A 111,443-nucleotide genomic window follows, 5' to 3' on the forward strand; every position below is an offset into this window, starting at 1 on the left:
CGGCACCTTCGCCGTCGCGGCGATCCTGATCTGGCTGGGCCCGGACCCGGCGATCACGTCGTGGTCGGCGCAGGCGGCGCTCGAAGCCATCTTCACGTGGCTCGCGTGGCGGCTGTGGCGCCGCCCGCGACAGGACTCCCTCTGCAAGCGGTTCTGGGCCGCGGCCGCGGTGGCCGGCGCGTTGAAGACCGCCGGCGGGGTGGTGCGGGCGATCCAGTTCGCGGTCGAGCCGGCCAGCGCCGGCAGCCACCGCACCGTGCCGACCCTGCTGGTCGCCGCGGGCTCCCTCGTGCTCCTGGGTTTCCTGCTGGCCAGGCCGCCGGACCTGGTCGGGCGGGAGCGCGTGCGTCTGTGGCTGGACGCCGCCACCGTGCTGGTGGCGGCCTCGGTCTTCGTCTGGTCCATCGCCCTGACCGGCAGCGAGAGCGCGAAGAGCGCCGGCGACGTCGCCTGGACGTTCATCGGCTCGGTCATCATGATCGTGTCGGCGTTCGCGATCGTCCGCCTGCTGATGACCAAGGACGCGCCGTTCTCCCGGGCGACCGGCATCGTGCTGACCGTCGCGATCGCGCTGTTCGGCGTCAGCCACGCCCTCAACCCGCAGCTCGCCGACGCCGACTCGCGCGGCAGCTACGTGTTGCGGCTGGTGCCGGCGCTGGTGCTGGCGCTCGCGCCGTGCGTCGAGTGGATCCGCGGCACGCTGACCCGCGAGATCCCGCCGCCGAAGCGGATCAAGGTGACGGCGCGACTGCCCTTCATCGCCGTCGCCGCCACCCAGCTCATGCTGATCATCCAGCTCCCGATCGAGGGCCTGACGATCATGAGCTGGGGCACGGTGGTCGGCTCGGTGGTGCTCACCGCGGTGGTCGCGGCGCGGCAGAGCGTGGTGCTGATGGAGAACGAGCGGCTGGTGCGCCGGCTCGACGAGAGCATCGAGGCGCTCGGGCGGCAGGAGGAGAAGCTGCGCCACGCGGCCAACCACGACCACCTGACGGGCCTGGCCAACCGGGCGTTCTTCGACCACCACGCCCAACGGCTCGGCAACGGGCCGCCGGGGCGCGGGCGGGCCGTCCTGCTGCTCGACCTCAACGAGTTCAAGATGGTCAACGACACCCTCGGCCACCACGCCGGCGACGACCTGCTCAAGCTCACCGCGACCCGGCTGCGGCGCAGCGTGCGGCCGGCCGACACGGTGGCCCGGCTGGGCGGCGACGAGTTCAGCGTGCTGCTGGCCGACGCCTCGGCCGACGACGCCGTGGCCGCCGCGCACCGGATCCTGGTGGCGCTGGCCAAGCCCGTGCGGGTCGACGGCCGCACCCTGCGCCCCTCGGCCAGCGTCGGGATCGCGGCCAGCGGCGTCAAGCCCTTCGAGCGGCTGCTGCGGGACGCGGACGAGGCGATGTACGAGGCCAAGCGGCGCAACTCCGGCTTCTACGTGCACCCGGACTCGGCGGCCTGACCGGTGGACCGCATCCTGGGCGGGGCGCTGCTCACCTTCGCGGCCGCCGCCGTCGCGATCGGTTGGGGGCCCGCGCCCGGCGTCGCCTCGTGGGCCGAACAGGCCGTGCTGCTCGCCGGCTTCACGGTGCTGTCCTGGCGGCTCGCCCAGCGGCGCGGCCAGCCGGCGACCCGGCGCCGCTTCTGGGAAACGGCCGCGGTGGGCGGCCTGATCCTCACCGCCGGGGCGGTGCTGCGCGCCGTCGAGTCCATCGCCGACCCCGCGAGCGCCACCGCGATCCGCATCGTGCCGGCCATCCTGCTCACCGCGGGCACGGGCGTGCTGCTGGCCTCGATGCTCGCGCGGCCGTGGCGGATACCCCGGCGCCAGCGCGTACGTCTCTGGCTCGACATCGTGATCGTGCTGGTCGGGGCGGCAGTGGCGATCTGGGTCGTCACCGTGGTCGGGCGCCACGACGCCGACCGGCCCGCCGAGGTCGGCTGGGTGGTCGTGGGCGCGGTCACACTGGGGGTGGCGGCGTTCGCCCTGGTGCGGGTCGTGTTCACCGAGTCGACGCCGGTCCGCGTGCTGGCCGGGGTGACGCTGACGGTCGGGCTCGCCCTCTTCGGCGTCGAACGCCTGCTCCGCGGGGCCGCCCTGGAAGCGCCGGACCTGCGCGCCATCCTGGTGACCCGGATGGTGCCGGCGCTCGTGCTGCTGGCCGGCGCCCGGTTCGAGCAGCTGCGCCGGCCACCCGCGGCGGTGCCGCCCCGGGCCCGCCGCTCCGGTGCCCGGCTGCCGTTCCTGGCGATCGTCGTCACCCAGGCGGTGCTGGTCGTCGAGCTCGCGGTCAACGGCCTGGCCATCCGCACCTGGGGTGCCCTCGCGGGCTCGGTGGTCGTCACCGCCCTGGTGCTGGTCCGCCAGCACCTGGTGCTCGCCGACAACGAGCGGCTCGTGCGCCGCCTCGACGAGACCGTCGAGACCCTCAACCGGCAGGAGGAGCGGTTGCGGCACGCCGCGAGCCACGACCACCTGACCGGCCTGGCCAACCGGGCCTACTTCGACCAGCAGGCCGCCCGGCTGGGCCGTGAGCGCGACGGTCGGCGCCGGGCCGTGCTGCTGCTCGACCTCAACGACTTCAAGGACGTCAACGACACGCTCGGCCACCAGGCGGGCGACGACCTGCTGCGGGTCACCGCGCAGCGGCTGCGCCGGTGCGTGCGGCCCGGCGACACCGTGGCCCGGTTGGGCGGCGACGAGTTCAGCGTGCTGCTGAGCGACACGTCGGCCGAGGACGCCGTGGCCACCGCGCACCGGATCCACGGCGCGCTGGGCCGGGAGGTACGGGTCGACGGGCGCCTCGTGCGACCGTCGGCCAGCATCGGGATCGCGGTCGGCGGGCGGCCCTACGAGGCGCTGCTGCGCGACGCGGACGCCGCGATGTATGAGGCCAAGCGCCGCCATTCCGGCTTCCACCTGCGGCCGGAGAACTGAAAATTTCGATCATGTCCAGGGGGTTTCCCGCGCGCTGCGGGGCGGCTACAGTCTGACCAACGTCGATGGGAGCGCTTCCATTGATGAACATCAGAGTAGGCCGGCGACGGGCCAGCCCGGACTCCGCCGCCGGTCTCCGCTCCCCCTCGAGAGGAGGTGGAACCACCGCCACTCGCGTGGCCCGGCTCCCGCGCGACACGCACGCCTGGTGCCAACCGTCGTGCGTGCATGTAACTGAGGTTGGGGGTGGGGTTGCCCTCCCCGCCCCCAACGCTAGCCCTCGATTGTTTCGGGCATGAATCGGTCGACAGGACAGGCGGTGACGCCGAACCGGTCGACCGTCTGTTTTGTCCGGGGTTCCGGGACCGGGCTTTTCGCTGTACGATCTTGGGAGCGCTCCCAGATCCCACCACGAGGAGACCTGCGACATGACCGTGCTGACCCGGCGGCGCCTGCTGCGCCGCGCCGCGCTCTCGGCCACCGCCGCGACCGCCGCACGGGTGTCCGTGCGCCCGACCGCCGCGGTGGCCGTCTCGGCGGCGTCGCTGCTCAACGCGGCCTGCGACCCCGACTCGCCGGACGCCGACCCGAATCCGGAACGCCGGCTGGGACTGACGTTCCCGGACGGCTTCCGCTGGGGCGCCGCCACGTCCGCGTACCAGATCGAAGGGGCCGCCAAGGAGGACGGCCGGGGCGCGTCCATCTGGGACACGTTCAGCCACACGCCGGGCCGGACCCGCAACGGCGACACCGGCGACGTCGCGGCCGACCACTACCACCGGTGGGCCAGTGACCTCGACCTGATGCGGGACCTCGGGCTCAAGACCTACCGCTTCAGCATCTCGTGGCCACGGGTGCAGGCCGACGGCACCGGCAAGGCCAACCAGCGCGGGCTCGACTTCTACCGGCGGCTGGTCGACGGGCTGCACGAGCGCGGCATCGAGCCGATGGCCACGCTGTTCCACTGGGACCTGCCGCAGGCGCTGCAGGACGCGGGTGGCTGGGAGAACCGCGACGTCGCGTACCGGTTCGCCGACTACGCCGCCGCGGTGTTCGAGGCGCTCGGCACGGCGGTGCCGGTGTGGCTCACCATCAACGAGCCGAAGACCGTGGTGCAGAACGGCTACCTGTACGGTCACCACGCCCCCGGACATCGCGACCCGTCCGCCGCCTACCTGGTCGCACACCACCTGCAGCTCGCGCACGGCCTCGCCGTGCAGTCCCTGCGCGCGACGGCCGAGGCCCGGATCGGGCCCGCGTTCAACCTGCACCCCTGCTACCCCGTCGACGACAGCCCCGAGGCGGCAGCCGCCACCCACCTCTACGACGGCTACGAGAACCGGCTCTACCTCGACTCCGTGCTGCGCGGCCACTATCCGCAGGACGTGCTCGACGACCTCGGCCCCGACAGCCGGATGGTCCGCGGGATCCGCGACGGCGACCTCGCCGTCATCTCGGCGCCGGTCGACCTCGTCGCGGTGCAGTACTACACGCCCTACTACGTCGCCCCCGGCGGCGACACCGAGATGCGCTGGCCGACCTCGGAGGCGTTCTGGCAGCAGATCTTCCCGGACGGGATGTTCGACATGCTGACCCGGATCACCAACGACTACGGCGCGATCCCGCTGACCATCACCGAGAACGGCCTGCCGTGCCCCGACGTGCTGGGCGCCGACGGCGCGGTCGACGACCCCGGGCGCGTCGAGTTCCTGCGCGACCACTTCGCCGCGGCCCACCGCGCGATCGAGGCCGGCGTGCCGCTGGAGAGCTACCACGTGTGGTCGCTGATGGACAACTTCGAATGGGCCGAGGGGTACGACCAGCGGTGGGGACTGGTCTATGTGGACTATCCCACGCAGCGCCGCATCCTCAAGCGCAGCGCGCACTGGTACCGCGGGGTGATCCGCGACAACTGCGTCTAGCGGGGCAGCGCCTGCTGGAGCTCCGCCCGCAGCGCCGGCGTGAGCATCTCGCCGGCCTGCTTGGCCAGCCGCGCCATCTCGTAGCCGACCACACCGATGTCCGCGTCCGATCCCGCCAGCGTCGCCAGGATCGAGCCGTCGCGGATGTGCATGACCAGGAAGTAGCCCCGGCCCATCTCGACGACCGTCTGCTTGACGTAGTCGTTGTCGAACATCTGGGCCGCGCCGCTGGTGATGCTCATGACGCCCGAGGTGACCGCGGCCAGCTTGTCGGCGTGGTCGCGGGGCAGGTGGTCCGAGACGGCGACCAGAAGCCCGTCGGAGGACACCACGATCGCGTGTGCGACGCCCGGCACGCGCTGGGCGAAGCCGCTGACCAGCCAGCTCAGGTCGCGTGCCTCGCGGCTCAGCGTCGTCATCGTTGCTCCCGTTCTCCGCGCCAGGCCGGCGCGCTCGTCAGGTCGTTCGGGTCCTCGGCCTCGGCGCGCCGCACGCCGCCGTAGAACTGGTTGAGGAGGCTACTCACCGCTTCGGGATCGGCTTCACCGCGGGGCGCCGGAACCGGTGCGGCGCCGTTGCCGCCCGGCAGTTGGGCCATGGGGACCCGCATGGGCAGGCCGGTCGGGCCCACTCCCCCGGTCGCGGGCGGCGCGGCCGGCGCCTCCGCGGCGGGCGCCGGGACCGACTCGGCGGCGCTGCCGCTGGCCCGGGAGAACCAGGAGACGCCCTCGGCCGCCGCCGGTGCGGCCGCCGACGCACGGCGGGGGCTGGTGGTGCGCCCCGGCCGGCGGGCGACCGGCGCCGTCGGGCCTGCGGTGGGCACCGGCTGGGCGGCCGGCGCCGGCACCTCCGGCGCGCCGAAGAAACCGCCGCCAGCGGGCGCCGGGTCGATCGGCAACGGGATGGCGGGCGCCGCGACCGCGGGCACACCTCCGCCGGGTGTGGCAAGGGTGAGGGCGGGCACCGGACCGCCGGGCACGGGGCCGCCGGCTCGGGGCGCGGGCTGCAGCGACGGCGCGGCGCCGGAGACCGCGGCGACGGCGGCCAGCATCGGCCGGGTCGGCCGGTACGGCAGCTCGGCGTGCTCGTGCACGAGGATGTCGGCCGGCAGCCGGACCAGGGCGATCACCCCACCGCTGCGGCCGGCCCGCAGCTCGACCCGGATGCCGTGCCGGGCCGCCAGGTGGCTGACCACGAACAGGCCCATCCGCTCGGACGCCGCGACGTCGGCCGTCGGCGGGGCGGCCAGCGTGTCGTTGGCCTCCCGCAACGCCGACTCGGACATGCCCAGGCCGTCGTCGGCGATCTCGATGACCGTGCCGACCCGCGAGCCGCCGTGGGCGAACACGTGCACGGCGGTCGACGGCGGCGAGAACACCGTCGCGTTCTCCAGCAGCTCGGCGAGCAGGTGCACCACGTCGCCGACGGCGTGCCCGACCACGTGCACGGGGTCGATCGCGTCGTGCCGCACCCGGGGATAGAACTCGATCTCGGCGACGGCGGCCAGCACGACGGCCGGCAGCGCCACCGGGTCGCTCCACCGGCGCGGCGACTCGATGCCCGCCAGCACCAGCAGGCTGTCGTCGTTGCGGCGCATGCGGGCGGCCAGGTGGTCCAGTTTGAACAGGTTGTCGAGCTGGTCGGGGTCGCTCTCCTCGCGCTCGAGCTCGTCGAGCAGCTCCAGCTGGCGTTCGACCAGCACCTGGCTGCGCCGGGCCAGGTTGACGAACATCGCGTTGACGGTGCGGCGCATGTTGGCCTGCTCGACGCCGACCGCGATGGCGCTGTGGTGCACGGCGACGAACGCCTCGGCCACCTCGCCGATCTCGTCGGCCGACCGGACCGCCGCCGGCCACACGTCGATCCGCGGCACCGCGCCGCCCATCGCCCGCAGCCGTTCCAGCGCGTCGGGCAGCTGCACCTGGGCGACCTGCAGCGCGTGGGTCCGCAGCGTGCGCAGCGACCGGGCGATCGACCGGCCGACCACGACCGACGCGAGCACCGCGATCAGCAGGACGAGCAGGATGCCGCCGGCGACCAGGAGGCTGTCGCGCAGCTGGGCGGTGCTGCGCTCGTCGGCCGCCCGCGCCGCGTCGCCGCTGACCCGCTCCTCGACCCTGCGCAGCTCCTGCAGGCGGTTCTGGCTGGCCGCCCACCATTCCTCGGCGCCGAGGACCTGCGGCGCCCGGGCCGTGCCGATCGTCTGCTCCTCCAGCCGGGTCGCCTCGACGAAGCCGGGCAGGGCCGACATGTCGTCGTACATCGTGACCTGGCCGGGTGTCGCGGTGACGCGGAAGTCGGCGAGCGCGGCGAGTTGCTGCGTGCGCAGGTCGGAGAGCACGACCAGGTCGTCCGGCCCGTAACCGCCGGCCATCGAGGCCGCGAAGATCCGGGCGCGGGCCCGTGAGCCCAGCTCCTTGACCCGGGCGATCTGCACGGTGCGCAGCACCGCCTGCGACAGCTCCGGGTGGTCGGCGCCCGGCGACGGCTCGGCGAGCAGGGCCAACAGGGCGTCGACGAGCCGGTTGTAGCTGTCGAAGACGGTCTGCGGCGTCGCGCTGCCGCCGGCGGCGGTGCGCAGCGTCGGCAGCTGGTCGATCAGCTCGATGGTGCGGTCGTAGGAGACCTGCCAGGACACGTCGCCGCTGCGCGCCGGGTCGGCCGCCGCGCGGAACCGGGTCGCCGCCGCGTCGACGGCGTCCTCGTAGGGACGGAGCACGTTGGTCAGCCGGGCGAGGTTGGGCTGGCCGGTCAGGTCGCTCGGCGCGGCCAGCTCGCCGGCGGTGCGGTCGCGCTCCTGTTGGACCGCGTCGACCAGCGCGCCGATCTCGTCGGCGACGCCGACCTCGGCCGAGAACTGGCCGAGCGTGTCGGCCTGGGTGAACAGGGTGCGCGCCTGGAAACCGGCGAGCAGCACGAAGGCCAGCGAGGGGACGATCAGGACGGCGATCAGCTTGCTGCGGATCCGCCAGTCGCGCAGGCGGAACCGGGAGCGGCGGCGGTGTGGAGCGAGGCCGGCATCGCCCTGCCGGCGGTGTTGCGGCACGGCGCCCTGGGGCTTCCCGGTCGCTCCTGCCAACCCGACTCCTCCTTGTCGCCCCGGCGCCGGCCACACCGGGAAACCCGTTCATCCAACCAGGCGCGGCTGCGCCACGCACGGGGGCGACAGCCCAGTGTGGCCACCATGGACGCGAGGTGGAGGCACGACCCAACCGTCCGGCGAACCAAACTCGCCGTTTCGGTTGATCTATCCTCGCAGAGCGTTCAGGCCGGGGTCGAGTCACCCGGTGGTCTGGTCTCCACCCGGCCGAGCGCGGCCAGGGCGGCGCCGGTGCAGCCCACCTCCGGGTCGTCGACGTGCGCGACCTCCCGCGGCGCCAGGGCCAGCTCGAAGGCCCGTCGCCACCAGGGCGAGGCGGCGATCGCGCCACCGCCCAGCGTGACCGCGACCCGATGGTCGACCGTGGACTCGATCACCTCGAGGTCGGCCACCACCAGCGTGCAGACCCCGGACATGAGCCCGGCGAACATCTCGGTCGCGCTGGTGCCGAAGCCGATGTGCCGCAGCTCGCCGGAGCCGGCCGGCGCGGTGCCGGGCGGGCGGTCGCCGCCGAGCCGCGGGTCGGCCGTCACGCCGGTGAACGGCGCGATGCCGGCCAGCGTCTCCTCCAGGGCGGCGCCCTCGGGCAGCCGCAGCTCGCGGCGGGCCCAGGCGAACAGGTTGCCACCGGCGGAGTACGCGGCCCCGGTCACCACCCGGTGGTCGTCGACCCGGTAGCGCCACAGCCGGTGCGGCAGGGCCGGCAGCTGGGCGCCCCGCGGGGCCGGTTGGATCAGCCGCACCGCGGCCGACGTCCCGACGGTCACGGCGGCCCGGGTCTCGTCGACGGCGCCCGAGCCGATGTTGGAGGCGGCGCCGTCGCCGATGGCCGGCGACCACCGGGCGGCGGCGAGCTGGGGCCAGCGGCGGGCGTACTCGGGGCAGAGCTTCCCCTGCCAGCCGGGCGGCGCCAGCGGCGGCACCTGACCGGCGTCGACACCGGCGATCTCCAGCGCCTCCGGGTCCCAGTCGAGCGCGGCCAGGTCGAGCAGGCCGGTCCCGGACGCCTGCGACACCGACATCGGCGCCTCGCCGAGCAGCTCGCCGAGCACGTATTCGACGAGGCCGGTGTAGCGGGCCGGGGCCAGGCCGAGGCCGCGCAGCCAGGGCAGCTTCACGGTCCAGTAGAAGCGGTGCCACCAGGCGCCGGTGCGCTGGTGGAACGCCTCCGGGTCGAGGGGGCCGGTGGCGCCCGGGGGAGGCGCCGGCCGGGTGTCGAGCCACGTGACGACCGGGCCGAGCGGGCGGCCGGCGGCGTCGAGCGGGAGCGCCGAGTGCCACTGCGCGGACGCCGCGACCAGGCCGATGTCGTCGAGGTGCCCGGCCTTGGCCAGCTCGTCGACGCAGGCGCAGAGGGCGGCCAGGTACTCGTCGGCGTCGAGGGTGGCGCCGCCGCTGTCGTCCGCCGCGATCGAGAGGTCGAAGCCGCGCCGGGCCAGCGCGTCCGGGCGCGCGCGGGCTTGGTCGTCGAAGACCATCGCACGCACCGAGGAGGTGCCCAGGTCGAGGGCGAGAACGTTCATCGCCCGCCACCGTACCCCGCGGTTCCTCTTCCGAATCCGGCCCGCGGCCGGTACGTTGCTGCCTGTGCACGCGCGACTGAGCATGTGGTGGCCCGCCGACCCGGCGGCCCACTTCCGCGCGTAACCATCCGACGCGGCCGCCCTCGAGGCGGTCCGCTTTCCGGTTTCCGCTCGACGGCACCCGCCCGAGCCACGAGGAAACCGCCATGCAGATCGACCCGCACCGCCCGTTCGCCCTGGTCCGTCGCGAGGGCGCGGACCACGTCGACGTCTACGCCGGACCGGTCCGGACCGTCGCCACCCTCGCCGAGCTGCCCATCCCCGCGCTGGCCGTGGTCCCCTACCGCCAGGTGGCCGAGCGCGGCTTCGACGCCGTCGACGACGGCGTACCCCTGGAATGCCTGTCGATCGAGAGGCACGAGCGGGCGCCGCTCGAAGAGGTCCTCGCGGCGCTGCCGGACGCGCCGGTGCGCACCCGCGGGCCGCGCGGCTTCGACGTCACCGACGAGGCCTACGCGGGAACCGTGTCGCGGGTGCTGGCCGACGAGATCGGCCGGGGCGAGGGCGCCAACTTCGTCATCCACCGGGCGTTCACCGCCCAGGTCGACGGGTCGCCGGTGGCGGCGGCGCTGGCCGCGTACCGCCGGCTGTTGCTGGACGAGCGCGGCGCGTACTGGACGTTCCTGGTGCACACGGGCGCCCGCGTGATCGTCGGCGCGTCGCCGGAGCGGCACGTTTCGGTCGAGGACGGCCTGGTGATGATGAACCCGATCTCCGGCACCCACCGGCACGGCGGCCCGGTCGACCTGCTCGAGTTCCTTGCCGACCCGAAGGAGGTCGACGAGCTCTACATGGTGCTCGACGAGGAGCTCAAGATGATGGCCACGGTCGCCGAGTCCGGCGGCCAGGTGGTCGGGCCCTATCTCAAAGAGATGGCACACCTCACGCACACCGAGTACCTCCTGGCCGGGCGGTGCACCCGGGACGTCCGCGACGTGCTGCGCGAGACGATGTTCGCGCCGACCGTGACCGGCAGCCCGATCGAGAACGCGTGCCGCGTGATCGCCCGGCACGAGGGGCGGGGGCGGCGCTACTACGCCGGGGTGCTCGCGCTGCTCGACCATGACGAGCAGGGGCGGCAGACGCTGGACGCGCCGATCCTGATCCGCGCGGCGGAGATCACCGCGGACGGGGCGTTGCGGGTGCCGGTCGGCGCGACGCTGGTCCGGCACTCGACCACGGCCGGCGAGGTCGCCGAGACCCACGCCAAGGCCGCCGGGATCCTGTCCGCGCTGGGCCTCGTGCCCGCCGCCCCGCCGGCCGGCGCGCCGGTGTCCCGGGCCGGCGACCCCGAGGTGCAGGCGCTGCTCTCGGCCCGCAACGACCACCTGGCGCGGTTCTGGCTCGACGAGCGGCCGGCGGGCGCGCTGGTCTCGGCGGCGCTGGCCGGGCGGCGGGTCGTCGTGGTGGACGCCGAGGACACGTTCACCGGGATGCTCGCCCACCAGCTGCGGGCGCTCGGCCTGCGGGTGTCGGTGGTGCCGTGGACCGCGCCGGCGTGGGGCGACGCCGACCTGGTGATCGCCGGGCCGGGACCGGGCGACCCGACCGACCCGGCCTCGCCGAAGATGGCGGCGATGCGGTCGGTGGTGACCGCGCGGCTGGTCGACGGCCGGCCGCTGCTCGGCGTCTGCCTGGGCCACCAGATCCTGTCGTCGGTGCTGGGGCTGGGGATGCATCGCCGGCCGGCGCCGTACCAGGGTGTCCAGAAGGTCGTCGACCTGTTCGGGACGCCGCGCCGGGTGGGCTTCTACTCCACCTTCACCCCCGTGGCGGCCTCGACGACGTGCGAGTCACCGTTCGGCGCCGTCGAGCTGGCGCGGGCGGCCGACGGGAGCGTGCCCGCGCTGCGGGGGTCCACCTTCGCCGGTGTGCAGTTCCATCCCGAGTCGGTGCTCAGCGAGGACGGCCTGGCCGCGCTGACCGACCTGCTGCTGCACGTGCTCGCTCCGGTCGCGTCGGCATAGTCGGCGCGTTACCGGGTACGGCAGCACCAAGCCGGTGGGTCGGGCGGGTCGAGAGCCCCCGCCCGGCCCGCCGGCCCTCGTGTCCACCGGTTGGTGGACAGTGGAGTTCCGACCGCCGGTCGTCCCGTCGGTGGGGTCCCGCGGCGAACCATCGAAGGCATGACAGACGACGCGGTACGCGTGCGAGGGCTGCGGAAGTCCTATCGCGACACGGTGGCGGTGGCCGGGCTCGACCTGGACATCGCGCACGGCGAGGTGCGGGCGTTGCTCGGCCCCAACGGCGCCGGCAAGACCACGACGGTGGAGATCCTCGAAGGCCACCGGCCCCGCGACGGTGGCAGCGTCGCGGTGCTGGGCGCCGACCCGGCCCGGGCGGGCCTGGCCTGGCGGCGCGAGATCGGCATCGTGCTGCAGTCGACGGCCGACGGGGCCGAGCTGACCGTCGGCGAGCTGATCCGGCACGTCGCCCGCTACTACCCCCGGCCGCGCGGGCTCGACGAGACGCTCGAGCTGGTCGGGCTCACGGAGAAGCGGGACAGCCGGATCCGCAAGCTCTCCGGCGGCCAGCGGCGGCGGCTCGACGTCGCGCTCGGCATCGTCGGGCGGCCCCGGCTGCTCTTCCTCGACGAGCCGACCACCGGCTTCGACCCGGTCGCCCGGCGACAGTTCTGGTCGACGGTGCGCGGGCTCGACACGACCGTCCTGCTCACCACGCACTACCTGGAGGAGGCGGAGGCGCTGGCCGACCGGGTCACGGTGGTCGCCGGCGGGCGGGTGGTCGCGGAGGGCGCGCCGGACGCGCTCGGGGCCCGGGACGTCGCGACGGTGTCGTGGCGCGACGGTCGGGAGCGGACGGCCGACCCCGCCGCGGTGGTGGCACGACTGACCGCGGCGTACGGCGGTCCGGTGCCGGGTCTGTCGGTGACCCGGCCGTCGTTGGAGGACGTCTACCTGGAGCTGATCGGAGAGGCGCGATGACCGTGTTGACGTTGGGCGCCGCGCGGGCCGGCGTCGAGATGCGCCAGTTCTGGCGCGAGCGCGACGCCGTGGTGTTCACCTTCGCGCTGCCGGCGGTGCTGCTGACCCTGCTCGGGTCGCTGTTCAGCGGTGTCTACGACGGGTCGACGGTGACCTCGGCGCAATATCTGGTGCCGTCGATGATCGCGGCGGGCGTCGCCTCGACCACGTTCGTCAACCTCGGCATCGGGATCGCCACCGACCGCGACGACGGGACCCTCAAGCGGCTGCGCGGGTTGCCGATGCCGCCGGTGGCGTACCTCATCGGGAAGATCCTGCTGGTCGTGGCCGTGACGCTGGCCGAGGTGGTGCTGCTCGTGGCGATCGGCGTGCTGCTCTTCGACCTCGACCTGCCCACGTCGCCGGCACGGTGGCTGACGTTCGCGTGGGTGTTCCTGCTCGGCACGGTGGCGTGCAGCCTGCTCGGCGTGGCCGCCAGCGCGCTGGCCCGGTCGGCGCGCAGCGCGGCGGCGGTGATGAACCTGCCCTATGTCGTGCTCGGTTTCGTCTCGGGCATCTACTACACGCCGGTCGGCGCGCTGCCGGACTGGGTGATCAACCTGGGTTCGGTGTTCCCGCTCAAGTGGATGGCGCAGGGGTTCCGGTCGGCGTTCCTGCCGGACACCATCCTGCCGCAGGAGGTCGTGCCGTCATGGGAGCATGGGCGCACCGCTCTCGTGCTCGCCGCCTGGTGCATCGGAGGCCTGGTGCTATGTCTGACCACGTTCCGCTGGCGCGGCCGGCAGACGAGCTGAGCTCGGCGTGGGCGGCCCGGTTCCACTGGTTCGACGCCTATTTCGCGGTGGTCGGGGTCGGGGTCGCGGTGTTCGCGCTGCAGACCGCGGCCTCCCCCGCCCGCGGTTGGGCCGCCGTGGTCCTGGTCGGCGGGATCGCGGTGCTCTACGTGACGCTCGGTCGGCGCTTCATGCGCGACGAGGACGACGGGTGGGCGGGCGTGGCCTACCTGGCGGGCGCGTTCGTGCTCTACACGGCCGCGGTCACGCAGGTCAGCGGCGCCTCGTTCGCCCTCTTCGCGCTCTGTCCACAGTGCTTCATGGTGCTGCCGGCCCGGTGGGCCATCCCGGCCGACACGGCGTTCGCCTCGGTGCACGTGGTCGTGCTGTGGTTCGTCGAGCACGACCCGGGACTGATCGTCGAGTTGCTGCCGTCGGTGGTGATGATCGTTGCGGTGACGTCGATCATCGGAACCTGGTCGCAGCGGGTGTTGCGGCAGAGCGACGACCGGGCGGCGCTCATCCGGGAGCTGGCGGCGTCGCGGGCCGAGGTGGCCCGGCTCGGCATGCTGGCCGAGCGGCAGCGGCTGGCCGGCGACATCCACGACACGATCGCCCAGGGGTTGTCGAGCGTGGTGATGCTGATCCAGGCGGCCCGGGCGGAACGCGATCCGGCCCTGGCCGACGGCCACCTGGCGCTGGCGCTGGACACGGCCCGCGACAACCTCGGCGAGGCCCGGGCGCTGGTGGCGGCGCTGACGCCGGCGCTGCTCGACGGCCGCTCGCTCGTGGACGCGCTCCGCCGGCTGTCGCCCGCGTTGACGGTCCGCGGCGATGTCCGTCCATTGTCGACGGGGGTGGACGTGGTGTTGCTGCGGGCCGCTCAGGAGGCGCTGACCAACGCCCGCAAGCATGCCGGCGGCGAGGCGTCGGTCGCGCTGGGCTACGAGCCGGCCGCGGTCTCCCTCACCGTGACCGATCCCGGGCCGGGCTTCGATCCGCTGGCGACGACGTCCGGTTACGGCCTGTCGGGCATGCGGGCCCGGGTCGAGCAGGTGGGCGGCGTGCTCACCGTGTCGTCGTCGCCGACCGGCCCGACAACCGTCTCTGTGGAGGTGCCGGTGTGATCACGGTGTTGCTGGTCGACGACCATCCGGTGGTCCGCACAGGCGTGCGGGGCCTGCTCTCGGGCGAGCCCGACATCGCGGTGGTCGGTGAGGCCGCGTCCGGCACGGAGGCGGTGACGGCGGCCCGGGCGCTGCGCCCGTCGGTCGTGCTGATGGACCTGCGCCTGCCGGGCCTCGACGGGGTCGGCGCGACGACCCAGGTCCTGGCGGCGGTGCCGGAGGCGCGGGTGGTCGTGCTGACCACCTACGAGACGGACGCCGACATCCTCCGCGCCGTCGAGGCGGGCGCCGCCGGCTACCTGCTGAAGGATGCGTCCCGCACCGACCTGGTGGCGGCGGTGCGGGCGGCGGCGCGCGGCGAGACCGTGCTCAGCCCCTCGGTCGCCACGCGCCTGCTGCACCGGGTCCGGCACCCCCGCGCCGAGACGCTGTCGGCCCGGGAGGTGGAGGTGCTGCGCCTCGTCGCCCGGGGCTCGTCCAACGGCGAGATCGCGCGAGCCCTGTTCATCAGCGAGGCGACGGTCAAGACCCACCTGCTCCGGGCGTACGCCAAGCTGGGCGTCAACGACCGCACCGCCGCCGTCACCACCGCCATGGCCGCCGGCTTGCTGTGAGGGCGCTTAGCCGAACGGGCGGTCGTCCGGCTGGCAGGTCGTGCCCTTGGGCGGCGTGACGAGGTCGACCAGGTAGCGCTGCCGGGCCTCGTCCAGGCACGCGCTCGGCACCTGGTAGCTCGGGTGGCCGTAACCGTCGAGGGTCAGCAGGACCGCGTTGCCGAGGCGGCTCTCGGCGGTCACCGCGTTGCGATACGGGGTGCCGGGGTCGTAGCGGGCGCTGAGCAGCAGGATCGGGTTCTCGGTCCGGGCGTTCCACGGGCCGGCGTAGCGGCCGGTGGCGTCTGCCGGCCAGCCCGAGGCGCACGGGGCCCACAGCCACCAGGCCAGCACCGGGCCCCACAGCTCGCCGGCCGTGGTGAACCGGGTGACCTGGGCCGGCCAGTCCGCCGACGACACCCGGGCCGGGCCGTCGCCGCAGGAGACCGCGGACGACCAGACCGAGGCGCGGTAGCCGACCGGTGTCTGCATGGCCCGCGCCGCGGTCAGCAGGGCCGTGGCGTCGCCCTCGGCGGCCGCGTCGAGGTCCGCCGCGAACTGGGGCCAGGTCAACGGCAGCCGCAGCGGGTTGAACGTCGAGACCAGCAGGTCGCCGTAGCTCAGCTCGCCCGGCGGGTCGGCGTTCGGCGCCGGCAGCGGCGCCAGGCGGGCGCGGGCGAACAGCCGCGCCACGCGGTCGGCGACCGGCTCGCCGTGCCCGGCCAGCGCGCACTCGCCCGTCGCCGCGGCCTGGCAGAGCGCGACGAACTGCGCGAAGACCTCGTCGGCGGCCGACACGGCGTTGCTGACGTTGGCTTCCATGCTGGACGTCTGGTCGACCGCGTCGACCAGACCGTCGAGCACCATGGCCCGTACCCGGCCGGGGAACAGGTTGGCGTAGGTCTGGCCGATCATCGAGCCGTACGAGAGGCCGACGTAGGTGATCTTCTCTTCGCCGACGAGGGCGCGGAGCCGGTCGAGGTCGCGTGCGGTGTCCGCGGTGGTGATGTGCGAGAGCAGGTCGCCGCTCACCTCGCCGCACCGGCGCGCCAGGTCGACGGTCTTCTCCTGATAGGCCGCCGACTCGGCCGGTGTCGACGGCACCGTGACGCCCGCCCAGAACTCGGCCTCGTCCGCGTCGTCGGCGAAGCAGCGCACGGGCGTGCTGTCGTTGGTGCCCCGCGGGTCCCAGCCGACGATGTCGAACCGGCCGTCACCCCACTCGTCGAGGTCGGCGCCGCTGTCCCGGACGAGGCCGACGCCGCTCTGGCCGGGCCCGCCGGGGTTGACGAACATCGACCCGATGCGCTCGTCGGGCCGGCTCGCCAGGCGGCGGATCACCGCGAGCTCGATCTGCTCGCCGGACGGGTCGTCCCAGTCGAGGGGCACGGCGACGCGGGCGCACTGGAACTCCGCGCCCAGCCCGTCGCAGTCTCCCCAGGCCACCCCCGGCAGCTCGGCCGGCGGGCCGTCCGACGCGGCGGCGGCCGGCGGCACGCCGAGCAGGCACGCCGTGGCGCCGGCGACCGCCACGCGGGCCAGCGCCCGCAGGGTCATGACACGTCCGACCATCACGGCCCCCCGATCACCGATGACAGACTGCCCTCAGGCTATCGAGCAACCGTCCATCCTGAACCAGCTTCACGTTTTGCCGCTGGAACCGTCTCCGGCCCCGTCGCGTCACATCACGTGTGAAGCCACGCCTCGTTCTGCTGGTCCTTGCCGGCCTCTTCTTCACTCCCCTGGCCGGCTGCGGCGAACCCGAAGGATTCGGCCCCGGCGAACCGGTCGAGCCCGAGCCGGACAGCGGCGGCTCGTTCGCCCCGGAGACCTACGCCGGCCGTTACCGCGCCTCCGGGATGGTGCTCGAGAATGCGGAACACGGCCCGCAGCTCTGTCGCCACGTCGCCTTGTCGCAGCCGCCACAGTGCGGTGGTCCGGACATCGTCAACTGGTCCTGGGAGGGTTTGGATCATCACGACACGGCCGGCACCCGCTACGGGACCTACGAGGTGATCGGCACCTACGACGGCAAGCGCTTCACGCTGACGGAACCACCGCGTCCGGCGCGAGCCGACACCTCGCCTGCGGTGCCGGACTTCACCAGTCCCTGTCCCCCTCCGCCCGGCGGCTGGCGGGTCGTCGACGCGACCAAGGCCACCGACGAGGCGTTGGCGGCCGCGCTCGCGCTGGCCGAGTCGTCGCCCGGGGCGGCGGGTGCCTGGATCGACCAGAACGGCGGCGAGAACGACCCGAGGAGGCTGGTGCTCAACGCCCGCTTCACCGGCGACGCGGCCGCCCATGAGGATCGGCTCCGCACCGTCTGGGGTGGCGCGCTGTGCGTCTCGACAGCGGCCCACGCCACCGCGGAGCTGCACCGGGTGCAGACCGAGCTGGCTACTCTCCCGGGCATCCTCAGCACCGGCGTCGACACGGTGGCCAACCTGGTCACCGCCGAGGTCTACGTCGCCACCGACGCCCGGCGGCGGGAGCTAGACGCGCGCTTCGGGCCGGGCGTCGTCACGCTGACCGGGTTCCTCGAGCCGGTCTAGCACCGCCCGGACGCGGTCCCACGTGCCGTCGGCCGACCAGCGGCGGTGGCGCTTCCAGGCCGTCTGCCACGCCCCGAACCGCGGTGGCAGGTCGCGCCAGGCGATCCCGGCCCGGTCGCGATAGATGATCGCCTCGACGAGCTGCCGGTGCGGGGCGGCCGGGCGGCCGACGGTGGTTCGCGGCGTGGACAGCAGCGGGCGGATGCGGGCCCACTGCTCGTCGGTGAGCAGCAGTCCGCGGTCCGCCGGCGGGGCCGGCGCGGGCCGACCGGGCGCCGCTGCCAGCAACGCGACGGCCGCCGCGATCCCGGTCTCCGCCACGTCGCGGACGTCGCCGCCCTCCTCCAGCACGGTCGCGGTCAGCTCCCGCAGGCCGCCGAGGATCACCAGCGCCAGCTCGCGCGACACCGGCGCCAGCCCGGCCCGGCGGAACGGCTCGTGGGCGGTCAGCCGCTGCACCAGCTCGGCCAGGGCGTCCATCGTCTCGCGTCGCACCCGGCCGGCCACCGGGCCGAGCGAGGGGAACTCGCGGATCCAGCACAGCGACAGCTCCGGGCTGGCGGTGACGTGGTCGATGTAGGCCTGCACGGCCTGCCGCGTCTGCGCCGGCCACGGCGCCAGCGGGTCGACCGCGGTGACGATGCGGCGCATCAGCGCGGCGTTGGCCGCCTCCATCAGCGCCAGCAGGCAGTCGTCCTTGGTCGCGTACACCTGGTAGAACGTGCTGCGCGACGCCCGCGCGTGCCGCACGATGTCGGCGATCGTGGTCTCCCGGTAGCCGCGCTCCTCGATCGCCCGGTGCAGCCCCCTGAGCAGGCGCTCCCGGACGGGATCGTCGGTCACCGCCGCAGCCGGGCGATGATGTCGTAGTAGCGGTTCGGCGCGAACCGGGCCAGCGCGTCGACCAGATAGGCGTCGGGACCGACCAGGATCCGCGGCCGCCCCCGGTCGACTCCTTTGTGGATGATCGCGGCGGCGCGCTCGGGCGTGGTGCGGGCGATCGCGTCGAAGTCCGCCGCGATCTGCTCGTGGGTGCGGCCTCGACCCTCCGGGTCCGAGCGGAACCGGGCGTTGCGCGCGATGTTGGTCTTCACCCCACCCGGGTGTACGGTCGCCGCCCGCACCCCGGTCCCCCGCAGCTCCTGCCGCAGCGCCTCGGTGAACCCGCGCACGGCGAACTTCGCGGCACAGTAGGCGCTCTGGTAGGGGACGCCGATCAGGCCGTACACGCTGGAGGTGTTGACGATCGTGCCGTTGTCCTGGTCGACCAGGATCGGCAGGAACGCCCGCACCCCGTTGACCACCCCGCGGAAGTTGATCTCATGCAGCCAGTCGTCGTCCGCCGGGACGGCGCCGAGCACCGACGAGCCGATCGCGACGCCCGCGTTGTTGAACACCGCTCCGAGCGGCGCCGGCGCCCAGTCGCGCACCTCGGTCGCGAAGGCGGTCACCGCGGCCGCGTCGCGCACGTCGAGCACGCGCGGCAGCACCGGCCCGGTCAGGTCGGCCGCCGTCTCCTTGAGCCCGCGCTCGTCGACGTCGGCGAGCGCGACCGGGCACCCGGCGGCCGACAGCCGGCGCCCCAACGCCCGGCCGATCCCGGACGCGGCGCCGGTGACGACCACCGTGCGGCCGGCGAGGGGCTCAGGCCGCGACATCGTCGGCCTCCGCGCGGGCGTGGTCGGCGATCAGGTCGACCAGGCGCGGCCACACGCCGGCCGGGCAGTCGTGGCCGAGCCCGGGCAGCACCACCAGTCGGGAGCCGGCGATCGTCCGCTGGGTCATCCGGCCGCCGCTCGGGTGCACCATCCTGTCGCGGTCGCCGTGCACGACCAGCGTCGGCACGCGCACCTGGCGCAGCTCCCCGGTGCGGTCGCCGGAGGCGTAGATCGCCGCGAGCTGCCGGCCCACCCCGGCCGCCGAGTGGTCGCGGTCCCAGGCGGCGGTGGCGCGGGCGCGTACCCCCGGCTCGTCGAAGGGGTAGCCGTGCGAGCCGATGTGCCGGAACAGCCGCACGGCCCGGTCGCCGGCCTCTTCCCGGGTCCGCGGCGGCTTCGCCGCCATCAGGGCCCAGGTGGACAGCCGCGGGCGGCCGACGAAGCGGGCGCCGGTCGTCGACATGATCGAGGTGAGCGTGCGGACCCGGTCGGGATGGTGCGCGGCCACCGTCTGCGCGATCATGCCGCCCATCGACGCGCCGACGAGGTGGGCGCTGGGCAGCTCCAGCGCGTCGAGCAGGCCGGTGGTGTCGCGGGCCAGATCGCCGAGGTGGTACGCGTGCGCGGGGGTGCGCCCGGCGAGGATCGCGCCCAGCGACGGTGGCCGGTAGTCGGCGTGCGTGGACAGCCCGGCGTCCCGGTTGTCGAACGTGATCACCCGGTAGCCACGCCCGGCGAGCAGGTCGACGAAGCCTGCGGGCCACGAGAGCAGCTGCTGGCCGAGACCGGCGACCAGGACGAGCGGCGGGCCGTCGCCGGTCTCCCGGTAGCACAGCCGGATGCCGCGGCCGACGTCCGCGAAGCGGTCCTCGCTCATGCGCCTGCCTCGCTTCGCTCGGAAGGGCATGACCGGGCTACTGAGCCGAATGATTCGGTCGCAAGCTCCCTCATGCCTCGACCTCCATCCGCTGCGCGGCTTCGCGGCGCGGCTTCGTGCGGCGGTGCAGGACGACCCGGCCGCCCTTGTCCGGCGCGTACGCGACACCGCGCGAGTGCCAGCGCTCGCCGGGCGCGTACGTCGTGCGCAGTTCGAAGTCGCGCAGCAGCGTGCGCAGCACCACGGTCATCTCCAGGTTGGCGAAGGCGGCGCCGACGCAGCGCCGGGTGCCGCCGCCGAACGGGATCCACGCGTAGGTGGCCGGTTTGACGCCGACGAACCGGGTCGGGTCGAAGCGCCGCGCGTCGGGGAACACGGACTCGTCGCTCTGCACCAGGTCGATGCCGGCGAGCACGGTCCAGCCGGGCGGCACGGCGCCGCCGCCGATCACCAGGCCGTCGCCCTTGACCCGGCGGGCCGTGTTGATGACGACGGGTCGGGTGCGCTGGATCTCCAGGACGGTGGCCTGGAGCAGCTCCGTGCCGCCGCGGTCGAGGTCGTCGACGAGGGCGTGCAGGGCGGCCGGGTGCCGGCTGAGCCGCTCGAGCGCCCAGGCGAGCGTGGTCGCGGTGGTCTCGTGGCCGGCGGCGAGCAGCGTGAGCAGCTCGTCCTTGACGTGCGCGTCGGACATCGGCGCGCCGTCCTCGTAGCGGCTCTGCAGCATCATCGAGAGGATGTCGTCGCCGGGTTGCGCGCGGGCGCGGTCGATGAGCACCTGCACGGTCTCGTCGTAGGCGGCGCGGTATTCGCGGAAGCGGCGCCACGGGTTCCACGGCCCGATGCCCCGTTCCTTCATCGGCAGCATGGTGAGCCGCGAACCGTAGGTGACGAAGGCCGGCAGCGTCTCGCGCAGCGTGGCCAGCTCCGCGCCCTCGGCCCCGAACACCGCGCGCAGGATCACGTTGAGGGTGATCCGCATGAACGGGGTCAGGGTCGCGAACTCCCGGCCGACGGGCCAGCTCGCGGCCTCCTTGTGGAACTCCTCCTCGATCAGCCCGGCGTACGCCTGCATGCGCTTGCCGTGGAACGGCGGGACGAGCAGCTTGCGGCGCAGGCGGTGCGGCTCGCCGTCGAGGCCGAAGATGGAGCCGCTGCCGAGCATGCGGCCGAGGTTGGGCTGCGGCGTGCCGGCGACGTCGGGGCTCGCGGTGAAGAGCTGCTTGAGCGCGGCGGAGTCGCTGACCACCAGCGTCTTGCCGAACGGCGGCACGTCGAGCACGAACGTCGAGCCGTAGCGGTCGCGCAGCCGCATCAGGAACCGGCGGCGGGCGAAGACCATGCCGACCGCCTGCGCGGCCTTCGGCATCCGCACCGTGGGAGCGTCGATCTGGCCCATCCGTCCTCCTGCGATGGGAGTACCGTCCAGTACCCGACACCAGCACGGTAGCCCCGGCGTTCGCCCGGACACAAGGGTTGATCTATGTCTCCAAACGGGCCCTGTTTGGAGACAACCGCGCCAGCACCTGGTGGGCCCGGCCGCGCGCCACCAACCTCATCAGGTGGCGCCGCCGCGGCTCGTTGACGATGACGACGTCGTCGAACCGGTGCGCGCCACGGCGTCCGGCGACCGCGTGGGCCGCCTCCCGGACGGCCCGCAGCTGGCCGACGGTCAGCTGGAGCGCGCGCTCACCCGGTTGGTAGGTCGCGCCGATCGGGAAGTCCCGCCGGGGTTTGTCGCGCATCTCCACGTGGCAGCCGAGCACATGGGTCACCTCGTGCCCGTCGGCGAAGGCGACCAGTCGATCCAGCGTCGCCAGGAAGGCGGGATAGTCGAAGGCGTACAACCGTCCAGGTAGGACGGTGTCGCCGGTGAGCAGGACGCCCGTGCGGGGGTCCCAGACGGTGATCGCCGCCGGATGGTGGCCGGGCGAGGCGAGGATCGCCAGCTCCCGCCCGCCCAGGTCGAACGCGACAGTCTCCGCCGGCCAGGTGGCGCCGAACCCGAAGAACTCCTTGACCTCGTCGGCGCCGCGGCCGACCACCGTCGTGGCCGGCCGGTCGGCGAACTGCGGGTCCGCGGCGACATGGTCGCCATGGCCGTGCGAATGCGCGACCACCAGTGGGTAGTCCGGGTCGCCGGTGCGGTGCGCGAGCAGCTCGTCGACGGTCGCCCGCAACGGGAAGAGGTCCGGGTCGGCCGTCGCCCCGGTGTCCAGCAGCAGCGCCCGCCGGTCGCCGATGAGCAGGTAGAGGAACGGAGCCTCGTAACTGACCGCCTTGCTCTGGCGGAGGATGGCCGTGCGGTCGTCGTACCAGTGGACCTGGATCTTCGGCTCGGACGGGCGCGCGCCATGGTTCCAGCGGACGTCGAGGTTGCCGGCGGTGAGGGTCATCGGTCGTCTCCCAGGGGTGTGGCCGCGAAGAAGTAGCGGACGTGTCGCCGGCCGGGTCGCGGACCCTCGTCCCGGGCGGCGTAGGGGGCCAGCAGAGCCGTCCACTTCGCCCTGAGCTCGGCGGCCTCCTCGGGGCTGAGCGACACGACCCCGGAGGTGATGCCGAGCGCGCCGCGCCAGCAGCCGGAGCTCTCGTGCTGCTCACGGTCGGCGTAGGCCCGGATCGCCGCGGTCTCGCGGTCGATGACGACGCGCTCGAGCTGGCGGCGCAGCAGATGGTCGTCGCCGGAGTCGACCTTGATCGTGGGCCGCGGGCTGACCACCCGCCACTGGCGCTCCCGGCGGTCGCCGCCCGGCTCCGCCTCCTCGACGAACCCGTACTTGGCGAGCTGCCGCAGGTGGAAGGAACAGTTGGCCTGCGGGACGCCGAGGAGCCGTCCGCAGTGTGCGGCGGTCGCGGGGCCGGTCGAGGCGAGCAGCTCAAGCAGGTCGAGCCGGAGCGGATGGGTCAGTGCCTTGATCGCCAGAGGATCGGTGACGCGCATATGCCAAAGACTTCTTTGATATCAGCGAAATGTCAAGGACTTCTTTGGCATTGCGGGCCGATAGAAGGAGTGGACCGCGGGCTGGCCGGTGTAGTTGGGTCCGGCCCGGTCGTCGGCGCCCTGATAGGCGTAGGGCAGGTCGTCCGGCTCCCGGCGGCCTTCGCAGGTGATGCGGCGGCGCCGCGCGTCGTAGGCGAAGCCGTGTTGTCGCAGCCAGTTGGTCAGTGGGCGGCCGAGCGGCTTTCCCGTGTCGGCGTCGCGGACGCTGGTGAGGTCGAGGTCGGCGACGAGCAGCCCCGCGTCGGTCAGCCAGCTCGCGGCGCGGACGAGGAGGTCGAGCTTGTCGCCGATGTAGTGCAGCCCGTGCACGACCGTGATGAGGTCGAAGCGGCGGTCCGGCTCCCAGCGCGCGACGGGTGCGCAGACCAGCGTGACGCCGTTGCGAGGGCCAGCGTCGAAGTAGTCGACGAGGTCGACGCCGACCAGCGCGACGTCGGCGCCGCGGGCGGCGAGCGCGGCGCCGGCCTGGAGCAGGGCACGGCCCTGGCCGCAGCAGAGGTCGAGCCAGGCTTTGCCGTGCGGCGGTTCCAGCCGGTCGAGCGGGTTGAAGCCGAGATCGCGGGTGTAGCTGTTCGGGCCGGCGAGCTGGCGCTCGCGGTTCATCGCGGAGTTGGCCACGACCGCGGAGTCGGCCAGCGTCTCGTCGTCCACCATCCGGCGATTCTGCCTCGGCTCACAGGAGCAGGTTGAGCAGGACGGTCAGCACGATCGAGGCGATGACGGAGAAAGCGATCATCAGTAGGCAGCCGAGCCCGCCGCCCAGCGGGCGCACCTCGACGTTTCCGATTCTCATGCGTCGTGGGTACCCGCGGATCCGCGCTTGACGCCGCCGTGGTTCAGAGGGCCAGGTTCAGCAGGACGGTGAGCGCGATCGTGCCCAGCACCGAGACCGCGACCATCAGAAAGCAGCCGATCCCGCCACCGAGCGGCCGTACCCGCGTGTTGCCTGATCTCATGCGGCGGCTGGTACCCGGTGAACGCTCGTTCAAGCGTCGTGCGGATCACACCAACCCGGCGTACGCCGCCCGCCGGATGCTGTCGGCGTAGCCGCTGGGCAGCGCGAGGCCGGCCAGGTCGTCGAGCCCGAAACAGCCGGCGGCGAGGTGCTCGACGCTGATCCGGACCGGCTGCTCGGCGGCGGTGGCGCGGCAGGCGAACGTCTCGATGTGGACGGTCCGGCCGCGCACCTGGTAGTCCCAGGCGTCGACGTGCGGCCCGACCGTGACCAGCAGGCCGGTCTCCTCGCGAATCTCCCTGGCCAGCGCCGCGGGCAGGGTCTCCCCCGCTTCCGGCCGGCCGCCGGGCAACTCCCACTCGGCGCGGTCGTTGCGCAGCAGCAGGAACCCGTCCGGGAGGCGCAGCACGCCCTTGACCGAGACCGTCACCCTCGGCAGCTTAGGGTGACCCGATGGCGTTGATCGACCTCGACCGGCCGGAGCCCGCGGGCCGCGCCACCGCCGCCCGTGGACCGGCGTGGAAGGTCGCCGCCGTGGCGGCGGTCGCGCTGCTCGCCGTGCTGCCGGGTGAGACGCCCGCGCCGCCCTATTCGGCGCCGAACTGCACCCTGCTCGTGAGTCCCGGCGACGGCGCGGCAGTCAATCACGCGCTGATCGACCCCGCGACGGGACAGATCACCGAGGCGTTCCGTGTCGCGCCCGGCAGCGTGACGCGGGTGTCGGTGGTGTGCGACGACTGACCGGTGCGGCTCCGACTCGGCGGTCTCCTGCCGCCGGGTGCGCCTGGTCTCCACGCGGTCGCCGGCGAAGCGGGCGAAGACCTGCGAGCTGATTCCGGCGATCAGGTCCCCGCGCAGGATCTCGACGAGGAACCTGCTCGACCGCCAGCCTCCACTGAATGCCCGACGCGTGCGATGCTCGTGCCCATGTCGATCTTCAAGCGCAAGCAGCCCGAGCCCGTGGACCTGAGCGTCCTGCTGCTGCAGGGGCAGGACATGATCGGCCGGCTCGCCGCCGCCCACGCGGCCTGGGGTCTCGGCACCGCGGAGCGCCGGGACCTCGACCAGCAGACCGGCATGATCACCTGGTCGTTCCCGGACGGGTCGCGACCGCGCCGGCGCAGATCCTCGCCTCCTACAACCGGGCCGCCGGGTCGTGGCTGTGGGCCTGGGCCAACGAGTCGGTCCTCCCCGACCTCAGCCGCGACTCCCGCCGGGTCCGCGACTGGGCTCGCGAGCACGGCCACGCGACGCTGGAACAGCCCCAGCTTCAGGCCGACGACGACCTCGCCCACACGCTGACCGCGCTGGCGGTCCGGATCACCGAAGCGGGCGGCTTCTACCAGCCGACCAACGGCGCGGTCATCCCGATCATCACCTTCGGGCCGGTCACCGTCAGCCCTCGCGCCGGCGACGGGCCGACCGCCCGCCACTGACCGGGCCGCGGCGGGTCAGTGGTCGTCGAGGACGACGAGCGCGATCCCCCGGTCGGCGCCCGCGAGCACGGGTCGCCCAGAACGTCGGCCTGCCAATGAATCTCGGTGTACCCGCCGAGACCGGGCAGATCCTCCGCCGGTTCCACCGCGTGGTCCGTACCGGCTCGGCGTCAGCGAGACCGGCGGACGTAGTCGGCGTAGTCCTCGCCGGCCACCGCGGTGTTGACCCAGCGATCCGGCCTGGCCGCGGTCAGCTCCTCGGCCAACCTGACCGCCTCCTCCGGGTCCGCGCCGCGACCCAGCTCCCGGCCCTGACCTACGTAGTCCTCGTCGACCGGATCCAGTGACACGAAGTTGGGCAGGTCGAGGAACTGGTCATCGTCCGGATCCCGCACCGTGTGCAGGCTGATGCGGTACTCGCCGGACCGGGGCGCGACCTCGACCCACCGGACGGCCGCCTCGCCGTTGACCTCCGCGCCACCGAGGAACTGTTCGATGCCCTTACCGCGGCGCAGCGCGCCCATGGCGAACTGCCGGGTCAGATACCGGGTCACTCGGGGTTCTCCGGCCGGCGCGCGCGGATGGAGCCCGCGTGCGCCTTCTTGCTCGGGTCACGCCGCACCGCCACCAAACTGGCGACCGTCGTGACGATCAGGACGCCGGCGATCACGAGCAGGGACAGGTTCGTCGAGATCTCCCAGACGCTGTCGGAGATGTCCTCGTGGGCCCAGTGCAGCGCGAGCTTCACGCCGATGAAGCCCAGGATGATCGCGAGCCCGGTCGACAGGTAGACCAGCCGGTCCAGCAGCCCGGCCACGAGGAAGAACAGGGCCCGCAGGCCGAGCAACGCGAAGGCGTTGGCGGTGAAGACGATGTATGCCTCCTCCGTCACTCCGAAGACGGCGGGGATGGAGTCCAGGGCGAAGAGCAGGTCGGTGCTGCCGATCGCGATCAGCACCACGAACAGCGGCGTGGCCACCCGCTTGCCGTTCTCCTTGGTGAACAGCTTGCCGCCGCGGTAGTCGTCGGTGACCGGGACCAGCCGGCGGGTCGCCCGTACCAACGCGTTGTCGGCGTCCGGGTCCTCGTCGCGGTGCCGGTAGAGCTGGACCGCCGTGTAGATCAGCAGCAGGCCGAAGACCAGGAACATGAAGGAGAACAGCGACAGCAGCGTCGCGCCGAGCACGATGAAGACGACGCGGAACGCCAGGGCGAGCACGATGCCGAAGGTGAGTACGCGTTGCTGGTGCGCCGCCGGGACGGCGAAGGTCGTCATGATGATCACGAAGACGAAGAGGTTGTCGACGGAGAGGCTCTTCTCGACCAGGTAGCCGGCGAAGTACTCCGTGCCGTAGGTCCAGCCCGAGATCGACGCGAACACCACGCCGAAGACGACGGCCACCGCGATGTAGAAGACCGACCACGCGACCGCTTCCTTGAAGTGGACGGCGTGCGGTTTGAGCGTACCGATGATCAGGTCGAGGGCGAGTAGTCCGAGGATGACCAGGATCGTGAGCGTCCACCCGAGGGCGCTGACCTCCAGCATTACCGTCCTTTCGTCGCTACGTGATCAGCGTTGAGCTTGCCCTACGGCGTCCACCCGGGCGCGGAGGCGGACCCGGGTGATCGCGCGTCCCGTCACCTCGGCGACCTCCGCGGTGTGTCCCGGAAGCTCGACCGTCTCGCCCGGGGCGGTCGGGATGTGCCCCAGCCGGGCCAGCAGCAGCCCGGCGATCGTCGTGTAGTCGCGCGGATCCTCGTCGCCCAGGTCCACGCCGATATCGGGCAGATCATGGATGGGGTACGTGCCGACGAGCAGCAGGTCCCCCTCCTTCGTACGGATGACGTTCTGCACGTCCCGGTCGGTCTCGTCGTAGATCTCGCCGACGATCTCCTCGACCAGGTCCTCCATGGTGACGATCCCGTCGACCGCTCCGCGCTCGTCGACCACGATGGCGAACTGCTGGCGCTGCTGCCGGAGCTGGCGGATCGCGTCGGTCACCTTGAGCGTCTCGGGCAGGAACACGGCCGGGTTGGCGCTCGCCGCGACCGGCCCGTCGACGTCGACGAGGTCGCGGATGTGCACGATGCCGAGCACGTCGTCGAGCCCGGTCGGCCCGACCACCGGCGCCCGCGACTGCCCGGCCTTGACGATCTCGCGGAGCGCCTCGGTGGCGACGGTGTCGGCGGCTAGCGTGAACACCGCACCGCGCGGCGTCAGCACCTCGCGCAGCACCCGGTCGGCGACCTCGAACGCGCCACTGATGATCATGCGCTGGTCGTCGGGGATGGTCTGCTGCGCGGCCACCATGTCCCGCAGCTCCTCGGTGCTGACCTCCTCGCGGGCGGCCTCGGGGTCACCGCCGCTCACTCGTACGACCAGATCGCTGGTCTTTCCCAGCAGCCAGACCAGCGGCCGCGAGATGGTGGAGAGCAGGTCGAGGGGACGCGCGACGGCGAGCGCCCAGCCCTCGGCGCGCTGCATCGCGATCCGCTTGGGCGCCAGCTCGCCGAAGACCAGCGTGAAGAACGTCAGCACGATGGTGACCACGACGATCGACACGGGCTCGGCCGCGCCGCCGAGGAAGCCCAGGGGCTCGATCAACGGCTGGGCCAGCGAGACCGCGGCGGCCGCCGACGCCAGGAAACCGGCGAGCGTGATGCCGATCTGGATGGTCGCGAGGAACCGGTTCGGGTCGTCGGCGAGCCGCGCCAGCACCTGCCCGCCGCGCGACGAGCGCTCCAGCCGCCGGATCTGCCCCTCCCGGAGCGACACGAGGGCCATCTCGCTGCCGGCGAAGACCGCGTTCAACAGCACCAGCACGAGTACGAGCGCGATCTGCACCCCATAGCCCCCCACGGGCGTCCCTCCGTCGTTCGGGCGTTCCAGCACCAGTAGACCGGTAAACCCGGGCGGCCACGCGTCTTTACACGCGCGGCCGCCTGGGAGCCGTGAAGGTTACCCGGTGAGGCTGAAAGCAATCCTGGTCAGCGAGCGGTCGAACCGGCGCGTTGTTACGGTGGCGCCATGTCCCGCGAGGCGTGGATCCTCGTCATCGTGGTCGGGGCGCTCCTGGCGCTCGGCTCGCTGATCGGCGCGATCGTGCTCGGGGTACGCGTGGTCCGGGTCCGCAACCAGCTGGGGACGCTGGGGTTCGGTGGCAAAGTCGCGTTCTACGGCGCCCTGGTCTTCACCATCTTCCCGGTGGACGTGCTGCCGGACCCCATCTATCTGGACGACATGGGCGTGCTCGGGCTGGCCCTGCTCTATCTCAACGGGCTTCTCCGGCGCCGCCAGGAACGCCTGCCGCGGACCCTGCCGCCGCTGCCCCGCACGCCGGCGCCGCAGGTGCCGAGAAAGAGGGGCTCACCAGGTCGGTGAGCCCCTCTTCGCGCGGAGGAGACCGTTGTCTCCGCCGGATCGGACCGGGATCGTGGTGTGCGGGACGGACCTCCTTTCGCTTTCGCGCGGTGGCGGATGACGTCGGCCGTGGCGGCGGATCCTCGTCGGGCCGCGGCGGGGACGGCGGAGGCGGTGGTGGCGGCGGCTCGTCCTCGTCCCAGGACGCGGCGACGATGGCGTCGAACTCGGCCCGCAGCAGCTCCTCGTCAGCGCAGAGCAGCTCGATGAAGGCGTCGTCGATCGTCTCGACCATCGTCGGTCACCCCCTTGGCCCGGCTCAGGCGTCGATCGCCTGCTGTCCACCCTTCGCGTTGACGGCGACCTTGCGCGGCTTCGCCTGCTCGGCCACCGGAATCTTGACCACCAGCACGCCGTCGTCGTAGCTCGCCGCTATCCGGTCGGTGTCGAGGGCGTCGCCGAGGAACACCTGCCGCGAGAAGACGCCCAACGGACGCTCGGACACCTGGACCGCGGCGTCGTCGTCGACGAGCAGCGGGCGGCGTTCGGCCTTGACGGTCAGCACGTTGCGCTCGATGTCGATATCGATGGCCTCCGGCGCGACGCCGGGCAGGTCGAACGCGATCACCAGCTGGTCGCCGCTGCGGTACGCGTCCAGCGGCATCGCCGCCGGCCGGGACCACGTGCCCGGCTGGGCGCCGAGGAGGCGCTGGGCCACCTGGTCGATCTCACGGAAGGGATCGGTGCGCATCAACATCGACTCTCACCCCTTTCACCTGTCGTACGACGGTGTCAATGCGCTTCCCCTTCGTTGTACCATGTCATCGGAACGACGACAAGCTGATTGGTCATCTCACCTATGACATCGAACCCCGTGGCCGCGTTGGAGCAGGCCATGGCCGAGGCCGTCGACCGCACCGAGGACGTCCCGGTCGACGACCTGCTGGCCGCCCTCGTGGCGCTGCGGCGCCTCCGGGCGCGGCTCGACGGCTGGGAACGGCAGTTGATCGCCGGCGCCCGCGATGCCGGCGCCAGCTGGGCCGAGCTCGCGCCCGCGCTCGGCGTGGCCAGCCGCCAGGCGGCGGAGCGGCGCTTCCTGCGCCTCGCGCCCGGCGACGACGCCGAGCCGAGCACCCGCGACCAACGCGTCCAGGTGGTGCGCGACCGCCGCGCCGCCGACCGGGCCGTCGACGACTGGGCCCGCACGCAGGGCGCCGACCTGCGCCAACTCGCCGGGCTGCTCAGCGCGCTCGAGGACCTGGGCCCGGCGGCGCAGCCGAGCCTCGACAACCTCTATCGCGCGATCGGCACCGACGACGCGGCCGCGCTGGTCCCGCTGCTGGCCGAGGCCGCCCGTCACCTGCCCGCCGGCCACGCCTTGGCGAGCCGCCTAGCCGGCGTCGCCGCGCACGCGGATGAGATCCGCGAGTCGACGCGCCGACAGCGCGCCCACGACCGCTGACCGGCAGTTACCCGGCGCGGAACCGTCACGCGATCATCAACGCCAGGTGACCACGGGGGACGGAGCTACCTGCAGGCGCTCGATCCGCGCGGAGTCACGACCGCGGCGGAGCTCGTCGTCCTGCTGCGCGGCGTGCGGGACCGCTGGGGTCTGACCTACCGGACGATCGCGAAACGGGCCGAGCGGGCCGGCGCGGTGTTGCCCGCCAGCACGTTGGCCACGATGCTCGCCCGGCAGACCCTGCCCCGCCGGGAACTGGGGACGGCCGTCCTGACCGCGTGCGACGTCGCGCCCGCCACGGTGCGGCACTGGATCGCCGTGTGGGAGCGGCTGGCCGAGGGCGCGGGACCGGCCGCCGTCGCGCCGGCCCCCGAGCGGCCCGTCCGTTCCAACGCCAACGCGCCGCAAGGAACTCAGCGACCGCTACAAGTCCGAGTCCACACTGCACAACCTTGGAATCGTGCTGCGCCGGCTGGGCCGCTTCGAGGAGGCGTTAAAGCACCACCGGGGGTCTCGCGATCACCCGGGAGCTGGACGACCGGCTTCGCGAGGCGCTGGTGCTGACCAACCTGGCCGAGACCCAGCAGGCGCGCGACCACGCCGAGCAGGCCCTCGCCACCAGCCGGGACCTGCGCCACGACCGCGGTTGCGGGCTCGCCCTGCGGTTGCTGGGCGAAATCCACACGACCCTCACTCTCGAACGCCCCGGCTCGTCAGGCTCCCCTTGCCCACGTGACCAAGGCATGCAAAGCGCGCGGACGTGCCTTCGTGGAGCGTGAGGTTGCGGCCGTCGGAGGGGTCGAAGAGGTGGATCTTCTCCAGGTTGACCCAGACCCGGGCCGTGTCGCCCTCCTTGACCATTGACTCCGCCGAGAAGCGGCAGACCAGGTTCGAGCCGCTCGCCGGCAGGTCGCCGCCGCCGGCGTCCGCCGCCAGCTCCGCGCGCCAGCGCCACCGGCGCGACAACCACGCCCCCGTTGTGTGCGACGGCATCCGCGTGGGCTTGCGGGTGTGGACTTCCACACCTCCTGGCTGTGGTCAGCCCACTGCGTTCGGCGGTCGACCTCATGGTCCGGACCGCGGCGGGTTCATAGCGTCGTGGCATGATCCATATGTCAGCTGAATCGATGCGCACCGGCGTGTCGCGAGAGCACGCCCGGTGGCCGATTACGCCGGGTGTCGAGTCGCCCGCACCGGCGGGACGCCGGCGGCGGACCGCCGCCCGCTCGCCGTTCACCTCCCGGATCGGCCGGTGGAGAGCCCAGCATCCCTGGCTCGCGATCGCCGCGTGGCTGTCGCTGGTGGCGGCGAGGCCGGCCGGCGGCAGCCTGGTCAGCACGGTCGAGGCGAGCTCACGCGACAGCCTGCACGGGGAACTGGCCCGCGCGGACCACATCGAGCAGGCTGGCGCGTTCGCCGATCCCCCGGCGGCGGTGAGTGTCCTGATCACGGCCAGGACCGGCGATCTCGACCTTCTGCGGGACCGGGCCGTGGCGGAAACTTGTCAACGCGGATGCGCGCCCTGCCCGACCTCGGTGAGCCCATCGTTGGGCCGGCCTGGCACCAGAATCGCATCACTCACACCGGAAGGAGGCTGGGTACGCCGCGCGGCGGTGGCCCTGACGACAGATGAGCATCTCATGGGACCCCGCCGCGGCAGGTGTGCTGCGACTGCCGTCCGGTCGACTTGTCCGCGGCCGCGCACTGCGCAATCCGCTCCCGCCCGGAGCGCGCCCCAACTTCGCGCTCTACCTCCTCGGCCGCCGGCCGCCGGCCGTGGAGTGGGAGCATCGCTGGCTGCGCTGGCCTGATTTCCGGTTGCCGTCCGACGACGCCGAGACCGCCGACGCGCTCCGCGAGGCGTGGGCCCGCGCCGTGGACGATCGTGTCGAGATCGCCTGCGGCGGTGGGAAGGGACGCACGGGCACCGCACTGGCCTGCCTCGCCGTGATCGACGGTGTGCCCAACGACCGAGCGGTCGCCTACGTACGGCAGCACTACGCGCCGCGTGCCGTCGAGACCCCGTGGCAACGCCGTTACGTCGCCCGTTTCCGATAGCCCGGTGAAGACGCCGTCCCGGGATACGCGCCGCGATCCCGGGACGGCACTGGCGTCAGGCGGTGACGCCCGCGGACCTGCCTTCGTGGAGCGTGACGTTGCGGCCGTCGGAGGGGTCGAAGAGGTGGATCTTCTCCAGATTGACCCAGACGCGGGCCGTGTCGCCCTCCTTGACGCGGGACTCCGCCGAGAAGCGGCAGACCAGGTTCGAGCCGCTCGCCGGCAGGTCGCCGCCGCCCGCGTCCGCCGCCAGCTCCTCCAGTTCCGCCGACGTCGCCTTCTCGCCCTCGACGGTGAAGTAGACGTACTTGTCGGAGCCCATCGACTCGACCAGGTCGGCCGTGGCCTCGAACTCGGCGCCCCGCTGGCGGATCGAGTCCTCGATCAGCGACGCGTCCTCGAAGTGCTCCGGCCGGATGCCCACGATCAGGTCGCCCGACGCGTCCGCGACCGCGCGCCGCATCCGCTCCCCCAGCGGGAACTCGCCCAGCGACGTCTTCAACCGACCCTCCGACGAGACCGAGGCCGGCAGGAAGTTCATCGACGGCGACCCGATGAAGCCCGCCACGAACAGGTTGTTGGGGTGGTCGTAGAGCTGCTGCGGCTCGCCCACCTGCTGGATCGCGCCGGCCCGCATGATGACCACCCGGTCGCCCAGGGTCATCGCCTCGGTCTGGTCGTGCGTGACGTATACCGTGGTGGTGCCCAGGCGCTTCTGCAGCCGCGACACGACCGTGCGCATCTGCACCCGCAGCTTGGCATCCAGGTTGGACAGTGGCTCGTCCATCAGGAACGCCTTCGGCGACCGGACGATCGCCCGGCCCATCGCCACCCGCTGCCGCTGGCCACCGGAGAGGTTGGCCGGCTTGCGGTCGAGCAGGGCGGTCAGCTCCAGCACCTTGGCCGCCTCGTCGACCTTGCGATCGATCTCCTCCTTGGACAGTTTGGCCAGCTTCAGCGGGAACGCCATGTTCTCCCGCACGGTCATGTTCGGATAGAGCGCGTACGACTGGAACACCATCGCGATGTCCCGGTCCCGGGGCGCCTTGTCGTTGACCTTCTGCCCGTCGATGCGCAGCTCGCCGGAGGTGATGTCCTCCAGGCCGGCGATCATGTTGAGGGTCGTCGACTTCCCGCACCCGGACGGGCCGACCAGGATCACGAACTCGCCGTCCGCGATCTCCAGGTTGAACTCCTGCACCGCCAGCGTGCCGTCGGGGAACGCCTTGGTCACCTTGTCGAGAACGATGTCAGCCATTGAGTACCCCTAACCCTTCACGGCGCCGGAGGTCAGGCCGGAGACGATGCGCCGCTGGAAGAACAGCACGAACAGGATGATCGGTACGGTGATGACCGCGGCCGCGGCGCAGATGGCGCCCGTCGGGTCCTCGAACTGCGACGCGCCCTGGAAGAACGACAGCGCCGCCGGGACCGTGCGCGAGCGCTCGGTCGAGGTCAGCGAGATGGCGAACAGGAAGTCGTTCCAGCAGAAGATGAACACCAGGATCGCGGTGGTGAACACGCCCGGTGCGGCCAGCGGCGCGATCACCCGCCGGAACGCCTCACCCTGGGTGGCGCCGTCCATCTTGGCCGCCTTCTCCAGGTCCCAGGGGATCTGACGGAAGAACGCCGACAGCGTGTAGATGGCCAGCGGCAGGCCGAACGTGATGTAGGGCAGGATCAGGCCCGGCCACGTGTCGAACAGGCCGATCGACCGCTCGATCTCGAACAGCGGCGAGACCAGCGACACCTGCGGGAACATCGCGATCAGCAGCGAGATGCCGATCAGCAGCTTCTTGCCGGGGAAGTCGAGCCGGGCGATGGCGTACGCGGCCATCGTGCCCAGCACCACCGCGACCAGCGTCGAGATGAGCCCGATGCCGATCGAGTTGATCAGGGCGCGGACGAACTGGTCGGTGCTGAAGATGTTGCGGTAGTTCTCCAGCGTCCACTCGCGCGGGATGAAGTTGCCGTCCGTGACCGTCGCCGGGGTCTTGAACGAAAGCGAGGCGATCCACAGCACCGGGATCAGCGCGAAGACGATCACGACAACATCGAGCAGGCCCCACCGCCACTTGGCGGCGGCGGACTGGTCCATGACGGCCATCAGCGCCTCCCCTCCTCGTCACTGCCGGGTGCCGCCGTGCCGAAGAGCTTCACGAAGATGAACGCGATGATGGCCACCGCGATGAAGATCAGCACCGACATGGTCGACCCGATGCCGAGGTTGAGACCGCGGATCAGGTTGTTGTAGGCCAGCATCGAGACCGACGAGGTGTTGTTGGCCCCGGCGGTCAGCACGTAGATGTTGTCGAAGACGCGGAAGGCGTCGAGGGTGCGGAACAGCAGCGCGACCAGGATCGCCGGCTTCATCACCGGCAGCATCACCTTGGTGAACCGCTGCCAACCCGTAGCGCCGTCCATCGAGGCGGCCTTGAGCAGGTCGTCGGGCACCAGCGCGAGGCCGGCCATCAGCAGCAGCGCCATGAACGGCGTGGTCTTCCAGATCTCCGCCAGCATGATGATCGCCAGCGAGCTGGCCCGCTCGGTCAGCGGGGCGCCGTCGGCGAACACGCCCGCGAGGTAGCCGGTGTCCGGCGTCCACGCGTACTTCCAGGAGAACGCGGCGACCACCGTGACGATGCCGTAGGGGATCAGCGCCGCGGTGCGCACCAGGCCCCGGCCGACCAGCGTCTTGAACATGATCCAGGCGAGCGCCATGCCCAGCACGAGCTCGACCGCGACGGTGACGACGGTGATCAGCACGGTGATGCCGAACGCCGTCCACCAGTAGCCGTTGCTCAGCACGGTGATGTAGTTGCCGAGCCCGATGAACTCGCGCTCGTCCGGGAACTTGAGGTCGAAGCGCTGGAAGGACAGCCAGACCGAATAGAGGATCGGGTACGCGGTGACGGCGAGCATCACGATCGCCGCCGGCGCGCAGAGCAGCCAGCCGAGCCGCCGCTCCTGCTTCTTGCCCTCGCTGAGCTGGGTCTTGGCCTTCCGCTCCGCCCGTGCCCGGTGGGTGGTGGGTTTGGTGGCGGTCTCCGTCGTCACGGCAGGACCCCCTTCGACTCGAGCGCGTCCTGGATCGAGCCGCGCAGCTCCTGCGCGTCCTGCTCCGGCCGGATGGCCGACGGCGGCGACAGCGTCGCCGAGAGCACCGTGGACAGGTTCTGGTAGGCCGGGGTGATCGGCCGGTTGGCGCCGTCCTTGACCTGGGCCAGGATGTCGGCCTTGAAGGGGTACGCCTCGTCCATCTGGGGGTCGTCGTAGACGGACTCGATGGTCGGCGGCACACCGTCGTTGACCGCCGAGAACAGCTGGTGCTCCGGCGAGCGCAGGCAGAGCGCCGCGGCGTACGCCTCCGCGGGGTGCTTGGAATAGGACGAGACCGCGAGGTTGTAGCCGCCGATGGTCACCTTGCTCGGCGTGTTGGCGTCGATGCCCGGGTAGCGCGCCCACTTGACCTTGTCCTTCAGGTCCGGCGCGCCCTCCTGCAGCGCCGGCCAGACGAACGGGTAGTTGAGCTGGAACGCCCCGCTGCCGCCCTGGAACTGCAGCCGGGCCCCGTCCTCCTGGGTGTTGGTGAACGACGGGTTGGTGACGCCGGCCGACGCGAACTTCTGCAGCGTGCCGAGCGCGGCGACGGCGCCCTGGTCGAACTCGACCTTGGTGCCCTCGTCGTTGAGCAGCTTCCCGCCGCCGCTGGCGACCATGTTGTTGTAGAGCACCACCAGGCCCTCGTACTGCGCGCCCATGGTGTCGATCTCGTAGGGCTTGCCCTGGCTCTTGAGGTCCTGGGACATCTGGATCATCTCGTCCCAGGTCTTCGGCGGGTTCGGCACGAGGTCGCTGCGGTACCAGAGCAGCTGCGTGTTGGTGTTCTTGGGCGCCGCGTAGAGCTTGCCCTCGAAGGACGCCGACTCCAGCGGCTGCTGCAGCGTGCCCTGCGACGCCTCCTGCTTCTCCTGCCCGGTCCACTCGCGGATCCACTTCGCGCTCGCGAACTCCGCCGTCCAAGTCACGTCGAGCCCCAGCACGTCCATGCCGTCGTCCTCGGCGGCCAGCCGGCGCACCATCTGCACCCGCTGGTCGTCGGCGCCGCGCGGCAGCACCTGGTACGCGATGCGGTAGCGCCCCTGCGCCTGCTGGTTGCAGTCGTCGACGACCTTCTGGAAGTTCTCCTCCGGCGCGTAGTAGACGTTGATCTCCGGTATCCCACCGTCGTCACCGCCGGCGCATGCGGCTGTCGGGGCCAGCAGGGCAAGGGTGGCGAGCGTCGCCAGGCCCCGCTTTCTGCGTCCTCGAGATCGTTCCGCCATATCCGACCTCCGTTCCCGCGTCATTGCGGTTTGCCGATCTCGGTCCATGCCCAACACACCGGGAAAGCAAACGTGGACCGGGCGTACATCTCGTGGACAACGGCGAGACACGGTACGGTCGCCTTACGTAACCGCGACGCCCCCGCCCGACCCGCGGAGGTCATGCCGTGCAGGACACCACTTTGTCGGTCGCGTTCGAGGTGCCCGGTCTGCCGCCGCAGAAGACCGAGACCCTGTCGATCCTGTCCGCCGGCCATCGCCAGGCCGAACGCGTGCGCGCGCTGCTGCTGGCGGCGTTGGCGGCGGCGCAGCGCAGCGGCTGGACGCCGTTACGGTCACCGGTCGTCCTCGAGGTGGTGGTCCGCGGGCCCGAGCAGCACGTGGGTTCCGCGCCGCGGTTCCTGGCCGGCGTGGCCGACGTGCTCAGCGACAAGCGCGGCCGGCTGACCGGCACCCACCTCGGCGTGCTGGCCGACGTCACGCTCTTCACCGACGAGCGGCAGATCCGCGCGCTGAGCTACCGGGAGGAGGCGGCGGACGAGCCGTCGTACCTGGTGAGGGTCGCCGCACTCGGCGTTTGACGGCTCTGGGGCGCGGGAATCCTTGCGGCATGGCCGAACCGCACGTCTCGATCGATCCGCAGGATCCGGTGCAGCGCAAGCTCCGCGGGCCGTTGGAGGAGCAGCTCACGTCGGCGCTCAAGGCCGCCACGGAACGGGTCCGCGCCTCCTACCGGGGCGAGCCGTTCGAGGTCGTCGCCCGGCGGCTGCTCGACGAGACGAAGGCCGGCCTGCATCCGGACATCGCGGCGGGCTTCGAGCCCGACATGGACGAGCTGTGCCGGCTCGCGGTGGCGATCGTCCGCGGTCAGGCCTGACGCGCCACGTCCTCGGCGGTGCCCCAGCAGAGGGTCATGCCGGCGCCGCTGTGCCCGTACGCGTGGATGGTGTCGCCTTCCCGCTCGACCCGCGGGCCGCCGTGCCGGGCCGGTCGCAGGCCGACGAGGTGCTCGCGGATCGCCGCGTCGCGCAGGCGTGGCTCCACCTCGGTCGTGCGGCGGAGGATGGCGGCCGCGGTCTCCGGCCTGACCGAGCGGTCGGTGTCGCCGACCTCGAAGGTGCCGCCGAGGACGACGTCGCGGCTGCGGGGGTGGATGTAGACCGGGCCGAGCGGGTGGTCCTCGTCGCGGATCGAGGTGGTCAGGCCCGGGTTGTCGACGACGACGACCTGGCCGCGGATGGGATAGAGGTCGGCGTCGCCGGTGAGGTGGGCGGCGCCGAGGCCGGTCGCGTTGACGGTGAGGCCGTGCGGGATCCGGTCGATCCGTTGCTTCCGGAAGGTGCCGCCGGCGGCCCGGAAGCGGTCGAAGAGGTGCGTCAGGTAGGGCACCATCTCGACGGCGGGGACGGTGAACCGCCACTCCCCCTCGTCGACGGTGAAGTCGTCGACGGCCGGCGCCCACCACGGTTCTGTGCGCGGGTCGTGTCGGATGATCATCCGGGTCGGTCGCATGGTGACGCCCGGTGTGCCGGCGGCGGCCTCGGCCCGGAAGACCTCGAAGGTGCGGGCGCCCCAGGCGAGGACGCGAGGGTCGGCGTCGACGCGGGTCGGGTACCAGACCGCGGCGGCGACGGCCGAGACCGTGTCGGCGGGCTCGTCGGCCGCCACGACCGCGACCTCGGCCCCCCGCTGCTGGAGCGCGACGGCCGAGGTCAACCCGATGATCCCGGCACCCACCACGACGACGTCCACCCCGCCATCATCACGCCCGGCGGACGTCGACCGCCACGACGTACGTGCCGTCGGCCCGGATCAGCTCACCGACCCGGATCGGCAGGGCCTGGTCGCTGTCGGGCTTCGCCTGGATGCCCAGGCCGTAGGTGACCTGACCTTCGAAGTCGCCGGCGAAGCCGTACCCCTTCAGGGTCGGATAGCCAAGGCTGGTGCCGGGCCGCTGTGTCTGCTTGCCGTTGCCGTCGTGCGCCTGCGCGTCGGTGAACGTGATCCGCAGGACGCTGTTGCCGGGCAACGGGACGGGGTCGCCGCTGCCGTCCTTGGTGAGGTCGCGCTGGTAGGCGATCTCGTAGGTCGGCCAGGCATGGTCGAAGGCGAAGGTCATCCGGGTGTACGGCGGGTCGGCGCCGGGATGGTCGCCGACCTCGACCCGGACCAGGAAGGCGAGCGCCGGGTCCGGGGGTTCGCGCAGCTGCACGACATGCTTGATCTTGGCCGGGTTGGACGGGACCGCCCAGCCGTAGGTGACGCGGAAGCGTCCGGCCGAGGTGCCCGCCGGCTTCGTCGGCGCGGCCCCGGTGCGGGTCGCGGCCGGCGCCGCGCTGGTCTGGTTCGCCACCGGTGAGCTCGCCGGCGGAGCGGCGGCGGGCTCGCACGCGGCGACGCCCAGGGCGGCGAGCAGGGCCAGCACGGGAACGAAAGATCGGCTCATACCGATTCGACGCGCGAGACGGCGATTCGGTTTACCGCGGCCAGCACGACTACCGTAAGTGGTCATGCAGACGACGCGGGTCCTGCACCACATCGCCGCCCCACCGGCCGCGGTCTACCGCGCCCTCCTCGACCCGACCGCGATCGCGAGCTGGCGGGTCCCGGACGACATGACGGCCGAGGTGCACGAGTTCGAGCCCCGCGAGGGGGGCCGGTTCCGGGTCTCACTGAGCTACCGGAACCCGACCCGCGCCGGCAAGACCGCGGGCGCGACCGACACCTACCACGGGCGCTTCCTGCGCCTGGTCGACAACGAGCAGGTGGTCGAGGAGTTCGAGTTCGAGTCGGACTCCCCCGACCTGGCCGGCACGATGACCATGACGACGACACTGACGGAGTCGGAAGGCGGCACGGACGTCCTGGTCGTCCACGAAGGCCTCCCGGACACCATCCCGGCCGCGGACAACGAGCTCGGCACCCGGATGGCCCTGAGCAACCTCGCCCACCTGGTCGAAGCGCAGCCCTGACATCGGCTGGCTCAGGCGACGCCTCGATCCTTCTTCCACGCCTCGAACAACACGAGCGCCAGCCAATGACCCTCGACGAACGCCTGGTGCTCCGCGGAGACGCCGGCGCCGCCCGACGACCGCCGCACGGGGTCGGCGCCCATGGCCAGGAGCAACGCCGTCGTGTCGACGTGCAACGGCAGGCCGCCGTGCACATGCTTCGAAATCTCCGCGTCGACGGAGGCGTGGAGCAACGTGTAGCCGTGATCCTCCTCGTGGATGTTCACCCCGGAACGAAGAAGCTCGAGCAGCGTTCTGACGTCGCCCTCTTCGACCGCTTCGTGTGCCGCCGTCAGTGCCACCGGGGTCGTTCACCTCCATAGAAGACAACCAGTGTCCCACGAGGTAGCGGCGACCAGCGGATGTCAGGGCGCGAGCATGGCGCGGATGGTGTCGTCGACCTTGTTGTCGTCCAGGCGGCGCGGGACCAGGTGGCCGTGGTCCAGTTCGTCGCGGCCGAAGGCGTAGAGGTCGCCGCCCCGGCGGGCCAGGACCAGGTCGTCCGTGTCGCCGGCTGTTTCGGCCGAGCCTTCCGACGTGTAGTGGACGACCGTGACCAGGGCCGACCGGGAGCTTGCCGCCACCACGTCCGCGGCCTCGCCGCCCTTCTCGTAGTCGCCGCGCGGCAGCCACTCGACCAGCTGGTCCAGGGCGTCGTCGGCCTTGAACAGGCCCAGGTCGTGCACGCCGAGCGCGTCGATGCGGACCAGCATCGTCACCGGCTCCGGTTGCGGCAGCATCAGCATTCGCCACGGCTCGCCCGGCGTCGTGCCGGCGACGCGGGCGTCCAGGACCGTGCGGGCGCGCTGCTGGAAGGCGACCGCGATGCCCAGGTCGCCGCGGACCTGGAGTTGCTCGTCGCCGTCGCTGGCCACCAGCAGCTCGCGGGCGGCCAGCGACCGCACCGCCTCGGCGAGGACCTCGTCCGACGGGCGGGCTTCCAGGAAGTCGACCACGGCGTCCACGGCGGTCAGTTCCGCCGACGTGTAGGCGCCGAGCAGGACCGGGCCCGTGTCGACCAGGTCGACGACCGACGAGACCAGGCCACCAGGGACTTGTGCTGTCGTCACGACAACCCCATCTCCGCGAGCAGCGACGACGGTCCGCGCTGCCCGCGATCTCGGCCGCGGATCGCGGCTGCCGTACCGGACGTCGTTTCCGAGACCCAGACGTTGGAGTTCCCGAACAGCCCGCGGCCGGAGCCGTTGGCCATCGCGCGGCCCAGCTCGTCGGCCGGGTCGGCCCGCTCCGGCGGCGGGAACAGGGCGGCGAGGTCGGACGACGCCGAGGTGACGTCGTCGCCCTCCTCCAGCTGGTGCAGGGCGCTCGTCAGGGCCGCCGCGACCGCCGGTGGCACGCTCTGCGGCATCGCCACGTCGGGTGACAGGTACATGGGCCGCCGCTCGGTCTTGCGCGACAGGCCCCACGGGCCCACGTTCGACCGCGTGATCTTGTAGGTGAAGTAGTCGACCAGGTGGCGCAGGTCGTCGACGCTCGGCAGCTTCTTCTTGCCGAACGCGGCCGGTGTCTTCTCCAGCTGCACCCAGGTGCCCTGCGCGGTGCGGCCGTGCAACTTCTCGCGAACCACGGAGCCGCGCATGCCGATGTCGGGCCACTTCTTCTTGTCGATCTGCTTGTGGTGGCTGGAGATCCGCTCGCGGGCGCCCTTGGCGTGCCGCCAGTTCTCGTAGAGGTCCGGGTTGTCGACCAGCACGTGGCCGCCGCACAGCACGTCGTGCAGCTGCGGCACCTGCATGCCGTGCTTCTCCAGGTCGACGATGACCGCGGCCTCCTCCGGGCTGAGCCGGCGGGCCGCCGCGGACAGGCCGCGCCGGTACTCGTTGGTCCGGGAGGTGAGCTCGATCAGCAGGCGTACGCGCGTCCGGACCTGTTCGGTCTCGGTGCTCGTCAGCGCGTGACTGTCCACAGGAGACATGACGCATCCTCCCCCCGAGGCGCCCGTCTTCAAGGCCACCGTAACCCGCGATAAGGACAGCCGTTCGCGCCTCGGTGTTTAGTCCGTTTTGTCGGCATCAAGCCGTGGCGAACGACAGCGCCGACGCCACGTCGTCCGCGCTCCCCCGCGCCCACGCGGCCGCGAACGCCGCCTCGCCGAGCTCCGCCCGCAGCGCCGGCAACCCGGCGTGACCCACCGGCCACTCCGGCACGTAGGCCCGCAGCCAGATCGTTGCGGAAGCGCTGCGCAACCGCCGCGCCGCGGCTGTCATCCGCACCGCCCGCGCCGCCTGCCCCCGTTGCGCGCAGATGTCGGCGAGGGCGTCCAGGCAGAACGCCACGCTGCCCCGGTCGCCCGCCTCGGCCGACTGCGTGGCGCCGTCGCGCAGGTACGTCTCGGCCGCGTCGCGGTCCCCCGTGACGACCGCCGTGACGGCCAGGCTGTAGAGGTCGGCCACGGTGCCGAGCCGATCGTGGGAGCGCCGGGCGGTCTCCAGCCCTTCCCGGAAGATCCGGGCCGCCGTGTCCGTGTCGCCCTCGCTCAGCGAGATGATCCCCATCCGGCTGTAGTAGAGGGAGCGCACCCAGTCCCGTCCCGTCGCGACGCCGAGTTGCCGCGACTTCTCCAGCAGCTCGCGAGCCCGGTCGTACTGGCCGTGGCGCATCGCGATCGTGCCCAGGATCCCGGTCGCGAGCGCCCGGTCACCGTCGTCGCCGATCTGACGCAGCAGCTCCTGGGCCCGCATCAGGTCGGCCTGGGCCCGGCCCAGATCGCCGCTCACGAACGCGGTGGCGCCGGTGCCGATCGCCAGGAACGCGGTCCCCTCCGCGGACAGGCCGGTGGCCTCGTCGGCGATCTGATCCATGTAGCGGGCGCTCTCCTCGACATGGCCGTGCAGCCACCAGAACACCCAGATCGCCCAGCCGAGGCGGATCGCGTTCCACCACTCGCGCTCGTCGATGAACCAGATCATCGTCGCGTTCAGGTTGTCGTGCTCGGTCTCCAGCCGCGTGAGGGCCGACGGCTCGATGCCCAGCTGCGGCTCGAGCCGTTCGGCCAGCCTCAGGAAGAAGCGCGCGTTCGCCTCGTGCGCCTCGTGCCAGCGGCCGCTGTCGCGCAGCCTGTCCAGCGCGTACTCGCGGATGCTGTCGAGCATCCTGAACCGCGGCTCGCCGTCCCCGGTCTCCTGCTTGACCAGGCTGCTCTCGACCAGGCCGTCGAGCGTGTCGACGGCGTCGGGCCCGTAGACCGCCTCGACCGCGTCGAGGTCGAAACCACCGGCGAACACGCCGAGGTGGCAGAACAGCCGCTGCTCGTCGGGGTTCAGCAGGTCGTGGCTCCAGGCGATGGTGTTGTGCAGCGTGCGCTGCCGCACCGGCAGGTCCCGGGCCCCGCCGCTGAGCCCGCCGACGCCCTTGCGCAGCCGCTGCAACAGGGCGGGCGGGGGCAGCACGCGGACCTTGGCCGCCGCCAGCTCGATGGCCAGGGGCAGGCCGTCCAGCCGGCGGCAGATCTCGATCACCGCCTGGGTGTTCTCCGGCGTCAGCGCGAAGTCGCGTTTGGCGGCCCGGGCCCGGTCGGCGAAGAGCCGGACCGCGCCGGTACGCGCGTCGCTGTAGTCGCTGCCGGCTTCCGGCAGGAGCAGCGGCGGCACCTCGACCGTGTGCTCGCCGGTCAGCCGCAGGGATGCCCGGCTGGTCACCAACGCCGTGACGCCGGGTGCGGCGGAGAGCAGGTCGCTGATCACCGGCGCGGCCTCGGCCACCTGCTCGAAGTTGTCGATCACCAGCAGCAGCCGCCGGTCGCGCAGGTACGCCGCCACGTCGTCGATCGGCGGCCGGCTCGCCGTGGTGTGCAGGCCCAACTGCGCAGCCACGGCCGAGCCGACCAGGTCCGGGGTCGTGACCGTCGACAGCTCGACGAACCGGACCCCGTCGGGATAGGCGCCGCCGAGCATCCCGGCCAGCTCGGTGGCGAGCCGGGTCTTGCCCACCCCGCCCGGCCCGGTCAGGGTCACGAGGCGCACGTCCGGGCCGGTGAGCAGCTGCCGCAGTTGCCGCACCTCCGCGTCGCGGCCGAGGATCGGGCTGGCCGGCGCCGGCACGGCCGCCAGGTGCGGGTCCGGCTCGCGCCCGTCCGCCGGGCCGCCGAACCGCTCGCTGAGCAGCAGCGCGATGTCGTCGCGGACCATGCCGCGCAGCTCGCCGGCGGCGCCGAACACCCGGTAGGAGACGCGCGCGTCCTGCCGGATCCGGTCCAGCATCGCCGACAGCCGGACGTCCCGGTCCGGCCCGGGCTCCCTGACGTAGACGAGCTTGGGCAGCTCGCTCGCGAGCGCGAACTCGTCGGCGACCTCGTCGCCGTAGCCCTGCCAGTAGACGCCGACGAACACCTGGCTCTCGGCCAGGTAGGCGCGGTAGATGTCGCGCGGCGGGTGGGGGCGGGCGGCGCTCTCGGCGAGCACCGGGATCAGCCGCAGTCCCCGCACCGCGTCCGTGACCGCCGCGCGCTCGGCGGCCAGCTCGTCGAGCGTGGAGCTGACGTAGACCCGGAGCCGGTCGTCGGGCGTTCTGATGGGATGTGCCCCCGCCACCCCTGTGAATCTATCCGGATTCGAGGTACGCCTGGCCGCGAGCCGACAATCGGTAGCCGACCGGCAGGCTCTCGGTCAGCCCGAGCCCCTTCAGCTTCCGCACGTCGATCTTGAATGACGGCGTGTCCCGGCCGACCGACGCGGCGAGGTCCGGCGCCCGTACGCCCGGGTTGTCCTTGATCAGCCCCAGCGTGGTCGCCGTCCACGGCCCGCGCGGGCTGGCCCGGTCGAGGCGGTCCAGCCGGGCGGCGATGGCGGCCCGGGCGGCGGCGTCGAGGTCGGCGTCGGCGGCCAGCACGCTGCGCGGGTCGGGGGTGTCGAGGCGCCGGAAGCGCAGCAGGTAGAGCTGGCCCTCGCCGGCCGGCACGTCGGCCAGCAGCGCCGCCAGCGTCGGGAAGCCCGCCGCGCGGGCGTCGGCGGCCCGCAGCCGGGACGGGCTGACCGGCTCGACGGCGAGCATCTCGACCATGCCCTGGCCCGTGCGGTAGTGACCGCCGGCGACCACCTGGGGGCGGCGCCAGCGGCGCAGGGCGGCCGTGATCGTGCCGTCGCTGATGCCGTCGCGGAGCCGCTGCTCGAAGAGCATCAGTCGCCCGCCGCCGGCGGCCGGAAGCCCATGCGGATGGTCGCGAGCTGGCCGGCGTTCCAGTCGAGGACCTGGCAGGTCCAGGTGATCACGTAGGCCCGGCCGCCGGCGTTGTAGAGGACACGGAGCACCCGTTGCGGCGGCGCGCCGGCGGGGGTGAAGTCGAACTGCCACTCGGCGCCGCCGTCGGCCAGCGCGTCGGTGCTGCTCACCGAGGCGCCGGTGTAGCCGGTCAGCACGCCGGCGCGCTGCTGCTCCCGTGCGATGCCGGTCCAGTAGGCGACCGGGTCCTTGACCGGCGCCGGCAGCTCCTCGACGCTGAGCAGCTTGGTCATCGTCCGGTCGTAGAGGCAGGTGGTGCCGCCGGTCTCCGTGTAGACGCGCCAGCCGAGCGGCGCCATGAGCCGGTAACCGGCGGGGGCGGTGTACCAGGTGAAGCCGGGCAGAGGGTCGAACAGTTCCCCCGGCGGAGTCGTCGCCTCTCCGACGGTGTCGGTCACGGCGTCGGTGGGCCGCTGGCAGGGCAGCAGGCCCCCGCCGATGCCGCTCAACGCCTTGCCGGCCGACGCCGACGGACCGGGTCCGGCCGCCGTCTCGTTGTCGTCGGAGCGGTTGAGCGCCCACGCCGTGCCGGCCAGCAGCACGGCCACGACGGCGCCGGCGCTGATCACCGCGACGCGCCGCCGCCCGGACCGGCCGTCGCCGAGCCCGATGGTCGTCCCGCGGGCACGCCAGGCGGCCGCACGGGGCCGCCCGTCCGGGTCCAGCGCCACGGTCGGCGCGGCCGACGGGTCGACCTGGTCGGTGACGGCGCCGTCGGGCCGGCGCGGCCGGGGCAGCCGCCGGGGCCGCGGCTTGACGCTCGGGTCGAGCACCCGGCGCAGCAGGCGGTCGACCTCGTCGGCCGACAGGCGCTGCCGGGGATCCTTGCGCAACAGGCCGACCAGCACCGGCCGCAGCGGCCCGGCCAGCTTCGCCGGGTCGGGCGGGCTGGTGGCCAGCGCGGTGAGCGTGGCCAGCGTGGTGCGCCGGTAGAACGGGGAACGCCCCTCGACGGCCGCGTAGAGGGTGGCGCCGAGCGACCACATGTCGGCCTCGGCGGTCGAGGTGCCGTCGCTGGCCCGCTCCGGCGCGACGTATTGCGGCGAGCCCATCACCATGCCGGCCCGGGTGACCGCGCTGTCGCCGTCGAACGTGGCCAGGCCGAAGTCGGTGAGCACGACCCGGCCGTCCTCGCTGATCAGCACGTTGTGCGGCTTGACGTCGCGGTGCAGCACGCCCTTGGCGTGGGCGGCGCACAGGGCGTCGAGGATGTTGAGCCCGATCTCGGCCACCCGGCGGGGCGGCAGCGGGCCCTCGCTCTCGATCACCTGGTGCAGCGAGCGGGACCGCACGTATTCCATGACGATCCACGGGCTGCCCTCGGCGTAGACCACGTCGAAGATCTGCACGACGTTGGGATGGCTGAGCCGGGCCGCCGTGCGCGCCTCCCGCAGGGTGCGTTCGGAGAGCTCGGCGCGCTCCTGCGCACTCATCCACTCAGGTGGTTGGACCTCTTTGACGGCGACGTCGCGGTGGAGCATCTCGTCGCGGGCCAGCCAGACACGGCCCATCCCCCCGCTGCCCACGGGTTCGAGCAGCCGGTAACGCTCGGCGATCAGTGTCCGCTGCAACCGTCCGATCCCTGTTGGTCCGCGCCTCCACCATAGTGACCGGAACCGAGTTGATGAAGCCCCGGTCGATGGAGTGATTGTCCCGCGGACGGGACCGGCCCGCTACGCGAGCAGGTTGCCCGCCGGGACGACGAGCTTCGGCTGCCCGTACGCCATGCGGGCGGCCGCCTCCTGGGTGAGGAACGCGGGCGACTCGCGGATCGCCTTGCCGTACGCGTCGGCGGTGCGCTCGGCGATCGTGGACCAGCCGTAGCGCTTGGCCACCATCGTCCGCGCCTTCTTGGCCACCTTGCGCGCGAAGCGGGAGTCGCCGAGCAGCGAGTCGACGGCGCCGGCCAGCGCGTCGGGGTCGCTGTGCGGGAAGGTCACGCCGGTGACGCCGGGCTCGACGATCTCGGCGAGCCCGCCGGTGGCCGCCACGGCCAGCGGCGCGCCGGCCGCCGCGGCCTCGAGCGCGACCATGCCGAACGGCTCGTAGAGGCTGGGCACCACGGTGGTGTCGGTGGCCGCCAGCAGGGCCGGGAGCGTGGCCTCGCTCTGGAAGCCGACGAAGCTGACCTTGTCGGGGATGCCGAGCCGGTGCGTCTCGGACTCGAGCTCGCCGCGGAACGGCCCGTCGCCGGCGATCACGACGCGCAGGCCCGGGTGGTCGGCGGCGAGCCGGGGCACGGCCCGGATGATGTGCTGGACGCCCTTCTCGTAGACCAGGCGCCCGGCGAAGCCGACCAGCGGCCCCTCGCCGGCGAACTGCTTGCGCGCGGTGGCGACCGCCCGCGGCCCGGCCCGCCAGACCCGGTCGTTGACCCCGTTGGGGATCACCTCGACCCGCTCGGCCGGCAGCTCGAGGAGGCGGGAGACCTCCCACTTCATGTAGGACGAGCAGACGAGGATCTTGCACGCCTCGCGGGCCAGCCACCACTCCACGCTGTGGATGCAGCGGTTCATCTCGTCGGGCAGCCAGCCCTGGTGCCGGCCGGCCTCGGTGGCGTGGATGGTGGCCACCAGGGGCAGGTCGAGGTGCTCCTTGAGCGTCACGGCGGTGTGGGTGACCAGCCAGTCATGGGCGTGGATGACGTCGTACTCGCCGCTCTCGGCCGCCCGCAGGGCCGCCCGGGTCAGCGTGTGGTTGAACGCCATCGTCCAGGCCAGCAGCGACGGGGTGGCCAGTGGGAAGTTCGGCGGGTCCTCGGGGGCGCGGACGATCCGTACGCCCTCCTGGTATTCCTCGAGGGGCGCGCCGGCCGCGTGCCGGGTGACCACGGTGACCTCGTGGCCGGCCGCGGCCAGCGAGGTGGCCAGCGAGTGCACGTGCCGGCCGAGGCCGCCGACCACCACCGGCGGGTACTCCCACGACAGCATCAGAACGCGCCTGATGCCCGAACCCGTGAGCGGTTCGTCGTGGAGAACGTCGGCGGTGCTTTTCATGGCCCGGCCCCCTCGCGGTAAACCCTGGACATACGGCAATAGGCACCCGAGCGGGGTGCCGGCGCGCCAAGTGGGTCGATCTGGAGCCTAGGGCAATCGAGTGCAAATACACCTCAATGCCGCGAAATATGTCTGTTACCGGCGTGGCATGCGGAAAGATGGCGGTCCCGTGTGTCCGGGTGAGGCCGCCGGTAACACGCCGGCCCCAGAATGACCGCGGGCCCCGCGAAGCGGGCAAGATCGATGAGGTGGAGGTGACCGCGGAGGTGCTGGCGGAGCAGGCGCGGCTCGCCGAGGCCGACAGCGGCGCGCGCCCCTGGCGCTCCTGGGGTCCCTACCTGTCCGAGCGGGCCTGGGGCACCGTCCGCGAGGACTACAGCGAGCACGGCACCGCCTGGGACTACTTCCCGCACGACCACGCCCGGTCCCGCACCTACCGGTGGAACGAGGACGGGATGGCCGGGATCTGCGACGACCGGCAGACGTTCTGCTTCGCGCTGGCGCTGTGGAACGGCGTCGACCCAATCCTCAAGGAGCGGATGTTCGGCCTCGGCGGCGACGGCGGCAACCACGGCGAGGACGTCAAGGAGTACTGGTGGTACGAGGACTCCACGCCCACCCACTCCGCGATGCGCTGGCGCTACCACTATCCGCAGGCGGCTTTCCCGTACGACCGGTTGGTGGCCGTCAACGCTCTGCGGCGCCGCGACGAGCCGGAGTACGAGCTCGTCGACACGGGCGTGTTCGCCGACGACCGGTTCTGGGCGGTGACCGTCGACTACGCCAAGGCTTCCCCGACCGACATGTGCGTGCGCATCACCGTGGCCAACCGGGGTCCCGAGCCGGCCACCCTGCACGTGCTGCCGACGCTGTGGTTCCGCAACACCTGGTCGTGGGGGCTGCCCGGCCGGGACGCGGTGCCCACGCTGGCCGCCGACGGCGACAACCGGCTCGTCGGGCGGCACTGGGTGCTGGGCGAGCTCGTGCTCGAGGGCGACGGGGCGCCGGCGCCGCTGCTCTGTGACAACGAGTCCAACGCCGCCCGGCTGTGGGGGCTGGCCGGCGGGTCCCGCTATCCCAAGGACGGGATCAACGACCACGTGGTGCAGGGTGCGGCGACCGTCAACCCGGCGCGGACCGGCACCAAGGGGGCGCTGCACTACGTGCTCGACGTGCCGGCGCGGTCGTCGGCCACGATCCGGCTGCGGCTGTGCGCGACGGGGCCGCCGGGCCGCGGCGGTCCGGCGCCCGCGCTCGACCTGGGCGCCGATCACGACGCGGTGTTCGCGGCCCGGCGGGCCGAGGCGGACGAGTTCTACGCCGCGCTGACCCCGGCCGGCGCGTCGGCCGACGAGGCGGCGGTGCTGCGGGCGGCGTTGGCCGGACTGCTGTGGGGCAAGCAGTTCTACCATTTCGACGTGCGGCAGTGGCTCGACGGCGACCCGGGCTCGCCGGCACCGCCGCCCGGTCGCCGGCACGGGCGCAACAGCGCCTGGCGGCACATGACCAACTTCGACGTCATCTCCATGCCGGACCCGTGGGAATATCCGTGGTTCGCGGCCTGGGACCTCGCGTTCCACTGTGTCACGTTGGCCCGCGTCGACCCAACGTTCGCCAAGCAGCAGCTGCTCCTGCTGCTCCGCGAGTGGTACATGCACCCCAACGGCCAGATCCCGGCGTACGAGTGGGCGTTCGGCGACGTGAACCCGCCCGTGCACGCCTGGGCCGCGCTGCGGGTGTTCGAGATCGACGGTGGGCGCGACGTCGACTTCCTCGCGCGGGCGATGCACAAGCTATTGCTCAACTTCACGTGGTGGGTCAACCGGAAGGACGTCACGGGCAACAACGTGTTCGAGGGCGGCTTCCTGGGCCTCGACAACGTCGGGCCGTTCGACCGGTCGGCCGCGCTGCCGGTCGCCGGGGTGCTCGAGCAGTCCGACGGCACCGGCTGGATGGCCATGTACGCCCTGAACCTGCTCGACATGGCGCTGACCCTGGCGGTGCGCGACCGGGCGTACGAGGACATCGCCACGAAGTTCTTCGAGCACTTCGCCTACATCGCCTCGGGGGCGTACGAGCAGGGGTTGTGGGACGCCGAGGACGCGTTCTTCTACGACGTGCTGCGGCTGCCGGACGGTTCGAAGGTGCCGCTGAAGGTGCGCTCGGTGGTCGGCCTGCTGCCGTTGGCCGCGACCGCGTCGATGTCATCCATGGTGGTCAACCGGCTGCCCGACCTGTCGCTGCGGCTGCGCTGGTTCCTGCACAACCGCCCCGAGTACGGCCTCGTGGTCGGCACCCGGCGACGGGCCGGCGACGGGCGGCAGCAACGGCTGCTGGCCATGGTCGCGCCGGAGCAGCTGGTCAAGATGCTGGGCCGGATGTTCGACGAGTCGGAGTTCCTGTCGCCGTACGGGCTGCGCACGCTGTCCCGGCAGCACCTCGACAAGCCGTTCACGGTCTCGCTCGGCGGGCAGGAGTTCACGGTCGGCTACGAGCCCGCCGAGTCGACCAGCGGCCTGTTCGGCGGCAACTCCAACTGGCGCGGCCCGATCTGGCTGCCGACCAACTTCCTGCTGATCGGGGCGCTGCGCGAGTTCGGGGCGTTCTTCGGCGACGACCTGCTGGTGGAATATCCGACCGGGTCCGGCGAGCGGCTACCCCTCGCCGACATCGCCGACGACCTCTCGCGGCGGGTGATCGGGCTGTTCACCCGGGACCGCAACGGGCGGCGGGCGATCTACGGCGCGTGCGAGCTGTTCCAGACGCACCCGGACTGGCGTGACCTGATCGCCTTCCCTGAATATTTCCACGGTGACAACGGCGCCGGGTTGGGCGCGTGGCACCAGACGGGCTGGACGGCGCTGGTGGCTGACCTGATCCTGACGGTCCGCCGCGCCTAGTCGCCGTTTCGCGGCATGATGGGCGGATGGAGGGGTCCGTCGCGCTGCGTCCGGTCGACGGTGTGCACGTCACCACGTTGATCGACAACTACACCGACGTGCTGCTGCCCGACGAGGGTCCGATCCGGCGCTGGGGCGCGGTCGGCAGCGGCGGCCGGGCCGCGCCGGTCCCGGACTCCGTGTCGGTGAGCGGCCAGACGGTCGACGGGCTGCGGGCCGAGCACGGCTTCTCGGCGCTCGTGGAGCTGCGGGTCGACGGGGCGGCCCGGCGGATCCTGTTCGACGCCGGCGTCACCCCGGACGGGCTGATCGGCAACCTGGACCGGCTGGAGCTGCGGCCGGACTCGTTCGAGTCGATCGTGTTCAGCCACGGGCACTTCGACCACGTGATGGGGCTCGACGGTCTGGTGCGGCGACTCGGCTCGTCGCGGATGCCCGTGTACCTGCACCCGGACTTCTGGCGGCAACGGCGGCTGGTCTCCGGGCCCGACCGGGCGTTCGAGCTGCCCGTGCCGTCCCGGGCCGCGATCGAGGGGGTGGGCTTCGAGATCATCGAGGACCGGCAGCCGTCGTACCTCCTGGACGGGATTCTGCTGGTGACCGGCGAGGTCGACCGGACGGTGCCCTTCGAGCAGGGCATTCCCAACCACCAGGCGTACGTCGACGGCTCGTGGGTCCCCGATCCGTTGATCCATGACGACCAGGCGATGGTGCTGCACGTGGCCGGCAAGGGCCTGGTCATCCTGACCGGTTGCGGGCACGCCGGGGTGGTCAACATCGTCCGCTACGCGCAGCGGCTCACCGGCGTCGCCCAGGTCTACGCGGTGCTCGGCGGCTTCCACCTCCGCGCCGGGTCCGTGGTCGACGAGACGGTCACAGCGCTGGCCGCCCTCGCGCCGGCGTTGCTGGTGCCGTCGCACTGCACGTCGTGGACGGCGCAGCAGGCCCTGGCCGCCGCGATGCCCGCGGCGACCCGGCCCAACACGGTCGGTACGCGGTTCGAGCTCTAGCTAGCGTTTGTGCTCGTCTTCGTCGGCCTCGTCGCGGTGGCCCTCGATGGCGCTCACGATGGCGCCGGTGATGTCGCCGGACGGGACCGCGATCTCCTCACCCTCCGACTCCTCCTGCTCGGAGAGGTTGGGCTCGGGCCCGGTCGCGCCGCCGGCGAAACCGAACTCGTTGGGCTCGTTGGGCTCGTCCGGCTCGTCGTTCGGTTCGTTGTTCTCAGGCTGACCCATGCCTCCTACCTACCCCATGGCCGGCGTCTGAATGCGCCGTTCCGCGATCATTCGCCGCCGGTGCGGGACAGTCCGTAGAGGGTGAGCGCGTCCGGGTTGTCGAGGTGGTTGCCGTCGGCGACGGCGTCGCAGGCGATGTCGACGATCTCGGTCTTGTGCGCCAGGAGGTACGGGCGTGCACCGACGTCGGACTTGGCCAGCGTGGCGATGCCGGCCCAGTGCCGGCGGCCGAGCAGCATGGGATAGCTGCGCATCCCGTCGTAGGTGGCGCACACCAGCGCCCCGCTGTGCGGCAGGAGGGCCACCCGCCGGGCGGCCTCGACGGTCACGCCGGGCATGTCGACGGTGAACACCAGGGCGGCGTCGATCTCGGCCGGGGCTTCCTTCAGCGCCTCCAGCCCGACCCGCAGGCTGGACCCGAGCCCGGTCCCCCACGCCTTGTCGATGACGACGGTGGCCCCCTCCAGCGCGGCGGCCCGGCGCACCTGGTTGGCCGAGGCGCCCAGCACCACGACCAAGGGCGCGCAGCCCACCTCCCGGGCGATGCCACACACCGAGTCGACCAGGAGGGCGTCACCCTGCCGCAACAACGCCTCCGGGCCGCCGATGCGCCGCCCCCCACTGGCAGCCACCACGATTCCCGCGATCCGACCCACGCCCGCCTCCGCCCGGCGACTGAATCGATACGCCCGACAGTCTCATCACCCACAGGCGTCACACGCATCCCACGAGTCGCCTATCCGACGAGGCCGAGGCTTGCGTGTGGCGGTCGCGGCCGGTGGGTAGAAGCGTCCAATGTCGAGATTCGGGGTGCGTCCGAGCCGCCCGCAGGCGGCATTGATGGCGGTCTTCGGCACCGTGATCCTGGTGGCGGGCGTCGTCCAGTTCGTCCGCACGGGCCAGTTCGACTGGTTCACGGTCCTGTTCGTGCTGGCCGGCCTGTGGATCGTCGGCTTCTCGGTGCTGGCGGCCCTGGGCAAGGGTCCGGCCCTGTTCACGTCCCGCGAGCGCGGCGCCCCGACGGGCGGCTTGAGCTTCCGCCCGTCCCGCCCGGTCGCGGTAGCGGGCGCCGTCTTCGGCGCGGCCGTGATCATCTTCGGGGTGGTCCAGTTCGCCCGCGCCGGCGCCTTCTCGTGGTTCCTCGTCGTCTGGGCCGTCCTCGGCGCGTCCGTGGTCGGCTTCAACCTGTGGTCGGCGTTCGCCAGGAACGGCGCGAGCCAGCGGATGACTGAGGAGAACTGAGGCGGTGCCGGACGTGATGGAGATCGGAGCGGACTGGCGTCTGATCGACGGCGTGGCGACGGCGTGGTTCGACGCGCCGTCGCTGATCGAGGGAGCTTCGCTGGCCGGACGCGTCGTCGAGCTGTCGGCGGAGATCGCGATCGACCTGCGTGCGACCGGCGTGCGGGTGCGCCTCGACCGGGACGAGCACGCCGAGGCGGTGTCGGCGGCCGCGCGGGATCTCGGGCTGGCCGCGAACCCGGCGGCGCTGCAGCAGCTGAGCGTCGTGTTCGAGTCCGCGAACCCGTCCGAGCTGAGACGGTTCTGGGCGCCTGTGCTCGACTACGCGCCTGGACCGGACGGCGGTCTCGTGGACCCGTTGCGCCGCGACCCGGGGATGCGGATCCGGCCGTCGACCGATCGGCGCCCGCTGCGAAACCGGATCCACCTCGACGTGGTGCGACCGGCCGCGGCGGTCGAGCAGGCGAGTCCGGGTGAGGCTTCGGGACCCTATGGGGTCCGGCACGCCGACCCCGACGGCAACGAGGTCGACCTGGTCCCGGCCGACGCGCTGGACGGAACCGCGGACTGGCAGGCGGTGTTCAGCGCGATGGCCTGCTACCGCACCTCCTCGCCGAGGCAGCAGCGTGAGCTGGCCGCCGCGGCAGCGGCGCTGGCCGCCGACGCGGGCTTCCCGCTGCTGGTCGACCTGCGCCCCGGTCTGGTGATCGTCGACAGCGGCAAGGACCAGTGGGAGGGCGACGCCCACGGCCTGGATCTCGACTTCACCGAGCTGGCCGGCAGCCTCCAGACCGCGGCACGCGCACTCGGCGCCACCGCCGATGTGGCACTGCCGCGCTTCGCCCAGCTCTTCCTCGACGCTGCCGATGTCGCCGCGGTCCGCGCGTTCTGGCTGGCCGCATTGGGATACGCCGCCGACCGGCGAACCGGGCTGAGCGACATCCACGACCCCCGGCGACTCAACCCGGTGCTGGTCTTCCAGGAGATCGACACCTCGGAGACGGAACGGCGCCGGCAGCGCAACCGCATCCACGTCGAGCTCGCCGTGCCGGCGGACCGCGCGCAGACACGCCTCGCCACGACCGTCGCAGCCGGCGGCCGCCTCCTCGACGAGTCGCCGAACCGCTGGCGAATCGCCGACCCCGAAGGCAACGAACTAGTAATCGTCAGCGGCGCCTGACCCCAAGTTGGACCCCCCTTGGCGCGCCCGGCAGATGCGGCTTCTTCCCGCCTGCACGACGCCGCACTTCCGCAAGATCGCGGAACGCACAACCGCGCGCAGCAGCTCCGCGACCGGCCGGGTGGAGGGGGTCCCTCCTGACGCCTACATGCGAAAGCATGTGGCCACATGTCTTCGCGCGTGCGCTCTGTTGGGGAGGGGTCGGCCCGCGCCGCGCTTGGCGGTTGGGAGGCGGAACTCGCGCGCGGACCACGGCTCGGGACAACGCCGGCCCGAGCGGACCAGGCGTCGCCGGCCTGCACGGCCGCTGCGATGACCAACGCGGCGGCCAACCACACAGCGCGGCTCGGGATGGGCCGGCCTACCGCAGGCCTTGCGGGTCGGGAGCCGAACCCACGCACGGACACGGCTCGAGACAACTCCGGGCGAGCGGACCAGGCGTCGCCGGCCTGCACGGCCGCTGCGATGACCAACGCGGCGGCCAACCACACAGCGCGGCTCGGGATGGGCCGGCCTACCGCAGGCCTTGCGGGTCGGGAGCCGAACCCACGCACGGACACGGCTCGAGACAACTCCGGGCGAGCAGACCAGGCGTCGCCGGCCTGCACGGCCGCTGCGATGACCAACGCGGCGGCCAACCACACAGCGCGGCTCGGGATGGGCCGGCCTACCGCAGGCCTTGCGGGTCGGGAGCCGAACCCGCGCGCGGAACACGGCTCGGGACAACGCCGGCCCGAGCAGACCAGGCTTCGCCGGCCGCGCGGCAAGGCGCTGCGGCGGCCAATCACACAGCGCGGCCCGCAATGGGCCGGCCCGCGGAGGGCCTGGCTGGTCGGGTGCCGAACCCGGTCCGCCGGTCACGGTCATGCGGCAAGGGCCGGCGGCGCCCCGATCGCCCGGGAAGCGGTCCGCCTCGCCTACGGCGGCCGAAGCGGTCCTGGAGCGGCGAACCGCGGCAGGCCAAGCCTCGGGTGCGAGCTGCGCCGTCCCCGGGGTGTGGCCGCCGGTGACGATCAACGGGGTGCGCGGCGGCGGTCAGGTGGTGAAGAAGCGGTGTAGGAGTGGGGCGAGGGCTGTCGGGTCGGCTACGTGGCCTGAGTTTTCGACCACCGCGCGCTCCGCGTGCGGCAAGGCCGCGACCAACTCGTCGGCGGCCGTCTCGAAGAAGCTCGGGCCCAGGGCCGCCAGGTGCGGGTCGGCGGCCGCGCCTGTCGCTACGAGGACCGGCTGGCCCACGCCGGCCAGCAACGACGCGGGTACGCGGCCGTCGCCCAGGCAGGCCGCGTCGTAGGCCAGGGTCGGGGCCAGCGCCTCCAGCGACGGCCAGATCGGCAGTGCGCGGGCGCCCGCGATCTCGGCGTCGCCGGCGCCGGCCAGGCGCATGAAGGCCGCTACCGCGTCGCCGCGGCGGCCCAGGGCCAGCAGGCCGCGTAGCTCTTCCACATAGGACAGCCAGGCCGCGCGGAGCGGCTCGTCGGTCAGGTAGGGGATCTCGTAGACGGCGACGCGCGCCACCGGGAGGCCGGCGGCCGCGCCGGTCAGGGCCAGGGCGCCGCCGGACGACGCGCCGAAGAGCAGGGCCGAGCCGTCGGCCGGGGCCAGCAGCGCGGCCAGGTCGTCGATTTCGCGGTCGACCGCGTAAGGCTGGGTGTCGCCGCTGGCGCCGCGGCCGCGGCGGGCGTAGTTGACGACCGTGAACCAGCGCGACAGCTCGGTGGCCAGCGGCGCGTTCTCCGCGCCGTCGTCGAGGCCGCCGCCGACCAGGACCAGCAGCGGGCCGGCGCCCAGGCGGGTGTAGGCGATGGTGGTGCCGTCGCGGGACGTGACGTAAGCGCTCATTTGGCCTCCGCGTAGCAGTCGACGGCGACCGCCTCCATCGGGAAGCGGACCTCGGTGTCGCCGAACAGGGTCGCGGTCGCGCGGGCGCCGGCGGCGTGGACCGCCTCGACCACCGACTCGGCCTGGTCGGCCGGGCAGTGCACCAGCACCTCGTCGTGCTGGAAGAGGACGAGCTCGGCCGGCGTGCCGGCGAGCGCCGTGCGCAGCGTCGCCAGCAGCGCCAGCGCCCACTCGGCGGCCGTGGCCTGGATGACGAAGTTGCGGGTGAACCGGCCGCGGGCCCGGGCCCGGCCGGTGTCAGCGACCTCACCGGACTCGTAGCCCGCCTCGGCCAGCGACACCGACACCGACGACGGCGGGCAGGTGCGGCCGAGCCACGAGCGGACCAGGCCGCCGCCCTCGCCCGTGCGGGCCGCGCTTTCCACATAGTCGAACGCCGTCGGGTAGTGGCTGCGCAGCACCGCGAGGGCGGGCACGGCGGCGCCGCCGGTCTGGCCGTACATGGCGCCGAGCAGGGCGACCTTGGCGCGGGCGCGATCGCCGCCGAAGGCGTCGGCGGCCAGCGCCGCGTAGAGGTCGCCGGCCTGGCCCGCGGCGGCCAGCCGGTCGTCGCCGGAGACGGCGGCCAGCACCCGCGGCTCGAGTTGGGCGGCGTCGGCCACCACCAGCCGCCACCCGGGGTCGGCGACCACCGCGCGGCGGACCACCTTGGGGATCTGCAGCGCTCCCCCGCCCCGGCTGGCCCACCGGCCGGAGACCACCCCGCCGGGCACGTATTCGGGCCGGAACCGGCCGTCCTGGACCCAGGCGTCGCGCCAGGCCCAGCCGTGCGCCGTCCAGATGCGGAACAGCTCCTTGTAGGCCAGCACCGGCCGGACCGCCGGGTGGTCGACCCGCTGCAGGGTCCAGGAGCGCGTGTTGGGCACGTCGACCCCGGCCCGGTGGAACGCCTTGAGCAGCTCGCCCGGCGACTCGGGATGCAGCGAGCGGACGCCGAACGCGGCGGCGATCTCGGCGGCCAGCGCCGCGAGCCGGGCCGGCGGCCCACCCACGGCGGACGGCGCGCCCAGCAGCTCGCGGAGCAACGCGTCGTGGACGTCGGACCGCCACGGCAGCCCGGCCGCGCCCATCTCGGCCGCCACCAGGGCGCCGGCCGACTCGGCCGCGACCAGCAGCCGGAACCGCCCCGGCGGCGAGGGCACGGCGGCCATCCGGGCGCGCTGGTCGGCGTGGACCGTCACGAGGTCGTCGAGGGAGACCGCCGGGGGCACCGCCGCGAACAGGGCCGCCTGACCGTCGCCGGGCGGCGAGGCCGCGAGCGGCGGCGGATCCGGCGGCACCGGCCCACCACGCAGCCGGGCCAACGCCGCGGCGACCGACCGGGGCGAACCCCACGACCCGGCCGACCCCAGCAGCAACGCCTCGGTCAGCTCGACGTCGTGGCAGCGCTCGACCCGCACGCCGGCCGCCAGCAGCGAAGGATAGAGCGCGGAGGTCGACGGCCAGACCCAGCGCGGCCGCGACGCGGCCTCGACGGAGGCCACCGCCGCGGCCAGTGACGGCACGGTCGCGGCGGGCCCGGCTGGGCGGCCCCCGTCGTCGAGCGGCAGGAGCCGACCCGAACCGCCCTCCCCCGGAACCGCCGCGACCAGCACGGGTTCATTCAACCCGACGGGTACGACAGTTACTTCGTGATGCTGCCCGTCAGGCCGGCCTGCACCTGGCGCTGGAAGATGATGTAGACCGCGAGCACCGGCAGCATGGCCATCGTGAGGCCGGCGAACATGCCCGACCAGTCGGACTTGTAGCCCTGGTTCACGGACAGGTCGATCAGCGCCTGCGCGATCGGGGCCTTCTTCTCGTCGCCGCCCTCGGGCTGCATCAGCAGCACGGGCAGGTACCACTGGTTCCACTGGCCGATCACGTTGAAGATGCCGATGCTGATCAGGCCGGGCTTGGCCATCGGCAGCATCACCCGGAAGAACAGCGAGGTGTGCGTGCAGCCGTCGACGAGGGCCGCCTCCGCCACCGACGACGGCAGCGTGCGGAAGAACGAGTGCATGAAGAAGACGGTGAACGAGAGCGACCAGGCGACGTACACCAGGATCAGCATCGCGTACTGGTTGTGCCCGAGGAACGGCACGATGTTGCCCATGTTGTCGATGCCCTTGTAGAGCGGCACCGCGGCCATGTAGACGGGCAGCGTCAGCCCGGCCAGGAACAGGTAGTAGATGACCCGGTTGCCGGGGAACTCGTAGCGGGCCAACACGTACGCGGCCATCGAGCCGAGCAGCATCGTGAGGAACACGCCGCCACCCACGATGATCACGGTGTCCAGGAAGACGTCCGTGAAGTGCCCGTTCGTCCAGGCCCGGGAGAAGTTGTCCCAGTGCAGGCCGTCCGGGATCATCGAGAGCGGGTTGCGGATGATCTCGGCGTCGGTCTTGAACGACGACATGACGACCCACAGCAGCGGCAGCACCACCATGGCGCCCCACACCAGCAGGAACAGGTGCGAGAAGCCGCTGAACGCGGTGTCGCCGATCGAGGAGCCGGACTTCGCGGGCCGACCCCGGCCGGACGGCGCCGGCTGCACCCCGACGGTTCCCGTCGAGGGAGGCGTGGTGACCGTGCTCATTCGAAGCTCCTAGTACTCGATCCGCTCGCGGCGGGTGATCCGCAGCTGCACGGCGGCCAGCAGCAGGGTGAAGATGCCGAGCGCCACCGCGATCGCGCAGGCGTAGCCGAACTGGCCCTTGTTGAACGCGGTGAAGTTGATGACCGACGCGAACACCTCGCTCGCGTGGTCCGGACCGCCCTGGCTCGGCGTCATGACGTAGACCAGGGCGTACATGTCGAGGGCGATGAAGCCCAGGTAGACCCAGGCGACCGAGACCGAGTCGCGCAGCAGCGGCAGGGTGACCCGGAAGAAGGTGCTCACCCGGCTGGCCCCGTCGAGGGTGGCCGCCTCGAAGATGTCCTTCGGGATGGACTGCATCGCCGCGGAGAACAGCACCATGTAGAAGCCGGTGCCACCCCAGACCGCGATCAACAGCAACCACCAGAGCACGGTGGGTACGCCGAGGAAGGGCGTCGGGTCGGCGACGAACTGCAGGGGGTTGTCGCGGTCGACCAGACCGATCTTCATCAGGATCCCGTTGAGCAGGCCCTGCTCGTCGCCGCGGTAGATGGCCTGCCACATGATGGCGACCAGCACCAGCGAGAGCACCTGCGGGAAGAAGAAGATCACCTTGTAGACGTTGGAGCCCCACACGCCGCGGACCCCGGCCCTGCTCCCGCGTCCACCCACGTTGAGGAGGAACGCGAAGAGCAGGGCCAGCGCGATCGTGAAGACCGGCACGGTGACCAGGAAGAAAACGCTGTGCCAGAAGGCTTTGCGGATCAGCTCGTCCTTGACCAGCCGGACGTAGTTGTCCAGCCCGACGAACTCCTGTGTGTCCGAGTAGCCGCCCCAGTTGGTCAGCGAGTATCCGATGTCCTGCGCATAGGGCCACAGCACGTAGAACACGTACAGAAGCACCGGCAGGAACAGAAAGCTCGTGACGAAGCGGGCTTTACCGTGCCGCATCTCGACTATCCGTTCTTAGGCGTCGCGGGTGAACTTCTTGATGGCGCTGTCCTTGGCCACCTTGTCCGTGGCCTGCTGGAGCGTATCGGCGAACTTCGCCGCGGTCATGCGGCCGGCCATCAGCTCGCCGATCGCGTTCTGCTCCGCCTTGTCGATGTCGGCGTACCAGTCGGGGTGCTTGAAGGAGACCAGGTCACCGCTGGCCTTCTTCATGACCTCGCCGGCCGAGACCAGCGCGGTCGAGTTGGTCACCTTGTCGCCCGAACCGGCCCGCGACGACAGCGAGCTGGTCAGCTCGGCGAACTTGCCGGCACCCTCGACCGAGAGCATCGCCCGCAGGAACTCCATGCCGGCCGCCGCGTTGGCCGCCTTCTTCGGGACGATCCAGTTCTCGCCCGAACCGGCGTACACCGCGCCCTTGGCCTTGTCGTTGGCGCTGACGCTCCAGAAGTTCGCCAGCTTCATCTGGAAGCCGGACGGGATCGTCTGGCGCATCTCGTTCTCCAGCCACGTGCCGCAGGGCAGGAGGGCGGCCTTGCCGTCGAGGAACGCCTGCTGCGACTCGGTGTGGCTCAGGGTCGCGCTGCCGGCCAGCGTGTAGCCGTCCTTGACGATCTTCTCGGTCGCCTCGAGCGCGGCCATCACCTCGGGCGTCTTCCAGCAACCCGGCTTCAGGTTGTCGATGTCGACGACCGCCTGCTTGCCGCCGGACTGCCAGATCCAGCTCATGATCGCCCAGCGCATGTAGTACGGGTACTTGCCCGCGAACGCGAACGGCGCCAGGCCCGCCGACTTGATCTTCGGCGCGAGAGCGAAGAACTCGTCGAAGGTCGTCGGGACGGTCCAGCTGTTCTTGTCGAACAGGGCCTGGTTGTACCAGACACCGAACACGGTGTACGCGTAGTTGAGCACGAACACCTTGCCGTCGAACGTGCCGTCGTTGACGGTGCCCGGCAGCAGGGTGTCCCGCACCTTGGTGTTGGGGTCGTCCCAGCTCGGTGCGTCCAGCAGCGGCGTGAGCTCGGTCAGCGCGCCCTCGTTGACCAGCGTGTCGAGCGCCATGATGTCGGCGCCGGCGTTGTTGATCAGGTCGGACGGCGTGGTGCTGAACTTCGGCTGCTGCTCGGTCTTGATCTTCTGGGTGGAGCTCAGGTTGACGGTGACGTTCGGGTGCTTCTTGTTGAAGACCGTCACGTCGAACTTGGCGTACGCGTCACCGAGGCCGCCGTTGAAGACGACGACGTCGACCTTGCCGCTGTCGGCCACGCCGAGCGGGTTGTCCGACGTCTTGTCGGTGGTCTCGGCCTTGTCGTCCCCGGTCGAGCTGCCGGCACAAGCGGAGAGCAGCGCGACGGCGGGGGTGGCGAGCAGACCGGCGGCCGCCGTACCGCGCAGCAGCGAGCGGCGGCTGAGGTCCGACGTGCTGTCGGGGAGTTGCGACATCTTGTCTCCTCGATTCATCGATCGGGGTCAAGCGGTGCGCCGGAGTCGCCCGGCGTACCGCGATTCGAGGGCGTGGTTGTGCGCGTCCCCACCGGGGACGTTGGCGGAGAGGTAGATAGGGGGCACCTCTCCGAGTTGGTGGAACCGTCGCACGACCTCGGCGGTCAACAACTGCGCCAACAGCGCAGCGGTGACCGACGAGACCGCGCAGACCGTGCCGCCGTCGTGCGTCGGCAGCAGTGCGTCGCCGTACGGCGCGCCGTTGTCCAGCACGACGTCAGCGAGGTCGGCCAGCCGCCGACCGGACGGGTGGCGTGGCGCCACCCGCGTCGTGTGCGCCACCGAGGTGACCGCGATCAGCTGGTGGCCCCGCGCCTTGACCAGGGCCGCGAGCTCGACGACCGAGCCGTTGATCCCCGACTGCGAGGCCATCACGAACACGTCCTGCGGCTGTGGCCTCGCCAGCGCGTAGAGCTGGTGGGCCACGCCCGGGTCGCGTTCGAGCTTGGGGTCGCCCAGCACGTCGCGGTGCGCGTCGCCGTGCAGCACCAGGTCGTGCAGGTCGATCCGGTTGGTCGGCACCAGTCCGCCGGCCCGGCCGACCAGGTCGGCGGCGAACGCGGCGGAGTGGCCGGCGCCGAACGCCTGCAGCACTCCCCCGGCCCGCAGGCTCTCGGCGACCAGGTCCGCGGCCCGCGCCAGGTCGTCGGCCTGGGCGTCGAGCAGACCGTCGAGCAGCGGGCGCACGGCCTCGGCGTAACCGCGGGCGGAGATCATGCCGCCCCCTTCGCCGTCTTGTGGCCGTCGACCGCCTGCGCGGTGCGCTGGAACGAGGCGTGCGCGCGGTCGTGGGTGCGCTGGGCGACCGCGATGTAGAGCAGGTCGAGCACGACCAGCTGGGGGTGCCGGGCCGAGAGCGCGTCGGGCCGGAACGTGGTGGCCTGCGCGGCGGTCAGGAGGATGATGTCGGCCAGCTCGGCCAGCGGCGACCGGGGGAAGCTGGTCAGCGCGACCGTGGTGGCGCCCCGGCTGCCGGCCTCGGCCAGCATCTCGATGGTCTCGCGGGTGGCGCCGCTGTGGCTCACGCCCAGCGCGACGTCGCCGGGGCGCAGCAGCGCGGCGCTGGCCAGGCCGTTGTGCACGTCGGTCCAGGCCCACGCGGCGACGCCGATGCGGTGCAGGCTGAACTGCATCTCCTCGCCGACCAGGGCGCTGCCGCTCGCGCCGAAGATGTCGACCCGGGTGGCGGCGGCGATCGCGTCGGCGGCCCGCTCGACCTCGGCCAGGTCGAGCAGCGCGGCGGTGTCGTGCATCGCCCGGGTGTCGGCGGCCATGATCTGGCCCAGCACCCGGTCGAGCGGGTCGGTCGGCTGGATCTCGCGGCCGATGTCGAACGTCCAGCCCGCCGAGCGCGCCCGGCCGGTCTCCGCCGCGATGCCCAACCGGAGGTCGGCGTACCCGTCGAAGCCGAGCGCCCGGCAGAACCGGGTGATCGTGGCCGGCGAGGTGCCGCTGCGCTCGGCCAGCTCCACGATCGTGGCCCGGGCGGCGGCGGCCGGGTCGGCGAGCACCTGCTCGGCCACCCGCTGCAGCGCGCCGGTGAACTCGGGAAGACCCGCACGCACCCGGAGCAGGACCCCGTCGGCGGGCGAGGCATCGACGACCGCGGTCGCGGTCGAGTCGGCCTCGCGCTCGATCATGGGGCCCGCCTTTCGGAAAGGAGTGTTAACTGTTAGTGGTAAAAGTTCTTACTGAAGCCACCTCCGTGTCAAGACTTTGGGTGAAGTTTTCAAACTGTTACGCGCCGACACGCATGCGAAACCCCGCCGGCAGAGCCTGCGCGGCGGGGTTCTCGGTGCGGTAACGGTTAGGCGGCTGATGCCTCCCGAATCGCTGTGACCAGGATTTCCAGGGCCTCGCGGGCCTCGTCCTCGGTCAGCGTGAGCGGCGGGCCCATCCGGATCACGTTGTTGTAGAGACCGCCCTTGCCGACCAGCAGGCCGCCCCGCTTGCACGCCTCGAAGACCCGCAAGGTCGCCGGCACGTCCGGCTCGTTGCTGCCCGGCTGGACGAACTCGACGGCCAGCATCAGGCCCCGGCCGCGGATCTCGCCGACGATCGGGCTGTCGCCGACGGCCTCGACCAGGCCGTCGCGCAGGATCGCGCCGACCCGGGCCGCGTTGCCCTGCAGGTCGTGCTCGAGCACGTAGTCGAGGGTGGCGTTGCCGGCCGCGGTCGAGATCGGGTTGCCGCCGAACGTGGAGAACGAGATCGCCGGCACCGCGTTGATCACGTCGGCCCGGCCGACGACGCCGGCCAGCGCGTACCCGTTGCCGATGCCCTTCGCGAAGGTCAGCAGGTCGGGCACGACGTCGTGGGCCTGGTAGCCCCAGAAGTGGTCGCCGGTGCGGCCCCAGCCGGTCTGCACCTCGTCGGAGATGAGCAGGATGCCCGTCTCGTCGAGGACCTTCTTGAGCGCGCCGAGCAGCCCGTCGGGGCCGGCCACGAACCCGCCGACGCCCTGCACCGGCTCGGCGATCAGGGCGGCGACGTCGCCGGCGGTCTGCGTCGCCAGCACCTCGCGCAGGTCGTCGACGGCCGCGTCGACGTGGTCGTCGGGGCCGAGCCGGGACAGCAGGCCCCGCAGCCGGTCGCTGGAGTGCAGCCAGCTCACCTGGAGCGGGTTGAGCGAGCTCGACGACCAGCCGCGGTGGCCGGTGATGCCCATCGCCGCATACGACCGGCCGTGGTAGCTGTTGCGCACCGCGAGGATCTGGTTGGACCGCCGGATGTTGGTGGCCATCAGCAGCGCGGCCTCGTTGGCCTCGGTGCCCGAGTTGGTGAAGAAGACCCGGGCGTCCGGAATGCCGGACAGGCGGGCGATCTTCTCCGCCAGCTCGACCTGCGCCCGGATGAGGTAGAGCGTCGACGTGTGCGCGACGCCCGTGCGCAGCTGCCGCTCCACGGCCTGCGTGATCTCCGGGATGTCGTAGCCGACCATGGTGGTCAGCACGCCGCCGAAGAAGTCGAGGTAGGTGCGGCCGTCGGAGCAGGTCACCCGGCGCCCGGACCCGGAAACGATCTCGAGCGGCTCGGCGTAGTAGAGCGGCATCCAGCTCGGCATCACAGCACGATGCCGGGCCAACAGGTCGTCGGTGCTCGTCATCCTCACGGTCTAGCACACCAAGGGCCCCAGCGGGACCGGGCGCGTCAGTCCCCGTCGACGACCTCGAGCCCCGGCAGGAGGTCGGTGGCCAGCTGGTACTCCGTCACGTTGCCGACGAACCAGGCCACCTGGCGCAGCTCGCCGTGCGGCAGCGGCACCTCCCGCAGGCCCCCCGTGGACCCGGCCACCCAGGGGCCGGCGTCGCCCGGCCAACCGACGATCGTCGTGCCGGCCGGCACCGCGCGGTCGTCCGGGAGCTGGTCCGGCGCGGCCGGGCCGGCGCGGAACGTCAGGCGGTCGCCGTCGGGCCGGCGCTCGACGAGCGCGGTGACGCCGGTGTCCCGGTCGACGGCGACGGCCGCGACCTCGACGCAGCCGGCGATCCCGGGCTCCAGCGCGTGACTGTTCGGCGGGTCGACCACGGTGACGACGCAACCGTCCGGACCGCCGGCGGCGACCGTCAGCGTCGCGCCGGCCGGACCGAACGCGGCCCGGATGAGCCCCACCGTGCCCGCGACCGGCGGGGCCACCCGCCGGAACGCGCCCGACTCCACATCGAGGACGTCGATGGCGGCCGGGCCGGCACCGAACCGGCCCGGTCTTTCCTGGGTCGCGAACGCCACCCGCCGGCCGTCCGCGCTCCAGGCCAGCGGGCGGGCGGCGACCGGCGGGTCGAGCGCGAACCCGCGCGCCCGCCCGGTCCGCACGTCGACGACCGTCACCTCGTCGGTGACGTGCTGCGGGTCGCCGAGGGCGATCGACAGCCCGTCCGGGGCGAGAGCCGCGGCGGCGCCCGCGGGCCCGACGTCGACGCGGCGATAGCTGCGGCCGTTCGGGGCCAGCGCCACGTAGTCGCGGTCACCGCGGTCCCGGAACAGGGCGATCACCCGGCCGGGCGGGGCGTCGGAGAGCAGGTCGGTGGCCACCCCGCTGGGCGCCATCCGGTGCGGGAGCCGGGCCGGCCCGGGCGCGGTCGGGGCGCTGGCCGACGGGCTCGGCCCGGCCACCTGACGCGGGCCGCCGCTCCCGTGCAGCACGACTCCTGCGCCGACGACCGTCGCGAGCACGGCGGCGCCGGCGAGCACGGCCGGCCGCCACGTCGCCCGTCGGCCTCCTTGGGCCGGCGGCCGGGCGGTCGTGCGTATCGCCGCCCGGTCCTGGATCTCGGTGGCTGGTGGGGTGACGACGGGGATGGCGTCGGTGACGCGGTGGATGATCTCGGCGACGCGGGGCTCGGCGGTCATCGGTCCTCCAGCTCCGACTGCAGCACGGCGAGGCCGCGGTGCAGGAGCGACTTGGCGGTGCCGAGCGGGCAGTCCAGGGCCTCGGCCACCTCGGGTACGGACAGGTCAAGGTAGAAGCGCAGGAAGACGGCTACCCGCTGGCGTGGGTTGAGCCGGCCGAGCGCGCGCCGCACGGCGACGGCGTGTGGGTCGGGCGGAAGCGCCGGCGGTTGTTCCGTGGTGCCGGCGTGGCGGCGCTCGAGCACCCGCCGGCGGACCCACGAGGTGCACCGGGAGGCGACCGCGCGGCGCAGGTACGCGGCGGGCCGGTCGACTTCGCCGATCCGCCGGTACCAGTCGACGAAGGCCTCCTGCACGACGTCCTCGGCCGCCGGCATGCTGCCCACGGTGATGTAGGCCAGGCGCACGAGCGGCGCGTAGTGCGCCGTGTAGACCGACTCGAACCGGTCGGTGCGGGCGATCGCGTCAACCATCACGTTCCTAGGGCGCGGGAGTGACGGCATTCGTTGCGTCAGGCCGGTGCGGAATCCTTGATCGCTTCGGCGTACGCGGCGCTGCGGTGTTCGAAGTTCCGAAACTTCCCGTAGCTCGGGGCGCCCGGGGAGAGCAGCACGACGCCGTCGGCCGGGGTGACGGCGCGGGCGCGGTGGACGGCGGTGACCAGGTCGTCGACGACCTCCGCGTGCACGTGGTCGAGGCCCTTGAGCGCGTCGACCATGCGGGCGCCGCTGTCGGGGATGCCGAGCACCGTGATCGGGCCGTGCGCCTCCAGGTAGTCGCGGAACGCCGTGTAGTCCAGGCCGCGGTCGGTGCCGCCGACGATCACGGTCAACGGGCGGCCGTCGTACGCGTCGATCGCGTGCATGGTGGCGTGCGGGCTGGTGGCCAGGGTGTCGTCGACGAAGGTGAGACCGGTCGGGTCGACGATCTCGGCGAGGCGGTGCGGCAGCGGCTGGAAGCCGCGGGCGGCGGCTTCCAGCTCGGTCGCGTGGGCCACGCAGTCGACGCCGAGCGCGGTCAGCACCGCGAGGGCGACGCAGAGGTTGCCGGCGTTGTGGCGGCCGGTGAGGTTGAGCGCGGTCCGGGCGAACAGCCGGGTGCCGTCGGGGGCGAGCACGTCGTCCCCGGCGATGCGGAAGCCGCCGTCGACGTTGGCCGCGGTCGCGCCCGGCTGATCGCGCAGGCGGGCGGCCAGGCCGGCATCGGCGCCGTTGTAGATGATCGCTTTCGGTCCGTGGGCGATCAGGTTGAGCTTGTCGCGGTAGTACTCCTCCTCGCCGCCGTGCGCGTCGAGGTGCTCGGGGAACAGCGCGGTGATCGCCGCGACGCGGGGCGAGTCGGTCAGGTCGGAGCACTGGTAGCTGGACAGCTCCAGCACGTACTGGTCGGCGTCGGCGGGCAGGTCGAGCACCGGCACGCCGATGTTGCCGCCGTAGACGTTGGGCCGGCCGACCGCGGTGAGCAGGTGGCTGACCAGGCTCGACGTGGTGCTCTTGCCCTTGCTGCCGGTGACGCCGACGGTCCGGTCGGCGCGGTCGGCCATCCAGAGCGCGGTGCCCTGGGTGACCGGGACGCCCTGCTCACGCAGCTTGACCATCCACGGGTGGGTCTGCGGCACCCCCGGCGAGCGGACCACGACGTCGGCCTCGGCCAGCGCCTCGTAACGGTCCGTGAGCGGCGCCGCGGCGGCCAGCTCGCCCTCCCAGGGCAGGCTGAGGAAGTTGCCGCCGTCGTCGACCGCGACCAGGCTCGCCGGCTGCCGCGCGGCCACGGCCAGCACCGCGGCCCGACCCTCGCGGCCGGTGCCCCACACGGCAACCCGGCGTCCCTGCAGGTCGGCGAGCCTCATACGTGCGCTCCTCGTGGTGTCGAGCGGCCCGGTGGCGGGCGCCGACCTAGTATGGCGTGTGCGCAACGAGCAGCTCGGCCAGATGGCGGTGTTCCGGTTCCCGTCCGCGTCGTTCGATCCGTCGACCGGCGTGGCGACCTTCTCCTACGAGCTCGACGGTGCGGCCGGGCCGGTGTCGTTCACCGAGACCGTGACGCTGCCGGTGCCGGCGGCGCCGCCCTCCCCGGCGCGGCTGGCCACGGTCCGGCAGGTGCTGTCGCTGCTGCACCTCGTGGCCGGCGTCAGCTACTACAAGGCCGCCGCGCCGCCGCGCATCGAGCTGCCCGCGCCCGTCTCCGACGCGGTGCTCGAATACGTCACCGCGATCTACACCAAGGGCCTCGCGGAGTACGCGTACCGCAACGACCTGCCGCACGTCCTCTCCCTGGTGCCGGTCACGCCCGGTGTGGTGCCGCCGGTTGCGCCCGCGCCGGAGCTGACCGAGGGGCGGCCGCTGTCGGCCGTCGGCGGCGGCAAGGACTCGATCGTCACGCTGGAGACGCTGCGCACCGGCGGGCTGGACCCGGTGCCGTTCTCGGTCAACCCCAACCGGATCATCGCGGCGGTCAACGAGGCGTCCGGCGTGCCGGCCCTGGCCGCCCGGCGCACGCTCGACCCGTACCTGCTCGACCTGAACGCCGGCGGCGCGCTCAACGGGCACATCCCGGTCACGGCGATCAACTCGCTGATCGCGGTGGCCACGGCGGTGCTGCACGGGCTCGGGCCGGTGGTGATGTCCAACGAGCGCTCGGCGTCCGACCCGAACCTGATCTGGAACGGTCACGAGATCAACCACCAGTGGTCGAAGGGCGTGGAGGCCGAAGGGTTGCTGCGGGCCGCGCTGGCCGCCCACGCCGGGCTCGTCGACCCCTACTTCTCGCTGCTGCGTACGCTCTCGGAGCTGCACATCGCGAAGCTGTTCGCCGGGTTCTCGGGCTACGACCACGTGGTGACGAGCTGCAACCAGGCGTTCAAGCTGCGGGACGCGACCGCGCGCTGGTGCGGCAACTGCCCGAAGTGCCGGTTCGTCTTCCTGGCCATGGCGCCGTTCATGACGCCGGAGCGGCTGATCAAGATCTTCGACCTCGACCTGTTCGCCGACCCCGCGCAGATCCCGGGCTACCTGGAGATCCTCGGCATCGACGGCCACAAGCCGTTCGAGTGCGTCGGCGAGGTCGAGGAGTCGCTGGTCGCGCTCGGCCTGCTGGCCCGGCAGCCGGCCTGGTCCGGCTCGCCGGTGGTGACCGCCCTGGTCGCCGCCGTGCCGGCGGAGGCGTGGTCGGCGGCGTCGGACTCGGAGGTCTTCACGCCCGGCGGCCCGCACTTCGTGCCGGAGACCTACGCCAAGCTGCTGCCTTAGTCGGCGCGGCCGAGCTCCCAGAAGGCGACGGCCGCCGCGGCGGCGACGTTGAGGGAGTCGACGCCGTTGCGCATCGGGATGGCGACCCGGACGTCGCTCGCGGCGACGGCCTTCGCGCTGATGCCGGGTCCCTCGGCGCCGAGCAGGAGCGCGGCCTTGCGCCGTTGCCGCTCGGTCAGCCGCTGCAACGGCACCGCGTCGGCGGCCGGGGTCATGGCGATGACGGTGAAGCCGGCGTCGTGCACCCGCCGCAGGCCGTCGGGCCACGGGTCCAGGGTCGCGTAGGGCACCGCGAACACCTCGCCCATGCTCACCCGGACGCTGCGGCGGTAGAGCGGGTCCGCACAGGACGGCGAGAGCAGCACGGCGTCGACCCCGAGCGCGGCGGCCCCACGGAAGATCGCGCCGACGTTGGTGTGGTTGTTGACGTCCTCGAGGATGGCCAGCCGCCGCGCCTGGGCGAGCACGGTGTCGACGTCCGGCAGGGGGCGGCGGTGGAAGCTGGCGAGGACGCCGCGGTGCACGTGGAAGCCGGTCGCCTGCTCGAGGACGGCCTGGCCGGCGGCGTAGACCGGGGCGGCGTCGGCCAGGTCGCCGAGCTGGTCGACGCGCTTCTCGTCGACGAGGAAGGAGCGGGGCCGATAGCCGGCCCGCAGGGCGCGGCGGAGGACCAGCTCACCCTCGGCGATGAAGAGGCCGTGCGGCGGCTCCCACCTGGTCCGGAGCTCGACGTCGGTCAGCGCCCGGTAGTCGGCGAGCCGCTCGTCGTCCGGCTCGGTGATCACGGTGACGGGCACGTCGGCCATTCTCCGCCGCGCTCGCCGGCCCCCGGACGGCGGGTCAGCCCGGCAGGGGCTCGGCCAGGCGTGGTGCGGGGGTGGTCACGGCCGGGGCGCCCGTGGGGCGGAGGCCGTCGAGGACGTAGCTCAGGTGGCGGCGCCAGGCGTCCGGGGCGCTGGCGGCGATGCGTTCGACCAGGCCGGCGTTGGCCATGAGGATCAGCACCACGTCGGCGTGGTCGACGTCCGGGCGGACGGCGCCGGCGGCGCGGGCGCGGTCGACCAGTTCGACCAGGCAGTCGAAGGCGATGTCGCGCAGGTCGTCCAGCTCGTCCACTTCGGACATCCGCGCGGTGAGGAGCTCGGCCAGCGCGCGGTCGCGGGACTGGAGCTCGCACAGGTAGCTCAGGTGGCTGGCGAACGCCCGCCACGGGTCCTGCTCGGTGAGCGCGGCCCTCGCGGTGGCCACCACCTCGCGCAGCGGCTCGACGAAGACCGCGCCGACGAGGTCGCGGCGGCGCGGGAAGCGGCGGTAGAGCGTGGCGTTGCCGACGCGGGCCCGGCGAGCGATGTCGTCCAGTGGCGCGTCGAGGCCACGGGCCGCGAAAACCGCGCGGGCGGCATCGAGGAGTTGGCGGCGGTTGCGCTCGGCGTCGGCCCGCAGGCTCCCGGGAGACATGGCGAATACCTTACGGCGGTAACCGGGGTCTTTTCCCCGGTCGTGCTAGCGTCGCAGAAGGAGCTAAGCAGGGACAATCCCCCGGTTAGGTGAGGTGGTCTCGCGTTGGCACGAGCATTGGCGGTCGCCGGTCGCGACCAGAGTCCGGCGTTGTTGGACATACCGGTTCCCAACCCCGGCCCCGGGCAGGTCCGGGTGGCGGTGGAGGCGGCCTCGGTCAACGGCATCGACGCGGCGACGGGCGCGGGGTTGCTGTGGGACTCCGTACCCCATCGATTTCCGGTCGTCCTCGGCCGCGACTTCGCCGGCACCGTCGAGCGGGTCGGTCCCGGCGTCGCGACGATCCGCCCGCGGGACCGCGTCGCCGGCGTGATCACCGGGATGACGCTGGCCCGCGGCGCGCTCACCGACACGATCATCTTCGACGCCCGCAGCGTCGTGCCGCTGCCGCCGGGCATCAGCGAGGAACAGGCCGCCGCGGCGGGGCTGGCCGCGGTCACGGCCAAGGCGCTCGTCGACACGCTGGCCCTGACCGCCGACGACATCGTGCTGGTCGCCGGCGCGACCGGCGGCGTCGGCGCGTTCGCCGTGCAACTGGCCAGGGCCACGGGCGCCACGGTGTACGCGACCGCGCGTCCCGGCGAACCGACCGAGTTCGTCCGCGGCCTGGGCGCCAACGAGACGCTCGACTACACCGACGGCCTCGCCGCCCCGCCCGGCCTGACCGCGATCGCGCACGCCGCCGGCGACGCGGCCACCCTCGGCGCGATGCTTCCGCCGGGCGGCCGCTTCTCGTCGGCGATCGGCGCGACCGCCGAGGCCATCGGGCGCGACGACCTCACGGTCACCCCGATCCAGCCGACCGCGACGCCGGAGACCGTGGGCACCATCCTCGACGCGATCGCCTCGGGCGCGCTGCGGGTGCCGATCACCCACACGTACGCCATGTCCGACGCGCCGCGCGCCCTGGCCGACTTCGGCGGGCACAAGCTCGGCAAGCTCGTCGTCGACACGCGGCGCTGACATGCCCACCATCGCGATCGTCGGCGCCGGGCCCGGCCTCGGCCTCTCGGTCGGCCGGGTGTTCGGCGAGCAGGGGTACGAGGTCGCGCTGATCGCCCGTACGACGTCCACATTGGATGAACTGGTGGCCCGGCTGGCCGAGGACGGCGTCGCGGCGGCCGGGTACCCCGCCGACATCATGGACCGGCCGAGCCTGGTGGGCGCGTTCAAGGAGATCGCGGCCAACCACGAGCCCGTCGAGGTGCTGGAGTACTCCCCCGCGCCGCGCGGTCCGCAGCCCGGGCTGGTGCTGGCGGGACCGCTGGACGTGAGCGTGGCCAATGTCCAGCCGCACATCGACTTCTATGTGCACGGTGCCATCACCGCGACCGGCCAGGTGCTGCCGGACATGATCGAACGCGGTACGGGCACCCTGCTTTACACGACCGGCCCGTCCTCGGTGGCGCCGTCGGCCGCGCTCGGCAACGTCGGGATCGCCTGCGCGGCCCTGCGGAACTGGGTGCTCAACCTGCACGACGCCCTGGCGGGCAAAGGGGTGTACGCGGCGCACGTGTCGCTGTCCGTCGACGCCGAGCAGGCCGACCCGGACCGGCTGGCGCCGTACTACTGGCAGATCCACAGCCGGGGCGAAGGCAGCGAGCACCTGCTGTCGGAGGTCCTGCGCGCCGGACGCCGCTCCGACCCGGAGACGTAACGGCGGGCACAGCCGGCGCCGGGTGGGCGGCGTCGGCTGTGCCCGGTCCTCGGTGGGGTCAGCGCTTGCGGTCGTCAGCGCCCGGTCGACCCCATCGCCTGCGCTCCTCCTCCGGCGTGGACTCCTTCGGCGACGCGGGCGGGGCCGGCGTCGCCGGGGAGGGTGTGGTTTCCCGCGTGGTGGCCCCGAGGCGCAGGCGGCGCTTGCCGGGGCGGCGGGACGGCTTCTCGTCCTTGGCCGGGTTGCCTGCCGGCGCCGCCTGGCCGGCGGCCACCTTCGGGTCCACGGTCGGCTCATCCGGGCGTGCGGCCCGGCCGCCGCGCGCGGACTCGTTGGCCCCGCGGTCCGCTCGGCCCGCGTCGCGGTCCGACCAGGCACGCTGGTCGGCGTCGCGGTTCGACCGACCGTGCTGGCCCGGGTCGCGGTCGGCGTCGCGGTGCCGGTTGGCGTTGCGGCCGAACCAACCGCGCCGGTCCGCGCTGCGGTCGGCACGACGGTCGCGGTCGGCGTGGCGGTTCGCCCCGCTGCCTTGGTCCGCGGCGCGGTCGGCGTCGCGTTCCTGGCCGGTGTCGCGGTTGGACCAGGCGCTGTGGTCCGCGTTGCGGTCGGCCCAACGGTCCTGGCCCGCGTAGCCGCCCTGCGGCGCCCCTCGCCGCCCGCCCGCCTGGTAGTCGAGGGAAGCCGGCCGCTCCTGCGCCGGGTGCGGGTCTCGGGCCGCATGCCGGTCCAGGCCGGCGTTCCGGTCCTGGGCCGTGTTCCGGTCCCGAGCGCCGTGCCCGTCGTGCGCGCCGTGCCGGTCCTGGGCCGCGTTCCGGTCCTGTGCCCCGTGCCGGTCCCGGGCGCCGTGTGGGTCCTGGGCGCCGTGGCGGTCCTGGGCCGCGTGCCGGTCCTGCGTGCCGGGCCGGTCGGCGTGGCGGTCCTGGTGCGGCTGGCGGGTCTCGGTCGCGCCGGCGTGGTCGCCGCGTTTCGGGTCGGTCTGCTTGCCCCGGGCCGACCGCTTCGACGGCTTGGGCTGCTTGCGGGCCTTCGGTGGCTTGGGCGGCTTGGGCTTGCGTACCCGGCGCGGGCGGATCTCGGCGAGCTCCAGCGGTGGGCCGGCCTGTGCGGCCAGGTCGGCGGCGCGGCCGGCGCGGACGGCGCGGAGCGTACTGCCGGACTTCCAGGCGATGCCCAGGCCGGCCGCGATCATCAGCAGCGCGCCCGCGGTGTGGAACGGCGACAGCCAGAGCCCGGCGAAGCCGATCATCGGCCCGCACAGCATCAGCATCAGGCCGTCGCCGCGGCTGAACATGCGTGAGCGGAAGACCGCCCAGCCCATCGCCACCCAGCCGGCGCTGTAGAGCGCGCCGCAGGACAGAGTCAGGGTTTTCGCGCTCAGGCCCCAGATCGGTGTGGCCGGGGGGACCGCCGCGAACATCAGCATCGAGATGCCGCCGAGCAGGCCGAGCATGAGACCGGTGAGTGCGGTGGCGCGTACGCGTACCGCGGCCAGGATGCCGACCAGGCAGATCATCGCGATCATTCCGAACCAGACGCTGGTCACCCACATGATCAGGCGGAAGGGCTCGGCGCCGTTGAGGTAGTAGGCCGGGCCGCCGCGGACCATCGCCCCGATCGAGGCGGCGCCCGCGATCACGCCGGCGGCCGGCAGGGTCCAGATCATCCGGCGGGTGGCCGAGCGGACCAGGGCCGCCCAGCGGGCGTTGGTGACGGGGCCGTCGGGGGCGCCCGGCTCGATCTCCGGGAGCAGCTTGATGCCGACGTCGGTGAGGCTGGTGACGTCGACCTTCTTGGCCTTCTCGTCGTCCTTCTCGGGCGCCGGTTCGGGCCGGCTGGTCCAGATCCGCGCGGTCTGCAGAGGGTCGCCGAGCCGCGGCAGCACGGCCGTGTCCTCGGTGCCCATCCCCTCGTAGGTCGGCGTGCCTGTCGGCGCGGACGGCCGCAGCGACGAACGCCGGCCCTCCTCGAGCTTCACCCGGTCGCCGTCGTCGGCAGCCGCCGCGTCAAGAACGGCGCCCCGCACCTGCTCCGCACCGTCCCATCCGGACGGCCGCAACGAGAACGGCTCCTCGCCCGATGAACGGTCCCGGGCCGACACATCCGCGCCGGGGCGCGAGGCGCCGAAGAGCTGGCCGCTCGCGGAAGCAGCGCCGGACTCAGCACGGCGATGGTCGCGGGAAGCCGCGTCCGTCCCGTGTCGGCCAACCTCGACGCGGTCGCCGCCGGCGTCCCAGTGCGACGGCTGGTTCCGGCGCCGCGACACGCCCGGCGACGAGCCGCGATCCGACGCGAAGCGTTCGCCGGCCCGGATCCGGCGGTCCTCCCATGTGGACCGGTCAACTCCCCGACCATTCCGGTCCTCGGAGATCGAGCGGTCCGCGGCACGCGAAAGCCCGCCATCCGCCACCGAACGCTCCACGCCACGGGAAATCCCACCGGCCAACGGCGACCGGTCCGTGGAGCGGGCGGGATCCGGCGTAGGGCGTGGCTTCGCGCCGGCCGCGTGCGACACCGGCCGCGGGCCTTCGTCGCCGCGCCCGAACTGCCACCAACGGCGCGTCCCGCGCCCGGGCATGGTGGGCCGGACCACCGTGCGGTCGTCCGCGGCGGAGCGGCCGGAGTCCAGCGGCTCGACCACCACCGAGCCGGCCGGGTCGTCCGGCCGGTCGCCGGGCTCGCCGGGCTTGACCGCCACCGGCTCGGCGGCCGGTGTCTCCGCGGGTTCGCCCGGCTTGCTCGGCGGCGCGGAACGGTCCCGGTTGGACCCCGCGCCGGCGGAGTGCTTCGCCACGTGACCCATCGCCGTCACCTCGATTCTCGGCGGAACGGACCACGGTCACCGGGGCGCCGGAACGCTGATGGCGCCCATGACCCTAGGGTGACCGTGCGTTACCTACGCGAATCGTGACAGCTTGCGAGGGTGCTTCGCGTTGGATCGCGGAAACCGTGAGCAAGTTTCAAGGCAACGCAGAAGGGCCCCGCGAAACGCGGGGCCCTTCGAGACGAGATCAGGCGCGCTCGGGTGGGCGCTCCTCGCCGAGCACCGTGGACGGTGGCACCGGCTCGCCGGCCGTGATGCCCGGCGTCTGGGGCGGCAGCCCCGGCGCGCTCGACGAGGAGACCTGCTCCTCGGCCGCGCGTACCTCGTGGTTGACCTCGGCCGCCGCCTCCGCGGCCGCCTTGGCCGCCTCGTCGGCCTCGCGCTCGACGGCGCCCGCGTCGACGCCCTGCGTGGGCTGGTCGCCGACCATGTTGGCCAGCCCGCCCAGCGCGCCGCCCATGCCCTCGAGGGCCCGGGTGAGCTCGGTCGGCACGATCCAGACCTTGTTGGCCGAGCCGTTGGCGATCTGCGGCAGGGCCTGCAGGTACTGGTAGGCCAGCACCTTCTGGCTCGGGTTGGCCGTGTGGATCGCGTCGAACACCGTGCGGATGGCCTTGGCCTGGCCCTCGGCCTGCAGGATCCGGGACTGCCGGTCACCGTCGGCCCGCAGCACCGCGGCCTGCTTCTCACCCTCGGCCGTGAGGATCTGGGCCTGCTTGTGGCCCTCGGCGTTGAGGATCGCGGCACGCCGGTCACGCTCGGCCCGCATCTGCTTCTCCATGGAGTCGCGGATGCTCGGCGGCGGCTCGATCGCCTTGATCTCGACCCGCGTGACCTTGATGCCCCAGCGGCCGGTGGTCTCGTCGAGCACGCCGGACAGGTGCCGGTTGATCTCCTCGCGGCTGGTCAGCGCCTTCTCCAGGTCGAGGGAGCCGATCACGTTGCGGAGCGTGGTCACGGTGAGCTGCTCGATCGCCTGGAGGAAGTTGGCGATCTCGTAGGTGGCCCGGACCGGGTCGACGACCCGGAAGTACAGCACGGTGTCGATCGAGACGACGAGGTTGTCGGACGTGATCACCGGCTGGGGCGGGAAGCTGACCACCTGCTCCCGCATGTCGACCTTGGTGCGCACCGCGTCGATGAACGGCACCAGCAGGTTCAGGCCCGGCGACAGGGTCCGCTTGTATTTGCCGAGCCGCTCCACGACGTCCATCCGCTGCTGAGGCACGATGCGCACCGCACGAACGAGCGTGATGACGGCGAACAGTACGATTACCGCCACGATGACGGCAATGGCAATTTCCATCCTCAGTTCACCTTTTCTCCGGTGTTGTCCCCGCTGGTGGCATCGTCCCGCCACACCATGGCGGTCGCGCCCTTCACCTCGATGACGCGTACCCGCTCACCGGGCCGGAAGACCTGGTGCGAGTCGTAGGCACGGGCCCGCCAGGTCTCCCCGTCGATCTTGACGACGCCCTGGTCGGCGTCGACCTGCTCGAGCACGAGGGCGCTCGAGCCCTCCATCGCCTCCAGGCCGATCGGCTCGGAGTTGCTCTCCAGGGCCGACATCCGGTGGCGTTGGATGATCGGGCGGACCGCGAAGACGGTCAGGCCCGACACGCCGGCGAAAACCAGCGCCTGCACGATCGCGGGCGCGCCGAGCGCCGCCGCGGCGCCGGCCGCTAGCGCGCCCACCGAGATCATCAACAGGAAAAGGGTCGCGGTGAACATCTCCGCCACCGCGAGCACGACTCCCAGAACGACCCAGAGAACGACATCCACACATCGATCGTGACACGGCGGCGCACCCATTGCGACAGCGCAACGGTCGCGCGACGGTAACGTCGGGTCGGGGGCAGCCGTTGACCCTCCGGAACCGACCGCGTCGAGCCCCGAGGAGCCCACCCGAGATGACGTCGTTGCTGCCGGAGACCGCCCGCTCGGTCGACGCCGCGGTCGCCCGCGCCCAGGCGGCCGGCCGGGTCCCGTCGATCGCGCTCGGCGTCGTCCGCGACGGCGCCCTCGTCCACGTGGCCACCGCGGGCGGCCCGGCCGCGCCCGGCGACCCGCGGCCCGGCCCGGACACCCGCTACCGGATCGGCTCGATCTCCAAGACGATGACCGCCGCGCTGGTGCTCCAGCTGCGCGACGAGGGCCGGCTGGCGCTCGACGACCTGCTCTACCGGCACCTGCCCGGCACCCCGATCGGCGGGGTCACCCTGCGCCAGCTGCTCGGCCACGCCGCCGGGCTGCAGCGCGAGCCGGAGGGCCGCTGGTGGGAGCGGCACGAGGGCGACGACATCGACGCGCTGCTGGCCGGCCTCACCCCCGACAAGGTGGCGTTCCCGCCGCACCGGACCTACCACTACTCCAACCTGGCGTACGGGCTGCTCGGCGCCGTCCTCCGCCGGCTCACCGGCGAGGACTGGCCGACCCTGCTCACCAAGCGGCTGTTCGATCCACTGGGGATGCGGGCCACCACCTACCACCCCGTGGAGCCGTTCGCGCGCGGCTATGTCGTACACCCGTGGTCGGGGACGTTGCGCGAGGAGCCGCGGACCGACACCGGCGCGATGGCGCCCGCCGGCCAACTGTGGTCCACGGTGGACGATCTGGCGCGCTGGGCGGCCTTCCTCGCGGCGCCGCGCCCGGAGGTGCTCTCCCCCGACACGCTGACCGAGATGTGCGCGCCGGTGGTGATCAGCGACCTGGACGCCTGGACCTCCGGGCACGGGCTGGGTCTCGAGCTCTACCGCGTCGGCGAACGGGTGTACGTGGGCCACGGCGGCTCGATGCCGGGCTACGTCGCGTGTCTGGCGGTGCATCGCCGCTCGCGCACGGGCGTGGTCGGCTTCGCCAACGCCTACAGCTTCCGCGAGGGCTCGATCAGCGAGTTGGGCCGCACCGTGCTGACCGACGTGCTCGACCGCGAGCCGGAGCTGCCCACCCCGTGGCGCCCGGCCGGCGCTCCCCCGGCGCCGCTGGCCCCGATGACGGGACGCTGGTGGTGGATGGGCATCGAGTACGACCTGGGCTGGAGCGACACGACCAACGAGCTCGTGCTCTCGCAGCTGCGCACGGGCGCGCCGAAGCCGACCCGGTTCGCGGCGGAGGGCACCGACCGGTGGCGCGGCCGTGGCGGCCCCAACGACGGCGAAATCCTCACGGTCCGCCGCGACGAGCACGGCGTCCCGGTGGCGCTCGAGATCGCCACGTTCATCTTCACCCGGCATCCGGACCGGCTCGGCCCTTAGCCCTCCGTCGTCACGAAGTCGATCAGGCGTTCCATCGAGTTGATCAGCGGGGTCTCGACGTCCTTGTAGGACCGGACCGTGCCGAGGATGCGGCGCCACATGTCGGCCGGCTCGGCCACGCCGAGGGCCGCGCAGATGCCCTCCTTCCACGGGCGTCCCGGGGGCACCACCGGCCATTCCCGGATGCCGACGGCGGCGGGCTTGACGGCCTGCCAGATGTCGACGTAAGGGTGCCCGGTTACCAGCACGTGCGGCGAGGTGACCCGGGCGACGATGCGGCTCTCCTTGGAACCCGCGACCAGGTGGTCGACCAGCACGCCGAGCCGGCTGCCGGGGCCTGGGCCGAACGCGGCGACCTCCTGCTCCAGCGCGTCGATGCCGTCCAGCGGCTCCACCACCACGCCTTCGATGCGCAGGTCGTCGCCCCAGATGCGCTCCACCAGGGCGGCGTCGTGGATGCCCTCGACCCAGATCCGGCTGGACCGGGCGACCCGGGCCGTGACGCCGGCGACGGCGATGGAGCCGCTGGCCGTACGCGTGCGGGTCTGTCTCGGCGCGGGCGCCGCCGGCCGGCGCAGGGTGACCGGCCGGCCGTCCAGCAGGAACGCCGCCGGCAGCAGCGGGAAGTTGCGGCGCTTGCCGAACCGGTCCTCCAGCACGACCGCGCCCATCTCGAAGCCGACCACCGCGCCGCAGAATCCCGAGTCGGCGTCCTCCACGACCAGGTCCGGTTCGGCGTCCACCTCGGGCGTCACCTTGCGGCGGCGCCAGTCGCCCGCCAGCACGTCCTCCCCATACATGTGTCCGGACGGTAGCCGCCCGCGCGTCACCCGCCTCGTCCGACGCGCCGGATCGACCGGTTCCGTCGGCACTGTCCAGCTCGGGTGGGTGTGGCATTCCTCGCGGGTACCGGTGGTCGCGCGATCGAGACAGCGGCGCGGTCAGCACGTACCCTTTCCTGCATGTCCACCGCAGCGGGCGCCACCACCCTCGCGACGCGCCGGTCCAGCCGGCTCGTGGCCTGGGTGCGGTCGTGGCGCGCCGGTCTGGTGCCCTACGACGAGGTCGCCGACGAGGTCGAGCGGGGCGAGGAGCACCTCGTCGCCGACGCGCCCGGCGCGTGGACCGACGTGACCCTGCGCGAGGGCCTGACGGCGTTCTCCAAGCTCACCCCCGACCAGGTCCGGCTCGTGCTGCCGGTGCCCGGTGACCCGCGCGGCCTGCCCGGCCCCGGCGACTTCACCGGCGCCGCGCTGATCGCGGGCGAGGCCGTGATCGCCGGTGAGCTGGGGCTGATTCCCGAGGTACGCAGCCACACGTCCGGTTCCGGCGTGACGTTCGAGACGGTGCTGTGGCGGTGCTTCGCGCTGCCCGCCGGCACGCCCCCGCCGGCGCCCGTCAGCGTCGCCGAGGCGGAGGGCGAGCTCAACCTGGTGCTGGCCGAGGCGACCAACACGCTGGCCCGGCTCGACATCGCACAGTGGCGGCCCGAGCTGGCCGGTGCGCTCGCCGCGATCCGCAAGCCCGACAGCGCCAACGAGCTCCCGCCCGGGTTCGACCCGCGGGCGCGGCGGCTGTTCGCCCGGGCCAACGTGCTCGACCGGGTGCTGGCGCTGGCCGACGTCGTGGCGCCGGGTGGCGCGGTCAACAACTTCGAGGCCCAGGCCCGCGACGCGGCCCTGCGCCCGCTGTCGGCGGCCTGCCGCGGCGCGCTGGTCGCCGCCTGCAACGCGCCGCTCATCTGACGCCGCGGACGTCGCGCACCAGCGCGCTCAGGCGTCCGTAGGCGCGGCCCTCGGCGGCCATGTCGCCGTCACCCTCGGCGGTCAGCGGCGACTCGACCCGGTTGTTGCCCTGCACGAACAGGCCCTGCTTCGAGACCGGCCGGAAGCCGTCTGTCGTGCGCGCCAGGAACCACAGGCCCGGCTGGGCCGGCAACCGGCGCCGCAGCTTGGCGATCTCCTCGTCGTCGGTGTGGCTGTTGCCGACGAACTCGACCGTGAGGCGCTCGCCGAGCTCCGGCGGGACCGCTCCGTCGACGACCTCGATCGGCCGGAGCACGAGCCCGACGTGTGGCACTTCGTCGTCCGGCGCCCCGCCCTGGACGACCCGGGTCAGCACCACGTCGACCACCTGCGCGACGACCACGACCGTCGCGGCGTCCGCGCCCGCGGCGAGGCTGGGATAGTGGTCGCGCAGGGCCGGACCGTCCATGTTGAACGCCTGGTAGAAGCCGAGGTCACCGGGCCGGTGCAGATCGGGCGTGGGACCGATGGACGCCGGACCGGATGTCGGTTCGCCGGCCGGAGGCGGCGCCGCGTCGCCGGTCGCGCAGGCCGCCAGGCCCGCGAGCAGCAGGGCGCACAGGCCGCCGACCGCCAGCCGCATCGTCATCCCGGTTAGAGACCGCGCGGGGGCCGCCGGTTCCCGGTTAATCGATGGTGTCCGCGGTGCGGCCGCCGCTACCGTCGGGCCCGTGATCCATCAGCGGCCGCTCGCCTATCTGCTGGGGCTCGAGGGCGTCGCGCTGCTGCGCGCCTACGCCGGCGAGCACGACGCCGAGTTCACCGCCGCCCGCATCGCCGAGATCCGGCGCCTCCTCGACGACCCGAAGCTCGACGTCGAGCCGGTGGCGGCGGGCCGCACCGACACGGTGAGCGGCTACGAGGTGTGGTCCCGGACCTACGACGTCCCGGGCAACGGCATCTTCGCGTACGAGGAACGCGCGTTCCGGGAGATCCTCGACCCGCTGCCGCCCGGCGCCGCCCTCGACGCGGCCTGCGGCACCGGCCGGCTCAGCGAGCGGCTGGCCGGCCTCGGCCACGACGTGATCGGGGTCGACAGCTCGCCGGACATGCTGGCCCGGGCCCGCGCCCGGCTGCCGGAGGCGGATTTCCGGTCGGGCGAGCTGACCGCGCTCCCGGTCGACGACGCCTCCGTCGACCTGGTGACCTGTGCGTTGGCGCTGACCCACGTCGCCGACCTGGGCCCGGTCTTCGCCGAGTTCGCGCGGGTGCTCCGCCCGGGCGGGCACCTGGTGGTCTCCGACGTGCACCACGAGCTGGTGGCCCTGGGCTCGGCGCCGCACGTCCGGCTCGCGGGCGAGGCGCCGGCGTTCCTGCCGGCCTTCCGGCACCGGGCCGGCGACTATCTCGGCGCGGCCCTGCCCCAGGGGCTGGGCGTGCGGCGCTGCGTCGAGCCGAGGATGGCCGTCCCGGAGCCGATCGAGGCCGCCACCGACCCGGGGCCGTGGGACGACTGGCCGTGGTCGCTGCATCCGATCGCCCCCGCCGCGCACCAGGCGGCCTTCGACGGCACGCCCGCGCTGGTCGTCTGGCACTTCCAGAAGGAGAAAACCTAGACGGTCAGGACGACCTTGCCGGCCGGGTGGCCCAGCGCGAGGTAACGGATCGCGTCGGGCGCCTCGGCCAGCGGATAGACCCGGTCGATGACCGGCCTGACGGCACCGGCGTCGATCAGGTCCCGCAGCTCGTCGAGCTCGGCCGCCCGCTCGCCGCTGAACAGCCCCTGGAACCGCGCACCGGGGCGCGCCGCGACGAACGGCACCCGCAGCAGCCGCGTCATGCCGCCCAGCAGCCCGCCGGAGTCGTGGCCGCCGCCGGCGAGGACCACCACGCCCCGGGGCGCCGCCGCCCGCCGCAGCAGCGACAGCGGCCGGCAACCGGCGGTGTCGACCACCACGTCGTGCACGGGCCCGTCGCGGTCGACCTCGGCCGCGGTGTAGTCGACGACCTCGTCGGCACCGAGCGACCGGACCAGCTCGACCTTGTCGGTGCCGCAGACGCCGGTCACCCGCGCGCCGCGGGCGACGGCGAGCTGCACCGCGTAGGCGCCGATGCCACCCGCCGCGCCGATCACCATCACCCGCTGGCCGGCCCGCACCGCCCGCAGGGCCGCCAGCGCGGTGACCGCGGAGATCGGCACGGCGGCGGCCTGTTCGAACGACAGCGTCGCGGGCTTGCGGGCCAGCCACTTGACCGGGGCGACGGCGAACTCGGCGAAGCTGCCGCGCCCGGTCGTCCCGTACACCTCGTCGCCCGGTTGGAACGTGGTCACGCCCGGGCCGACCTCCGCGACCACGCCGGCCAGGGCCCGGCCACGGACGGCGATCCGGGGGCGGGTCAGGCCGAAGGCGGCGCGGGCGGCGTACGGCTGGCCGGTCATGTTGATCCACACGCCCGGGTCGACGCCGGCGGCGCGGACCTGGACCAGCACCTCGGCGGCGCCCGCCACCGGCCGCGGCACCTCGCGCAGGGAGAGCACGTCGGCCGGACCGTAGCGGGACTGGGCGATCGCCTTCATCGGGTCTCCTCCTCGATCTCGGGATATTGGAAGACGTCGTCGAGCGGCACCTTGAACACGCGGGCGATGCGGAACGCCATCTCCAGCGAGGGCGAGTAACGGCCCTGCTCGATGGCGATGAGGGTCTGCCGGGTGACACCGATCCGATCGGCGAGGTCGGCCTGGGTCATCTCGTCGTGCGCGAACCGCAGCGCGCGGATGCGATTGGTGACGCGGGTCGGTTTCACCACTCGGGGACGCTCCCGCGGTAGACGACGACCCGGGCGACGCCGCCGACGATCGCGGAGAGCACGAAGCACAGGTAGACCACGTTGGCGATCCAGAACGGCGCCCAGTCGGCCATCGCCATCAGCATCGCCGCGACGGCGCCGATCGCCACGAACGGGTGGCCGACCCGGTCGCCGAGGCGCCCGATCACCCGGTCGCGGTCGTCGGTGAGGTGCGACGCCCGCGGGTTGGCGATCCCGAACGCGATGTCGGCGAGGATGGCGGTGACGATCCCCGCGCCGATGGTCCAGAGCATCGGCGCGGCATAGGACACCTCGGCCAGTGGGGTGTCGCCGGCCCGGCCCAGCACCACGACCAGGTAGACCGCGTAGCCGACGACCGCCACCACCAGCCCGATCCAGGCCCGTCTCTCCTCGAGGGTCATCGACCGACTCCTTCGCGTGTCTAGAAACTTTGACATCACGAAGGTAGCGAATCCTTTACTTCATGTCTAGAAACTTTTACATCAGATGGTGAACCCCCCGTCGACGTTGACCACCGCCCCGGTGACGTAGCGGCCGTCGGCGCCGGCCAGGAAGGCGACCGCGGCGGCCACGTCGGCGGGCTCCGCGTAGTGGCCGAGCGCGGTCAGGTCGCGGATGACGCCGGCGTTGGGCCCGTCGGCCGGGTTGAGCTCGGTGTCGGTCGGGCCGGGGTTGACCAGGTTGACCGTGATCGCGCGCGGGCCGAGCTCGCGGCCGAGGGCCTTGGTCAGACCGACGAGCGCGGTCTTGCTCATGGCGTAGAGCGCGAAGCCGGGGAACACCGCCCGCTCGGCCACGTTGCTGCCGATGTTGATGATCCGCCCACCGGCCGCCATGTGCCGCACCGCGGCCTGCGTCGCCAGGAACGGCGCCCGCACGTTGACCGCCACCGTCTGCTCGAACTCGGCGACGCTGAGCTCCTCCAGCGGGCCCAGCAGGAACGCGCCGGCGTTGTTGACCAGGATGTCGAGCCGGCCCAGCTCGGCCGCCACCCCGTCGACCGTGGCCACCAGGGCGACCGGGTCGGCGCTGTCGACGCGTACCGCCGTGGCCCGCCCGCCCTCGCCCGTGATCTGGTCCACCACCTCGCCGGCCCGCCGCTCGTCCCGCTGGAACGTCAGCGCGACCGTCGCGCCCTCCCGGGCCAGGCGGGTCGCCACCGCCGCGCCGATCCCCCGACCGCCGCCCGTGACCAGCGCGACCTTGCCATCAAGTGTGTTGTCCATGCGGAAGAGCCTGCTCGAGCGCGGTGGGCGCGTCTGGCGCTGATCGGACGTCGCGGTGATCTGGTTCTCAATCGGGCCGAACGCGCCGCCACGCCGGCCCGGCGGGTGTGGGCTGGACCGATGCGGACCACCACACTCGGGCGATCCGGGCTCGCGGTGTCCCGGATCGCGTTCGGCACCTGGCAGCTCGGCGGCGACTGGGGCAGCTTCGACGAGCGGGCCGTCGTCGAGACCATCCAACGGGCGTACGACCTGGGCATCACGATCTTCGACACCGCGCAGGGGTACGGCTACGGCTCCTCCGAGGAGCTGCTCGGCCGGGCCCTGCGCGCGCCGCTCACCACGGACCGCGACTCGGTCGTGCTGGCCACCAAGGGCGGCATCGACCCGGCGGGCGAGCGGACCCGGGACGCGCGGCCGGCCTGGCTGCGGTCGGGTGTCGAGTCGAGCCTGCGCGCGCTCGGTGTCGACCACATCGACCTCTACCAGGTGCACTGGCCGGATCCCGATACGCCGGCCGAGGAGACCGCGACCGCGCTGCAGGAGCTCGTCGACGCGGGCAAGATCCGGCACGTCGGAGTGTCCAACTACGACACCGCGCAGCTCGCCGCGTTCGAGGCGGTGCGGCCGGTGGAGACGCTGCAGTCGCCGCTGCACCTGTTCCAGCGGGAGATCCAGGACGACATCCTGCCGTACGCCCGGCGCCTCGACATCGGTTTCCTCGCCTACAGCCCGCTCGGCAGCGGCCTGCTCTCCGGCGCCCTCGACGCCTCGACCCGCTTCGAGGAGGGTGACTGGCGCGCCCAGTCGAGCGCCTTCACCGGCGACGCGTTCGTGCGCAACCTGGAGATCGTCGACTCGCTGGCCCGGTTCGCGGCCTTGCGGTCGATGACGGTCGCCCAGCTCGCGGTGGCGTGGGTGCTGGCGCAGGAGGGCGTGCACGTCGCGATCGTCGGGGCCCGGCACGCCCGCAACATCGAGGCCGCCGCCGACGCCGCCGACCTGCGCCTGAGCGCCGAGGACCTCGTCGAGATCGACAAGATCACCCAGGGCGCGACGCCGCTGCTGGGCAACACCCCGGAAGGGCCGCGCTGACGTCTCAGCGCTCGGCGGCCCGGCGGCGGCGGATCGACTCCAGGGCGCGTTCCATCGCGTCGTCGGCGTCGACGTTGACGACGCCCTCCTCGAAATACTCGCGGCTGGCGCCGTGGAACAGCAGGACGACGACGGCCGCCGAGGCGAGCAGGAGGACGGTCTCGAACGCCTGTTGGGTCAGCGGGTACCAGCCCGGCACCACGCCGAGCCGCATCGGGCCGTCGGCCAGGTCGGTGCTGATGAAGAGCACCTGGCCCAGCAGCGAGACGAACAGGACGCCCAGGGCCGTCCAGCGGGCGCCGGACAGCGGACCCCGCAGGCCGATCAGGACCGGGACCAGCACGGCGGCGAGGCCGAAGCCGGCGACGGTGCTGTAGGCGGTCACGTCCAACGCGTCGAAGACCGCGGCCCGGCCGGCCGTGTCCCGCATGAGCGGACCCGCGGCGGCCTCGTCGACCAGCGGCCGAGCGCTCAGGGCCGCGACCGCCCGCAGCCCGGACACCACGGCGATGCCGACCAGCAGCCCGGCCGCGACCCCGACCTGGATGGGCCGTGGCGCGACCGCGGCGCCGCGGCAGCGCGGGCAGACGATCCGTCCGTCGGACGTCGCCCAGCGATGCCAGCCCAACCGGCAGGACATGCTCATAACGGCGACTATCGTCGATATGCCGCAGGCACCGCGTCCCCCGTTCGGCCGCCGGGCCGGCCAACCTAAGGCTAGGCGGCGGGTGGGCGGAGCCGGTGGTCCGTTTCGTAGCGCTCCGCCAGCTCCCGCTCCGCCACCGCGTCGCCCCGGAACGTCGCGGTCAGCAGCGCGGCGAGGTCGTCGATGACGTCCAGGTCGTCGACCAGGTCCGGGCCCATCGGGCCCCAGGCGTCGGCCAGTCGCACCGCCGCGTCGTTGGCGTGGGCCCAGTCGCGCAGGACCGCGTCGCGCAGGGCGGCGCCGCCGCCGAAGCGGGTCGCGTCCAGGGTGCCGGAACGCCAGGCGAGCCAGGCGTCGCCGGGGAACACGAAGCCGGTGGCGCCGGCCACCCGGGGATCGGCCACCAGCCAGCGGTCACCGTCGTGATAGGACACGACGACGTGGGCCGCGTCGCCCAGGTAGGGCGCGAAGCCCACCCGCGACCGGGCCCGGACGCCCTGCTGGCGCAGCGCCGCGAGCAGCAACAGGGCCGCGGTCCGGCAGGTGCCACCGACCGGCGACGGGCGGGGCGCGGTCAGCGGCAGCCCGGGGTGCCGCTCCTGGTCGGCGTCGAGCAGGTCGGCGAGCCGCGGCACGTCGGCGCCGGGCGTGCCGGCGCCGCCGACCACGTTGCGCACCACGGCGCCGAGCGCGGCCACGTCGTCGGGGAGGTCGGCGAGCAGCGCCGCGTGGCGCCCTGGATCAGTCGCGGAGATCATGTGGACGAACCGTAGCGCGCCGCCACCTCGGCCCGGGTGGGCATCGCGACCGCTCCGCCGGGGCGCTCGCAGACGAGGCCGGCCACCTGCAGGGCGTACGCCACGTGGTTGGTCCAGCCTGTCGCGGTGGCCGGCCGGCCGTCGGCGAGCAGGCCGGCGATCAGCGCGGCCATCACCGAGTCGCCCGCGCCCGTCGCGTCGACCGCCTCGACCACCGGCGCTGCCAGCTCGATCCGCTCGTCGCCGACGGCGACCAGCGCCCCGGCCGGCCCGCGGGTGACCACCACCGCGCCCGCGCCCAGCGAGAGCAGGTCGCCGGCCACGGAGGCGAGCGACAGTCCCGGATAGAGCACCGCGGCGTCGGCGTGGCTGAGCTTGACCAGGTCGGCGGTGGCGCAGAACTCCTCGACCACCGTGCGGAGAGCGTCGACGTCGGCCGCCGTGGGCAGCAGCGTCGGCCGCACGTTGGGGTCGAAGACCCGCAGCCCGCCGGCCGTAGACCAGGCCGTGCGGGCGGCGGCGCGGAACTCCGGGTGCAGCAGCACGATCGATCCGCAGTAGACGACCGCCGAGCCGGCCAGCAGGTCGGCCGGCACGTCGGTGAGCAGCGAGTACGACGGTGGGCTGCCATAGAAGTGGAACTCCGGGTCGGCCCCGCTGAAGGTGACCACCGCCAGCGTCGTCGGCACCGGGACGCGTACCGCCGCCCGGTCGTCGACCCCCGCCTCCTTCAGGTAGTCGAGGATCCGGGTGCCGAGGGCGTCGTCGCCGAGCGAGCCCGCGAACGACACCTGGCCGCCGAGCCGGGCGGCCCCGACCGAGACGTTGAACGGCGCTCCGCCGATCGCCTGCCGGAAGACCCGCTCCCCGGCGCACTCGCCGTCGAGCAGGTCGATCAGAGCCTCGCCGAGGACCACCGCGTATCCCATGGACTGCATCTTGTCAGCGCCGCTCTTGCCCCGCCGCACCCCGTCGTGGTCACATATCCATGCCGGGCAATACACGCGGACTGGCGCCGCCCACCACGACGGACGCACAGGTGGGTGACGCGCGCGCCGCGGCATGTCCGTGAGCCCGCGCTCCCCGAGTCGACTCCGGCGCCGCCCCTGCGCGCGCCGACTCCCCGAGGAGCAATCCGTGAAGCTCATCCGCAGGGCGGCGGTGCTCGGCGCCACCGCCATGCTCGCCGCCGGCCTCGTGTCGGTGGTCAGCCAGCTGCCCGCTCAGGGCCACGGCACACCGATGTCACCGGGCAGCCGCACCTTCCTCTGCTGGAAGGACGGGCTGTCGCAACAGGGCGACATCCAGCCGCACAACCCCGCCTGCACCGCCGCCGTCCAGCAGGGCGGTACGAACCCGCTCTACAACTGGTTCAGCGTGCTGCGCTCGGACGCGGCGGGCCGCACCGTCGGCTTCATCCCCGACGGGCAGCTCTGCAGCGGCGGCAACCCGACCTTCGCCGCCTACAACCAGGCCCGCAACGACTGGCCGCTGACCCACCTGACGGCCGGCGGGCGGTTCGACTTCAAGTACAGCAACTGGGCCCACCACCCGGGCACGTTCTATTTCTACGTCACCAAGGACAGCTGGAGTCCGACCCGGCCGCTGGCCTGGAACGACCTCGAGGCGTCACCGTTCCTGACGGTCACGAACCCGCCGCAGAGCGGTGGGCCGGGCACCAACGAGGGGCACTACTACTTCAGCGGGAATCTGCCGTCCGGCAAGAGCGGGCGGCACCTGATCTACTCCCGCTGGGTGCGCTCCGACAGCAGCGAGAACTTCTTCGCGTGCTCCGACGTGACCTTCGACGGCGGCAACGGCCAGGTGACCGGCGTCGGCCCGGGCAGCGAGAACCCGGGGCCCGGCCCGACCACCGGCCCGGACCCGACCACCGGCCCGACACCCACCCCGACGGCGCCGAACCCGACGACCCCGGCGCCGAGCGGTGAGTGCATGGCGGTCTACCGGGTGATCGGCTCGTGGACCGGCGGCTTCCAGGCCGAGGTCACGATCATGAACCACAGCAACCGGACGTACGGCGGCTGGACGGCGTCGTGGGCCTGGCCGTCGGGTCAGACCCTCGCCCAGGTCTGGAGCGGGACGTCGAGCGTCTCGGGTGCGAACGTGACCGTGCGCAACGTGAGCTACAACGGCACGGTCGCGCCCGAGGGCACGACCACGTTCGGCTTCCTCGGCACGCACAACGGCACCAACACCCTGCCGACGGTCACCTGCGTCGGCTCGTAACACGGCAACGGGGGTCCCGGCGACGAGCCGGGGCCCCTCGGCCGCCGGTCGCGTCAGGCTCCGTCGAGGACCGCGTAGGCGCGTTTGATCGCGACGTGCGCCGCGGCGCCGAACGGGGCCCGCTTGGCCAGGTCGTCGATCCGGGCCCGTTCGGCGTGGCCGTTGCGGATCAGCCACTCCAGCTCGGTGAGCTCCTCGTGCTGGCCCGTGACGAAGCCCTGGCCGACCGGCGCGCCGTGGCCGGGCACCACGACCGTGTCGGGGGTGGTCAGGCGCAGCAGCGCCGCCACCGTGCCGGGCCACTCCAGTGGGTAGGCGTCGCCGAAGTCCGGTGGGCCGCTTTCCTCGACCAGGTCGCCGGCCACCACCACGTCGGCGTCGGCCACATGGGCGACCAGGTCGCCGGCGGTGTGCCCGCGACCGAAATGGGCGAGGGTGACGACCCGACCGCCGAGGTCGAGCGCGGCCGTGGTGAGCACCGGCTCGTTGGGCGGCAGCAGCGCGGCGCGGGCGACCTCGTCGGCCAGCTCCGGGTGCGAGTCGCGGACCGCCTCCCACGCCGCCCGCCGGGCCGACTCCTCGTGGCCGAGCAGGCGCGCGGTCTCCTCGTGGGCCCAGATCCGCGTCTCGGCCGCCACCTCGGCGTCGGGATCGCCGAACCGCGGGAACGACTCGGCCGGCGGCGGGTCCTGCCGGGCCACCGTCGCGTTGCCGAACGCGTGGTCGAAGTGATGGTGGGTGTTGACGATCGCCCACGGCGCGCCGGTCACCCGCCGGGCCGCCGCCGTCAGCTCGGCCGCCTGCGCCGGGGTCGACAGCGTGTCGACCAGCACCGCCGCCTCGTCACCGACGACCAGCGTCACGTTGACGTCGAGCACCGGGTAGCGCAGCACGTAGACCCGGTCGGCGATCTCGATGAACGCCGGCGCCGCGGAGGTCATGAGTCGCCGACGGCCCGCTCGACGAACCGGTGCCGGTCGAGCAGCATCCGCTCGACCCGGCCCTCGGCCACCACGGCGGAGTCGCTGCCGGGGCCGTCGCTCACGGTGACCTCGAAGAGGAGCTTGCGACCGTCCACTTTGGCCAGCTTGGCCACCGCGTAGACCGTGCGGCCGATCGCCGTCGGCAGTTTGTGGTCGAGCTCGACCCGGGTGCCGACGGTGGTCATGCCGGTCGGCATGCGGGTCGCTGTCGTTGCCACGGTGGCGGCCTCGACCAGCGCCAGCACCCGCGGCGTGCCGAGCACCGGCACGTCGCCGGAACCGACCGCCTGGGCGGTGTCGGAGTCGGTGACGGTCAGCTCCACCCGCGCGCTCAGGCCGGGCGCGAAGGGCGCGTCCGCTTGCTGCTCCATGACCCACAGCGTAGGCGTTCGGCCACGCTCAGGCTACGAGCCCCGCCAACCTGTGGACAACCGTGGATGGCCACGTCAGGGGCTTGCGCGCCGGCCGGCAGCGGGGGGCCGTCGGCGGCACGGCTCAGGAGCTGGGCTGCGGCAGCGGCGGGGCAGCCTCAGGGCCGGGCGCGGCCGGGGCCGGCACGATGACCGGCCCGCGGTCGGGCGCCGCCAGCCGGGCCGCTCGGCCGCGGGCGGCAAGATCGTCAGCGAGGCGCCAGGCCTCGGCCAGGTCGCGGTCGCGCAGGGCAGCCGAGCGCCCGCGCGCGGTGTCGGCGTAGACCGTGGCCACCCCGAGCAGCCGCTGCAACGGCCCCTGGACCACCCGTACGCTCTGTATCCGGGCATAAGGGACCATCAGCACGGTCCGGGTCAGCAGCCCCTCCTGGGTCGCGACCACGCGGTCGGCCAGCATCACGCCGAGCTTCGGTCTGGCCAGCGGGTGGAACCACCGGGTCCGCGACGGCGGCGGCACGAACCGCAGTTCCTGCAGCGCCACGCCGGGCAGCACCGCGGCGGCGATCCGCTCGGCCACCTCGGGCGTGCCGACGGGCAGAAGGCGGTCGGTCTCGTTGTTCCCGTTGCCGTTCTCGGCGGCCACCCCGGCGATGTCGAGGGTCAGCCGCAGCCAGCGGTGGCCACGCCAGAGCAGCGGCCAGGTCGCGGTCACGCCCTGCACCCGATCGATCGGCACGGTCTGGGCGCGCGTCTCGGTCAGCCCGTAGCGCAGGCGCAGCGCGGCGCCGTCGCCGGAGAGCCGGAGGTTCCAGTCGCTGAGGACGCGGCGCACCGGTTGCAGCAGCACGCCCGCCACGGCGGTCAGGGTGCTGGCCACCCCGATGAACGACCACGACGGCTCGAACGCGAACTGGATCACCACGAACGCCACGCCGACCGGCAGGAACATGGCCTGCGGCGTGAGGAGTTGGCTGATCACCAGATCGCGGTTGACCACCGCGTGCAGCGCGGGACCCGCACCGGCGATCTGCGGTCGGGTCCCCACGTCGGACACGCCGACGCCGCCCGCCACGACCGGCGCGGCGGCCCGCCCCGCGATGATCAACAGCCGGTCGCGCAACGCCGCCGCGTCGGCCACCGACAGGTAGGCCAGCGGCGCCTCGGTCTTGCCACCGCCGACCACCTCGAGCCGCAGCTCGGCGAGCCCGGTCAGCTGGGCCAGCAGCGGCCGCACCACCTCGACCGACTGCAGGCGCTCCAGCGGGATCGCCCGGGTGCGCCGCCACAGCAGGCCCTCGTGGATCCGCAGCTCGTGGCCGACCACGTGGTAGCCGGTGTTGTACCAGCTGATCACCGACATGATCACCGCGCCGATGACGACGACCAGCACCATCAGCGCGAAGAAGCCGAGGCCGACCTGGCTCAGCGTCTGCCAGGAGAGCGCCACGACGATCACGACCAGCGCCTTGGCGCCGTGCAGCAGTGGGCTCAGCGGATGGAGCCGCCGCCGCGGCTCGTCGACGACCACGGCCCTACAGCCCCTCGGCCCGGTCCTGGCCGAGCGCGGTCAGCCGGTCGCGCAGCCGGGAGGCCTCCTCCGGCCGCAGACCCGGCACCCGGGCGTCGCTGGCCGCGGCCGCGGTGTGCAGCTGGACGGTGGAGAGGTTGAACGCGCGCTCCAGCGGGCCGGCGCTCACGTCGACGAACTGCATCCGCGCATAGGGCACGATCGACAGCCGGCGCACCACCAGCCCGTGGCGCACGAGGAGGTCGTGGTCGCGTTCCGCGTACCCCCAGGCGTGCACCGCCCGGAAGATCGACCAGAACCGCCAGAGCATCAGCACGAGCACGACGCCGAACGCCAGCCCGAGTGGCCAGACCTGGAAGATGCCCCAGAGGATGCCCAGCGGGAGCAGCAGCATGAGGGCGCCCGCGCCCCAGCGGATCAGTTCGACCCAGATGAGGTCGCGGGAGACGGGCTGCCAGTCGACGGTGTCGGGCCAGGGCTCGAGGGGGCTGGTCGGCCCGGCAGCGGCGATATCCACCCCTATGAGGGTAGGGGATCACCGGAAGGGCGCCACCTCGCGCAGGAAGCCGCGGCGGTCGAGGAAGTCCGCGAGACTCTCCCGGTGCTCGTCGCACGCCAGCCAGACCTTGCGCCGCTCGGGGGGATGGATCTTCGGGTTGTTCCACCGGATCTCGTAGGCGGCCTCGCGGCGGCAGCCCTTGGCGGAGCAGACGGGGTCGAGCTGCTCGGGATGCACGACACCGAGTCTAGGAAGAGAAAAGCGCCGGGCGGCCACGGGGGAAGCCGCCCGGCGTGGAGGAATCGTACACGTGACGTTCCCCTCTTTGTCTACCCGTGTCTTCCGGAGCGTCGCCGAACGGCGAATCCGTCTCTGCCCGCACGTCGGCACGACCGGCGTGCGACGCTTGGTGCGGCGCGCCAGCGCCGCACTTGGATGCCTGGTATCGCGTTCTCAGCTTGGCCCACCATGATGGGGACGACGCCGAGACGTAATGCGACTGTGGAGGACCGCGTGGCCCAGCCGACCGCACCCGACACCCCGCAACCCGACGCCGGCAACGGCGCCGGTCCGGTCATGCCGACCGGTGGGCAGCCCGAGGGTTTGCAGGGTGCACAGCCCCAGACCACGCCGGCGCAGGACGCGACGCTGCTCGAGCGGGCGCTGTTCGAGGTCAAGCGGGTCATCGTCGGCCAGGACCGGATGGTCGAGCGGATGTTCGTCGCGCTCCTGGCCCGCGGCCACTGCCTGCTCGAGGGCGTGCCCGGCGTCGCCAAGACCCTCGCGGTCGAAACCCTCGCCACCGTCGTCGGCGGCACGTTCGCCCGCGTCCAGTTCACGCCCGACCTGGTCCCGGCCGACCTCGTCGGCACCCGGATCTACCGCCAGTCGAGCGAGAAGTTCGACGTGGAGCTCGGCCCGGTGTTCGTCAACTTCCTGCTGGCCGACGAGATCAACCGGGCGCCGGCCAAGGTGCAGTCGGCCCTGCTCGAGGTGATGTCCGAGCAGCAGGTGTCGATCGGCGGCGAGACGCACCGGGTGCCCAACCCGTTCCTGGTGATGGCCACCCAGAACCCGATCGAGCAGGAGGGCGTCTACCCGCTGCCCGAGGCCCAGCGCGACCGGTTCCTGATGAAGATCCTGGTCGGCTACCCGTCGGACGCCGAGGAGCGGGAGATCGTCTACCGGATGGGCGTCAAGCCGCCGGAGCCCGCCGTGGTGTTCAGCCCGGCCGACCTCGTCTCGCTGCAGGCCAAGGCCGACGGCGTGTTCGTGCACAACGCGCTGGTCGACTACACGGTGCGGCTGGTGCTCGCCACCCGCAACCCGGCCGAGTCCGGGGTCCCCGACGTCGCCCAGCTCATCCAGTACGGCGCCAGCCCGCGCGCCTCGCTCGGCATCGTCCGGGCCGCCCGGGCGCTGGCCCTGCTCCGCGGCCGCGACTACGTGCTGCCGCAGGACGTGCAGGACATCGCGCCCGACATCCTGCGGCACCGGTTGGTGCTCAGCTACGACGCGCTGGCCGACGACGTGCCGGCCGACCACATCGTCGCCCGCCTGATGAGCGCCGTGCCGATGCCGTCGGTGGCGCCCCGGCAGCACGCGGCGCCGGGCGGCCAGCAGCCTCCGCCGCCGCAACAGCCCGCCGGGGCCTGGCCGGGTCGCCTGCCGTGACCGCGCCCGCCGGCCCGCCCGCCGGCCCGCCCCGCCGTGCCGCCTCGACAGCCGGCTCGGGCCGCACCAGCGCCGACCGGATGGCGGACACGGCCGGCATACACCACGCCGGGGGCGGCGTCGCGACGGCCCGCGCCGAGCAGGTGCTCTCCCGGCTCCAGCTGTTGATCACCCGCAAGCTCGACGGGCTGCTCCAGGGCGACTACATCGGCCTGCTGCCAGGGCCGGGCACCGAGCCCGGCGAGTCGCGCGAATACCGGCCCGGCGACGACGTGCGCCGGATGGACTGGCCGGTGACCGCCCGCACGACCGTGCCGCACACCCGGCAGACGGTGGCCGACCGCGAGCTGGAGACCTGGCTGGCGATCGACCTGTCGGCCAGCCTCTCGTTCGGCACCGCCCGCATGCTCAAGAGCGACCTGGCGGTGGCGGCCGCCGCGGCGGTCACGCACCTCACCGTGCGGGGCGGCAACCGGATCGGCGCGGTGGTCGGCACGGGTGGCGGGCACACCGAGCGGCTGGCCGCCCGGCCCGGTCGCAAGGAGGCGCAGGGTCTGCTGCGGGCGATCGCGCGTACGCCCATCCAACCCGGCCGGACCGACCTCGGCGCCCTGGTCGACATGCTCAACCGCCCGCCGCGCCGCCGGGGCCAGGCCGTGGTGATCTCGGATTTCCTCGCGCCGCCGGCCGACTGGGGCCGCCCGCTGCGCAAGCTGGCGGTCCGGCACGACGTGCTCGCGATCGAGATCGTCGACCCGCGCGAGCTGGAACTGCCCGACGTCGGCGTGCTGGTGCTCGCCGACCCGGAGACGGGCGCGCTGCACGAGGTCTACACGGGTGACGCGAAACTGCGCGCCCGGTACGCGGAGGGCGCCGCGGCCCAGCGCTCGGCCATCGCCTACGAGCTGCGCGCCGCCGGAGCCCAGCACCTGCGGCTGCGTACCGACTCCGACTGGCTCCTCGACATCGTCAGGTTCGTCGCCGCACAGCGACACGCACGCACCCGGGGTACGACACGATGATCCGTTTCCTGCAACCGTGGTGGCTGCTGGCCCTGGTGCCGGTGCTCCTGGCCGCCGCCGCGTACGTGTGGCGACAGCTGCGCCGGCGCGACTACGCGATCCGGTTCACCAACGTCGACCTGCTCAAGTCGCTGGCCCCGCGCGGCCTCGGCTGGCGCAAGCACGTGTCGGCCGGGGCGCTGCTGCTCTGCCTGCTCGGCCTCGCCCTGGCGATGGCCCGGCCGTCGATCGACCGCGAGCTGCCGCTGGAGCGGGCGACCATCATCCTGGCGATCGACGTGTCGCTGTCGATGGAGGCCAGCGACGTGGCGCCGACCCGGCTGGAGGCCGCCCAGGTGGCCGCGAAGCAGTTCGTGCAGGAGCTGCCGCCGACCTACAACCTGGGGCTGGTCTCGTTCGCGAAGTCGGCCAACGTGCTCGTGCCGCCGACCAAGGACCGCTCGGCGGTCACCTCGGCCATCGACGGGCTGACCCTGGCCGAGGCGACGGCGACCGGCGAGGCGGTCTTCACGTCGCTCGACGCGATCCGGTCGGTGCCCGCCGACGGCGCCGACGGGCTGCCGCCGGCGCGGATCGTGCTGCTCTCCGACGGCTTCCGCACGGCCGGGCGGCCGATGGAGGAGGCGGCCAGCGCGGCGCAGGCGGCCAACGTGCCGGTGTCGACGATCGCGTTCGGCACCGACAACGGCACCGTCGACATCGGCGGGCAGCTGCAGCGGGTGCCGGTCGACCGGTTGGCACTGGCCCAGCTCGCCGAGACGACGAGCGGGTTCTTCTACGAGGCGGCGAGCGCCGCCGAGCTCAAGCGGGTCTACGAGGACATGGGCAGCTCGATCGGCCACCGGGTCGAGCCGCGCGAGGTCACCCACTGGTACGCGGGCTTCGCGCTGCTGCTAGGCCTGATCGCGGCGGGCCTGAGCCTGGTCTGGTCGTCCAGGCTGCCCTAGTTGGCGTTGTTGACCAGCATCACGACGACGACCACCCAGACGGCGGCGAGGGTGAAGCCGAGTGGGGCTGCGAAACGACGGTTCATCACGGCTCTCCGATGCGACGAAGCGGGACTTCGGGTGAGTGCGGCGGAGGAGAGTCGCAGCCGGACGGCGTCAGGCCGGGGCCGGCCCTCGGTCAGGCGGGGGCGCGGGCGCGGCATGGTGCCGGCAGGCGGATCTGGCTGTCGTCGGTCGCGGCTGGGTCAGCGGGACCGGACGGCGGCCCGGCTGCGACTCGGAGGATCGCTGTCTCGCACGGCGATCACCTCCAGACGTCGGCCGGGCACAGGAACCATCGCAGATTCTAACCCCCGTCCACCGGCGCCGTGGCATTGGCCGGAAGGTCGGTCGGCGACCGTCCGAATTGGTCGCGGCCCGACGCCGGGCAGCGCCACTCCAGGCGGCACCGGCCGGGCCGCGGGCCGCGCTACTCGCGGCGGCACCGTCCGCGCGACGAGGACGACCACCACCAGGGCGACCGCGAACAGCGGCAGCCAGGCGAGCCGGGCGGCGGCCCAGCCCCAGCCGTCGGGCGTGCCGAGCAGTCCCGGCCGCCTTCCGGCGAGCCACCCGACGACGACCGTGACGGAGATCATGGTCGCCTGGTGCCAGAGGTAGACGGGCAGCGCCGCGCCGTTCAGGGCCCGCACGGCCGTCAGCTCGCCCAGGCGCCGCAGCCGCGGCCGGAGCAGCACCACCGCGCCGGCCTGCGCGACCGCCAGCGCGACCGCCGCCAGCGACGGCGGGTCCAGGTTGGAGCGTCCCGCGCCGGGCACACCGACGGCGCTGGCCGGGTAGTCGGCGAACAGGATCAGCGCGACCACGGTCGCCGCTCCCCCGGCCAGCAGCGCGAGGCCGGTGGCCCGGCCGGCGATCCGGCCCTGGGCCAGCGCCACGCCGAGCACGAACGGCACCGCCCAGGCGGCGACGAGCGTCGTCGGCAGGAAGCCGTAGCCGAGGTCGGCGGCGAGCACGACCGCGGCCCCCGCGGCGGCCACCGGCGCCGGGCCGGTCCGCCGCACCAGCCGGGCGATCGGCCGCACCAGCGCGGTCAACACGAGGAACGGCAACAGGAACCACAGTGGACTGACGACGAGCTTGCCGACGGTACGCAAGGTCTCCTCGGGAACACCGGCCAGCGCGCCCGCGGTGAGCGTCAGGGCGAGCAGCCCGAGCAGCGCGCCGACGGGCCCGGCCAGCGCCCGCAGCCGGCGCGGCACCCGCCGCCGATCCCGCGTCGCCGGCACCGCGCGGGGGCGGGCGGCGGAGACGGCGGCGGCGTAGCCACCGGCGAGGAAGAACAGGCCGAGGGTCTGCAGGAGCCAGCTCACCGGCTGGGCCGCCGGCAGCGCGGCGAGCGGGCTGCGCACGTGCAGGACCCCGTCGTCGCCGAGCACCAGAGCGGTGACGAGCCAGTGGCCGACGACGACGCCGGCGATGGCTATGGCGCGGACGGCGTCGATGCCGGTGTCGCGGCGGGCGGTCACCGGGTCACCACCGCGGCGACGGCGGCCAGGCTGGCCGTACCCGGGGTGAAGTAGTGGTCGTGGCCCTCCACGCCGGCGGTCGGCAGCGCGGTGGCGCCGAAGTCCGCGCTGGCCGGGCGGGTGCCCAGGCCCAGGCCGAGCAGCCGCATCTGGGGGATGCGGTGGATCCAGTCGGTGGGCGCGAGGGCGGCGTACACCGACGCCCGGGTGTGCAGCCCCGCCACGTCGTCGGCGCCCATGCCCGGCGCGCCGAGCGCGACGAGCGCGGTGACCTGGCTCGGCAGCTCCGGGGCGGCGAGACCGACGACGACGGCGCCGTAGCTGTGCCCGATCAGCGTGATGTGCGCGTCGGGGCGGCGGTCGGCCAGCCAGCCGGTGAACGCGGCCAGGTTGCGCGCGCCGGCCCGGGCGCGGACCTCGCGGGCCGCCTCCAAGCCGACGCCTTCGGGCGGGTCGTAGCCCAGCCAGGCGATGACGGCGACCGACCCGCCGCCGGCCGCGGCGTAGAGTTCGCGGGCCTGGGTCGCGGGCGCCCGCCGGGCGACGCCGCCGAGCCCGTCGGTGAACGTGGCGAGCGTGGTGTCCACGCCGGGCACCACGACCGCGATCCGGTCGGCGGTGGCGAGGTCGCCGACCACCTCGACCGCGGTGCCGTCGCCGCGGGTGTCGAACGCGAGGAAGGTCCGGCCGGACCGGGCCCAGCCGGCGTACGCCCCGCCGGCCGCCCGCATCGCCGCCGCGGCCGCCGGGTAGGCCGCCGTGAACGTCGGCCCGGCCGCCGGCGCCGCCGCCGCGGGCGTCGAGGCGGGCATCAGCAGTCCGGCGCCGAGCGTCGCGGCGACGCCGCCGAGGAGAAGTGTCCGTCGCATCATGTGCCGCACGATGCCGGTGTGGACGGTGCCGAATCGTCGTACCGGAGCGTGGTTCTGGTCGTGCTACCTGAGGTTGATCCGGGCTACTCCCCGGCGGCGACGAGGCCCGTCTCGTAGGCCAGCACGACCGCCTGGGCCCGGTCGCGCAGCGCGAGCTTGGCCAGGATCCGGCCGACATGCGTCTTCACGGTCTGCTCGGCGACGACGAGCTCGGCCGCGATCTCCTGGTTGGACCGGCCGCGGGCGATCAGCCGCAGCACCTCGGTCTCGCGCGGGGTGAGCGCGTTGAGCGCGGTCGGGCGCGGCCGCGCCGGCCCCGGACGGGCGGCGAACTCGGCGATCAGCCGCTTGGTGACCGACGGCGCCAGCAGCGCCTCACCGCCGGCGACCACCCGCACGGCGTTGACCAGGTCGGCGGCCGGGGCGTCCTTGAGCAGGAAGCCGCTGGCGCCGGCCCGCAGCGCCTCGTAGACGTAGTCGTCGAGGTCGAACGTGGTCAGCACGAGCACCCGGGGAGGCGTGCCGGCCGGACGCCCGTCGAGCAGCTGCCGGGTCGCGGCCAGCCCGTCGAGCACCGGCATGCGGATGTCCATCAGCACGACGTCGGGGTCGAGCCGCCGGGTCTCGGCGACGGCCTGCGACCCGTCGGCCGCGGCGCCGACGACGACCATGTCGTCCTGCGCGGCCAGCAGCGCCCCGAAGCCCTCACGGACCATCGCCTGGTCGTCGGCGATCAGGACCTTGATCACGCATCCTGTCCTTCCGGTGCGGCCGTCAGCGCGGCGGCGGCCGGCAGCGTCGCCGCGACCGCGTACCCACCGAACACCGTAGGGCCCGCCTCGAACGCGCCGCCGAGCAGCGTCGCCCGCTCCCGCATGCCGGCGATGCCGTGCCCCTCCCCCGGCGTGGCGGCCGCGATCGGGTTGACCGGGGCGTCGTTCTCCACGCGCACGACGACCGCCTCGCCCTCCTGGGTCACCGCGACCCGCACCGAGGCGCCGGGGGCGTGCCGGGCCGCGTTGGCCAGGGCCTCCTGGACGATCCGGTACGCGGCCAGGGCGACCGGGCCGTCGACGGCCGGCGTGGCGCCGTGCAGGGTGACCGGGACGCCGGCCCGGCGCGCGGTCTCGACCAGCTCCGCGACGTCGGCGAGCCCGGGTTGGGGCGCGATCAGCGTCGTGGCCTGGTCGCTGCGCAGCACGCCCAGGAGCCGGCGCATGTCGGCCATCGCGGACCGGGCCGACCCGGCGATGGAGGTGAACTCGTCGCGCACCGGGTCGGCGAGCCCCGGCAACCGGAACGGCGCGGTCTCCGCCTGCACGGCGATCATCGACATGTGGTGCGCGACCACGTCGTGCATCTCGCGGGCGATCCGCGTGCGCTCCTCGAGCACGGCGCGGCGGGCCTTCTCCAGCTCGGACTGCTCCTCCTGCTCGGCGAGCTGGGCGGTGAGGGTGCGGGAGCGCTGCCGCTGCCGCCGGATCTGGTCACCGAAGATCAGCACGACCACGAACAGCACCGAGACGCCCCAGGCGTTGGCGGCGTTGACGTAGATGAAGACGGGGGCCAACGTCAGCAGGCCGGCCCAGGCGACCACGCCGGCCTCGGCCCGCAGCGCGAGGCTGAGCAGCACGATCAGGAAGAAGATGATCTGCACCGGGTTCCAGGGCCAGCCGTCGGTCGCCGGGGCGTACATCGTGCCGAAGAACAGCATCACGAACGAGAGCCGCCAGGCCAGGAGCGGGCGGTGGTACGCGAACAGGATCGGCAGCGTGGTCGCGTAGCCGAGCAGGAGCGCGGGGCCGCTGTGCATGTGGCGGGAGCCCATCAGGTACTGCGTCGCGGCCGCGCCCAGGCCGATGACGCCGAGCAGCGCCAGGGGAATCACCAGCGAGCGCCAACGGTCCCACCAACGGCCGAGTCGCGGCGGCAGCGGGCGGCGGTCGGCCGGCGGCGGGAAGTCCTTGCCGATCAGCACCCGGCGCAGGTCACCCAGGCTGGCGCGGACAGGGCTCTCGTTCACCATCCGGAGGCTACGCGGCGTGGTCGAGGGGTGGCGTGCCGCTGGAGAGCCAACCGCGACGTCATACCCGGGTATGAGGATCGACACCTGGGCGAGGCGAATTCGCCGTACCCCCGGGTAGGCCGTAATGTCCCGCATGAGACGCAGCTCGGGCAGTGGGGAGACGACGAAATGGCGCGCACGGTGCTCGTGACGGGCGGCAACCGGGGCATCGGCAAGGCCATCGCGCTGGCCTTCGCCGCGCAGGGCGACAAGGTCGCGGTGACCCACCGCGGCAGCGAGGCGCCTGAAGGAACCCTCGGCGTCAAATGCGACATCACCGACGCCGACGCCGTCGACGCCGCCTTCACCCAGGTCGAGCAGGAGCTGGGGCCGGTCGAGGTGCTGGTCGCCAACGCGGGCATGAACGCCGACACGCTGCTGCTGCGGATGAGCGAGGACCAGTTCACCAGCGTGGTCGACACCAACCTGACCGGCGCGTTCCGGCTCGCGAAGCGCGCCTCCAAGGGGATGCTGCGCGCCCGCTGGGGCCGGATGATCTTCATTTCCTCGGTGGTCGGCCTGTCCGGCAACCCGGGCCAGGTCAACTATGCGGCCAGCAAGGCGGGGCTGGTCGGCATGGCCCGGTCGATCACCCGCGAGCTCGGCACCCGAAACATCACGGCCAACGTGGTCGCGCCCGGCTACGTCACCACCGACATGACCGAGAGCCTGCCGGACGACCTCAAGAAGAAATACATCGAGTCGATCCCGGCCGGCCGGTTCGCCACGAGCGAGGAGATCGCCGCGACGGTGGCGTTCCTCGCCAGCGACCAGGCGGGCTACATCTCCGGCGCCGTGATCCCGGTCGACGGCGGCCTCGGCATGGGCCACTGACTCTCTCTCCTTCGCTTCTTCGGTTTTCGGACAGAAAGGCTGCACCGTGGCAGGACTGCTGGAGGGCAAGCGCCTCCTGGTCACCGGCGTCATCACCGACCAGTCGATCGCCTTCTCGGTGGCCAAGCTGGCCCAGGAGAACGGCGCGACCGTGGTCCTGACGGGTTTCGGCCGCATGTCGCTGGTCGAGCGGATCGCCAAGCGGCTGCCGGCCGAGGCGCCCGTGATCGAGCTCGACGTGACCAACCAGGAGCACCTCGACAACCTGGCCGAGAAGGTCGGGAAGCACATGGACGGCGTCGACGGCCTGGTGCACTCGATCGGCTTCGCCCCGGCCGGCGCGCTCGGCGGCAACTTCCTCGAGACGTCGTGGCAAGACGTCGCGACGGCGCTGCACGTCTCGACGTACTCCTACAAGTCCCTGGCCATGGCCGCCCTCCCGCTGATGCGGCGCGGCTCGTCGGTGGTCGGGCTGACCTTCGACGCGACCAAGGCCTGGCCGGTCTACGACTGGATGGGCGTCGCCAAGGCGGGCCTCGAGTCCGCGTCCCGCTACCTGGCGTTGCATTTGGGCAAGCAGGGCATCCGGAGCAACCTGGTGTCGGCGGGGCCGCTGCGGACGATGGCCGCCAAGTCGATCCCCGGCTTCGAGCAGTTCGAGGACGCGTGGACCCGGCGGGCGCCGCTCGGCTGGGACCTCCAGGACCAGGAGCCGGCGGCGCGGGCCGTGCTGGCGTTGATCTCCGACTGGTTCCCGGCGACCACCGGCGAGATCATCCACGTGGATGGCGGGTATCACGCGCTGGGAGCCGAGTCCGCGTCGCTCTGAGCCGACAAGGCACAATCGTCTGATGCCGTACGACGCTTTGGTCCTGGTTTCGTTCGGCGGCCCGGAACGCCCGGAAGACGTGATTCCGTTCCTGGAGAACGTCACCCGGGGCCGGGGCGTTCCTCCGGAGCGCCTCGCCGAGGTCGCCGAGCACTACTACCACTTCGGCGGCGTGTCGCCGATCAACCAGCAGAACCGCGAGCTGATGGCCGCGATCGAGGCGGACTTCTCGGCCAACGAGCTGGACCTGCCCGTCTACTGGGGTAACCGCAACTGGGACCCGATGCTTGCCGACACCGTCGCCCGCATGCGCGACGACGGGGTTCGCCGGGCGCTGGCGTTCGTGACCAGCGCCTACGGCGGCTACTCGTCGTGCCGGCAATATCAGGAGGACATCGCCCGGGCCCGCGCGGAGGTGGGTCCGGACGCGCCGGTGATCGCCAAGCTGCGGCATTTCGCCGACCACCCGGGTTTCGTGAACCCGCACGCCGACGCGGTCCGGTCGGCGCTCGCCTCGTTGGATCCCGCACGACGGGACACCACCCGGCTGGTGTTCACCGCGCACTCGATTCCGTCGTCGATGGCGGCGACGGCCGGCCCGCCGCCGGTCGAGCCGCCGGGCCGCTACGTGGCCCAGCTGCGGGAGACGGCCGGCCTGGTCGCCGCGGCGGCCGCTCCCGACCTGGCGTGGGACCTGGTGTGGCAGAGCCGCTCGGGCCCACCGTCGGTGCCGTGGCTGGAGCCGGACGTCAACGACCACCTCGCGGCGCTGGCCGACACCGGGGTGACCTCGGTGGTGGTGAGCCCGATCGGTTTCGTCTCCGACCACCTCGAGGTGATCTGGGACCTCGACAACGAGGCCGCCGAGACGGCCAAGTCCCGCGGACTCGACTTCGTCCGCGCCGCCACGCCGGGGACCGACCCCCGCTTCGTGGCGATGGTGCGCGAGCTCGTGCTGGAGCGCGTGTCGGGGCCCGAACCGGACCGCCTGCGGATGGGTACGCTGCCGCTCTGGGACACCTGCCCCGCCGACTGCTGCACGCCACCAGCCAGGAGACCGTCATCATGACCGACCGCAAGGCGATCGAGAGCTGGCTGACCGACATGGACGGCGTGCTCATCCACGAGGGCCAACCGGTCCCCGGCGCGCCGGAGTTCGTCCGCAGGATGCGCGCGAGCGGCAAGCCGTTCCTGGTGCTGACCAACAATTCCATCTACACGCCCCGCGACCTGCAGGCCCGCCTGGCCCGGATGGACCTGCACGTGCCGGAGGAGTCGATCTGGACGGCGGCGCTGGCCACGGCCCAGTTCCTGTCGGACCAACGGCCGGGCGGCTCGGCGTACGTCATCGGCGAAGCGGGTCTCACGACGGCGATGCACGCGGTGGGCTATGTGCTGTCCGACTTCGCGCCGGACTACGTGGTTCTGGGCGAGACCCGGACGTACTCGTTCGAGGCCATCACCAAGGCGGTCCGCCTGATCAACGACGGCGCCCGCTTCATCTGCACGAACCCGGACCCGACGGGCCCGTCCACCGAGGGAGCGTTGCCGGCGGCGGGCTCGGTGGCCGCGATGATCGAGAAGGCGACGGGCGTGACCCCCTATTTCGTCGGCAAGCCCAACCCGATGATGATGCGGTCGGCCCTGAACACGATCAACGGCCATTCGGAAAGCACAGCGATGATCGGCGACCGCATGGACACCGACATCCTCTGCGGCCTGGAAGCGGGCCTGGAAACCATCCTGGTCCTGACGGGCATCAGCACCCGCGCGGAAGCGGACCGCTACCCCTACCGCCCAAGCCGCATCATCGACTCGGTCGCTGACCTGATCGACGAGCTCTAGGCCGCCGGAACGTGCCAGTGTGAGGCGGCGCAGGCCGGCATCGGGGACGGCATCAGCCGGGAGACGACGAGGTCACGCAGGCTGAGCTGGAGCGGGTGCACGCGGAAACGACAGCGTTCCGCTCCCACGATCGGCCCCTCCTGGTCGAGGTCGAAAACCTCTGGCGGGTAGTGCCGGACGACCTCGTTCGTGTCCTCGTTCACGAGACTGACGCTGATCACCTCACCGTTCGCACGCGTGACGTTGACCCGGTCGAGGTGGTTGATCAGCTGCCCGCCGGCCATCCGCGAATAGCCCTCGCCAACCGGACCGCTCCAGGTAGCGGTCGCGGCGGCCACCACGACCGACGTCAGCGCCAACGCCAGCGCACCGGTCGCGACCGACCGGCTGCGCCTGCGGCGGGCGTGGACGAACGTGGCGACGACCGCTGCCGCGCCGGCGCAGAAGGCGACGTGGGTGAACGGAAACGCGACCAGCGCGAGGGCGACGGCCCCGCCGACCCCCGCCCAGACCAGCCTGGCCGAAAGCCGAAGGACGACGCCGAGCGCGAACGCGAAGAGGGCCAGCGCCAACGGCAGCACCGGCGTGATGGACCAGAACAGCAGCGCGGGCAGGCCGACGCCGGCCGCGACGGCCGTGCGCGTCAACTGGTCGAAGGCCAGCCACGGGGTGAGCAGGAGCAGCACCATCAGCACCGCGGTGCCGGCCGTCGCGATGCCCAGGCGCCGGACGCGGCAACCGCCGCCGGAACCGCAGCCGGAGCGCTGGCCGACACGATCGCAGCCCGGAACGGACTCGCCGGACCGTTGGCCGGACCGGTCGTCAGCACGCTGACGTCGATCTGGACGTTGAGCAAGCTCGACAGCCTTATCGCAGAGCCGCGGTAGCCAGGAGGCCGCGGGTGCGTCTGGTCCGGCGGGACGCGGGTCGCCCCTTCCCGCCCGACCAGGATCAGGCGCCCGGCAGGCGCGGGCCGGCGGCGCGCTGGCTGTCCAGCCACTCCTCTACCGCCGCCGACGTGCGCGGCAGGCCGTCGGACATCACGCGGGTGCCCGTGGCCGTGACCAGGACGTCGTCCTCGATGCGGACGCCGATGCCGCGGAGCTCCTCGGGAACGAGCTCGTCCTCCGCCTGGAAGTAGAGGCCCGGCTCGACCGTGAGGACGTAGTTCTCCGCCACCACGCCGTCTCGGTACTTCTCCTTGCGGGCGTTCGAGCAGTCGTGGACGTCGATGCCCAGCATGTGGCCGAAGCTGTGCAGCGTCCAGCGGCGGTAGATGGTCGAGGTCGGGTCCATCGCCTCGTCGACCGAGACCGGCAGCACACCGAGATCCGCCAGGCCCTCGGCCAGCACCCGCATGCAGGTCAGGTGGATGTCCTCGAACTTCACGCCCGGCTTGATGAAGTCGATGCCCGCCTGCTGCGACCGGTGGACGATGTCGTAGACATCCCGCTGCAGCGGAGTGAACCGCCCCGAGACCGGCACCGTCCGCGTCACGTCCGCCGTATACAGAGCCCGGTTCTCGACGCCCATGTCCATCAGCAGCAGCTCGCCCGGCACCGTCACGCCGTCGTTGCGGATCCAGTGCAGGATCGTCGCGTGCCGGCCCGCGCCGACGATCGAGCTGTAGCCCACCTCGTTGCCCTCGTAGCGGGCCCGCAGCGCGAACACGCCCTCGATCAGCCGCTCCCGGACGCCCCGGTCGGCCGGCAGCACCCGGGCGACGTCCTCGAAACCGCGGACCGTCGCGTCGATCGCGTCCTGCAGCTGCTCGATTTCCCACGGGTCCTTGACCAGCTTCAGCTCGGAGATGGCGGCCGCCAGCTCCTGGTCGCGCGTACGCCCGTCTCGTGCCTTCTGGTCTTTTTCGTCCCGCTCGGTGTAAGGCCGGACCGCCGCGTCCACCTCCGGGTCGAAGCCGCGCAGCACCCGCGTGCGACGGGGCGCGCAGTCGCCCAGCACCCGCTCCAGATCCGTGATCACGGTCGTCTCGAGGCCCAGCTCGGCGGACTTCTCCGTCAGCGTAGCCCGGCGGCCCACCCACAGCTCACCGTCGCGGCTGCGGAAGAAGTCGTCCGTCTCGCGGGAGTTGCGGGGCTTCGTGTAGAGCACCGCGTCGTGACCGTCGCCGACCGGGTGCATGACCAGCACGCTGTCGGGGTCGAGGTCTCCGGTCAGGTACGCGAAATCGCTGCCGGCCCGGAACGGGTACTCCGTGTCGTTGGCCCGGGTCTTCTCCCGCCCGGTGGGGATGACCAACGTCTCACCGGGGAACTGGGCGGACAGCGCGGCCCGGCGCTCGGCGTAGCGGGGCGCGCCCGACGACTCCTGGACCGCCAGCGAGTCCTCGGCCCAGCCGGTGCGCATGAACTCGAGGAACTTGGGCGGGAACGCCGGGTCGTGGGCCTCCACCTTCGCCGTGCTCTCGCTCATGACCGGCTCGGTCTCGTCGTTCGTCACCGCTCCACGCCTCCCCATTGATCGCGCTCCCGTGGACAAGCTACCCCGCCACGCCAGCCGATTCCGATGGGAGGCGGCCGGCGACTGGGCGTCCCGTGAAAAGATGGCCGCCATGTGCGGAATCCTGGCCTTCTTCAGCGCGCACGGCGCGGCCGGCGCCCATCGCGACGCGATCGCCGGAGCGTTGGAGAGCCTCCACCACCGTGGTCCCGACGAGACCGGGGTGGAGGTGATCGGCAACGACGCGGTGTTCGCCCACAAGCGGCTCTCGATCATCGACGTGGCGTTCAGCCACGAGCCGCTGCCCTACGCGGGCGGACGCTACCTGCTGACCTTCAACGGCGAGATCTACAACTACATCGAGCTGCGCGAGGAGCTGGCCCGCGACTACGGCGCCACGTTCTCGACCCAGGGCGACGGCGAGGTGATCGTTGCCGGCTACCACTTCTGGGGCGAGAAGGTGCTCACCCGCCTGCGCGGCATGTTCTCGTTCGTCATCTGGGACCGCCAGGAGCGCCGGGCGTTCGGCGCCCGCGACTACTTCGGCATCAAGCCGATGTTCTACCTGCAGACGGTCGACGGGGTCTACCTCGCCTCCGAGAAGAAGGCGCTGCTGCCCTTCGCACCGGCCGCACACGCCGGTGACGCCGGGGTCGACACGGCCAACCTGTCGCACTACCTGACGCTGCAATATGTGCCCGAGCCCGGAACGCTGCACCAGGGCATCTCCCGGATCGGCTCCGGCGAATGCCTCAACTGGGTGCCGGGTTACCCGGTCGAGGTCCGCCGCTGGTACCGGCCGGTCTTCAACCCCGCCCCGGTCCCCGACCAGGAGCGGCTGTTCACCGAGATCCGCGAGACGCTGCGCGAGAGCGTACGCCTGCACATGCGCTCCGACGTGCCGGTCGGCGCGTTCCTCTCCAGCGGCATCGACAGCACCGCGGTGGTCGCGCTGTCGCGGCAGTTCAACCCCAACATCCTGACCTTCACCGTCGGGTACGACGTACCGGGCTACTCCGAGATCGAGGTCGCCCAGGAGTCGGCGCGGCACCTCGAGGTCACCACGATCCCGACGAAGATCGGGCCGCAGGACATGATGGAGGCGCTGCCCCGGATCGTCTGGCACCTCGACGACCCGGTGGCCGACCCGGCGCTCGTACCCCTCTATTTCGTCGCCAAGAAGGCGGCCGAGCACGTCACCGTGGTGCTCTCCGGCGAGGGCGCCGACGAGTTCTTCGGCGGCTACACGATCTATCGCGAGCCGCTGTCACTGTCCGCGGTCAACGGCCTGCCCGACCCGATGCAGAAGGGCCTGCGGGCGATGTCCAAGGTCATTCCGCAGGGCGTCAAGGGCAAGAGCTTCCTCGAGCGGGGCACGACGCCGCTGGAGGAGCGCTACTACGGCAACGCGCGGATGTTCACCGAGGAGGAGAAGCAGACGCTGCTGCGCCGGTACGACCCGTCGGTGCGCTACACCGACGTCACGGCGCCGTTCTACGCGGAGGTCCCCGACCTCGACGACGTCACGAAGATGCAGTACATCGACCTCTACACGTGGCTGCGCGGCGACATCCTGGTCAAGGCCGACCGCATCTCGATGGCCCACTCGCTCGAGGTCCGCGTGCCGTTCCTGGACCGCGAGGTGTTCGAGGTGGCGTCCCGGATCCCGGTGGAGCTGAGGCTCCCGCCCCGCTCGGACGCCACGAAGTGGGCGATGCGCCAGGCCCTCCAGGGCGTCGTCCCGCCGGCGATCGTCAACCGCAAGAAGCTGGGCTTCCCGACCCCGACCCGCGTCTGGCTGGCCGGCGAGATGTACGAGTGGGCCCGCTGGATCATCGCCAACTCGGGCGCCGGTGAGCTGATCGACCTGAACTACGCGCTGCGCCTGCTCGACGAACACAAGAAGGGCGAGGTCGACAACTCCCGCAAGGTCTGGACCGTCCTGATCTTCTGCATCTGGCACGCGATCTTCGTCGCCCGCACGCTCGACCCAGGCATCACCCGCAACCAGTCCGCGCTGCTGACCAAGCCCGTGGTGGGCTCCATGGTGGCCTGAGCTTCGTGCCTCCGCGGGCGCTCCATCCGATCAGGGTTGGGGCGCCCGTCGTCGTTCACCTGGCGCCTGCCCGTGCGGATATCGCGTTCTGAGCCGGCGGTGAGCTAACCTCTTAGCTAAGGAGGTGTCACATGTCGGCCGACGCCGTCGAGCATTTCAACATGCACGACGCCAAGACCCACCTGTCGAGGATCATCGAGCGGGTACAACGCGGCGAGGAGATCATCATCGACCGGGCCGGAACCCCGGTGGCGAAGATCATCCCGTTGCGCCGCTCGGTCGATCGCCGGGCGGTGGGGTCCTTGGCAGGCCAGATCGAGCTGGCCGACGACTGGGACTCGCCGGAGACCAACGCCGAGATCGCAGCGGACTTCGGGTTGTCGGCGTGAGCCTTCTCCTGGACACCCATGTCGTGCTGTGGAGCCTCGCCGCGGATCCTGAGCTGGGTGAGGAGATGCTCGATCGACTCCGTCACGATCCCGACATCTATCTGAGTTCGGTCAGTGTCTGGGAGATCGCCATCAAACAGAGCCTCGGCAAACTCAAAGGCCCTGTCGACCTGGCTGAACACGCCTGCGATATGGGATTTCGCGATCTTCCGATCGCCAACTCGCACGCGTTGCTGGCTGGTCGTCTGCCGGCACACCACCGCGATCCGTTCGACCGGATGCTGGTCGCGCAGGCGTCTGTCGAAGGACTGACGCTGGTCACACGCGATCCGGCGATTCTCCGTTACGACATCGCGACGCTTCGCGTCTGATCCCGACCGGCCCGTGCGGTCGCCGATAGGCGTCCGGTCAGCTCATCCAGATCATGTTCGCGTCCATGGGGGTGTAGTGGCGGGCGCCCAGGCAGGAGACGACGGACGGGGAGGCGCGTTCGGCGCTCAGGACGGTGTTGATCATTCGGGCGGCCCGTTGGGTGGCGGTCGGGTTGATCCAGTCGATGGGTTCCAGCGGGATCAGCAGTTTGGCCAGCACCGACGCGCGGCCGCGGTCGCCGGCCGCTACGTGGTAGTTGCCGAAGACCGCTTCCTGGTTGAGGGCATTGACGACGTCGTAGGCCTTCTCGTCGAGCCGGAACTCCGTGGCCAGGCCGCAGGTCAGGCCCAGGAACGGGTCGGGGTGGGCGCCGAGCTTCGGGGCCAGCACCGAGACCGTCGCGCTGCCGACGATGGCCGGGACTGATCACAATCCGCCATCCGGGCACAACGCACCGTCCCACCGAAGTGGACGATGAAGGACGCCGATGCCGCGGCTAGCATGAACCGATGGGGGGTCGCAGCGGTGGGTTGACCGAGCAGCGCCGGCCGCCCGTCGCGCCCGTGTTCTGGCTGACGTTCACCATCCTCGCGGTCATCTCGTTCGGGTGCGGGCTGATCGGCCTGGAGCAGTATCTCGGCCAGAACCCCGACCTCGGCTACAGCGACCACCCGCTGGACGTCCTCTACTACGCGCTGCAGCTGTTCGTGCTCGGCTCTCCCCCGCTCGACGCCGGCGGCCCGTTCCCACCGATCCTCGACTTCGCCCGGTTCGCCGCGCCCACCGTCACCGCGTACGCGCTGATCGAAGCCAGCCGCCTGCTCTTCGCCACCGAGATCAAGAAGCTGCGGGCCCGCACCGCCCGCGGACACGTGATCGTCGTCGGCGACACGCTGGTGGCCACCACGCTCGCCCGGCGGTTGCGGCTGGCCGGCGACCAGGTGGTGACCGTGCCCAGCCGGGTCGCCGAGACCGGGCCGTCGCCGCGGGTCGCCGGCGCCGCCCGCGACCCTGACATCCTGCGCGCCGCCAGCGTCGGCCGGGCCCGCGCCGTCTACGCCTGCACCGACGACAGCGCCGCCAACACCGCGATCGCGCTGGCCGCCGCCCGACCACGGCGCAACGGACCGACCCTCGCGGTGTACGCGCAGGTCGCCGACCCCGAGGTCTGCGCCGCGCTGCAGGCCCGCCTGCTCAGCGCCCCGAACCGGCAGGGCACCCGGCTCGACTTCTTCAACATCGAGGACCTCGCCGCCCGCCACCTCGTCTCGCGCGAGCCGCTCGCGCTGCCCGGCGCCCGCCCGCCGACCATCGCCATCCTCGGCGCGACGGCGTTCGGCCGGGCCGTGCTGGTGGAGCTCGCCCGCCACTGGCGGATCCGCGACCCGGGCGCGCCGCCGCTGCCGGTGGAGATCGTCGACCCCGACGCCGGCACGGCCGTGACCCACCTGACCGACCGCTACCCGTTCCTGACCCGGGTCTGCAAAATCACGCCGCACGACTACGGCCTCGACCGGCTGCTGGCCACGCCGTCCGACGGTCCGGTCCCCGACCGGGTGTTCATCTGCTACGACGACGAGCAGCAGGCGCTCAAGGCCGCACTGACCGCGGAACAGGTGTGGCCGGGCGAGCCGGGGTCGGTCGTGGTCCGGCTCGACCGGCTGGCCAGCCTCCGCGAGGCGTTCGACGGCGGCGACCGGGTGCTCGACGAGCTGTCCGGCACGCTGCGGCTGTTCGGCGTCGTACACGCGGCCTGCGATCCGGTCCTGATCGGCGACGACCTGGTGGAGCGGCTGGCCCGGGTGATCCACGAGCGCTACGTGCTGGACATGACCGGTCGCGGGGAGAGCGGCCCGGCCCTCGTGCCCTGGGACGAGCTGCCCGACCGGCTGCGGCTGACCAACCGGGCGCAGGCGGAGGACATCGGCCGCAAGTTGCGGGCGATCGGGTGCACGCTGTCGCCGCGGGTCGGCCCCGGACGCGAGCACCAGCTCACCGATGACGAGGTCGCGCGGCTGGCGGTGCTGGAGCACGACCGCTGGCGGAAGGACCGGGCGGCGCAGGGCTGGCGCTACGCGGCCGACCGCGACGACGAGCACAAGCTGCACCCCGCGATGGCGGGTTGGGCGGCGTTACGCGACGAGATGCGTACCCGCAATCTCGATGAAATCCGGCAGTTGCCGGCTATTCTCGCGGATGCCGGCTTCCGAATCGTCCGGCTGCGCACATAGGAGCGTCTGGCATGCCGCGGATCGGTGTCACGGGGCACGTGCGACTCGCCGAGGGCACTGCCGAGCTGGTCTACGCCGAGCTGACCGCGACCCTGACCGCCCGCCGCGACGGTCCCCTCCAGGGCGTCACCTGTCTCGCCGACGGCG

General features: G+C 72.7%; 111 protein-coding genes and 1 pseudogene (2 of these 112 running past the window's edge). 41 read left to right on the forward strand and 71 right to left on the reverse strand.

Going from position 1 to position 111,443, the window contains the following annotated elements:
- The 3 genes from O7635_RS32785 to O7635_RS32795 form a co-directional block, all read left to right on the forward strand.
- Positions 1-1,459, forward strand: partial view of a diguanylate cyclase gene (locus O7635_RS32785; protein WP_278084367.1) — the 3' portion only. Its footprint begins 26 nt before the window's first position; 1,459 of the gene's 1,485 nt are visible here — the last part of the coding sequence; its start codon lies off the left edge, out of view; it ends in the stop codon at positions 1,457-1,459.
- A 3-nt stretch (positions 1,460-1,462) separates the two neighbouring features.
- The gene (locus O7635_RS32790) at positions 1,463-2,935 is read left to right on the forward strand and encodes a GGDEF domain-containing protein (RefSeq protein WP_278084368.1); all 1,473 of its coding nucleotides are present in this window, start codon (positions 1,463-1,465) and stop codon (positions 2,933-2,935) included.
- A 428-nt stretch (positions 2,936-3,363) separates the two neighbouring features.
- A complete protein-coding gene (locus tag O7635_RS32795) occupies positions 3,364-4,857 on the forward strand; it encodes a GH1 family beta-glucosidase (protein ID WP_278084369.1) in 1,494 nt (497 codons plus the stop codon).
- Here O7635_RS32795 and O7635_RS32800 read toward each other — a convergent pair.
- The 3 genes from O7635_RS32800 to O7635_RS32810 form a co-directional block, all read right to left on the reverse strand.
- A complete protein-coding gene (locus O7635_RS32800) occupies positions 4,854-5,267 on the reverse strand; it encodes a roadblock/LC7 domain-containing protein (RefSeq protein ID WP_347405350.1) in 414 nt (137 codons plus the stop codon). The two genes, O7635_RS32795 and O7635_RS32800, sit on opposite strands and share 4 nt — an antisense overlap.
- Before the next feature lie 5 nt (positions 5,268-5,272).
- Entirely contained in the window at positions 5,273-7,936 is a 2,664-nt protein-coding gene (locus O7635_RS32805; protein ID WP_278084371.1) for a nitrate- and nitrite sensing domain-containing protein, read from the reverse strand.
- Between the two features lie 185 nt (positions 7,937-8,121).
- Positions 8,122-9,480, reverse strand: coding sequence for an FGGY family carbohydrate kinase (locus tag O7635_RS32810; protein ID WP_278084372.1), 1,359 nt, complete (start codon positions 9,478-9,480; stop codon positions 8,122-8,124).
- A 206-nt stretch (positions 9,481-9,686) separates the two neighbouring features.
- Between O7635_RS32810 and O7635_RS32815 the strand changes: the two genes are divergently transcribed.
- From O7635_RS32815 to O7635_RS32835, 5 genes are all read left to right on the forward strand, one after another.
- Entirely contained in the window at positions 9,687-11,507 is a 1,821-nt protein-coding gene (locus O7635_RS32815; protein WP_278084373.1) for an anthranilate synthase family protein, read from the forward strand.
- A gap of 159 nt (positions 11,508-11,666) precedes the next feature.
- Positions 11,667-12,485 (forward strand): ABC transporter ATP-binding protein, encoded by an 819-nt coding sequence (locus O7635_RS32820; protein WP_278084374.1) that lies wholly within the window; start codon positions 11,667-11,669, stop codon positions 12,483-12,485.
- Positions 12,482-13,279, forward strand: coding sequence for an ABC transporter permease (locus O7635_RS32825; RefSeq protein ID WP_278084375.1), 798 nt, complete (start codon positions 12,482-12,484; stop codon positions 13,277-13,279). Before O7635_RS32820 ends, O7635_RS32825 begins: the two co-directional genes overlap by 4 nt.
- Positions 13,237-14,385, forward strand: a complete 1,149-nt coding sequence (locus O7635_RS32830; protein ID WP_278084376.1) for a sensor histidine kinase — start codon at positions 13,237-13,239, stop codon at positions 14,383-14,385. The genes O7635_RS32825 and O7635_RS32830 overlap by 43 nt, the downstream gene beginning before the upstream one ends.
- Positions 14,382-14,999, forward strand: coding sequence for a response regulator transcription factor (locus tag O7635_RS32835; RefSeq protein WP_278084377.1), 618 nt, complete (start codon positions 14,382-14,384; stop codon positions 14,997-14,999). The genes O7635_RS32830 and O7635_RS32835 overlap by 4 nt, the downstream gene beginning before the upstream one ends.
- A 6-nt stretch (positions 15,000-15,005) precedes the next feature.
- Here O7635_RS32835 and O7635_RS32840 read toward each other — a convergent pair whose 3' ends face one another.
- The gene (locus O7635_RS32840) at positions 15,006-16,550 is read right to left on the reverse strand and encodes an alpha/beta hydrolase (RefSeq protein WP_278084378.1); all 1,545 of its coding nucleotides are present in this window, start codon (positions 16,548-16,550) and stop codon (positions 15,006-15,008) included.
- A 119-nt stretch (positions 16,551-16,669) separates the two neighbouring features.
- On the opposite strand from O7635_RS32840, the gene O7635_RS32845 reads away from it, so the two are divergent.
- A complete protein-coding gene (locus tag O7635_RS32845; protein ID WP_278084379.1) occupies positions 16,670-17,530 on the forward strand; it encodes a hypothetical protein in 861 nt (286 codons plus the stop codon).
- Here the strand turns inward: O7635_RS32845 and O7635_RS32850 are convergent.
- The 9 genes and pseudogenes from O7635_RS32850 to O7635_RS32890 form a co-directional block, all read right to left on the reverse strand.
- Entirely contained in the window at positions 17,471-18,205 is a 735-nt protein-coding gene (locus O7635_RS32850; RefSeq protein WP_347405351.1) for a transposase, read from the reverse strand. The two genes, O7635_RS32845 and O7635_RS32850, sit on opposite strands and share 60 nt — an antisense overlap.
- A gap of 12 nt (positions 18,206-18,217) precedes the next feature.
- Positions 18,218-18,373, reverse strand: a pseudogene (locus tag O7635_RS32855) (helix-turn-helix domain-containing protein); the annotation flags it as partial.
- On the reverse strand, positions 18,370-19,188 hold the full coding sequence (locus O7635_RS32860) for an SDR family oxidoreductase (RefSeq protein ID WP_278084380.1): 819 nt from the start codon (positions 19,186-19,188) through the stop codon (positions 18,370-18,372). The pseudogene O7635_RS32855 and the gene O7635_RS32860, both read right to left, overlap by 4 nt.
- Positions 19,175-20,065, reverse strand: coding sequence for an alpha/beta hydrolase (locus O7635_RS32865; RefSeq protein ID WP_278084381.1), 891 nt, complete (start codon positions 20,063-20,065; stop codon positions 19,175-19,177). The genes O7635_RS32860 and O7635_RS32865 overlap by 14 nt, the downstream gene beginning before the upstream one ends.
- A gap of 70 nt (positions 20,066-20,135) precedes the next feature.
- A complete protein-coding gene (locus O7635_RS32870) occupies positions 20,136-21,461 on the reverse strand; it encodes a cytochrome P450 (RefSeq protein WP_278084382.1) in 1,326 nt (441 codons plus the stop codon).
- 82 nt (positions 21,462-21,543) lie between these two features.
- Positions 21,544-22,458, reverse strand: a complete 915-nt coding sequence (locus O7635_RS32875; RefSeq protein WP_278084383.1) for an MBL fold metallo-hydrolase — start codon at positions 22,456-22,458, stop codon at positions 21,544-21,546.
- On the reverse strand, positions 22,455-23,003 hold the full coding sequence (locus tag O7635_RS32880) for a winged helix-turn-helix domain-containing protein (RefSeq protein ID WP_278084384.1): 549 nt from the start codon (positions 23,001-23,003) through the stop codon (positions 22,455-22,457). The genes O7635_RS32875 and O7635_RS32880 overlap by 4 nt, the downstream gene beginning before the upstream one ends.
- A gap of 21 nt (positions 23,004-23,024) precedes the next feature.
- On the reverse strand, positions 23,025-23,717 hold the full coding sequence (locus tag O7635_RS32885) for a methyltransferase domain-containing protein (RefSeq protein ID WP_278084385.1): 693 nt from the start codon (positions 23,715-23,717) through the stop codon (positions 23,025-23,027).
- 347 nt (positions 23,718-24,064) lie between these two features.
- On the reverse strand, positions 24,065-24,448 hold the full coding sequence (locus O7635_RS32890) for an NUDIX hydrolase (protein WP_278084386.1): 384 nt from the start codon (positions 24,446-24,448) through the stop codon (positions 24,065-24,067).
- A gap of 23 nt (positions 24,449-24,471) precedes the next feature.
- On the opposite strand from O7635_RS32890, the gene O7635_RS32895 reads away from it, so the two are divergent.
- Both O7635_RS32895 and O7635_RS32900 read left to right on the forward strand, forming a co-directional pair.
- Complete coding sequence (locus tag O7635_RS32895; protein WP_278084387.1) at positions 24,472-24,759, forward strand: hypothetical protein; 288 nt, start codon at positions 24,472-24,474, stop codon at positions 24,757-24,759.
- A 158-nt stretch (positions 24,760-24,917) separates the two neighbouring features.
- Positions 24,918-25,454, forward strand: coding sequence for a DUF6882 domain-containing protein (locus tag O7635_RS32900; RefSeq protein WP_278084388.1), 537 nt, complete (start codon positions 24,918-24,920; stop codon positions 25,452-25,454).
- Positions 25,455-25,624: 170 nt separating this feature from the next.
- Here the strand turns inward: O7635_RS32900 and O7635_RS32905 are convergent, their stop codons facing one another.
- The 3 genes from O7635_RS32905 to O7635_RS32915 are packed head-to-tail and all read right to left on the reverse strand — an operon-like array spanning position 25,625 to position 28,314.
- Positions 25,625-26,008: a hypothetical protein gene (locus O7635_RS32905; RefSeq protein ID WP_278084389.1), complete on the reverse strand. Its 384-nt coding sequence runs from the start codon at positions 26,006-26,008 to the stop codon at positions 25,625-25,627.
- On the reverse strand, positions 26,005-27,000 hold the full coding sequence (locus O7635_RS32910) for a TerC family protein (RefSeq protein ID WP_278084390.1): 996 nt from the start codon (positions 26,998-27,000) through the stop codon (positions 26,005-26,007). The genes O7635_RS32905 and O7635_RS32910 overlap by 4 nt, the downstream gene beginning before the upstream one ends.
- A gap of 24 nt (positions 27,001-27,024) precedes the next feature.
- On the reverse strand, positions 27,025-28,314 hold the full coding sequence (locus O7635_RS32915; protein WP_278084391.1) for a hemolysin family protein: 1,290 nt from the start codon (positions 28,312-28,314) through the stop codon (positions 27,025-27,027).
- Positions 28,315-28,482: 168 nt separating this feature from the next.
- On the opposite strand from O7635_RS32915, the gene O7635_RS32920 reads away from it, so the two are divergent.
- Positions 28,483-28,836, forward strand: coding sequence for a hypothetical protein (locus O7635_RS32920; protein ID WP_278084392.1), 354 nt, complete (start codon positions 28,483-28,485; stop codon positions 28,834-28,836).
- 298 nt (positions 28,837-29,134) lie between these two features.
- On the opposite strand, the gene O7635_RS32925 is transcribed toward O7635_RS32920, so the two are convergent.
- The gene (locus O7635_RS32925) at positions 29,135-29,572 is read right to left on the reverse strand and encodes an Hsp20/alpha crystallin family protein (RefSeq protein ID WP_278084393.1); all 438 of its coding nucleotides are present in this window, start codon (positions 29,570-29,572) and stop codon (positions 29,135-29,137) included.
- A 102-nt stretch (positions 29,573-29,674) separates the two neighbouring features.
- Here O7635_RS32925 and O7635_RS32930 point away from each other — a divergent pair, with 102 nt between their 5' ends.
- A complete protein-coding gene (locus O7635_RS32930) occupies positions 29,675-30,277 on the forward strand; it encodes a hypothetical protein (RefSeq protein ID WP_278084394.1) in 603 nt (200 codons plus the stop codon).
- Positions 30,278-30,432: 155 nt separating this feature from the next.
- On the opposite strand, the gene O7635_RS32935 is transcribed toward O7635_RS32930, so the two are convergent.
- Both O7635_RS32935 and O7635_RS32940 read right to left on the reverse strand, forming a co-directional pair.
- A complete protein-coding gene (locus O7635_RS32935) occupies positions 30,433-30,675 on the reverse strand; it encodes a hypothetical protein (protein WP_278084395.1) in 243 nt (80 codons plus the stop codon).
- Between the two features lie 292 nt (positions 30,676-30,967).
- On the reverse strand, positions 30,968-31,243 hold the full coding sequence (locus O7635_RS32940) for a hypothetical protein (protein WP_278084396.1): 276 nt from the start codon (positions 31,241-31,243) through the stop codon (positions 30,968-30,970).
- A 663-nt stretch (positions 31,244-31,906) separates the two neighbouring features.
- On the opposite strand from O7635_RS32940, the gene O7635_RS32945 reads away from it, so the two are divergent.
- Positions 31,907-32,335, forward strand: a complete 429-nt coding sequence (locus O7635_RS32945) for a protein phosphatase (RefSeq protein WP_278084397.1) — start codon at positions 31,907-31,909, stop codon at positions 32,333-32,335.
- A 55-nt stretch (positions 32,336-32,390) separates the two neighbouring features.
- Here O7635_RS32945 and ugpC read toward each other — a convergent pair whose 3' ends face one another.
- From ugpC to O7635_RS32965, 4 genes are read right to left on the reverse strand one after another with little or no spacing between them, the layout of a single operon-like run.
- Positions 32,391-33,593, reverse strand: a complete 1,203-nt coding sequence (ugpC, locus tag O7635_RS32950) for a sn-glycerol-3-phosphate ABC transporter ATP-binding protein UgpC (protein WP_278084398.1) — start codon at positions 33,591-33,593, stop codon at positions 32,391-32,393.
- Between the two features lie 9 nt (positions 33,594-33,602).
- A complete protein-coding gene (locus O7635_RS32955; RefSeq protein ID WP_278084399.1) occupies positions 33,603-34,442 on the reverse strand; it encodes a carbohydrate ABC transporter permease in 840 nt (279 codons plus the stop codon).
- Positions 34,442-35,392 carry a sugar ABC transporter permease gene (locus O7635_RS32960; RefSeq protein ID WP_278084400.1) on the reverse strand — a complete coding sequence of 317 codons (951 nt, stop codon included), beginning with the start codon at positions 35,390-35,392 and terminating at the stop codon, positions 34,442-34,444. Before O7635_RS32960 ends, O7635_RS32955 begins: the two co-directional genes overlap by 1 nt.
- Positions 35,389-36,660: an ABC transporter substrate-binding protein gene (locus tag O7635_RS32965; protein WP_278084401.1), complete on the reverse strand. Its 1,272-nt coding sequence runs from the start codon at positions 36,658-36,660 to the stop codon at positions 35,389-35,391. Before O7635_RS32965 ends, O7635_RS32960 begins: the two co-directional genes overlap by 4 nt.
- Positions 36,661-36,827: 167 nt before the next feature.
- Between O7635_RS32965 and O7635_RS32970 the strand changes: the two genes are divergently transcribed.
- Together O7635_RS32970 and O7635_RS32975 are read left to right on the forward strand one after the other, a co-directional pair.
- The gene (locus tag O7635_RS32970; protein WP_278084402.1) at positions 36,828-37,241 is read left to right on the forward strand and encodes a hypothetical protein; all 414 of its coding nucleotides are present in this window, start codon (positions 36,828-36,830) and stop codon (positions 37,239-37,241) included.
- Positions 37,242-37,270: 29 nt separating this feature from the next.
- Complete coding sequence (locus O7635_RS32975) at positions 37,271-37,537, forward strand: hypothetical protein (protein WP_278084403.1); 267 nt, start codon at positions 37,271-37,273, stop codon at positions 37,535-37,537.
- Here O7635_RS32975 and O7635_RS32980 read toward each other — a convergent pair.
- Both O7635_RS32980 and O7635_RS32985 read right to left on the reverse strand, forming a co-directional pair.
- Positions 37,528-38,412: an FAD-dependent oxidoreductase gene (locus tag O7635_RS32980; protein ID WP_278084404.1), complete on the reverse strand. Its 885-nt coding sequence runs from the start codon at positions 38,410-38,412 to the stop codon at positions 37,528-37,530. The genes O7635_RS32975 and O7635_RS32980 overlap by 10 nt on opposite strands.
- A gap of 10 nt (positions 38,413-38,422) precedes the next feature.
- Positions 38,423-39,106, reverse strand: coding sequence for a hypothetical protein (locus tag O7635_RS32985; protein WP_278084405.1), 684 nt, complete (start codon positions 39,104-39,106; stop codon positions 38,423-38,425).
- A 64-nt stretch (positions 39,107-39,170) separates the two neighbouring features.
- Here O7635_RS32985 and O7635_RS32990 point away from each other — a divergent pair, with 64 nt between their 5' ends.
- Positions 39,171-39,632, forward strand: coding sequence for an SRPBCC domain-containing protein (locus tag O7635_RS32990; RefSeq protein WP_278084406.1), 462 nt, complete (start codon positions 39,171-39,173; stop codon positions 39,630-39,632).
- 11 nt (positions 39,633-39,643) lie between these two features.
- Here O7635_RS32990 and O7635_RS32995 read toward each other — a convergent pair whose 3' ends face one another.
- The 7 genes from O7635_RS32995 to O7635_RS33025 all read right to left on the reverse strand — a co-directional run bounded on the left by O7635_RS32995 (position 39,644) and on the right by O7635_RS33025 (position 47,905).
- Positions 39,644-39,973, reverse strand: coding sequence for an ankyrin repeat domain-containing protein (locus tag O7635_RS32995; protein WP_278084407.1), 330 nt, complete (start codon positions 39,971-39,973; stop codon positions 39,644-39,646).
- A 63-nt stretch (positions 39,974-40,036) separates the two neighbouring features.
- The gene (locus O7635_RS33000) at positions 40,037-40,741 is read right to left on the reverse strand and encodes a hypothetical protein (RefSeq protein ID WP_278084408.1); all 705 of its coding nucleotides are present in this window, start codon (positions 40,739-40,741) and stop codon (positions 40,037-40,039) included.
- Complete coding sequence (locus O7635_RS33005) at positions 40,738-41,607, reverse strand: hypothetical protein (protein WP_278084409.1); 870 nt, start codon at positions 41,605-41,607, stop codon at positions 40,738-40,740. Before O7635_RS33005 ends, O7635_RS33000 begins: the two co-directional genes overlap by 4 nt.
- A gap of 97 nt (positions 41,608-41,704) precedes the next feature.
- A complete protein-coding gene (locus O7635_RS33010) occupies positions 41,705-44,221 on the reverse strand; it encodes a DUF4062 domain-containing protein (protein ID WP_278084410.1) in 2,517 nt (838 codons plus the stop codon).
- A gap of 10 nt (positions 44,222-44,231) precedes the next feature.
- Complete coding sequence (locus tag O7635_RS33015; protein ID WP_278084411.1) at positions 44,232-44,807, reverse strand: hypothetical protein; 576 nt, start codon at positions 44,805-44,807, stop codon at positions 44,232-44,234.
- On the reverse strand, positions 44,807-46,480 hold the full coding sequence (locus tag O7635_RS33020) for a serine/threonine-protein kinase (RefSeq protein ID WP_278084412.1): 1,674 nt from the start codon (positions 46,478-46,480) through the stop codon (positions 44,807-44,809). The genes O7635_RS33015 and O7635_RS33020 overlap by 1 nt, the downstream gene beginning before the upstream one ends.
- 102 nt (positions 46,481-46,582) lie before the next feature.
- Positions 46,583-47,905, reverse strand: a complete 1,323-nt coding sequence (locus tag O7635_RS33025; protein ID WP_278084413.1) for a glycosyltransferase family 4 protein — start codon at positions 47,903-47,905, stop codon at positions 46,583-46,585.
- Between the two features lie 248 nt (positions 47,906-48,153).
- On the opposite strand from O7635_RS33025, the gene O7635_RS33030 reads away from it, so the two are divergent.
- Positions 48,154-50,805 (forward strand): glucosidase, encoded by a 2,652-nt coding sequence (locus tag O7635_RS33030; protein ID WP_278084414.1) that lies wholly within the window; start codon positions 48,154-48,156, stop codon positions 50,803-50,805.
- Positions 50,806-50,831: 26 nt separating this feature from the next.
- On the forward strand, positions 50,832-51,815 hold the full coding sequence (locus O7635_RS33035) for an MBL fold metallo-hydrolase (protein WP_278084415.1): 984 nt from the start codon (positions 50,832-50,834) through the stop codon (positions 51,813-51,815).
- Here O7635_RS33035 and O7635_RS33040 read toward each other — a convergent pair whose 3' ends face one another.
- Together O7635_RS33040 and O7635_RS33045 are read right to left on the reverse strand one after the other, a co-directional pair.
- Positions 51,816-52,043 carry a hypothetical protein gene (locus O7635_RS33040; RefSeq protein WP_278084416.1) on the reverse strand — a complete coding sequence of 76 codons (228 nt, stop codon included), beginning with the start codon at positions 52,041-52,043 and terminating at the stop codon, positions 51,816-51,818. It lies immediately after the preceding gene.
- A 47-nt stretch (positions 52,044-52,090) separates the two neighbouring features.
- Positions 52,091-52,681 carry an NTP transferase domain-containing protein gene (locus tag O7635_RS33045; protein ID WP_278085629.1) on the reverse strand — a complete coding sequence of 197 codons (591 nt, stop codon included), beginning with the start codon at positions 52,679-52,681 and terminating at the stop codon, positions 52,091-52,093.
- 157 nt (positions 52,682-52,838) lie between these two features.
- Between O7635_RS33045 and O7635_RS33050 the strand changes: the two genes are divergently transcribed.
- Entirely contained in the window at positions 52,839-53,285 is a 447-nt protein-coding gene (locus O7635_RS33050; protein WP_278084417.1) for a hypothetical protein, read from the forward strand.
- A 4-nt stretch (positions 53,286-53,289) separates the two neighbouring features.
- Positions 53,290-54,465, forward strand: coding sequence for a VOC family protein (locus O7635_RS33055; protein ID WP_278084418.1), 1,176 nt, complete (start codon positions 53,290-53,292; stop codon positions 54,463-54,465).
- Positions 54,466-55,500: 1,035 nt separating this feature from the next.
- Here O7635_RS33055 and O7635_RS33060 read toward each other — a convergent pair.
- The 11 genes from O7635_RS33060 to murD all read right to left on the reverse strand — a co-directional run bounded on the left by O7635_RS33060 (position 55,501) and on the right by murD (position 67,595).
- A complete protein-coding gene (locus O7635_RS33060; protein WP_278084419.1) occupies positions 55,501-56,304 on the reverse strand; it encodes an alpha/beta fold hydrolase in 804 nt (267 codons plus the stop codon).
- Entirely contained in the window at positions 56,301-57,956 is a 1,656-nt protein-coding gene (locus tag O7635_RS33065; protein WP_278085630.1) for a bifunctional 3'-5' exonuclease/DNA polymerase, read from the reverse strand. The genes O7635_RS33060 and O7635_RS33065 overlap by 4 nt, the downstream gene beginning before the upstream one ends.
- Positions 57,957-57,988: 32 nt before the next feature.
- Positions 57,989-58,792, reverse strand: a complete 804-nt coding sequence (locus O7635_RS33070) for a carbohydrate ABC transporter permease (RefSeq protein WP_278085631.1) — start codon at positions 58,790-58,792, stop codon at positions 57,989-57,991.
- A 159-nt stretch (positions 58,793-58,951) separates the two neighbouring features.
- Positions 58,952-59,893: a sugar ABC transporter permease gene (locus O7635_RS33075; RefSeq protein ID WP_278084420.1), complete on the reverse strand. Its 942-nt coding sequence runs from the start codon at positions 59,891-59,893 to the stop codon at positions 58,952-58,954.
- A gap of 15 nt (positions 59,894-59,908) precedes the next feature.
- Positions 59,909-61,336: an N-acetylglucosamine/diacetylchitobiose ABC transporter substrate-binding protein gene (gene ngcE, locus O7635_RS33080; RefSeq protein ID WP_278084421.1), complete on the reverse strand. Its 1,428-nt coding sequence runs from the start codon at positions 61,334-61,336 to the stop codon at positions 59,909-59,911.
- Between the two features lie 27 nt (positions 61,337-61,363).
- Positions 61,364-62,113, reverse strand: coding sequence for an SIS domain-containing protein (locus O7635_RS33085; protein WP_278084422.1), 750 nt, complete (start codon positions 62,111-62,113; stop codon positions 61,364-61,366).
- Positions 62,110-63,036: a MurR/RpiR family transcriptional regulator gene (locus O7635_RS33090; protein ID WP_278084423.1), complete on the reverse strand. Its 927-nt coding sequence runs from the start codon at positions 63,034-63,036 to the stop codon at positions 62,110-62,112. Before O7635_RS33090 ends, O7635_RS33085 begins: the two co-directional genes overlap by 4 nt.
- 167 nt (positions 63,037-63,203) lie before the next feature.
- Entirely contained in the window at positions 63,204-64,502 is a 1,299-nt protein-coding gene (locus tag O7635_RS33095) for an aminotransferase class III-fold pyridoxal phosphate-dependent enzyme (RefSeq protein ID WP_278084424.1), read from the reverse strand.
- A gap of 44 nt (positions 64,503-64,546) precedes the next feature.
- Entirely contained in the window at positions 64,547-65,746 is a 1,200-nt protein-coding gene (locus tag O7635_RS33100) for a hypothetical protein (protein ID WP_278084425.1), read from the reverse strand.
- Complete coding sequence (locus tag O7635_RS33105) at positions 65,743-66,219, reverse strand: sigma-70 family RNA polymerase sigma factor (RefSeq protein ID WP_278084426.1); 477 nt, start codon at positions 66,217-66,219, stop codon at positions 65,743-65,745. Before O7635_RS33105 ends, O7635_RS33100 begins: the two co-directional genes overlap by 4 nt.
- Positions 66,220-66,257: 38 nt before the next feature.
- Positions 66,258-67,595: a UDP-N-acetylmuramoyl-L-alanine--D-glutamate ligase gene (gene murD, locus O7635_RS33110; RefSeq protein ID WP_278084427.1), complete on the reverse strand. Its 1,338-nt coding sequence runs from the start codon at positions 67,593-67,595 to the stop codon at positions 66,258-66,260.
- Positions 67,596-67,653: 58 nt separating this feature from the next.
- Here murD and O7635_RS33115 point away from each other — a divergent pair, with 58 nt between their 5' ends.
- On the forward strand, positions 67,654-68,994 hold the full coding sequence (locus O7635_RS33115; RefSeq protein ID WP_278085632.1) for a hypothetical protein: 1,341 nt from the start codon (positions 67,654-67,656) through the stop codon (positions 68,992-68,994).
- On the opposite strand, the gene O7635_RS33120 is transcribed toward O7635_RS33115, so the two are convergent.
- Entirely contained in the window at positions 68,991-69,791 is an 801-nt protein-coding gene (locus O7635_RS33120) for an RNA methyltransferase (protein WP_278084428.1), read from the reverse strand. The genes O7635_RS33115 and O7635_RS33120 overlap by 4 nt on opposite strands.
- A 43-nt stretch (positions 69,792-69,834) precedes the next feature.
- The gene (locus O7635_RS33125; protein ID WP_278084429.1) at positions 69,835-70,452 is read right to left on the reverse strand and encodes a TetR family transcriptional regulator; all 618 of its coding nucleotides are present in this window, start codon (positions 70,450-70,452) and stop codon (positions 69,835-69,837) included.
- Between the two features lie 150 nt (positions 70,453-70,602).
- On the opposite strand from O7635_RS33125, the gene O7635_RS33130 reads away from it, so the two are divergent.
- Positions 70,603-71,475 carry an NADP-dependent oxidoreductase gene (locus tag O7635_RS33130; protein WP_278084430.1) on the forward strand — a complete coding sequence of 291 codons (873 nt, stop codon included), beginning with the start codon at positions 70,603-70,605 and terminating at the stop codon, positions 71,473-71,475.
- 1 nt (position 71,476) lies between these two features.
- Complete coding sequence (locus tag O7635_RS33135; RefSeq protein ID WP_278084431.1) at positions 71,477-72,169, forward strand: SDR family NAD(P)-dependent oxidoreductase; 693 nt, start codon at positions 71,477-71,479, stop codon at positions 72,167-72,169.
- Positions 72,170-72,227: 58 nt separating this feature from the next.
- On the opposite strand, the gene O7635_RS33140 is transcribed toward O7635_RS33135, so the two are convergent.
- The 3 genes from O7635_RS33140 to O7635_RS33150 form a co-directional block, all read right to left on the reverse strand.
- Positions 72,228-74,969 carry a hypothetical protein gene (locus O7635_RS33140; protein WP_278084432.1) on the reverse strand — a complete coding sequence of 914 codons (2,742 nt, stop codon included), beginning with the start codon at positions 74,967-74,969 and terminating at the stop codon, positions 72,228-72,230.
- A gap of 208 nt (positions 74,970-75,177) precedes the next feature.
- Positions 75,178-76,296: an SPFH domain-containing protein gene (locus O7635_RS33145; protein ID WP_278084433.1), complete on the reverse strand. Its 1,119-nt coding sequence runs from the start codon at positions 76,294-76,296 to the stop codon at positions 75,178-75,180.
- 2 nt (positions 76,297-76,298) lie between these two features.
- Complete coding sequence (locus O7635_RS33150; protein ID WP_278084434.1) at positions 76,299-76,772, reverse strand: NfeD family protein; 474 nt, start codon at positions 76,770-76,772, stop codon at positions 76,299-76,301.
- 128 nt (positions 76,773-76,900) lie between these two features.
- Here O7635_RS33150 and O7635_RS33155 point away from each other — a divergent pair, with 128 nt between their 5' ends.
- The gene (locus O7635_RS33155; RefSeq protein WP_278084435.1) at positions 76,901-78,244 is read left to right on the forward strand and encodes a serine hydrolase domain-containing protein; all 1,344 of its coding nucleotides are present in this window, start codon (positions 76,901-76,903) and stop codon (positions 78,242-78,244) included.
- Here the strand turns inward: O7635_RS33155 and O7635_RS33160 are convergent.
- On the reverse strand, positions 78,241-79,044 hold the full coding sequence (locus tag O7635_RS33160; RefSeq protein WP_278084436.1) for a DUF3097 domain-containing protein: 804 nt from the start codon (positions 79,042-79,044) through the stop codon (positions 78,241-78,243). The two genes, O7635_RS33155 and O7635_RS33160, sit on opposite strands and share 4 nt — an antisense overlap.
- Before the next feature lie 162 nt (positions 79,045-79,206).
- Between O7635_RS33160 and O7635_RS33165 the strand changes: the two genes are divergently transcribed.
- Positions 79,207-79,989: a hypothetical protein gene (locus tag O7635_RS33165; protein ID WP_278084437.1), complete on the forward strand. Its 783-nt coding sequence runs from the start codon at positions 79,207-79,209 to the stop codon at positions 79,987-79,989.
- Here O7635_RS33165 and O7635_RS33170 read toward each other — a convergent pair.
- Positions 79,982-80,638, reverse strand: coding sequence for a hypothetical protein (locus O7635_RS33170; RefSeq protein WP_278084438.1), 657 nt, complete (start codon positions 80,636-80,638; stop codon positions 79,982-79,984). The genes O7635_RS33165 and O7635_RS33170 overlap by 8 nt on opposite strands.
- Positions 80,639-80,720: 82 nt before the next feature.
- Between O7635_RS33170 and O7635_RS33175 the strand changes: the two genes are divergently transcribed.
- Entirely contained in the window at positions 80,721-81,605 is an 885-nt protein-coding gene (locus O7635_RS33175) for a methyltransferase domain-containing protein (protein ID WP_278084439.1), read from the forward strand.
- Here the strand turns inward: O7635_RS33175 and O7635_RS33180 are convergent.
- The 4 genes from O7635_RS33180 to O7635_RS33195 all read right to left on the reverse strand — a co-directional run bounded on the left by O7635_RS33180 (position 81,602) and on the right by O7635_RS33195 (position 84,044).
- Positions 81,602-82,567: an NAD(P)-dependent alcohol dehydrogenase gene (locus O7635_RS33180; RefSeq protein WP_278084440.1), complete on the reverse strand. Its 966-nt coding sequence runs from the start codon at positions 82,565-82,567 to the stop codon at positions 81,602-81,604. The genes O7635_RS33175 and O7635_RS33180 overlap by 4 nt on opposite strands.
- Complete coding sequence (locus O7635_RS33185; protein ID WP_347405317.1) at positions 82,564-82,866, reverse strand: helix-turn-helix transcriptional regulator; 303 nt, start codon at positions 82,864-82,866, stop codon at positions 82,564-82,566. Before O7635_RS33185 ends, O7635_RS33180 begins: the two co-directional genes overlap by 4 nt.
- Entirely contained in the window at positions 82,791-83,219 is a 429-nt protein-coding gene (locus O7635_RS33190; RefSeq protein ID WP_278084442.1) for a hypothetical protein, read from the reverse strand. The genes O7635_RS33185 and O7635_RS33190 overlap by 76 nt, the downstream gene beginning before the upstream one ends.
- 81 nt (positions 83,220-83,300) lie before the next feature.
- Positions 83,301-84,044, reverse strand: a complete 744-nt coding sequence (locus tag O7635_RS33195; RefSeq protein WP_278084443.1) for an SDR family oxidoreductase — start codon at positions 84,042-84,044, stop codon at positions 83,301-83,303.
- Between the two features lie 120 nt (positions 84,045-84,164).
- Between O7635_RS33195 and O7635_RS33200 the strand changes: the two genes are divergently transcribed.
- Entirely contained in the window at positions 84,165-85,139 is a 975-nt protein-coding gene (locus O7635_RS33200) for an aldo/keto reductase (RefSeq protein ID WP_278084444.1), read from the forward strand.
- Between the two features lie 4 nt (positions 85,140-85,143).
- Here O7635_RS33200 and O7635_RS33205 read toward each other — a convergent pair whose 3' ends face one another.
- The 3 genes from O7635_RS33205 to O7635_RS33215 all read right to left on the reverse strand — a co-directional run bounded on the left by O7635_RS33205 (position 85,144) and on the right by O7635_RS33215 (position 87,472).
- Entirely contained in the window at positions 85,144-85,785 is a 642-nt protein-coding gene (locus O7635_RS33205) for a hypothetical protein (protein ID WP_278084445.1), read from the reverse strand.
- Positions 85,786-85,856: 71 nt separating this feature from the next.
- On the reverse strand, positions 85,857-86,543 hold the full coding sequence (locus O7635_RS33210; protein WP_278084446.1) for a transglutaminase domain-containing protein: 687 nt from the start codon (positions 86,541-86,543) through the stop codon (positions 85,857-85,859).
- Positions 86,540-87,472, reverse strand: coding sequence for a carbohydrate kinase (locus O7635_RS33215; protein ID WP_278084447.1), 933 nt, complete (start codon positions 87,470-87,472; stop codon positions 86,540-86,542). The genes O7635_RS33210 and O7635_RS33215 overlap by 4 nt, the downstream gene beginning before the upstream one ends.
- 250 nt (positions 87,473-87,722) lie before the next feature.
- Between O7635_RS33215 and O7635_RS33220 the strand changes: the two genes are divergently transcribed.
- Positions 87,723-88,790, forward strand: a complete 1,068-nt coding sequence (locus tag O7635_RS33220; protein WP_278085633.1) for a lytic polysaccharide monooxygenase — start codon at positions 87,723-87,725, stop codon at positions 88,788-88,790.
- A gap of 53 nt (positions 88,791-88,843) precedes the next feature.
- Here the strand turns inward: O7635_RS33220 and O7635_RS33225 are convergent, their stop codons facing one another.
- From O7635_RS33225 to O7635_RS33245, 5 genes are all read right to left on the reverse strand, one after another.
- Positions 88,844-89,731, reverse strand: coding sequence for an MBL fold metallo-hydrolase (locus O7635_RS33225; RefSeq protein ID WP_278084448.1), 888 nt, complete (start codon positions 89,729-89,731; stop codon positions 88,844-88,846).
- Complete coding sequence (locus tag O7635_RS33230; RefSeq protein WP_278084449.1) at positions 89,728-90,144, reverse strand: hotdog domain-containing protein; 417 nt, start codon at positions 90,142-90,144, stop codon at positions 89,728-89,730. The genes O7635_RS33225 and O7635_RS33230 overlap by 4 nt, the downstream gene beginning before the upstream one ends.
- A gap of 124 nt (positions 90,145-90,268) precedes the next feature.
- Positions 90,269-91,672: a PH domain-containing protein gene (locus O7635_RS33235; protein ID WP_278084450.1), complete on the reverse strand. Its 1,404-nt coding sequence runs from the start codon at positions 91,670-91,672 to the stop codon at positions 90,269-90,271.
- A gap of 4 nt (positions 91,673-91,676) precedes the next feature.
- Entirely contained in the window at positions 91,677-92,189 is a 513-nt protein-coding gene (locus O7635_RS33240; protein WP_278084451.1) for a PH domain-containing protein, read from the reverse strand.
- An 18-nt stretch (positions 92,190-92,207) separates the two neighbouring features.
- Positions 92,208-92,408 carry an acetone carboxylase gene (locus O7635_RS33245; RefSeq protein ID WP_278084452.1) on the reverse strand — a complete coding sequence of 67 codons (201 nt, stop codon included), beginning with the start codon at positions 92,406-92,408 and terminating at the stop codon, positions 92,208-92,210.
- 339 nt (positions 92,409-92,747) lie between these two features.
- Between O7635_RS33245 and O7635_RS33250 the strand changes: the two genes are divergently transcribed.
- The 3 genes from O7635_RS33250 to O7635_RS33260 all read left to right on the forward strand — a co-directional run bounded on the left by O7635_RS33250 (position 92,748) and on the right by O7635_RS33260 (position 95,814).
- Positions 92,748-93,845, forward strand: a complete 1,098-nt coding sequence (locus tag O7635_RS33250) for a MoxR family ATPase (RefSeq protein WP_278085634.1) — start codon at positions 92,748-92,750, stop codon at positions 93,843-93,845.
- Positions 93,846-93,925: 80 nt separating this feature from the next.
- On the forward strand, positions 93,926-94,867 hold the full coding sequence (locus O7635_RS33255; RefSeq protein ID WP_278085635.1) for a DUF58 domain-containing protein: 942 nt from the start codon (positions 93,926-93,928) through the stop codon (positions 94,865-94,867).
- Positions 94,864-95,814, forward strand: coding sequence for a VWA domain-containing protein (locus O7635_RS33260; protein WP_278084453.1), 951 nt, complete (start codon positions 94,864-94,866; stop codon positions 95,812-95,814). Before O7635_RS33255 ends, O7635_RS33260 begins: the two co-directional genes overlap by 4 nt.
- 245 nt (positions 95,815-96,059) lie before the next feature.
- Here O7635_RS33260 and O7635_RS33265 read toward each other — a convergent pair whose 3' ends face one another.
- From O7635_RS33265 to O7635_RS33280, 4 genes are all read right to left on the reverse strand, one after another.
- Positions 96,060-97,343 (reverse strand): acyltransferase family protein, encoded by a 1,284-nt coding sequence (locus tag O7635_RS33265; RefSeq protein ID WP_278084454.1) that lies wholly within the window; start codon positions 97,341-97,343, stop codon positions 96,060-96,062.
- Positions 97,340-98,215, reverse strand: a complete 876-nt coding sequence (locus tag O7635_RS33270) for an alpha/beta hydrolase (RefSeq protein WP_278084455.1) — start codon at positions 98,213-98,215, stop codon at positions 97,340-97,342. The genes O7635_RS33265 and O7635_RS33270 overlap by 4 nt, the downstream gene beginning before the upstream one ends.
- Positions 98,216-98,298: 83 nt before the next feature.
- Positions 98,299-98,964 (reverse strand): response regulator transcription factor, encoded by a 666-nt coding sequence (locus tag O7635_RS33275; RefSeq protein ID WP_278084456.1) that lies wholly within the window; start codon positions 98,962-98,964, stop codon positions 98,299-98,301.
- Positions 98,961-100,238, reverse strand: a complete 1,278-nt coding sequence (locus O7635_RS33280) for a histidine kinase (protein ID WP_278084457.1) — start codon at positions 100,236-100,238, stop codon at positions 98,961-98,963. The genes O7635_RS33275 and O7635_RS33280 overlap by 4 nt, the downstream gene beginning before the upstream one ends.
- 171 nt (positions 100,239-100,409) lie before the next feature.
- Between O7635_RS33280 and O7635_RS33285 the strand changes: the two genes are divergently transcribed.
- From O7635_RS33285 to O7635_RS33300, 4 genes are read left to right on the forward strand one after another with little or no spacing between them, the layout of a single operon-like run.
- On the forward strand, positions 100,410-101,114 hold the full coding sequence (locus O7635_RS33285; RefSeq protein WP_278084458.1) for a beta-ketoacyl-ACP reductase: 705 nt from the start codon (positions 100,410-100,412) through the stop codon (positions 101,112-101,114).
- Positions 101,115-101,160: 46 nt separating this feature from the next.
- Entirely contained in the window at positions 101,161-101,943 is a 783-nt protein-coding gene (gene fabI, locus O7635_RS33290; protein WP_278084459.1) for an enoyl-ACP reductase FabI, read from the forward strand.
- 22 nt (positions 101,944-101,965) lie between these two features.
- A complete protein-coding gene (locus O7635_RS33295; protein WP_278084460.1) occupies positions 101,966-103,012 on the forward strand; it encodes a ferrochelatase in 1,047 nt (348 codons plus the stop codon).
- The gene (locus O7635_RS33300; protein ID WP_278084461.1) at positions 103,009-103,788 is read left to right on the forward strand and encodes an HAD-IIA family hydrolase; all 780 of its coding nucleotides are present in this window, start codon (positions 103,009-103,011) and stop codon (positions 103,786-103,788) included. Before O7635_RS33295 ends, O7635_RS33300 begins: the two co-directional genes overlap by 4 nt.
- Here O7635_RS33300 and O7635_RS33305 read toward each other — a convergent pair.
- Together O7635_RS33305 and O7635_RS33310 are read right to left on the reverse strand one after the other, a co-directional pair.
- Complete coding sequence (locus O7635_RS33305) at positions 103,785-104,477, reverse strand: hypothetical protein (protein ID WP_278084462.1); 693 nt, start codon at positions 104,475-104,477, stop codon at positions 103,785-103,787. The two genes, O7635_RS33300 and O7635_RS33305, sit on opposite strands and share 4 nt — an antisense overlap.
- A gap of 262 nt (positions 104,478-104,739) precedes the next feature.
- A complete protein-coding gene (locus tag O7635_RS33310) occupies positions 104,740-106,221 on the reverse strand; it encodes an aminopeptidase P family protein (protein ID WP_278085636.1) in 1,482 nt (493 codons plus the stop codon).
- 139 nt (positions 106,222-106,360) lie between these two features.
- Between O7635_RS33310 and asnB the strand changes: the two genes are divergently transcribed.
- From asnB to O7635_RS33325, 3 genes are all read left to right on the forward strand, one after another.
- Positions 106,361-108,304, forward strand: a complete 1,944-nt coding sequence (gene asnB / locus O7635_RS33315) for an asparagine synthase (glutamine-hydrolyzing) (RefSeq protein WP_278084463.1) — start codon at positions 106,361-106,363, stop codon at positions 108,302-108,304.
- 131 nt (positions 108,305-108,435) lie between these two features.
- A complete protein-coding gene (locus O7635_RS33320) occupies positions 108,436-108,693 on the forward strand; it encodes a type II toxin-antitoxin system prevent-host-death family antitoxin (RefSeq protein WP_278084464.1) in 258 nt (85 codons plus the stop codon).
- Positions 108,690-109,064 carry a type II toxin-antitoxin system VapC family toxin gene (locus O7635_RS33325; RefSeq protein WP_278084465.1) on the forward strand — a complete coding sequence of 125 codons (375 nt, stop codon included), beginning with the start codon at positions 108,690-108,692 and terminating at the stop codon, positions 109,062-109,064. The genes O7635_RS33320 and O7635_RS33325 overlap by 4 nt, the downstream gene beginning before the upstream one ends.
- 37 nt (positions 109,065-109,101) lie before the next feature.
- Here the strand turns inward: O7635_RS33325 and O7635_RS33330 are convergent, their stop codons facing one another.
- Positions 109,102-109,455, reverse strand: a complete 354-nt coding sequence (locus O7635_RS33330) for a hypothetical protein (protein WP_278084466.1) — start codon at positions 109,453-109,455, stop codon at positions 109,102-109,104.
- 119 nt (positions 109,456-109,574) lie between these two features.
- On the opposite strand from O7635_RS33330, the gene O7635_RS33335 reads away from it, so the two are divergent.
- Together O7635_RS33335 and O7635_RS33340 are read left to right on the forward strand one after the other, a co-directional pair.
- Complete coding sequence (locus O7635_RS33335) at positions 109,575-111,296, forward strand: RyR domain-containing protein (protein ID WP_278084467.1); 1,722 nt, start codon at positions 109,575-109,577, stop codon at positions 111,294-111,296.
- Between the two features lie 11 nt (positions 111,297-111,307).
- Positions 111,308-111,443: the 5' portion of a hypothetical protein gene (locus O7635_RS33340; protein ID WP_278084468.1), read on the forward strand. Its footprint extends 338 nt past the window's final position; only the first 136 of its 474 coding nucleotides appear in the window; it begins with the start codon at positions 111,308-111,310; its stop codon lies off the right edge, out of view.

This window comes from Asanoa sp. WMMD1127, assembly GCF_029626225.1.
Lineage (GTDB): Bacteria > Actinomycetota > Actinomycetes > Mycobacteriales > Micromonosporaceae > Asanoa.

Bases quoted from the DNA above. Each gene is read 5' to 3' on its own strand.
- O7635_RS32795 (WP_278084369.1), top strand. From the start codon at position 3,364: ATGACCGTGCTGACCCGGCGGCGCCTGCTGCGCCGCGCCGCGCTCTCG.
- O7635_RS32810 (WP_278084372.1), bottom strand. From the start codon at position 9,480: ATGAACGTTCTCGCCCTCGACCTGGGCACCTCCTCGGTGCGTGCGATG.
- O7635_RS32815 (WP_278084373.1), top strand. From the start codon at position 9,687: ATGCAGATCGACCCGCACCGCCCGTTCGCCCTGGTCCGTCGCGAGGGC.
- O7635_RS32820 (WP_278084374.1), top strand. From the start codon at position 11,667: ATGACAGACGACGCGGTACGCGTGCGAGGGCTGCGGAAGTCCTATCGC.
- O7635_RS32825 (WP_278084375.1), top strand. From the start codon at position 12,482: ATGACCGTGTTGACGTTGGGCGCCGCGCGGGCCGGCGTCGAGATGCGC.
- O7635_RS32830 (WP_278084376.1), top strand. From the start codon at position 13,237: ATGTCTGACCACGTTCCGCTGGCGCGGCCGGCAGACGAGCTGAGCTCG.
- O7635_RS32840 (WP_278084378.1), bottom strand. From the start codon at position 16,550: ATGGTCGGACGTGTCATGACCCTGCGGGCGCTGGCCCGCGTGGCGGTC.
- O7635_RS32850 (WP_347405351.1), bottom strand. From the start codon at position 18,205: ATGGAGGCGGCCAACGCCGCGCTGATGCGCCGCATCGTCACCGCGGTC.
- O7635_RS32860 (WP_278084380.1), bottom strand. From the start codon at position 19,188: ATGTCGCGGCCTGAGCCCCTCGCCGGCCGCACGGTGGTCGTCACCGGC.
- O7635_RS32865 (WP_278084381.1), bottom strand. From the start codon at position 20,065: ATGAGCGAGGACCGCTTCGCGGACGTCGGCCGCGGCATCCGGCTGTGC.
- O7635_RS32870 (WP_278084382.1), bottom strand. From the start codon at position 21,461: ATGGGCCAGATCGACGCTCCCACGGTGCGGATGCCGAAGGCCGCGCAG.
- O7635_RS32875 (WP_278084383.1), bottom strand. From the start codon at position 22,458: ATGACCCTCACCGCCGGCAACCTCGACGTCCGCTGGAACCATGGCGCG.
- O7635_RS32880 (WP_278084384.1), bottom strand. From the start codon at position 23,003: ATGCGCGTCACCGATCCTCTGGCGATCAAGGCACTGACCCATCCGCTC.
- O7635_RS32885 (WP_278084385.1), bottom strand. From the start codon at position 23,717: ATGGTGGACGACGAGACGCTGGCCGACTCCGCGGTCGTGGCCAACTCC.
- O7635_RS32895 (WP_278084387.1), top strand. From the start codon at position 24,472: ATGGCGTTGATCGACCTCGACCGGCCGGAGCCCGCGGGCCGCGCCACC.
- O7635_RS32900 (WP_278084388.1), top strand. From the start codon at position 24,918: ATGCCCGACGCGTGCGATGCTCGTGCCCATGTCGATCTTCAAGCGCAA.
- O7635_RS32910 (WP_278084390.1), bottom strand. From the start codon at position 27,000: ATGCTGGAGGTCAGCGCCCTCGGGTGGACGCTCACGATCCTGGTCATC.
- O7635_RS32920 (WP_278084392.1), top strand. From the start codon at position 28,483: ATGTCCCGCGAGGCGTGGATCCTCGTCATCGTGGTCGGGGCGCTCCTG.
- O7635_RS32925 (WP_278084393.1), bottom strand. From the start codon at position 29,572: ATGTTGATGCGCACCGATCCCTTCCGTGAGATCGACCAGGTGGCCCAG.
- O7635_RS32930 (WP_278084394.1), top strand. From the start codon at position 29,675: ATGACATCGAACCCCGTGGCCGCGTTGGAGCAGGCCATGGCCGAGGCC.
- O7635_RS32945 (WP_278084397.1), top strand. From the start codon at position 31,907: ATGAGCATCTCATGGGACCCCGCCGCGGCAGGTGTGCTGCGACTGCCG.
- ugpC (WP_278084398.1), bottom strand. From the start codon at position 33,593: ATGGCTGACATCGTTCTCGACAAGGTGACCAAGGCGTTCCCCGACGGC.
- O7635_RS32955 (WP_278084399.1), bottom strand. From the start codon at position 34,442: ATGGCCGTCATGGACCAGTCCGCCGCCGCCAAGTGGCGGTGGGGCCTG.
- O7635_RS32965 (WP_278084401.1), bottom strand. From the start codon at position 36,660: ATGGCGGAACGATCTCGAGGACGCAGAAAGCGGGGCCTGGCGACGCTC.
- O7635_RS32975 (WP_278084403.1), top strand. From the start codon at position 37,271: ATGGCCGAACCGCACGTCTCGATCGATCCGCAGGATCCGGTGCAGCGC.
- O7635_RS32985 (WP_278084405.1), bottom strand. From the start codon at position 39,106: ATGAGCCGATCTTTCGTTCCCGTGCTGGCCCTGCTCGCCGCCCTGGGC.
- O7635_RS32990 (WP_278084406.1), top strand. From the start codon at position 39,171: ATGCAGACGACGCGGGTCCTGCACCACATCGCCGCCCCACCGGCCGCG.
- O7635_RS33005 (WP_278084409.1), bottom strand. From the start codon at position 41,607: ATGTCTCCTGTGGACAGTCACGCGCTGACGAGCACCGAGACCGAACAG.
- O7635_RS33015 (WP_278084411.1), bottom strand. From the start codon at position 44,807: ATGCTCTTCGAGCAGCGGCTCCGCGACGGCATCAGCGACGGCACGATC.
- O7635_RS33025 (WP_278084413.1), bottom strand. From the start codon at position 47,905: ATGAAAAGCACCGCCGACGTTCTCCACGACGAACCGCTCACGGGTTCG.
- O7635_RS33035 (WP_278084415.1), top strand. From the start codon at position 50,832: ATGGAGGGGTCCGTCGCGCTGCGTCCGGTCGACGGTGTGCACGTCACC.
- O7635_RS33040 (WP_278084416.1), bottom strand. From the start codon at position 52,043: ATGGGTCAGCCTGAGAACAACGAACCGAACGACGAGCCGGACGAGCCC.
- O7635_RS33050 (WP_278084417.1), top strand. From the start codon at position 52,839: ATGTCGAGATTCGGGGTGCGTCCGAGCCGCCCGCAGGCGGCATTGATG.
- O7635_RS33060 (WP_278084419.1), bottom strand. From the start codon at position 56,304: ATGAGCGCTTACGTCACGTCCCGCGACGGCACCACCATCGCCTACACC.
- O7635_RS33070 (WP_278085631.1), bottom strand. From the start codon at position 58,792: ATGGTGGTGCTGCCGCTGCTGTGGGTCGTCATGTCGTCGTTCAAGACC.
- O7635_RS33075 (WP_278084420.1), bottom strand. From the start codon at position 59,893: ATGCGGCACGGTAAAGCCCGCTTCGTCACGAGCTTTCTGTTCCTGCCG.
- ngcE (WP_278084421.1), bottom strand. From the start codon at position 61,336: ATGTCGCAACTCCCCGACAGCACGTCGGACCTCAGCCGCCGCTCGCTG.
- O7635_RS33085 (WP_278084422.1), bottom strand. From the start codon at position 62,113: ATGATCTCCGCCCGCGGTTACGCCGAGGCCGTGCGCCCGCTGCTCGAC.
- O7635_RS33090 (WP_278084423.1), bottom strand. From the start codon at position 63,036: ATGATCGAGCGCGAGGCCGACTCGACCGCGACCGCGGTCGTCGATGCC.
- O7635_RS33095 (WP_278084424.1), bottom strand. From the start codon at position 64,502: ATGACGAGCACCGACGACCTGTTGGCCCGGCATCGTGCTGTGATGCCG.
- O7635_RS33100 (WP_278084425.1), bottom strand. From the start codon at position 65,746: ATGACCGCCGAGCCCCGCGTCGCCGAGATCATCCACCGCGTCACCGAC.
- O7635_RS33105 (WP_278084426.1), bottom strand. From the start codon at position 66,219: ATGGTTGACGCGATCGCCCGCACCGACCGGTTCGAGTCGGTCTACACG.
- murD (WP_278084427.1), bottom strand. From the start codon at position 67,595: ATGAGGCTCGCCGACCTGCAGGGACGCCGGGTTGCCGTGTGGGGCACC.
- O7635_RS33125 (WP_278084429.1), bottom strand. From the start codon at position 70,452: ATGTCTCCCGGGAGCCTGCGGGCCGACGCCGAGCGCAACCGCCGCCAA.
- O7635_RS33135 (WP_278084431.1), top strand. From the start codon at position 71,477: ATGCCCACCATCGCGATCGTCGGCGCCGGGCCCGGCCTCGGCCTCTCG.
- O7635_RS33140 (WP_278084432.1), bottom strand. From the start codon at position 74,969: ATGGGTCACGTGGCGAAGCACTCCGCCGGCGCGGGGTCCAACCGGGAC.
- O7635_RS33145 (WP_278084433.1), bottom strand. From the start codon at position 76,296: ATGGAAATTGCCATTGCCGTCATCGTGGCGGTAATCGTACTGTTCGCC.
- O7635_RS33155 (WP_278084435.1), top strand. From the start codon at position 76,901: ATGACGTCGTTGCTGCCGGAGACCGCCCGCTCGGTCGACGCCGCGGTC.
- O7635_RS33160 (WP_278084436.1), bottom strand. From the start codon at position 79,044: ATGTATGGGGAGGACGTGCTGGCGGGCGACTGGCGCCGCCGCAAGGTG.
- O7635_RS33165 (WP_278084437.1), top strand. From the start codon at position 79,207: ATGTCCACCGCAGCGGGCGCCACCACCCTCGCGACGCGCCGGTCCAGC.
- O7635_RS33170 (WP_278084438.1), bottom strand. From the start codon at position 80,638: ATGACGATGCGGCTGGCGGTCGGCGGCCTGTGCGCCCTGCTGCTCGCG.
- O7635_RS33180 (WP_278084440.1), bottom strand. From the start codon at position 82,567: ATGAAGGCGATCGCCCAGTCCCGCTACGGTCCGGCCGACGTGCTCTCC.
- O7635_RS33190 (WP_278084442.1), bottom strand. From the start codon at position 83,219: ATGACCCTCGAGGAGAGACGGGCCTGGATCGGGCTGGTGGTGGCGGTC.
- O7635_RS33195 (WP_278084443.1), bottom strand. From the start codon at position 84,044: ATGGACAACACACTTGATGGCAAGGTCGCGCTGGTCACGGGCGGCGGT.
- O7635_RS33200 (WP_278084444.1), top strand. From the start codon at position 84,165: ATGCGGACCACCACACTCGGGCGATCCGGGCTCGCGGTGTCCCGGATC.
- O7635_RS33205 (WP_278084445.1), bottom strand. From the start codon at position 85,785: ATGAGCATGTCCTGCCGGTTGGGCTGGCATCGCTGGGCGACGTCCGAC.
- O7635_RS33210 (WP_278084446.1), bottom strand. From the start codon at position 86,543: ATGATCTCCGCGACTGATCCAGGGCGCCACGCGGCGCTGCTCGCCGAC.
- O7635_RS33215 (WP_278084447.1), bottom strand. From the start codon at position 87,472: ATGGGATACGCGGTGGTCCTCGGCGAGGCTCTGATCGACCTGCTCGAC.
- O7635_RS33220 (WP_278085633.1), top strand. From the start codon at position 87,723: ATGCTCGCCGCCGGCCTCGTGTCGGTGGTCAGCCAGCTGCCCGCTCAG.
- O7635_RS33225 (WP_278084448.1), bottom strand. From the start codon at position 89,731: ATGACCTCCGCGGCGCCGGCGTTCATCGAGATCGCCGACCGGGTCTAC.
- O7635_RS33230 (WP_278084449.1), bottom strand. From the start codon at position 90,144: ATGGAGCAGCAAGCGGACGCGCCCTTCGCGCCCGGCCTGAGCGCGCGG.
- O7635_RS33250 (WP_278085634.1), top strand. From the start codon at position 92,748: ATGCCGACCGGTGGGCAGCCCGAGGGTTTGCAGGGTGCACAGCCCCAG.
- O7635_RS33255 (WP_278085635.1), top strand. From the start codon at position 93,926: ATGGCGGACACGGCCGGCATACACCACGCCGGGGGCGGCGTCGCGACG.
- O7635_RS33260 (WP_278084453.1), top strand. From the start codon at position 94,864: ATGATCCGTTTCCTGCAACCGTGGTGGCTGCTGGCCCTGGTGCCGGTG.
- O7635_RS33270 (WP_278084455.1), bottom strand. From the start codon at position 98,215: ATGATGCGACGGACACTTCTCCTCGGCGGCGTCGCCGCGACGCTCGGC.
- O7635_RS33285 (WP_278084458.1), top strand. From the start codon at position 100,410: ATGGCGCGCACGGTGCTCGTGACGGGCGGCAACCGGGGCATCGGCAAG.
- O7635_RS33295 (WP_278084460.1), top strand. From the start codon at position 101,966: ATGCCGTACGACGCTTTGGTCCTGGTTTCGTTCGGCGGCCCGGAACGC.
- O7635_RS33300 (WP_278084461.1), top strand. From the start codon at position 103,009: ATGACCGACCGCAAGGCGATCGAGAGCTGGCTGACCGACATGGACGGC.
- O7635_RS33305 (WP_278084462.1), bottom strand. From the start codon at position 104,477: ATGGTGCTGCTCCTGCTCACCCCGTGGCTGGCCTTCGACCAGTTGACG.
- O7635_RS33310 (WP_278085636.1), bottom strand. From the start codon at position 106,221: ATGAGCGAGAGCACGGCGAAGGTGGAGGCCCACGACCCGGCGTTCCCG.
- asnB (WP_278084463.1), top strand. From the start codon at position 106,361: ATGTGCGGAATCCTGGCCTTCTTCAGCGCGCACGGCGCGGCCGGCGCC.
- O7635_RS33320 (WP_278084464.1), top strand. From the start codon at position 108,436: ATGTCGGCCGACGCCGTCGAGCATTTCAACATGCACGACGCCAAGACC.
- O7635_RS33335 (WP_278084467.1), top strand. From the start codon at position 109,575: ATGGGGGGTCGCAGCGGTGGGTTGACCGAGCAGCGCCGGCCGCCCGTC.